Source organism: Cryptosporangium arvum DSM 44712 (genome assembly GCF_000585375.1).
GTDB lineage: Bacteria > Actinomycetota > Actinomycetes > Mycobacteriales > Cryptosporangiaceae > Cryptosporangium > Cryptosporangium arvum.
Map to the genome: position 1 here is coordinate 7118759 of NZ_KK073874.1, position 115343 is coordinate 7234101.

The following is a 115343-nucleotide window of genomic DNA, read 5'->3' on the forward strand; positions in this document are numbered from 1 at the left end:
CGGGCTCGCCCTTACGCTGTGTCACCGACGAAGGGTGACGAGGAGTCGAGTCGCCGCGGCGCACCGACTACACGGAGTGAACCCCAGATCGATCGCGGTGCCTGCGGTCAGCTGGGTGGTGGTCCGGTTGTCGAGCTGGGGGCAGGGTTCGAGGTGGTAGCGGGGCCGCCCGTCGACGACGAGGACCGGCTCTTCCGCCCCGGCGAGCTTCTTCTTCTCCGAGGAGAGCAGAAGCTCAGCGGCAGGTTCCGGGTCGGTGTCGTCCCCGGTCGGGCTCGGGAAGGTGCCACCGGGCGAAGATCCCGAAGGTGTCGCAGCGGGCCCAGCGGGCGATCCACTCGCCCCGGAGGGCGAAGCGCTCCGCGCGGAGGGTGAATCGCTCGGCCCGGAGGCCGAAGCGCTCTGGGCGGGGGCCGCGGCGCCAAGTGGCGTGGTCGACCCGGCTCGCGGGGATGACGCGGGGTTCGCAGCGCTGGGATCGCCCCCGGGCGCCGAGTAGCCGGTGTTCGAAGCGGTGGGCGCGCCGCCCGACGGCGGGTACCCGGCACTTGGAGCAGTGGGCGCGCTGCCCGGCGCCGAGTAGCCGGCGCTCGCGGCGGTCGATGAGGTGTTCGGAGCCGCGTACGCGCTGTTCGGCGGGGCGGAGGCGAAGGCGCTCGGTGCTTCCGGCTCGCGCGGGGCGGGCGTTTCGGCGGGCCCGGGCTGGTCGCCACCTCCGAACCAGCGGGATTCGGCCGCTGCGCGGGCCGGGCTCGGTCGGGAGGCAGGATCGGCCGGAGCTTCGGCGCGATTCGTCGCCTCGGTCCGGGCCGACGGGATCGTGAACGGCTCGGTGACGGGTTCGGTCTCCCCCGAAGCCTCCGGCCCCCATTCCGCACGCCGCGCAGCTTCCGCCCGCCGCTCGGACTCGGCCCGACGCGCGGCTTCCGCTCGTCGCTCGGACTCACCTCGGCGTTCCGCTTCGGCCCGCCGCTCGGACTCCGCTCGCCGCTCAGCCTCGATCCGACGCTCCGACTCGATCCGACGCTCCGACTCGGCCCGCCGCTCGGACTCGGCCCAGCGATCATCCTGGACCGACCGCTCGGCCCCGCCCCGGCGATCGGGCTCCGGTCGACGACTACCCTCACCACCACGGCCAGCCGCGCGACCCCGATCCGGCTCGCCACCACGGCCAGCCTCGTGACCCCGATCCGGCTCACCACCGCGACCCGGCTCACCACGACGACCACGATCGGCCTCGCCACTGCGGCCAGCGCCGCGACCGCGATCGATCTCACCATCACGGCCCGGCTCACCACCGCGGCCAACCCCATGGCCCCAATCCGCCGCGCCACCACGGCCCGGCTCACCACCACGGCCCGACTCCGCGCCACGACGGCCTGGCTCACCACCACGGCCCGGCTCACCACCACGGCCCGGCTCCGCACCACGACCAGCCCCATGACCACGCTCGGCCTCGCCACCGCGGGTCGGCTCGCCGCGGTAGCCCGGCTCGCGACCCCGGCCGGCCTCGCCGACACGGCCACCGTCACGGCCACGGGTCCCACCATCACGACCCGACCCACCATCACGACCAGACCCGTTGCGGCTGGGTTCGCCTCGGCGGCCTGGGTCGCCGCCGCGGGTGGGATCGTCGGCGTGCGTGGGGGCGGTGCGGCGGTCGGGCGCGGGACTCTGGGGCGGGGAGTCCGGTTCCACGCGGGTGGAGGACACCAGTAGCACCGGCTGGGCATCCAGGACGACGGTGTCGGTGGGCTCGCCCTCGCCCGTCTGCTCGGCGTCGGGTGGGAAGTTGGAGGTGGGCGTGTCGATGACCTCGGCCACGACGTCCGCGTCGGTGACCACGACCGTTTCGGCGGTCTCGGAGGTCACCCGCTCGGCGGCGGTGGCCCGGGCCTCGTTGATCACGTCCGCGGGCACCGCGTACATGTCCCGGTCGCGCTCGGGCCGGATCGTCCCGCGCTGCTGCCCCGGATACGGCTGCCCCGGTGATTGCCCCGGCCGACCGGCCCGCGACGGTCCGGACGCATGCGGCCCACCCGAAGGAGTCCCCGCCGCATGAGGCCCACCCACATGCGGCCCAGCGGCGCTCGGCCCGGAGGCGTGTGGCCCAGAAGGATGCGGCCCAAAAGAGTGCGAGCCCGGCGATTGCGATCCAGCCGCATGCGGCCCGGAAGAATGTGAGCCCGGCGCCTGCGACCCGGAGGAAGGCGACCCGGAGGAAGGCGGCGGTGCCGAGCGCGCCCGAGGATGGCCCCCGAACTGCTGGTCTTCCGTCGACGGCCGGGTCGGAACCCCGTGGCCGATATCGCCAGGGTTCGGGCGCCCGGACCCGTAGCCCCGGTCGCCGACGTCACCCTCGCGGGGGTGCGGCGGCCGGTGCCCACCCGTGGGCTGGTGCACCGAAGAGGGCGAGACGGGCCGCCCCGGAACCTGCTGTTGCCGGTTGTGCCGCGCGGCCTCCGCCCAGGGGTCGGACGGCCGGGAAGTGTGCCCGGATGCACCCGACGAAGCGTGCGCGGGCCCACCCGAAGTCTGCCCGCCCCCACTCGACCCCGCGTGCGAAGGCCCGCCCGGACCCGCATGCCCGGCCCCACCCGAAGCCGCGTGCGCGGGCCCACCCGAAGTCGAGCGCGCCTGCGCCGCCGCCGGTTGCTGGTCGGCGCGCCGGTACGGCTCGTGGCGATAGTCGGGCCGGTACTCCTCGTGCGACCGCGGCGGTGCCGGCCGGCTCGGCTGCTCCGCCCGCGTCGCGTACTCGGGCCGCCCCTGGTGATCGGGCCGCCCCTGGTGATCGGACCACCCGCCGCGCTCGGCCCGGCCGGAGAGGTCCGGCCGACCCGGAGAGACAGGACGCTCCGACGAAGGAGGCCGGTACTGCTGGTCGTCCGGACGCCGAGCGTCGGGACGGAAAGACGCGTCCGGAGCCGACCGCTGATCGGCCGGCTCCTCCACGGCGATGAGCCGCTCCGCTTTGACCCGTAACAGCGCCGGAGCCGCGCTCGTCTCCGGCTCTCCGGGCGCAGCCGCTGCTGCCACACGGGCGCGTTGCCGGCGGATGCCGAACGCCAGGAACACGCCCGCGAGCAGACAGGTTGCGATGGAGGCCAGAACGAAGCCATCACTCGTCTGCACGACCCCCGCGCCCAATAGCACGGCTGACGCGCAGACGAAGAGAAGGCTGACGATGATCACGGCTTAGCGGAATCCTGGCGGCCCATGGCGGCCCAGGGTCAGCGACCGTGGGTGTCGGCGATGTCCCCGGAGCGCGGCAGGCCACTGTGCGGCCCGCCGAACGCACCGGAAAGGCTGGACGTGCCGACGCCCTCGCGGCTGATCTCGGCCTCGGTGGCCTGACCGCGCGCCTCGAGGTCGCGCAGCTGGCTCTCCAGGTAGGCCTTCAGACGGGTGCGGTACTCGCGCTCGAACGCCTTGAGCTGCTCGATGTGCTTCTGCAGCGCGGTGCGCTTGGCCTCGAGGCCACCCATGGCCTCCTGGTGACGCTGACGCGCGTCGCGCTCGAGGGCCTCGGCCTTCGCCCGGGCATCCCGGGTGAGCTCCTCGGCGTTGGCGCGGGCCTCGGAGAGCAGCTTGTCGGCCTCGCGGCGCGCGTCGGCGACGTGGTCGTCGGCGGTGCGCTGCGCGAGCATCAGCACGCGGAGGGCCTTCTCGCCCTGGTCGTCGCCGCCGCCACCCGGCACGGCGGGCAGGGCACCGCTGGTGACCTGGCTCTGCGCGCTCTGGGCCTGCTGCTGCGCCGCCGCGGCGGCCTGCTTGGCCTGCTGGGTCTCCTGACGGAGACGCTCGACCTGGTTCTTGAGCTCGCCGTTCTCGGCGTGCAGCCGACGGACGTCGGGGTCGCCGCCGGCCGGTGCCACGGGCGCCGCCGCCGGACCACCGGTACGGCCCCGCTCCACCTGAGCCTTGAGGTCGTTGTTCTCCTCGATCAGCCGGGCGAGCTCCCGCTCCACCTCGTCGAGGAAGGCGTCGACATCGTCCTCGTCGTAACCGCGCTTGCCGATCGGCGGTTTCTTGAAGACGACGTTATGAACGTCGGCGGGGGTCAGCGGCATCGAAACTCCTCCGGACACATCTGGGTGGCTGGACGGCGTGCGGTCAGTATGCCGTCTCGGACAGCCGTCGGACCACGCTCATGAGGATGGTGACGATCATGAGCAGCAACAGGAAACCGAGGTCGAGGCTAACGCTTCCGATCCTCAGCGGGGGGATCACCCGACGCAGCGCCTTGAGTGGCGGATCGGTAGTGCTGTAAACGACCTCGAGCGCCGCGGACGCTGCGCGGCCCGGCCGCCAGCGTCGAGCGAAGACAAGCACGTACTCCGCCACAAGTCGCCCAAGCAGTACCAAAAGGAACAAGTAGAGCAGCAGATAGGCAAGCTGCCACACGAGCAACACGGAGTACGTCGTCCTTAGCTCTGGTTGAAGAAGCCGCCCTCGGCGATCCGAGCCTTTTCCTCCGCGGTGACGGTGACGTTGGCCGGCGAGAGCAGGAAGACCCTGTTGGTCACACGCTCGATGCTACCGCGCAGGCCGAAGGTGAGTCCGGCCGCGAAGTCAACCAGTCGCTTGGCATCCGCCTCATCCATTTCGGTGAGGTTCAGGATCACCGGAATGTGATTGCGGAACTGCTCTCCGATCATCCGCGCTTCGTTGTAGTTCGTCGGATGAAGCGTGGTGATCCGATACGACGTCTCTTCGGGCTCGCTCACGTCACTCACCACCGCCCTCTCGCGAAGTGACAACTGCGGCGCGAGTGCGAGGTTGTCGTGGGTCGGCGGCGCCGGCGTAACCGGAACACGGCTGACCGGCCGGGCCGGAGTGCGCTCCAGGCGCGTGGGCCGGGGCGCAGGCTCCTCGAACTCGTCCTCATAGGTATCGAGATCGTCATCCGCATAGCGTCGATCGTCGAAGCGCCGCGACTCATACCGACCGTCCTCGTACGGACCGTCCTCGTAGCGCGGGTCGTCCTCGACGAGGCCGAGCCAGACGCCTGCCTTCCGCCATGCACCCATGGAGCGCCCCCTCCTCCTCGTCGGCGATAGATACGACCGAACTAAATGACACCCGTGTGATTCCGCTTTTTCAAGGCCTCACACTACCGTGTCCGGACACTCGTTTCCCGAGCAAAGCCGATCCGACACGCACATGAGTCGCTCCGTGTCGCACAGCCGACTCCAGATCCCCGCTCATGCCCGCCGAAATCCACGTCGCGTCCTCGTGGTCGTTGCGGAGAGCGACGCTCACGTCGGCCAGCCGGGCGAAGGCCGCGTCGGGATCGGCGCCTAACGGCGCGACGGCCATCAGCCCGACGAGACGGAGCGAGCCCGACGCGGCCACCTCGGACGCCAGCGACGCCACCGCGGACGGCGCGACACCGCCCCGCCCGGCCGACGAGCCCTCGTCCAGGTCCACTTGGAGCAGAACGTCCAGCGGATTCTCCCGGTGACGCGAGGCCGCGCCGGCCAGCGCGGTCACCAGCTCGGGCCGGTCGACGCTGTGCACGACGTCGGCGTAGCGCACCACCGAACGCGCCTTGTTGCGCTGCAGCTGCCCCACGAAGTGCCAGCGCACGTCCAGGGACGCGAGCGACGCGAACTTCGCCCGGGCCTCCTGGTCCTTGTTCTCGGCCACGTCGCGCACACCGAGTGAGGCCAGCGCCGCGACGTCGGACGCCGGCCACGTCTTGGTGACCGCGATCAACGTCACACCGGCCGGGTCGCGCCCCGCGTCCGCACAGGCGGCAGCGATGCGCTCCCTGACGTCGGCCAGACCGGCCGCGAGTTCCGCCCGCCGTTCCGCCGACGCTTCCGGCGGAACGGCTTCCGACGAAGAACTCACGCGCCGTTCTTGAGGAAGTCGGGGACGTCGACGTCGTCGAAGATGACGCGCTTGGGCTGCGGAGCGGGCTCCGGCGCCGGCGGCTGCGGAGCGGGAGCCGGGGCCGGCGCCGCCGAGACGGGCTGGTTGGCCGGCTGCCGCGGCGCGTAGCCGGACTGGTCGGTGTAGCGCTGCTGGTGCTGCTCGGCGTAGCTGACCCGGGTCGTCGCCGCCCGGTACGCCGGTGCGCCGCTGTCGAACCCGGCCGCGATGACCGTCACGCGCACCTCGTCGCCGAGCGCGTCGTCGATGACGGTACCGAAGATGATGTTCGCGTCCTGGTGCGCGGCGTCCGCGACCAGCGATGCGGCTTCGTTGATCTCGAACAGGCCCAGGTCGGACCCACCGGCGATGGAGAGCAGCACGCCGTGCGCACCCTCCATGCTGGCCTCCAGCAGCGGGCTGGAGATGGCGGCCTCGGCGGCCTCGACGGCGCGGTTCTCTCCGCGCGCACTCCCTATTCCCATCAACGCCGACCCGGCCCCGCTCATGACGCTCTTCACGTCGGCGAAGTCCAGGTTGATCAGACCCGGCGTGGTGATCAGGTCGGTGATGCCCTGAACACCCTGCAGCAACACCTGGTCGGCCATCTTGAACGCGTCCATCATGCTGATGTCGCGGTCGCCCAGGGAGAGCAGGCGGTCGTTCGGGATGACGATCAGCGTGTCGCACTCGTTGCGCAGGTCGTCGATACCGGTCTCGGCCTGCACCGCGCGACGGCGGCCCTCGAACGCGAACGGCCGGGTGACCACGCCGATGGTCAGCGCGCCGAGCTTGCGCGCGATGCTGGCCACGACCGGCGCGCCGCCGGTGCCCGTGCCGCCACCCTCGCCGGCGGTGACGAACACCATGTCCGCGCCTTTGAGGACCTCTTCGATCTCGTCCTTGTGATCCTCGGCGGCCTTCCGGCCGACGTCGGGGTTCGCGCCCGCGCCGAGGCCCCGCGTGAGTTCGCGGCCGACGTCGAGCTTGACGTCGGCGTCGCTCATCAGCAGTGCTTGAGCGTCGGTGTTGATCGCGATGAATTCGACCCCTTTGAGGCCCACCTCGATCATCCGGTTGACGGCGTTGACACCGCCGCCGCCGATGCCGACGACCTTGATGACCGCCAGGTAGTTGTGCGGAGGTGTCATCGGTGTGCCTTCCTAGTGAGCATGGTCCCGTGAGCGATGGAGGCCAGCGTCACGTGGCCGAACTCTCACCCTCTAGTAGAGCGTTACTGTTATGTCAAGTGTTGATGTAGTCGGACGGTAGGCGTCTGCGCGGCCGTGATTCAAGCAGCCACGCGGGCGTGTCTCGTGAGGATCGCCGCGCCCGCCCCTATCCGACCATCAATGCCACATTGTTCCCTAGAAGAGATAAATGTCCAAAGTGATCGTTGTTGACCGGTCTCAACCGGTCGGCGAGGTCAAGCCTTACGCAACAGGAGAACGGTCCGCCACCCCGTGCGGTTCCGCCACTCCAGTTATAGCGCGAAACTCAACTAACGAACCGTAACGACATCCGGAGCGCTGACGTCGATCCGCTTCCCCGACTCCTCCAGCAGCGCGGTAGCGATCTTCGCCTTGCGCGGACTGTCGGCCGATGTGCCCCAGAACACCATCCGCCCGTCGGTGAGCCGCACCTCGACCCGCTGCGAGCTCGCCGCGACCACGATCGACGTCAACTCGCGCAGGTCGGGCGTGAGGGCACTCGCGACGGTCAACGCGGCCCGGGTCGAAGGATCGCCGGCCTTCGGATCGGACACCCGGATCAGCGGCAGCCCCGCCGGCCGGCTCGTGACCGTCCGGAACGGAAAGCCCCCCGGGTCGAGCAGGACGAAGTTGCGCCCGCGCCCGGCCACGGCCACCGCCTGACGCTCGGCGATCGTCACCACCACCGTGTTCGGCCACGCCCGCTGCACCTGGACCGACGCGACCGCGGGCAACGCCCCGATCCGGCCGGCCGCCGCGGCGGTGTCCAACCGGGCCAGCGGCGTCCCGACCGGGATCGCGGCGGCGCGGGCGATCTGCTCGGTGGTGACGGTGCGCTCGCCCCGCACGGAGATCGTGCGGACGCCGAGCAGCGCCGAACCCAGCAACGCCCAGACCGCCACCGACGAGACCGCGACCACCGCGGCGACGAGCGCGTACGGCGCCACCGCACGCAGACCGCGACGACTACGCCGCAGCGCCCGCCGGCTCCCGGCCCGCGCCGAAGGGTTGACCGCGTCCCGGCGGAGCCGCCAGCGCCGCGCCGGACGATCGGCTTTGCCGGTCACGCTCGCCTCCTCCGCGACGGGAACGACGAGCGTACCGACGCGGCCCTCACCGGGCGTGCCGACCCACCGGCTGCTCCTCGAGTGCGGCGAGGATCTCGGTGCCCAGCATCGAGATCGGCGGCGCGCCCATCGTCACGACCAGATCGCCGGGACGGGCCCGGCTCACCACCTCGGCGGCCACCGCCGACCACGATGGTTCGAACACGACGTTCTCGGCGGGCAGCGGAACCGCCCGGGCGAGCGGCGCGCCACCCTGGCCGGGTTCGCGCACCTCCCCCGGCCCGAAGACCTCCATCACGACGACGTCGTCGGCCAGCGCCAGCGACTGCGCGATCTCGTCCTGGAAGGCGACCGTTCGGTACATCCGGTAGGGCTGGAACGCGACGATCAGCCTCCCGGTGCCGGCCAGCGTGCGCAGCGTCGTGAGCGCACCGGTCATCGACGTCGGGTGGTAGGCGTACTCGTCGTACACCCGCACGCCGGCCGCCACGCCCTTGAGCTCGAAGCGGCGCCGCACCCCCCGGAACTGGCCGAGCGACTCCACGGCCTTGCCCGGGTCGAGGTCCAGCTTCACCGCCGCCAGCAACGCGGCGGCCGAGTTCAGCGCCAGGTACCCGCCCGGCACCGGCACGCTGACCGCGCCGAGCTTCTCGCCGGCCAGCCGGGCCACGTAGGACGTCCCGGCGACGTCACCGGCCTCCTCGGTCAGCCGCAGGTCGGCTTCCTCGGAGCGTCCGTAGGAGAAGACCTGACGCCCGGTGGACCGGGCGTAGTCACCCAGCCGGACCGCCCCGGCGTCGTCGGCGCAGACGACCACGAAGCCCTTCGGGTGGACGCGGTCGACGAACTCGCGGAACGCGGCCTCCAGGCCGGCCATGTCGCCGTAGGTGTTGAGGTGATCGGCCTCGAGGTTGGTGAGGATCGCGACGAACGGCGAGTAGAGCAGGAACGATCGGTCGCTCTCGTCGGCCTCGACCACGAAGTGCTGCCCGGAACCGTGGTGCGCACCGACCCCGGCGTCGGCGAACTCGCCGCCGATGAAGAACGACGGGTCGACGCCGCAGTGCTGCAGCACGGTGGTGACCATCGACGTCGTCGTGGTCTTGCCGTTCGTCCCGGCGATCGCGATCACCTGGCGGCCGTTCATCGCGGTGACCAGCGCCTCGGCGCGGTGCAGCACCCGCAGGCCCAGCCGCCGGGCCTCGACCAGCTCGACGTTGTCGGCCGGGATCGCGGTGGAGTACACGACCGTGTCGACGCCGTGGACGTTCCCGGCGGTCTGTCCGAGCTGGATCGTCGCGCCGAGCGCACGGAGCGTCTCCAGCGCCGGCCACTCCTTGATGTCACTGCCGCTGACCGGGATGCCACGGGTGAGCAGCAGCCGCGCGACGCCGAGCATGCCGACGCCACCGATGCCGATCACGTGGACCCGTCCCAGGTCCTCCGCCGAGAGCCTCGAGAGGTCTTCGGTCATGCTGACACCTCCCGTTGGTTCTCCCGCACCGCCTGGTACACCAGCGCGAGCAGGGCCTCGTCACCGTCCCGGCGACCGTATCCGGCGGCGGCGCGCCCCATGGCGCTTGTCCGGTCGGGTTCACCCAACAGCGGTATCACGTTCTCCTCCAGCCACGACGCGGACAACTCCGCGTCCTCCACCAGCAGTCCTCCACCGGCCCGCGTCACCGGCAGCGCATTACGTCGTTGTTCGCCGTTGCCCCACGGCAGTGGGACGTAGACCGCGGGTAACCCCACCGCCGCGACCTCCGCGCAGGTCATCGCACCGCCCCGGCACAGCATCAGGTCGGCGGCGGCGTAACCGAGGTCCATCCGGTCGAGGAACGGCATCGTCACGTACTTCGTACCGGTCGCCTCGGGCATGATGTCGAGGGTGTTGCGGGCCCCGATGACGTGCAACACCTGAATGTTCGCCGCGGCCAGTGCGGGTGCGGCGGCGGTGACCGCCAGGTTGAGCGAGCGGGCGCCCTGGGAGCCACCGGAGACGAACAGCACCGGCTTGTCCGGGTCGAGCCCGAAGTGCTCCCGGGCGGCGGCACGCGTGGCGCTCCGGTCCAGCGAAGCGATCGTGGAACGCAGCGGCACCCCCACCACGGTTCCGTTGCGCAGCGTCACGTGCTCACCGCCGAGGCCGACGAACGGCGTCAGCCGGGCGCCGACCTTGTTGGCGATGCCGGCCGGATCGTTGACCTCGTGCACCACGAGCGGCAGCTTCGCCCGGCGCGCGGCCAGGTAGGCCGGGAGCGCGACGTACCCGCCGAACCCGACGACGACCTCCGCGCCGACCCGTTCGAGTACCTCGGTCACAGCCGCGACGCTGCGCCGGACGCGGCCGGGCGTCCGGGCCAGATCGGCGTTCGGGCGGCGGGGCAGCGGATACGCGGGGACGAGTTCGAGATCCCAGCCGCGGGCCGGGATGATCTCGGCTTCCAGCCCTTTGGGCGTGCCGAGACAGGTGATCCGGGCATCGGGGTGGTACCGCCGGACGCATTCGGCCAGTGCGAGCGCGGGCTCGATGTGCCCGCCCGTACCGCCACCGGCGAGGACGACGGAGCGCAACGGCGTCACCGACGACCTCCTGTCCTTGCCCGATAGTGGCCTAATGGGCGCCCGGCCCGGCCCGACCGTAACGCCTGCCGGGCCCGGCCCGGACGCCCGGGCAGCTCCGGGAGCGGAATACCCGACCATCGCACCCACCAGGCCCGGCCGCGGGCGTGCAGCGCCAGCACGGCCTCGGGCTCGTGGCGGGCGAAGCTGGCGAGCATGCCGATCACGAACATCGTCAGCACCAGCGAGCTGCCACCGGCCGACATCAGCGGCAGCGGGACGCCGGTGATCGGCAGCAGCCCCACCACGCCTCCCATGTTCACCAGCGCCTGTCCGGCCAGCCAGACCGTACCGGCGGACGCGACCAGCCGGCGGAACGGGTCGTCCACCCGGGACGCGATCCGGATACCGGCGTAGGTCAGCACCCCGAACAACAGGACGACGACGAGGCAGCCGAGGACGCCGAGCTCCTCGCCGATGATCGCGAAGATGAAGTCGTTGTGGGCCTCGGGCAGCCCGCCCCACTTCTCCCGGCTCTGGCCGAGCCCGAGACCGAGCCAGCCGCCGGTACCCAGCGAGTAGAAGCCGCGCACGACCTGGTACCCGCAGGTGTCCTGGTGGGCGAACGGGTCGGTGAAGCAGGTCAGCCGGGAGATGCGCTCGGGCTTCGTGGCGACCAGCGGCACCAGGCCGACGAACGCGATCGCGCCGAGCGTCGCGAACACCCGGAACCGCACCCCGGCGGTGAACAGCAGCGCGACGAGGATGAACAGCAGCAGCATCATGCCGCCGAAGTCCTCCAGGCCCACCAGGCCGAACAGCACCGCCGACCCGGCCAGCAGCGGCACCGCCAGGTGCCGCCACTCGGTCAGCAGCGGACGCTTGCGCACGAGCACCGCGGAACCCCACAGCGCCAGCGCGAGCTTGGCCACCTCGACCGGCTGGATCTGGATCGGGCCCAGCGCCAGCCACAGCTTCGCGCCGTTCACCTCTTTGCCGAAGAACGGCAACAGCACCAGCAGGATCATCGAGACGACGACGAGCGGCCAGCCGAGCATCGGCCACAGGCGCATCGGCAGGCGCAGCGCCAGCCAGAACGCCGGTATACCGAGCAGCGCGAACGTGAGCTGCTTGGTGAACTGCGTGAACGCGCTCCCGGAGTTGGCGTACGAGTCGATGCTGGAGGCCGAGAGCACCATGATCAAGCCGAGCCCCAGCAGCAGCCCCGCGCTCCCCAGCAGCAGGTAGTACGACGCCATCGGGCGGCGCAGCAGACCGGCCACCACACCGACGGCCCGGCCGGGCGCGACGTGGGCATCCCGGTCCAGGCCCGCCGGCGCCGCCATCGTCAGGAGTCCTGCAGCTTCTCGACCGCGTCGGCGAAGGCGAGCCCGCGGGCGGCGTAGCTGCCGAACATGTCCAGCGACGCCGCGGCCGGGGCGAGCAGCACGGTGTCGCCGGGGTCGGCCAGCGCGACGGCGGCGGCCACGACATCGGTCATGGCCCCATCATCGGTCCTGTCCACCTCACGCACGGGGACGTGCGGGGCGTGTCGGCGCAGCGCGTCCGCCACCTCGGCCCGGTCGACGCCGAGCAGCACCGCGCCGGCGAGCCGGTCGGCGACCGTCTCGACGAGCGGCGCGATGTCGACGCCCTTGAGCTGACCGCCGGCGACCCAGACCACGCGCGGGTAGGCGCGCAACGACGCTTCGGCCGCGTGCGGGTTCGTCGCCTTGCTGTCGTCGACCCAGGTCACGCCGTTCTTCTCGGCGACGAACGCGTTGCGGTGCGGCTCCGGCCGGTACTCCGCCAGCCCCGCGACGACGGCGTCCGGGCCGACGCCGTGCGAGCGGGCCAGCGCGGCGGCGGCCAGCGCGTTCGCGACGTTGTGCGGACCGGGCGGGCGGACGTCGGTGACCGACCCCACTTCGAAGGCCTGCGACGGGTCGGCGGTGAACGCGCGGTCGACGAGCAGCGTCTGCACGACGCCGAACTCGCCGGGCAGCGGCGCCTCGAGCGTGAACCCGACGGCGGTGCCGGGTGCGGTCGCGAGCAACGCCGCCACGCGGGGATCCTGGGCGTTTCCGACGGCGACCGTCGACGGGAACTGCCAGAGCTTCGCCTTCGCGGCCGCGTACCGCGCGAAGTCGCCGTGCCACGAGAGGTGGTCGTCGGCCAGGTTGAGCAGCGCGGCGGCGGCCGGGGCCAGCGTCGAGGACCAGTGCAGCTGGTAGCTGGACAGCTCGACGGCGAGCACGTCGTAGGGCTCGGGGTCCAGGACGGCATCGATCAGGGGCACACCGATGTTGCCCACGGCGGTGGTCCGCAGGCCGGCGCGCTCGAGGATCGTCGCCAGCATGGTCGTGGTCGTGGTTTTGCCGTTGGTGCCGGTGACGGTGAGCCAGGGGACGTCGCCGGGGCGCAGGCGCCAGGCCAGCTCGGGTTCGCTGAACACCTCGATCCCGGCGGCGAGCGGCCCGGCCAGCAGCGGATGGTCCGGCCGGAAGCCCGGCGAGACGATCACCTGGTCGGTGTCGCCGGGCAGCTCGGCCGGGTCGATCAGGATCCCGGCACCGGATTCCTGGATCGCACGCAGGGCCGGCGAGTCGACCCGGTCGAACACCGTCACCCGCGCGCCGACCGACTGCAGCGCACGGGTCACCGCCGCACCGGTCACGCCGGTGCCGCCGACGAGGACGTGGCGACCCGGGTACCAGGAGCGCGCGGTCACTGCTGCAGCACGTTCAGGTAGTCGGCGAAGAAGATGCCGAGCCCGGCCGCGACGAAGAAGCCCGCGATGATCCAGAACCGGACCACGATCGTGGTCTCCTGCCAGCCCGCCAGTTCGAAGTGGTGCTGCAGCGGCGCCATCCGGAACACCCGTTTACCGGTGCTGCGGAACGAGATGATCTGGATGACGACCGACATCGTCACGATGACGAACAGCCCGCCGAGGATCAGCAGCAGCAGCGTGGTGCGGGTGGTGAGCGCCAGGCCGGCGATCAGGCCGCCGATGCCGAGCGCGCCGGTGTCGCCCATGAACAGCCGGGCCGGGGGCGCGTTCCACCACAGGAACCCCGCCAGCGCACCGGCCGCGGCCGCGGCGATCAGCGCGGTGTCGAGCGGGTCGCGCACCGTGTAGCAGTAGCCGTTCGGGCCGGCGACCTCGCCGCAGATGTGCCGGTACTGCCAGAAGCCGATCAGGACGTAGCCCAGCAGCACCATGATCGACGGGCCGGTGGCCAGGCCGTCCAACCCGTCGGTGAGGTTGACGCCGTTGGCCGCCGCGATCACGACGAACGCGAAGAACAGCGCCGCGCCGACCTGGGTGAGGTGCGCCCAGTCGAGGTCCCGGATGAACGAGAGCTTCTCCGACGCGATCGTGTAGCCCTGCTCGTCGGGCAGGTTCAGCGCCAGGAACGCGAACGCGGCCGCGACGACGGCCTGGCCGATCAGCTTGCCCCGCTTGTTCAGGCCGAGGCTGCGCTTCTTGCGGATCTTGATGTAGTCGTCGACGAAACCGACCGCGCCCATGCCGACGAAGAGGCCGAGCAGCGTCACCGCGGTCGGGCTGATCCGGTGGTCACCGATGACGATCTGGGCGACCACGTACGCGATGACCGTGGCGAGGATGAAGACGATGCCGCCCATCGTGGGCGTACCGCGCTTGGACTGGTGGTGCTTGGGGCCCTCCTCGCGGATCTCCTGCCCGAACTTCAGCCGGTGCAGGTATCGGATCGCGACGGGCGTACCGAAGATGGAGACGACGAAGGCCACGAACGCCGCGGCCAGAACACTCCTCACGCCCGGCCACCCCCGGGCGCCGGCGTGGCCACCGGCCCGGCCAGCAGGGCGTCCACGACGCGGTCGAGCCGCGCCGACCGGGACCCCTTCACCAGCACCACGTCGCCCGGTGCGAGCTGGTTGCCCAGCAACTCCACCGCGGCGTCCACGTCCGGCACGTGCACCGACTCCTCTCCCCAGGACCCTTCCAGAACCGCACCGGCGTGGATCGCGCCGGCGTCGGGCCCCACTACGACCAGACGGTCGATGTCCAACCGGACGGCGAGCCGCCCGATCGCGTCGTGCTCTTCCCGGCTGGTCTCGCCCAGCTCGGCCATGTGGCCCAGGACGGCCCAGACCCGCCGCCGCCCGCGCGGCTCCTCGCCCTGGTTCGGGGCCGGCGTGGCCATCGCGCGCAGCGCCTTCAGCGCGGCGCGCACCGAGTCGGGGTTCGCGTTGTAGCTGTCGTCGACGACCGTCACGCCGTCGACCCGCTCGGTGACCTCCATCCGGCGCCGGCTCACCGGGGTGGCCTCGCTCAGCACCGCGGCGACCTCGTCCAGGCCGAGCCCCAGCTCGAGGCCGACCGCGGCCGCCGCCAGCACGTTGCCGACGTGGTGCTCGCCGTGCAGCTTCAACTGGACGTGCGCCCGGGCGTCACCCACGTGGATCGTGAAGCCCGGGCGCCCGATGCCGTCGAGCGTGACGTCGCTCGCCCGCACGTCGGCGTCGGGGGCCAGGCCCACCTGCACGACCCGGGCCTTGGTGCGCGAGGCCATCGCGCGCACGCGGCCGTCGTCGGCGTTGAGCACCGCGAGCCCTTCCGCGGGCAGCGCCTCGACCAGTTCGCCCTTCGCCTGCGCGGTCGCCTCGATCGAACCGAACTCCCCGGCGTGCGCGGCGCCGACGTTGAGCACCACACCGATCCGGGGCGGGGCGACCTCGGTGAGCCACCGGACGTGCCCGACGCCACGCGCGCTCTTCTCCAGCACCAGGTACCGGGTGTCGGCGTCGGCACGCAGCACCGTCCACGGGTGGCCGAGCTCGTTGTTGAACGACCCCGGCGGCGCCACCGTCGCGCCGAGGCGTCCGCACACCGCGGCCAGCAGGTCCTTGGTGGACGTCTTGCCGCTGGACCCGGTGACACCGACGATCGTCAGGTCGGGCAGGCGGTCGACGACCGCGCGCGCCAGCTTGCCCAGGGCGACGAGCGCGTCGTCGACGAGGATCGACGGCACCCCGTCCAGCGGGCGGGTGGCCAGCACCACCGCCACCCCGGCCTCGACCGCGCCGGCCGCGAAGTCGTGGCCGTCGACACGCTCGCCGGTCAACGCGACGAACACCCCGCCCGCGGTCACCCGGCGCGAGTCGTACTCGACCGTCCCGGTCACCACCGTGCCCGGGTCGGCGTTGCGGAGGTCACCGTCGGTCGCGGCCGCGACCTCGGCCAGCGTGAGCGCGATCATGCCCGTGCTCCCCGGGTGCCGACGGCGGCGAGCGCGGCCGCGAGCACCTCCCGGTCGTCGAACGGGTGCACCACTCCTGCGACCTCCTGGCCCTGCTCATGTCCCTTGCCCAGCACGGCGACGCAGTCGCCCGGCCCGGCCTGTTCGACCGCGGCGGCGATCGCTGCCGCCCGGTCACCGACTTCCACGACCTCGGCCCGTTCCGCGGCCGGTACCCGGGCGACGCCGCCCAGCATCGCGGTGCGGATCGTCGCCGGGTCCTCGGAACGCGGGTTGTCGTCGGTCGCGACGAACACGTCCGCTCCCCGAGCCGCGGCTTCGCCCATCAGCGGACGCTTGCCGGCGTCCCGGTCGCCCCCGCAACCCAGCACACAGATCAGTTTTCCGGCCGTGACCGGGCGCAGCGCGGCCAGCGCGGCCGCGACCGAACCCGGGTCGTGCGCGTAGTCCACCACACCGGCCGGACCCGCCGCCGACCCGGTCACCCGCTCCATGCGGCCCGGCAGCTGGCCGGCGTCGGCCACACCCGCCACCGCGGTCGCCAGCGGCACGTCGACCGAGCGCAGCACGGCCAGCGCCAGCACGGCGTTCTCGATGCTGTAGGCGCCGGGCATCGCGACCCGGGCGGCGGTGTGCGCGCCGTCGGGGCCCTCGACGACGAAGTCCTGGACGAACCCGTCCGGCCCGCGCTCGACGACCCGCCAGGTGGCGTCGGGCGCGCCGGCCGCCGAGACCGTGATCACTCCCGGGCGCACGAGACGCCGGCCCGCGGCGTCGTCGACGTTGACCACCACGCGCTCGGAGCGGCCGTCGAACAGCCGGGCCTTGGCTTGGAAGTAGTCCTCGACGTCGGCGTGGAAATCCAGGTGGTCGACGCCGAGGTTGGTGAACGCGCCGACCGCGAACCGCACCGCGGCCACCCGGTCCAGCGCGAGCGCGTGGCTGGAGACCTCCATCACCACCGCGGTGACACCGCGTTCCCGGGCGACCGCGAGCAACGCCTGCAGGTCGGGCGCTTCCGGGGTGGTCCGCGCCGACGCCAGGCGCTCGCCCGCGATGCGGGTCTCCACGGTCCCCAGCAGGGCCGTGACGTGCCCGGCGGCGCGCAGGCCGGCCTCGACCAGGTAGGCGGTGGTGGTCTTGCCGTTCGTGCCGGTGATGCCGACGACGGTCAGCGCGGCGCTGGGGTCGCCGTAGACACGGGCGCTGACGGTGCCGAGCACCGCCCGCGGATCGTCGACGAGGAGCACCGGGACACCGTGGACGGACTCGGCGCCTGCGGGGTCGGTGAGAACGGCCACCGCTCCGGCTTCGACCGCGCGGGCCGCGAACCGGGCCCCGTGCGTGCGTGCGCCCGGGAGCGCCGCGAAGAGATCGCCGGGACGAACGGCTGAGCTGTCATGGGTGACACCGGTGACGACCGCGTCACCGGTGGTACTGCCGCCGACGAGCCCGGCGAGTTCCGTCACCGGAACGGCTGCCGGGGACGCAGGCCGCGGGACGCTGGCGTTGGACACGGCCACAGACCCTACCGCCGACCTACCTGTACAAGGTGATCGGTGGGGCCGGGACGCCGGATGGTGACACCCCGTAGCGCCGGAGCGTGAATCCGGCCAGGTCAGCGAAGGTCGGCCCGGCAATCGCCCCCCCGACCCCGTTACTGGGCGTGTGCACGATCACGCTGATCACGTATCGGGGCGAATCGGCCGGAACGATACCGATGAACGACGTCACGTTGCCGTCCAGATAACGGTTGCCCTCGGCCCGCGAGCCGGTGCCGGTCTTGCCGGAGACGATGTAGCCGGGAACCGCCGCCAGCGGCGCCGTGCCCTCGCCGGTGGCGATGGCGGTCATGTCCCGGACCACGGTGTCCGCGGCCTCCTTGCTCACGACCCGCTTGGGCTTCGCCCGCTCGGTGGGCTTGGCGGTGCCGTCCGCCCCCACGACGCTCTTGACCAGCGTCGGCTGGACCTTCATGCCGCCGTTGGCCAGCGTCGCGTAGAGCGCGGTCATCTGCAGCGGGGTCACCGCCACCCCGAGCCCGATCGGGATCGAGCCCGCCGACGAACCACTCCAGTTCGTCGGCGGCTGGACGATGCCCGCGGACTCGCCGGGCAGCCCGACGCCGGTCTTGCTGCCCAGCCCGAACGCACGCTGGTAGTCGTAGAGGCGCTTGGCCCCGAGCCGGTCGGCGATCTCGATCGTGCCGACATTGCTGGACTGGGCGAGGATGCCCATCAGCGTGTAGTCCGGCTTCGCGTGCTTGTGGGTGTCCCGGTAGGTGTAGCCGCCCTTGGTGACCGTCTCCGGCAGCGTGAGGATCGAGTCCGGCTCGATCACCCCGGCGTCCAGGCCGCCGGCCACCGTCAGGGCCTTGTGGACCGAGCCGGGCTCGACGACCGCCGCGGTGGCCAGGTCGAGCGTCGTGCCCTTCTTCGCGGTCCTCGGATCGGACGCGTCGTAGGTCGGCACGCTCGACATCGCGAGGATCTCACCGGTGTGGGCGTCCATGACGATCGCGGTGCCCATGTAGGCCTTCGTGGCCGCCACGCGCTCGGCCAGCAGCTTCTGGGTCTGGTACTGCAGGTCCCGGTCGATCGTGAGGACGAGATCGGAGCCCGCTTTCGCCGGCGTGGTCTTGTGGTAGCCGTCCGGGATCTCCTGACCGCCGGTTCCCTCGTCGTAGATCCGCTCGCCGTTGACGCCCTCGAGCAGCTCGTTGTAGCTCGACTCGAGGCCGGCCAGGCCGGTGCCGTCGACGCCGGTGTACCCGAGCAGGTTCGCCGCGAACGGACCGCCTGGCACCTCGCGGACCTGGTCCTCCTGGACGATCAGGCCCGGGATCTTCTCCCGGAGCGCGTTGATCCGGTCGCCGACCGCGAGCGGCACCTTCTTCTTCAGGACGACGTAGCGGTTCTTGGTGCCGTCGGGGTGGGTGTCGCGGGAGAGCTTCTCGGCGACGGCCGCGACGGTCATGCCCAGCACCGGGGCCACGGCTGCGGCGACCTCGCCGGGGTTCTTGATGTACCCGGGGTCGGCCGCGATCGTGGCACCCTGCACGTCCTGCGCGAGGACGTTGCCGTCACGGTCGAAGATCGAGCCCCGCGGGGCAAAGATCTCGACGCTGGCGCGGCGGGAGTCGGCGGCGAGCGCGGCGTACTGGGAGCCCTCGGTGGACTGGATCTGCACGAGGCGGCCGCCGACCGCGGCGAAGAGCGCCAGCAGCACGGCGAGGCTGACGCGGAGGCGGACGCCCGGATTGCCGAGGCGGGCGATGCCACGCGAACGGCGGGACGGGGGGTGGAGCTGACGCCGGCGAGGGGGTGGCGGGCCTTCCGCGTGCCGGGTGGTGACGCTGCGGCCGGTGCGCCGCACGGTGCCGCCACGCCGCACGGTCCCGCCACGGGCCGTCGATCCGCGCGCGGTGGATGCACGCGCCGTCGATCCACGCCCGGTGGCGCCACGCCCGGTGGTGCCACGCCCGGTCGTGCCGCGCGCCGAGCCCTCTCGGCCGGAGGCGCTGCTCGAGGACCCGCCACGGCCGGTGCCGCCAGTCCCCGACGCACGGCCGGTACCGCCGCTGGAGGACCCACCACGGCCAGTACCGCCGCTTCCCGCCCCACGGCTGGTGCCGCTGCTTCCCGACCCACGGCCGGTACCGCCGTTGGACGACCCACGGCCGGTGCCGCTGCTTCCCGACCCACGGCCGGTGCCGCCGCTTCCCGACCCACGGCCGGTACCGCCGTTGGACGACCCACGGCCGGTGCCGCCTGCGGACGAGCCGCGGGCGGAGGCACTGGTCGTGGAGGTGGTGCGGGCCGAGGTGGAGCGGGTGGTGCTTCCGGTGCGGGCACCGGTCGAGCGGCCGGTCGAGCCGGAGCGGGCTTCCACCCCTCCGCTCTCGGCGGCCGTCCCGGACGCGGTCGAGCCGCGGGCGCGGCCGGAGCCGGCGGCGGGCTGGCGAGGGGTGCGGGCGGACTCGGCGCTCTCCCGGACCGTGCGGCCCCGTGGGTGGTACTGCTGCGCCTCGGAGAGCCGGCTCCGCCCCTCCCGGGACCGCGACCCACCCGGCTCCCGCGACCCACCCGATTCGCGGGGCCGGAACGGCACGACGTTCTCGTCCGCCGGGTTCTCGTCCGCGGGGTTCCCGCGCGCGGGCCGTCCGGACCCACCGGGCTTCCGACGCCCGTCACGCGGCGGCGGTGGCGCCATCACCGGCCCGCCGACGGCGTCGGGGTGGTCCCGCCGTCACCGTCCGCACCACTGGCGTCCGCGTCGTCCCCGCCCGTCGCGTCCTCGGACGTCGCGTCCCCGGCCGTGGCGTCGGTTCCGGCGCCCGAGGACGGGGACGACGAGGTACGGGGCGAGGCCGCGGACGGAGTGGGCGACGGCGGAGCCTTGGCCGGAACCGGCGTCCCCACGACCTTCCCCTCGGGCAGCACGACGAACCCGGGGTCCCCCGCCGGCACCAGCCCCAGATCCTTGGCCCGGTCGGCCAGCTTCTTCGGCGACTCCTGATCCTGCAGCGCCTGCTGGAGCCGCTGCTCCTCCTTGTCCAGGCGCGACTGCTCGGTGTCCAGGTCGTGCAGCCGGAACGCGTTCTCGTTCACCGCGGTGTTGAGCAGCACCAACCCGATCAACCCACCGGCGGCCAGCACGAGCACGAGCACGATGAACGGAGCCCGTGACCCGGCGGTCACCCGCCGGGTCGGCGTGGACGGCGAGGGCGGCACACTGATCGGCGTCGCCTCCCGGCGTCGCTGGGCCGCTGTCGGCCGGGCCGACCGCGCGGCCTTCGTCGCCGTGTTCTTCGGCAGCGGGCGTCCTTCTCGGACCACACCCGGACGCGACCGCAGGCCGGCACGTGAGCTCGACATCATGTCACCTCGCCCTCGCTGGAAGTTGTTCGGTCTCACGAGCCTGGGAAAGACGTTCGACTGCTCGTAGCCGCACCGATGCGGCTCGGGGGTTCGCGGCGATCTCCGCCGGGCTCGCGACTTCGGCGCCGCGGGTCAGGTTCCGGAAGCTCGGCGCGTACTCCGGGAGCGGCACCGGCAGCTCGGCCGGGGTGCGATCCCGGGTGACCTCGGCGAACGCCTGCTTGACCAGCCGGTCTTCCAACGACTGGTACGACATCACGACGATGCGCCCACCCGGCCGGACGGCGTCCAGCGCGGCCGGCAACGCGTCGCGCAGCGCGTCCAACTCGCCGTTGACCTCGATGCGCAGCGCCTGGAACGTCCGCTTGGCCGGATTGCCCCCGGTGCGGCGGGCCGCCGCCGGGATCGCGTTACGCACGAGTTCGACGAGCCGCGCGCTGGACTGCAGCGGCGTGGTCTCCCGCTCGCGCAGAACTGCCGACGCGATCCGCGGCGCGAACTTCTCCTCGCCGTACGCCCGCAGGATCCGGGCCAGGTCGCCGTGCGAGTACGTGTTGAGCACGTCGGCCGCGGTGATCCCGCGTGACGTGTCCATCCGCATGTCGAGGGGCGCGTCCCGGGCGTACGAGAAGCCGCGGTCGTCCTCGTCGAGCTGCAGGGACGAGACCCCGAGATCGAACAGGAACCCGTCCGCCGACGAGACGCCGGCCTGCTCCAGGGCGTCGGAGATCCGGTCGTACACCGCGTGGACGAAGTGGACGCGGCTCGCGTCGGCACCGAGGCGTTCGGCGGCGCGACGCAACGCGTCGGGATCGCGGTCGATACCGATCACGGTCGCGTCGGGATGGGCCTCGAGCATCGCGGCCGTGTGGCCGCCGAGGCCGAGCGTGCCGTCGACCACCACCGCGCCGGGGCGGCTCAGGACGGGCGCGAGCAGTTCCAGGCAGCGGTCGAGCAAGACCGGGCGGTGTATCTGGGAATGCGGGGAAATGCCGGACTGAGGATGAGTCTCCTCCTCGGCCATGCCGCCCCCTTGGATCCGGTGCCCGGTCGCATCCGGTGTACGAAGGGGCCGGGTCGCTCACCGTGTCGCCAGGTCCCCATCCGCTTCGCGTGGCCTGGCGCCGGGGAAGGTGCGCCAGGAGTATCGCCAAGCGGCTGGAGACCTCACGTCACGGGACTCGGCCGGCCCCGAACGAAACTCGCCGCGGTCAGAAAATCCCGGGCAGCACCTCCTCTTCGACCTCTGCGAACGCTTCCTCGGACTCGGCGAGGTAGTTGTCCCACGCCTGCCGATCCCAAATTTCGACCCTGGTACTCGCCCCGATCACCACGCAGTCCCGGTCGAGACCGGCGTACTCCCGGAGATGGGCGGGGATCGTGATGCGCCCCTGCCGGTCAGGGACTTCGTCGTGTGCGCTGGCGAAAAACACCCGGCTGTAGGCCCGGGCAGCCTTGTGCGTCATCGGAGCCGCGCGAAGCTGCTCGGCGACTCGGCTGAATTCGGTCATCGGGAAGACGAAGAGGCATCGTTCCTGCCCTTTCGTCACCACCAGTCCTCCAGCCAGCTCGTCGCGGAACTTCGCCGGCAGGAAGAGCCGACCCTTGTCATCCAGTCGGGGCGTGTGCGTGCCAAGGAACACGGCACCCGCCTCCCCCTGGATAAGAGCATCCCAGACGCTCCATCACGCCCCACTGTACTCCACTTCCCCCCACCGTCAACGACTCAAACCCGTAGCCGCCAGGTGTCACACGGATGTCTTCGCAGGTCAGCGTGGTGGAGCGTGAGTGGGGCGAGTTGGCACCCCGAGGGAGCTCTCCCCTACCACCCCTCCGGTGTGCATCGGGAAGTGCAGCGAATGGGGTTCCCGGGCGCTAACACACTTCGGGCCGGTGACCCCGACCACTCGGGGGCACCGGCCCGGTGAACTACATCACTCTTACTAGACGACGACCGTCACGATCCGGCCCGGCACGACGATCAGCTTGCGGGGCTCCTTGCCGCCCAGGAAGGCGGCGACCTTGGGCTCGGCCAGCGCGGCGGCGCCCACCGCGGCCTGATCGGCGTCGGCCGGAACCGTGATGCGGCCCCGCACCTTGCCGTTGACCTGCACCGGGTATTCGATCTCGGCCGCGGTCAGCAGAGCCGGGTCGGCGACCGGGAACGAGTGGTAGGTCAGCGTCTCCTCGTGGCCCAGCTTCGCCCACAGCTCCTCGGCCAGGTGCGGGGCGAACGGCGCGACCATCAGCACCATCGGCTCGACGACCTCGCGCGGCGTCGCGGCCTTCCCGGAGTAGACCGACGTCACCTGGTTGGTCAGCTCGATCAGCTTCGAGACCGCGGTGTTGGTGCGCAGCCCTTCCAGGTCGCCCCGGACGCCGTCGATGGTCCGGTGCAGCAGCCGCTTGGTCGCGTCGTCGGCCTCCTCGTCGCCGACCCGCAGCTCACCGGTCTCCTCGTCGACCGCGGTGCGCCACAGCCGCTGCAGGAACCGCATCGAGCCGACGACCGCCCGGGTCTCCCACGGACGCGAGACGTCCAGCGGGCCCATCGACATCTCGTACACCCGGAACGTGTCGGCGCCGTACTCGGCGCACATGTCGTCGGGAGTGACGACGTTCTTCAGGGATTTGCCCATCTTGCCGTACTCGCGGTTCACCGGCTGGCCGTGCCAGGTGTAGGTGCCGTCCTGCTCCGCCACCTCGTCGGCGGGCACGTAGGCGCCCCGCGCGTCGGTGTAGGCGAACGCCTGGATGTAGCCCTGGTTGTACAGGCGGCCGAACGGCTCGGACGAGCGCAGGTGCCCGCGGTCGAACAGCACCTTGTGCCAGAACCGCGCGTACAGCAGGTGCAGCACGGCGTGCTCGACGCCGCCGATGTACAGATCGACGCCGCCGGCGGGCTTCGCCGCCGTCGGGCCCATCCAGTACTGCTCGTTCGCCGGGTCGACGAACTCGGCCTCGTCGGACGGGTCCAGGTAACGCAGCTCGTACCAGCACGAGCCGGCCCACTGCGGCATCGTGTTGGTCTCGCGACGGTACTGCTTCGGGCCGTCGCCCAGGTCCAGCGTGACGTTCACCCACTCGTCGGCCCGCGCCAGCGGCGGCTCCGGGTCGGTGTCGGCGTCATCGGGGTCGAACGTCCGCGGCGCGTAGTCGTCGATCTCCGGCAGGACGATCGGCAGCATCGACTCCGGCACCGCGACCGGCAGCCCGTCCTCGTCGTACAGCACCGGGAACGGCTCGCCCCAGTAGCGCTGCCGGCTGAACAGCCAGTCGCGCAGCTTGTACGTCGTGGTGGCCTCGCCGTGGTTGTTCTCGACCAGCCAGTCGATGATCCGGGCCTTGGCCTCGGCGACACCCAGCCCGTCCAGGAAGCCGGAGTTGATCGCCGGACCGTCACCGGTGAACGCCTTGCCGTCGAAGCCCTCGCTGGGCTGCACGGTGCGGACGATCGGCAGGTCGAAGACCTCGGCGAACTCCCAGTCACGCTCGTCCTGGCCGGGCACCGCCATGATCGCGCCGGTGCCGTAGCCGGTCAGCACGTAGTCGGCGACGAACACCGGGACCTTCGCGCCGTTGACCGGGTTGACCGCGTAGGAGCCGGTGAAGACACCGGTCTTCTTGCGCGCGTCGGCGGACCGCTCGATGTCGGACTTGGCCGCGGCCTGGGCCTGGTAGGCGGCGACGGCGGTGGAGGGGTCGTCAGCGGTCTTCCACGCCGGCGGCACGTCGGCCGGCCATTCGTCCGGGACGATCGCGTCCAGCAGTGGGTGCTCCGGCGCCACGACCAGGTAGGTGGCACCGAACACGGTGTCGGGCCGGGTGGTGAACACCCGGATGGGCGCGTTCGGGGCACTGTGCCGCTTCTTGGGCGCGGCGTCGCTTATCGCGAAGTCGATGTACGCACCGGTCGAGCGTCCGATCCAGTTGCGCTGCATGACCTTTATCGACTCCGGCCAGTCCACCTGGTCCAGGTCGTCGGCCAGCCGGTCGGCGTAGGCGGTGATGCGCATCATCCACTGCCGCAGCCGACGCTTGAAGACCGGGAAGTTGCCACGCTCGGAGCGCCCGTCGGCGGTGACCTCCTCGTTGGCCAGCACGGTGCCCAGGCCGGGACACCAGTTGACCGGCGCCTCGGACAGATAGGCCAGGCGATGCGAGTCGATCAGCCGGCGCTGGCCCGTGCGGTCCAGTTCGTCCCAGGCCTTGCCGGGGGCCGTCCGGGCGCCGGCGGCGAACTCCGCCTCCAGCTCCTCGATCGGACGGGCCTTGCCGGCCTCGGCGTCGTACCAGGAGTTGTAGATCTGCAGGAAGATCCACTGCGTCCAGCGGTAGTAGGTGACGTCGGTGGTGGCCAGCTGGCGGCGGCTGTCGTGGCCGAACCCCAGCCGACGCAGCTGCGCCTTGTACCGGTCGATGTTCTCGTCGGTGGTTTTGCGGGGGTGAGTGCCGGTCTGCACCGCGTACTGCTCGGCGGGCAGGCCGAACGCGTCGAAACCCATCGGGTGCAGGACGTTGTAGCCCAGCATCCGGTGGTAGCGCGCGTAGACGTCGGTGCCGATGTACCCCAGCGGGTGGCCGACGTGCAGCCCGGCGCCGGACGGGTACGGGAACATGTCCATGACGAACATCGGCTTGCCGCCGTCGTTGTGCCAACCCGGCGACGGAGCGGCCAGCGGACCGGAGGGGTTCGGCGAGTGGAACGTGCCGTCGGCCTCCCAGCGGTCCTGCCAGCGCTCCTCGATCGCTGCGGCCAGCGCTGCCGTATAGCGGTGCGCGGGCGCGTCGGTGGAGTTCTGCTCGCTCATCGTGGGATTCCTTGACTGAAGGCTGGATAGTGGCGGGCTCGAGACACGAAAAAACCCCTCGCTATGGAGGGGTCGCCGTGCTGACCGATCGCGTGGTGGCTACTCCGTCCGGCTGCTGTTCAGGCAGCACGACCGACGGATCAGCCGCGCGTCAGCACGGCACGATAAGGAGCCCGGCACCCTTGCGGCAGGGACCGGCCACGGGGGTTGGAACCTCGGCGCTCACCATGGGTGCACTATACCGCTCCGCCGATTCGGCCGCCGACGCGTATAACGCGAGAGACGAAACGGCACACACTGGTACGGATGTGTTGAGCAATGCCGATCGCCTGGCGGTCGGGCCGGATCCTGGAACAATAGTCGCCGGGCCTCGCGCTTCCGCGCCGCCTTTCGCAGGCCTTTCGCACGTGCAGGTAAATATGTGGATCCGCGCTGGGCGGATCGAGGAAGAGGGCAGTCGGTGACGACGCACGGCACGCTGGAGAACTACGGTCCCCCGGTCGACCTTGGGAGCGTTCGACTCGTCACCGACCGCATCGTCGCGAACGTCGAGCGGGTGATCGAGGGCAAGACGTCGACGATCTCGCTGGCGGTCGCCGTTCTCCTCGCCGAAGGCCACCTCTTGATCGAGGACGTGCCCGGCGTCGGAAAGACGAAGCTCGCGAAGGCGCTCGCGCGGTCGATCGACGGATCGGTACGGCGGATCCAGTTCACCCCTGACCTGCTGCCCTCCGACGTCACCGGGGTGAGCATCTACAACCCGGAGAACCGGTCGTTCGAGTTCAAGCCCGGGCCGGTGTTCGCGAACCTGGTCGTCGGGGACGAGATCAACCGGGCCTCGCCGCACGCGCAGTCCGCGCTGCTCGAGTGCATGGAAGAGCGTCAGGTGACGGTCGACGGCATCACCTATCCGCTGCAGAACCCGTTCATGGTGGTCGCCACCCAGAACCCGACGCAGATGGCGGGCACCTACCCGCTGCCCGAGGCGCAGCGCGACCGGTTCACCGCGCGCCTGGCGATGGGGTACCCCGACCGCCGCTCCGAGCTCGCGATGCTCGACGGCCACGGCGAGCAGGACCCGCTCGACGGCCTGCGGCCGGTGTGCGACGGCAACGAGATCCGCCTGCTGATCGAGGCGGTCCGGCGGGTGCACGTGGCCGAGCCGGTCAAGTGGTACGTCATCGACCTGGTGAGCGCCACCCGCAACAACCCCGACCTGCGGCTCGGTGCGAGCCCGCGGGCCAGCCTGCAGCTGCTGCGCACGGCCCGCGCGTTCGCCGCGGTCGAGGGCCGGGACTACGTGCTCCCCGACGACATCCAACGGCTGGCGGCGCCGGTGCTCACCCACCGCCTGATCCCCACCGAAGAGGCCGTGTTCAACCGGCGGACGGCGGACGTGATCCTGGCCGATCTCGTCGCCCGGGTGCCGGTGCCGGACGCCCGGGGTGGGCGTCGGACGCGGTGATCCGAGCCGCCCTACGCGGGCTGACGACGCGGGGCCGGAGTTTCCTGGCCGCCGCGGCGGCCGCGACCGTCTCCGCGTTCGTCCTCGGCGAGCGGGAGTTGCTGCAGGTCGCGGGGCTGCTGGCGGCGCTGCCGATCCTGGCCGTGATCGCGGTCGCGCGCACCCGCTACCGGCTGTCCTGCACGCGCGCGGTCCATCCCGGCCGGATCCAGGCCGGCAACCCCGCCTCGGTCGCGCTCCGGCTGGAGAACCTGTCCCGGGTCCCGACCGGCGTGCTGCTGCTCGAGGAGCAGCTGCCGCCGGCGCTGGGCGAACCGCCCCGGTTCGTGCTCGACCGGCTGGCGAGCCGGCAATGGAGCAGCGTCGAGTACCCGATCCGGGTCGACGTGCGCGGCCGCTACGAGATCGGGCCGCTGACCGTCCGCCTCACCGACCCGTTCGGCCTGTGCGAGCTGACCCGCTCGTTCACCCGCACCGAACGCATCATCGTGACTCCGCAGGTGACGCCGCTGGCGTCGATCCCGCTGGAGGGCGACCAGTCCGGGATGTCGCCGAACCAGCCCCGCTCGACGGTCGCCCGCGGCGAGGACGCGGCCAGCACCCGGGAGTACCGGGTCGGCGACGACCTGCGCCGGGTGCACTGGAAGTCGACCGCGCGCACGGGTGAGCTGATGGTGCGGCGGGAGGAGCAGCCGCGGGAGTCGCGCGGCACCGTGCTCGTCGACACCCGGTTCAGCGCCCACCGCGGCACCGGCCCGGCGTCCAGCTTGGAGTGGGCGATCGGGTCGGCCGCCAGCATCACCTGTCATCTGCTGCGCGCCGGGTTCGACCTGCACCTGGTCACCGACGCCGGTATCGACCAGGAGCTGCGGCCGGAGAGCGGGGAGAACATCGCCCTCGGGATCCTGGCCGAGGCCGAGGCGAGCCGCATCCAGTCGCTGGGGATGGCACTCGACCGGCTGCAGCACGAGCGCGACCAGCTGCTGGTGGCGGTCGTGGGCCTGCTCACACCGGAGGAGTGTTCCCGGCTGGCCGCCGCGCGCACCGGTGGCACGTCGATCGCGGTGCTCGTCGACTCGACCGCGTGGGCGTCGCTGCCGGGCGCGGCGAAGTCCGACGCCGAACGTCGCTATCAGGAGAACGTCGCCCGGCTCGCGGCCGCGGGGTGGAAGGTGCTTCCGGCGAAGCCGGGAGCACGGATCAGCAGCCTGTGGACGCTGGCCGGAACGGCCGGTGGCGGGGCTTCGTTGGTGGGCGGTGGCTCGGATGCCGCCTCGAACGACCGTGGAGCTCCGAACGGGCACGGTGCTCCGAACGGGCACGGGGCCCCGAACGGGCACTGGTCGTCGACCGGATCTGGAGTTCTTCGATGAACCGACGGACCTACGTCTCGGTGGTCGCCGGCGTCGCGACCCTGCTCTGCGCCACCTCGCTGCGTGGCGTGCTGGAAGGCTGGTCGTGGCTGCCGGTGGTGGGCGGCGGGGTCGTCGTCGTGACGCTGGCCGGTATCGGCGCCCGCGCGCTGCGCACCCCGTCCTGGCTGCAGCCGGTGGTCGGTGCCCTCGCCGTGCTGCTCTACACCACGATCGTCTTCGGCCACGACCGCTTCCTCGGCGTCATCCCGACGCCGGCGACGATCGTCGGCCTGCGTGCCGACGTCTCCAACGCGTTCGCCGACATCGCCGAACTGGCGGCTCCGGTGCCGGCGCGGCCCGGGATCCTGCTGCTGACGGTCGGCGGGGTCGGCCTGGTCGCGATCCTGGTCGACGTGCTGGCATCGGTGCTGGGCCGGGCCGCGCTGGCCGGCCTGCCGCTGCTGGGCCTGTACACGGTGCCGGTCGCCGTCGACCGTGACGGCATCGGCTGGCTCCCGTTCGCGCTCGGCGCCGGCGGCTTCTGCTGGCTGCTCGCGGCCGAACACGGCACCACGATCCGCCGCTGGGGGCGTCCGTTCCACGCCGGCACCGCGGGGGCGGAACCCGCGCGCACCGGCGGCGGGTCGCTCGTCGCCGGCCGGCTGGCGATCTTCGGCATCGTGCTGGCCGTGCTGATCCCGGCCGGGGTGCCCGCGCTCTCCGCCGAGGGCCTGCACTCGCTGTTCGAGAACGGCCTGCCGGGCAGCGGCAGCGGCCGCACGGTGACCGCGATCAACCCGGTCACCGAGCTCCGCGGGCAGCTCACCCAGGACGACCCGGTCAACCTGCTGCGCGTACGCACGAGCGATCAGCAACCGTTCTACCTGCGGCTGGCCACGCTCGAGCGGTTCACCGGCAGCGGCTGGACGCTGCGCGACATGACCGCCAAGCAGGAGGCCAGGGTCCGCCGGGGCGTGCCGAACGTGTCGGGCATCAGCGGCGGCACCCCGACGCTGTCGCAGCAGACCTCGATCGAGATCCTCGGGCTGACCCAGTCGCGCTACCTGCCGCTCTACTCGAACCCGTCGTCGATCGACGTGGACGGCGACTGGCGGTTCGACCGCGGGTCCGAGGCGGTGTTCAGCACCGTCGACACCACCGAGGGCCTCCGGTACCGCTTCGAGTCCCGGCGGGTGAACTACAGCCCCGGCCTGCTCCGCGACGCGGCGCAGCCCAACCCGGGTGACAGCACGGTCAAGCGGTACACCGAGCTCAAGGACCCCGACCCCAGCGTCAAGCAGCAGGTCGCCCAGATCGTCGCCGGCAAGTCGACGGAGTACGACAAGGCCGTCGCGATCAACAACTTCTTCTCGAAAGAGAACGGGTTCGAGTACGACCTGCAGACCGCGGCCGGCACCAGCGAGAGCGCGATCGTCTCGTTCCTCGACAACCGGCGCGGCTACTGCGAGCAGTACGCGTCGGCGATGGCGTACATGGCCCGGATCGCCGGGCTGCCCGCCCGGGTGGCGATCGGCTTCGGGTACGGCACCCAGCAGGGCGGATCCTGGCTGGTCACCAGCCACGACGCGCACGCCTGGGTCGAGATCATGTTCCCGGGCATCGGCTGGGTGCCGTTCGACCCGACGCCGCCCAGCGGCGCCGGCAACACCGGCGACCTGTCCTGGGTCGACGGCGGCGTGTCCGACCCGGGTACGTCCACCGAGCAGACCCCGGTCGAGCAGGAGCAGGCCGCCCCCGCGCCCAGCGAGGAAGCGGCGGCTCCGGAGCCGAGCGACCCCGCCGCCATCGCCGCGGCGAAGAAGAAGGACGAGGACAAGGACGAGGCCTGGTACGAGAAGGTCGTCCCCTACCTCGGCTGGGCGGCACTGCCGGTGGGCCTGATCCTGGGCTGCGTGTTCTGGGGCTCGCTGCGCCGTCACGTCCGCGCCCGGCGCTTCGCGGTCATGAACGGCAGCGGCGACGCCACCGCGGCCGCCCACGCGGCCTGGGACGAGGTCGTCGACACCCTGGTCGACCTGAACGGCCAGCCGGTGGAGACGGCAGAAACCCCCCGCGGTCTGTCGACGCGTCTCCGTGCGGACGGACTGGACGAGTCGGCGCAGGGAGCACTGACGTTGATCGCCAGCGCGGAGGAACAGGCCCGGTACGCAGCACGCGTGCATGCGATGCCGGGGTTGGTGGAGGCGGTCGTGACGGTGCGGGCGGCCCTGCATCAGCGGTCCCCCCGAGGGCGCCGGGTGCTGGCGGAGTTGTTGCCGCCTTCGACGCGGGCCAGGGCCCGGTCAGCTTTGCTGTCCCTTCCGGCTAAGGCTCGCCGGTAGGTGGTGGGGGCGGGCCTGCGGGCCTGTTCTCGTGCGCAGGGCGGGACACAGCCGCGAGGGCGTTGGATCGACGGCATTGGGCGAGGCCCGAGGGCGTGGCCCAGACGCGAGAGCGACGCCGTAGCGCGAGGGCGACGCCGTAGCGCGAGGGCGACGCCGTAGCGCGAGGGCGACGCCGTAGCGCGAGGGCGACGCCGTAGCGCGAGGGCGACGCCGTAGCGCGAGGGCGAGGGTGTGCCGAAGTGGTGGCGCATGCACGCGGTGCCTGAATGGCGAGGCCAGTCCGGCGGTGCCTGAATGGCGGCGTTGGATTGGCGGCGGTGACCGGGCGACCGCGCGGCCCGATGCCGGGCAGCAGTGCTAGGCAGCAGTGCGGCGCAGGCGAGTGCGAGGCGGCTTGGGGCTGGCCCGGCGGCGCCCGCACGGCGTTCTGCGCGCATTACAACGGGTGGCCCGAACTGAGTGCGCTGGGATGGCGACCTACGCCCGCTCAGCGCACGCCGGAACCGGAGCCCCAGCATCAGGCCTGGATCGGAGCAGCACGAACGCGGATCGTGGCCGATCCAGCAGTGCGGCATGAGGCAGGTCCGACACGACCTCGCGGCACATCATCTCAGCCGCGAGAACGAGGACGGCGCATACCGGGCGCGCCATGAGCGCGGCCTGGTCCGGGTGTGCCACGAGTACGGCCCGGACTCCTTTCAGCGCAGCGAACACATGTATACCGTGACCGCAGCGCAGGCTAGGTACGCCGTGATCGCAGCGTGGTCAGGCACAGAACGAGCGCGCCACCGGCGGAAGGAGTGAGAGAGGTGCGGGCGCCGCGTATACCGGGTGCACCAGAAGGACGGCTCGGTCCGAGTACCCGCGAGCACAGCGAAGACCAAGTACACCCTGGGCACCATGAGCGGGCTGCGGTCACAAGTGCAGCAAGGTGGCGTGACCCAAGAGGGGCACTGGCTGACCCAAGGGCATCGGATGACCCAGGGCATCGGATGACCCAGGGCATCGGATGACCCAGGGCACTGGCTGACCCAAGGACACCGGCTGACCCAGAGCACCGACTGGCACAGGGGCACCGGCTGACCCAAAGAGCACCGGCTGACGCAGGGGCACCGTTTGGCACAGCGCTCCGGCGCGACGCAGAGGCCGACTACGGCCTGCAAGCGTGGCGAAAGCGCTGGGGCAGGTGCGTGCTGTGTGGCTTCACGGTGCGGTGGGGCACGGGTGCGGCGCCGGCTCAGCGTGAGGGCGGCACGGGCCGGCGCGCGACCCGGATGACGGCGCGCCACGGCGAAACCTCGACCAAGCCGTAGGCGGAACCACCAAGAGCACCGCACTACCCGGTCGCGCCCCAGCCAGAGCCGCACCATCCGGCGCGACGGCACAACACGGCCCGAACCCAGCACGACCCAGCACGACCCAGCCCGAACCCAGCCCGAACCCAGCCCGAACCCAGCCCGAACCCAGCCCGAACCCAGCCCGAACCCAGCACGACCCAGCGCGAACCCAGCCCGACATGGCCCGAACCCAGCACGACACGGCCCAGGCCCACGGCACCGCACGAACTCAGCGCCACACAGCGCGAGCCCAGCACCACCCAGGCGCGATACAGCCGGAACGCGGCACGACCAGAAGCGCGGCACGAAGGCAGGCGCACATGCGGCACAGGCCCGGAGCTAAGCACGAACGCGAACGCGATCCGGTCCCAGGCACGATCACGAGCGGGCGCGACGCACGCTGAGCCCGCCCACACCCCACCCCGAACCACCCCCCACAGACACCGCCCCAAGGTGATGGAAAACACCCCGGCCACTGCCTGGTAGGCAGCGGCCGGAGTGACGGCAGCGTCAGGAGAGACGCGTGCGCTGACCGGGGGAACCGGTCAGCGCGAGTACTACCCCGGGGGAGAGCCGAACCTCCGCGCTCCCCCGTTCGCTTCGATCAACGATCCTCGTCGGCCCTACGACGCCACCGTTCCTCGAGCCGATCGAGAAGCGACGACCGATGTCCCCGGCTGCGGTTGCGAGCTTTGGGCTCACTCCCGACGGCGTGCAGTGGCTTCTGCTCGCCGCGACCGGTGTACAGGTAGGACTGGACTCCCAGTACCGCGGCACCGAACATCACCACGAAACCGAGAATCCCCAGCAGCGGCACTCCCCCGGGAGCGATCTTGCTGACCAGGCCGAACACCATGATCGCAACACCAACGAGGAACAGAGCGACCGCGAGCGCACCGCGTCGGACCGCGCGATGCCGAGGGTCGGTCGAGCGCACCTTGTCCGCGAACTTAGGGTCGTCCGCGAGCAAACCGCGCTCGATCTGCTCGAGCAGCCTTTGCTCGTTCTCAGAGAGCGGCACGGCACTCCTCCCCGCTCTTCAGGGCCGCTCCAACCGATCCGGAAGCCCGGACATGGGCGACCGCCGTGGAACGGCCGTTGCGGCTTTCCGACCATGAGTTTACGAGCGGTGCGCGATGTCGGAAAGACAGACGGCCACGCTCGTAGTCGGGGACCGGACAGCCGTCGGTCACAGGCTCGTTTTCACTGCTCCGATACCCGATCACGGCTCCCGTTTTCCTCCTTTTGGACCCGGTTAGGGCCCTTCTGACCAGTTCTTTCCCCGCGATCCGTCGGACGCACCAGCGCCGCCGGACGAACCGCTCCGCTTCCGAACCGGCGGATCGCGGCGTCCACCGCCCGATCCGCCTCGGTCCAGCCGCGGTCCGGCTCGCCGAGGGTCGGCTGCCGAGCGACGGACGACGACGCACCGAGCCCTTCGACACGCACACCGACCAGTCGGATCGGCATGGCAGCCGACAAACCAACATACAATCGCCGCGCTGTGTCGTAGATCTCTTGGGTGCCATCGGTGGGAGACTGGAGCGTCCGCGACCGGTTGACGGTGGAGAAGTCGGCATATCGCACTTTGATCACGACCGTCCTCCCCACTTGCCCGGACGAGCGCAAGCGCGCCGCGGTCTTCTCCGACAGCCGGAGTAGTTCCCGGTTGATGGTGTCCTTATCCGTCTGGTCGACGTCGAACGTCTCCTCTGCCCCGATCGACTTGTCCGCCGTGTCGGGCACGACCGAACGCGGGTCACGCGCCCAGGCGAGCGCATGGAGATGCGCGGCTTGCGCCTCTCCTACTGAACGACGCAGAACACCCGGGGAAAGTTGCGCGAGATCGCCCACTGTCTTGAGACCGAGCCGGTCGAGCTGCTCGGCCGTGCGGTCCCCGACGCCCCAGAGCGCGCCGACCGGCAGCGGATGCAGGAACTCCAGCGCGCCGTCGGCCGGCACGACCAGCAGGCCGTCGGGCTTGCAGCGGGTGGAGGCCAGCTTCGCGATGAACTTGGTGCTGGCCACCCCGACCGAACAGGTGATCTGTTGCTCGTCGTGCACCCGCTCGCGGATCAACTGCCCGATGCGCGCCGGCGAACCGAGCAACCGCCGGGCCCCCGCGACGTCGAGGAACGCCTCGTCCAGGCTGAGCGGCTCGACCAGCGGCGTGACGTCGCGGAAGATGCTCATCACCGCGGCTGAGACCTCGCCGTAGCGGCCGTGCTCGGGCTGGATGTAGACGGCCTGCGGGCACAGCCGGCGCGCCCGGGCCGTCGGCATCGCGCTGCGGACGCCGAACACGCGGGCCTCGTAGCTCGCCGACGACACGACCCCGCGCGGCCCGGTGCCGCCGACCACGACCGGCCGCCCACGCAGCGACGGATCCCGCTGGACCTCGACCGACACGAAGAACGCGTCCATGTCGACGTGCAGGATCGTGCACCCGGTGTCGTCAGCGTCACCGCCCCCGGGACCGACCCGGGGCAGCGACTGGCTCCTACCCACGTCCCGGAGCCTAACGACCGGTTACGACAGAACCGGCTCGCGCCAGCAGGAGTGGCACTTCCAGGTCGGCGGGAGCGATCGAGCCGTGCAGCCCGACCAGGCGGGACTCACGGGGTTCGCGCTCGGTCGCGATCAGCGCGGTGTCGGGTCCGGCGGCGACGATCACGTCGCCGAGCCGCGCGAGCAGCTCCGGCCGCACGGTCGGGCCGAACCACCCCGCGTCGACCGCGGCCTCCCGGGAAAGGACCCACGCCGCGTCCCCGAGGATCGACGTCCAGGCCGCCAGCACGTCGTCGGACGCCCCCGGCACCGTGTAGACGTGCCGCGCCCTGGCCTCGCCGCCGAGCAGCGCCACGCCCTCGGACAGCGCCGGGTCGGCGTCCAGATCGATCCGGACCGACGGGTCCACCATCCCGTGGTCGCCGACGACGATCAGCAGGGCGTCCGGCGGCAGCGCGCCGGCCAGCCGCTCGACCATCCGGTCGGCGACCGCGAGCTCGTGCCGCCAGGCTGCCGACCGCGAGCCGTGGACGTGTCCCGCGTGGTCGACGCTGGAGTAATAGGCGACGGTCAGCGAGCGGGGCTCCTGGGCCACCGCAGCGGCGGTCTCCGCGATCAGCACACCCGGGCTGTCGGCCGGACGGTACTCCGCTCCCCGCCAGACCGCCCGGGTGAGCGGCGACTGCGCGAACGCGGCCGGGCCCACGTGGAACCCGGGGAGCCCGAGCGCGGCCGCCCGCTCGAACACTGTCGGCCGGGGCTGCCACTCCTCCGGCACCGTGACCCGGTCCCAGCGCAGCAGGTTCAGCAGGACGTTCCGCGACGGATCCCGGACCTGGTAGCCGAACATCCCGTGCTCCCCCGGTGGGAGCCCGGTGCCGTAGCCGGCCATGCTCGTCGCGGTCGTGGACGGGAAGCCCACGGTCAGCGGAGGCGCCCCGTCCAGCGACGCGAGGAACGGCGCGTCGGCGGTGTGCGTCCGCAGCAGCGCCGAGCCCAGCCCGTCGACGATCAGGACGCACACCCGGTCGGCGGCGGGCAGGCGCAGCCCCTCGTCGGCTCCGGGGAAGCCGAGTGAACGCACCGCGGCCGGCAGCAGGTCCGCCGCGGACCGCTGACCGTACGCGGGCGCGGCCGGTCTCACCGGCGGGCCAGCACGTGCAGCTGGGTCGCGATGTCGCGGTAGGGCGGCCGCTCGGCGAGCGCGAGCTCCAGGGCCACCAGCGCCTCCTCCGCGTCCGGTTCGACGTCGACGACCGCCCCGGGCACCAGGTCGGCGAGCACGCGCACGCCGTGCCAGCGCTCCGGTACCAGCCCGGCCTTCGTGACCAGCGTCGAGAGAGCGTCCAGGTCGTAGCGGCGCGGTTCGAGGTCGCCGGAGAGCGCCTCCTGGGCCGACGCGAAGTGCCCGGACAGCGCCCTGGCCACCACGGCGGCGACCCGGTTGGCGACCAGCACGCTCGCGCAGCCCCCGGTGCGTAGCACGCCGGCCACCGCGGCCAGGGTGCGCGCCGGGTCGTCGACGACCTCCAGCACGCTGTGGCACAGCACCACGTCCGCGGTGCCGGGCTCGATGAAGCCCGGCAGGTCGTCGGCGTCGCCCTGGTGGGCGGTGATGCGGTCGGCGACGCCCCGCTCGGCGGCCCGGCGCGCCAGCGCGGCGAGCGCGTCGGGGCTCGGGTCGACGACCGTGACCCGGTGGCCGGCCTGGGCCAGCGGCACGGCGAACCCTCCGGTGCCACCACCGGCGTCGACGACGTGCGCGGGACCGCGGCGGTCGAGCTCCGCGTTCAGCACCGCCCACACCACGGCGTAACGCGGACCGGCGTGCGTGCGGGAACGCGGCACAGGGACACCTCCGAGATAGACCTCAGAAAGACCCTAATGCTCAGCGGAAATCCCGGGACGAAGTAGCCACCCGCAGCGGCAGCGGCTCCATCGTCTCGGCGGTCACCCCCACCACTTTCTCGACGTTCTGCAGCCGCCCGCGCACCAGCACCGCGGCCGAACCCCGGGCGATCCGGCGGTACCGCGTCCAAAAGCCCTGCGTGCAGACGACGTTGAGCATGCCGGTCTCGTCCTCGAGGTTGACGAACGTGACCCCGCCCGCGGTGGCCGGCCGCTGCCGATGCGTGATCACACCCCCGACGAGCACCCGCGCCCCGTCCGGCCGGTCCTTCAACGCCGCGATCGGCACGACACCCCGGGCGTCCAGCTGCTCCCGGACGAACTCGGTCGGGTAGCTGTCCGGCGACACCCCGGTCGCCCACACGTCCGCGACCGCTTCCTCCACGTCCGACATCCCGGGCAGCATCGGTGCCTCCACCCCGACCACGATCCCGGCCAGCCGGTCGGGCCGGCCCTGCGCCACCGCACCGGCGGCCCAGAGCGCGGCCCGCCGCGAGAGCCCGAAGCCCTCGAACGCCCCGGCGGTGGCCAGCGCCTCCACCTGCGCGGTGGTGAGCGCGACCCGCTGGGTCAGGTTCGTCATGTCGGTGTACGGGCCGTGTGCCTCGCGCTCGGCGACCAGCCGCGCGGCCAGATCCTCGCCGATCGTGCGCACCGCGGCCAGCCCCAGCCGCACGGCGTGGTCCAGCCGGGGAGCGGCTCCGGGTGAGGGCCAGCCAGAAAAGATGGGATTTATACCTTCTAGGGTCGCTTGTTCAAGGCTCAGGTTCAGGTCCGGCCCCCGCACCGTGACCCCGTGCCGCCGCGCGTCGGCGACCAGGGACTGCGGTGAGTAGAACCCCATCGGCTGGGACGCGAGCAGCGCGGCGCAGAACGCGGCCGGGTAGTACCGCTTGAACCAGGAGCTGTAGAGCACCAGCGCGGCGAAGCTCATCGAGTGGCTCTCCGGGAAGCCGAAGTTCGCGAACGCGGCGAGCTGACCGAAGATCTGATCGGCCAGCTCACCGGTGATGCCGTTCGTGGCCATCCCGGCGTAGAACCGGTCCTTCAGCGCGTCCATCCGCTCCGGTGACCGCTTCGAGCCGATCGCCCGGCGCAGCTGGTCGGCCTCGGCCGCGCTGAACCCCGCCACGTCGACCGCCATCTGCATCAGCTGTTCCTGGAACAGCGGGACGCCGAGCGTCTTGCTCAGCGAGTTCTCCAGCAGCGGATGGGCGTACCGGGCCTTCTCCAGCCCGTTCCGGCGCCGGATGTACGGGTGGACCGAGCCGCCCTGGATCGGGCCGGGCCGGATCAGCGCGACCTCGACGACCAGGTCGTAGAACTTGCGCGGCTTCAGCCGGGGCAGCGTCGCCATCTGCGCGCGACTCTCCACCTGGAACACCCCGACCGAGTCGGCCTCGCAGAGCATCTCGTAGACCGCTTTGTCGTCGAGCGGAATCCGGAACAGGTCGACGTCGACGCCGTGGAAGTCGCGCACGAAGTCGCGGCAGTAGTGCAGCGCGGTGAGCATGCCCAGCCCGAGCAGGTCGAACTTGACCAGGCCGGCGCTGGCGCAGTCGTCCTTGTCCCACTGCAGCACCGTGCGGTTCTCCATCCGGGCCCACTCCACCGGGCAGACCTCGGTGACCGGCCGGTCGCAGAGCACCATGCCACCGGAGTGGATGCCCAGGTGGCGGGGGAAGTGCAGCAGCTGTTCGGCCATCTCGGTGACCGGCGTCGGAATCTCGGCGTCGCCGATCTTCCCCCAGTGCTCCAGCTGCTTGCTCCACGCGTCCTGCTGCCCCGGGGAAAAGCCAAAGGCTTTGGCGACGTCACGAATAGCCGATTTCGGGCGGTAGCTGATCACGTTCGCGACCTGAGCGGCCCGGCGGCGCCCGTACTTCTCGTAGACGTGCTGGATGACCTCCTCCCGGCGACCGGACTCGATGTCGAGGTCGATGTCGGGTGGCCCGTCGCGCTCCGGCGCGAGGAACCGCTCGAACAGCAGCCCGTACTGCACCGCGTCGACGTTCGTGATGCCCAGCGCGTAACAGACCGCGGAGTTCGCGGCCGAGCCCCGGCCCTGGCAGAAGACGTCGTTCTGTTTGCACCAGCTGGTGATCGACTCGACGATCAGGAAGTAGCCGGGGAAGCCGAGCCGCTCGATGACGTCCAACTCGTGCTCGATCTGGTCGTAGGCGTGCGGGAACTCCGCGCGGGAGCCGTACCGGGTCTTTGCGCCTTCGAACGTCAGGTGGCGCAGCCAGCTCATCTCGGTGTGGCCGGGGCCCACCTCGCATGCGGGCAGCTTCGGAGCGATCAGCTGCAGGTCGAACGCGCACTCGGCCGCGATGACGGCGGCGTTCGCGACCGCGCCCGGGTAGCGCGCGAACAGGTGCGCCATCTCCGCGCCGGACCGCAGGTGCGCGGTGGCGGCGGCCGGCAGCCAGCCCTCCATCTCGTCCAGGCTGCGCCGGGCCCGCACCGCGGCCAGTGCGGTGGCGAGCTTGCGCCGCGCCGGGGCGGCGTAGTGGACGTTGTTCGTCGCGACGCACCGCAGGCGGTGCTCGGCCGCGAGCCCGAACAGCACGTCGTTGTGTTCGGAGTCCAGCGGGTTGCCGTGGTCGGTGAGCTCGACGACGACGTTGTCCCGCCCGAAGCGGTCGACGAGTCGCGCCAGCGCCGCTCCCGGGTCCCGGGCACTGCGCACCGCGCCCTTGCGGCAGCCGGTGAGGATCAGCCAGTGACCGTCGGCGGCGTCGGCCAGCTCGTCGAGCCGGTAGACCGGCTTTCCCTTCTCCTTCCCGCGCAGGTGCGCCTCGCTCATCACCGAACAGAGCGCGTGGTAGCCGGCCGGGTCGCGCGCGAGCACCAGCAGATGTTCACCCTCCGGGTCGGCGACGCCGTTCTGCGGCCCCGACAGCCCCAGGCTCAGCTCGGCACCGAACACCGTGGCCAGGCCGTGCGCGGCGGCCGCCTCGGCGAACCGGACGACCCCGTACATCCCGTCGTGGTCGGTGAGCGCGAGGCCGGTCAGGCCCAGCCGGACGGCCTCCTCCACCAGCTCCTCCGGGTGGCTCGCGCCGTCGAGGAAGCTGAAGTTGGAGTGGCAGTGCAGCTCGGCGTACGGGATGGTCCTGCGGGGCTTCGGTGCCGCCGGAGCTTCGTACGCCGCACGCTTGCGTGACCAGCCGGGCGCATCGCCGCCGTCGGGGATCTCGCCGGAGAGCGCCCGCTCCAGCTCCTTCCACGGCAGTACCGGGTTGTCGAATCCCATGTCAGTCGTACACCCCCGCCAGCAGCCAGGAGCCGCTCTCCAGCGCCAGCAGGAACGCCGACGGTTCCTCCCCGTCGAGCACCACCTGCATCCAGGCCCGCCGCCGGGCCTGCACCGGGCTCCACCAGCGCTCGTCGGCCGGCCAGGGACCGGCCCAGGCCAGCACGCTGCGCCCCGGGCCGTTGCCCAGGCTCACCCGGGCCGGGAGGCCGGTGAGCGCGTGACGGCCGGTGACGCCGACCGCCTCGCCGTCAGGCCCGACGACGCTGACCGGCGGCGACGAAGAAGGCACCGTGGCCGGAGCAGGCGGGGGGAGTTGCCCCGGCCACGGTGGTTCGAGGGGCAGCGACGGCTCCCGCGCGTCGCGCCAGGCGACGTACCGGACCCGGCTCTCCGGGTCGCGGCCGCCGCCGAGGACCGGCGTCACCACGGCTTCCGGGCCGAGCAGGCCCTGCACACGGGTCAGCGCCCGGTGCGCACGCTCGTCGTCGGCGCCGGTGTCGCCCCAGAGGCCCAGCTGGGCGCCGCCGTGCTCGACGACGTCCTCCGGGGCCAGCCGCACCAGGGTGACGCCCGCGGTCGGACGGTCCTCGCGGGCCCGGCCGGTCAGCCACCCGTCGAGCTGCCAGCGGACCCGGTCGGCGATGTCACCGACGCCCAGGACACCGTCGTGCCGCCAGGTGCGGCTCAGCTCCTCGCCGTTGGCGGTGACCGCTTCGATCACCAGCCGGGTGCAGGCCAGCCCGTGCGTGGCGAGCCTTTCGGCGAACTCCTCGGCGAGCGTCCGGGCGACGAACGCGACCGTGTCGACCCGCTCGGCCGGCGGATCGATCTCCCGGCGGGCCGAGAGGTCGACCGGCGGGAGGCGGGCCACCAGAGGACGGGGTTCGAGGCCACGGGCCAGCCGGTGGGCGGCGGCACCGTCGGGCCCGAAGCGGGCCAGCACGTCCTGGGCCGGAAGGGCGGCGAACGCGCCGACGGTGCGGATGCCGAGGCGTCGCATCAGGCTGACGAGGTCGAGGTGGTCTCCGGTCGTGAGGCCGGATGAGGCGAGGACCGCGAGGTCGAGCGGGGCGAGGAACGCCGGCGTGTCGCCCGGCGGCACGATACCGCCGTGGCGGGCGGCCAGCGCGGCCGCGAAGACCCCCTCGGCGATGCCGACCGCGGTTTCCACCCCGGTCTGCGCGGCGACCGTGTCGACGACCCGCTCGGCGACGGCCGGCTCGGACCCGAAGTAGCGAGCCGGCCCCCGCACCCGAAAAGCACACAGGCCCGGACGCACGATCTCGACGCCCGGCGACAACTCCTCGATCGCCGCGACCACCGGCTCGAAGGCCCGCGCGTCCCGATCGGGATCGTCGTCGAGCAGCACGAGCTCAGGACAGAGCGCCTGCGCATCACGGCGACGCTGACCGCGGCGAACACCGTCCGCGCGGGCCACCTCGGAGCAGGCCACCACCCGGTTCGCGGCCAGCACCGCGATCGGCAGATGCAACGGAACATCAGCGCTCACCGCCGCCGCGACCACCGGCCAGTCCGGCGCCCAGACCGCCGCCACCCGAGCCGGCCCCCGCTTACTCCGAGCCCGCTCCCCCGCCGCCGACCTCTCCGCCGCCGACCTCTCTGCCGCCGACCTCTCTGCCGCCGAGTTTTCTGCCGTCGGTCTACCTACCGCCGGGCTACCTACCGCCGAGTTTTCTGCCGCGGAGTTTTCTGCCGCTGGGCTGCCAGCCGCTGCACTCTCTGCCGTAGCGCTCCCCACCGCCGGACTTCCCGCCGCCGGACTCCCTGCGGCAACGCTCTCCGCCGCGATGGCCAACACATTGGTCGCCACAGTGCACTTCGCCGTAGCGGCATCCGCCGCAGTGGTCTCCGCCGCTGGACTCCCGGCCGCTGGGCTCTCCGTTGCTGCGCCTCGCGCCGCCGGGCTTTTCGCTGCGGTGGCCACCGCGATGGTTTCCGCCGCAGTGGTCTCCGCCGCCGGGCTCCCTACCGAAGAGCTCCCCGCCGCGGTGCTCTCTGCCCCGCTGTCCGCCGGAGTGCTCTCTGCCGCACCAGCCATCGCCGCGATGCTCGCCACTGGGTTCACCACCGCTAGGCTCCCCGCCCCGGTGGCCACCACGATGGTTTCCGCCGCGCCGGGCGCCGCAGAGGTCTTCGCCGCGTCGGGCGCCGCAGAGGTCTTCGCCGCGTCGGGCGCCGCAGAGGTCTTCGCCGCGCCGGGCGCCGCAGAGGTCTTCGCCGCGCCGGGCGCCGCAGAGGTCTTCGCCGCGTCGGGCGCCGCAGAGGTCTTCGCCGCGTCGGGCGCTGCGGTGGTCTTCGCTGGGCTGGACGCTGTGGTTGTCGCCTCGGGGTCGGGGCCTGATGGGCTGGTCATCTCGCCTCCGGGGCTGCTCGGAGGGCCGACCTGGGCTTCCGCGCCGAGGGCTGGGGCAACGCGGAGGCGGGCATCAGGCCGGGCAGGTCAGGCAGCACCGCCCGGATTCGCACTGCCGGGGCCCGACGCTCCGCACCCGATCGCTCGGCCGCGGCACCTGAGCGCCGTTCGACGGCAGCACTCGACCGGCGCTCAACGGCAGCACCCGGCCGCCGCTCAACGGCAACACCTGGCCGCCGCTCAGCCGCAGCACCCGATCGCCGGTCGGCCGCAACGCCCGGCTGATGCTCGGCGGCGGCACCCGATCGGCGCTCAACGGCAGCACCCGGCTGCCGAGTGGCAGCAGCTGATTGTTGGGCGGCAGGGCCTAGGGCGACTGGCCCCAATGCGCCCGGCTCCAGCACGACGGACCCCAGGGCGGCCGGCTCCAGGACAGCCCGCTCCTGAACAGCTGGCCCTGGTGCGGCGGGATTCAAGGCCACAGGCTCCAGGGCCACCAGCCCTGAGACGGTGGGATTCAAAGCGGCGGATTCCAGCGCGACAGGCTCCAGCGCGACAGGCTCCAGCGCCACCGGCTCCAGCGCCACCGGCTCCAGGGCGGCTTGGTCTGGGGCGGCGGGTCGCAAGGGGGTGGGTGCGGGGAGGTGGGGATGGGTGAGCGGTGTCCGGTTCGGTTGAGGGGCATCCAGCGGGACCGGGTGGAGGGGGCGAACTGGAGTAGTGGGGTGGAAGGGGGCTATCCGGCCTTCGGGGGTGGGGAGCAGGACCACTACGTGGCGGGGGCGGGATGCGCTGCCTCGGCCCTCGGCGATGACGGTTACCCGGCGTTGGCGCAGGCGTCCGTCGCCGCGGCCGGCGCCTTGCCAGAGTGCGTCGGTGAGGGAGAGCCGCAGGTCGGCGCTCGGCCAGGATCCGATTCCGACCAGCACCGCGCCGCGCTGTCGTGCCCTTGCCGTGAGGCGGCGTACCTCGGCCAGCCCGAGGCCGCGGGGGTCGCCGACGACGACCAGGTCGAATCCGTCGAGCAGTGCGCCGACCACTCCGGCCGGGTCGGGGCCGGGGTCGCGCACCAGCGCCAGCCGGTCGACGGTGACGCCCGCCTCGGCCGCTGCCACCACGCCGAAGGCCGGTAGGCCCACCACCGCGCACCATGATCCGGCGCTCGAGACCGCGGCCAGGAGTGCGACCAGCAGGCTGCTCGAACGACCGACCGCAAGGGTGGAGCCTCGCGCCAGGCCTCCGGCCGGGAACAGGGTCAGTAGCGGCTCCGGTGCCGGTAGCAGGTCGGTGACCTGGTGCTTCTCGGTCAGCGTCGAGGCTGAGCGGACCGTCTCGACCAACGCGGCTCGCGCCGCTGCTTTCCCGCTCACCGCGCCTCACCTGCCGCCGGCAGGCTGCCTTCACCCGCCGTGGACGGGCGACCGCCGACCACCGCAGCCGACCCGTCGCCAGCTGCTGCGACCGGCCCGTCGCCGACTGCTATGACCGGCTCGCGGCCGGTCGCCGCGGATGACTCGATGCCCTCCGCCGTGGCCGGCTCGCTGCCGACCGTTCGGCTTGGCCGTGCTCTCCCCCGTCGCGCATCCATCGCGCCACGCCCCCTGATTTTCGCCCGCACTGCCACCCGGAACCGGCGACGCCGGTAGATCACACACGCCCGGCCGGCGAACCGGCCACGCTTCACCTCACGCCGAGCACCTGACCGGCCGAAACGGCCGGAACAACCACACCGACCGGAACAACCACCGGCCTGCCTCACGCCGAGCCCCGACCCACCAGGCCGCCACCGCCACCGCCACCGCCAGCAAAGCCCGCCCAGCCGCCAGACCAACCGATCCGATCCGATCCGGCCAACCGATCCGGCCCGGCCCGGCCGATCCGGCCCAACCGATCCCGGCCCGGGCCAGCCCGGCCAACCCACTCGATCAACCCGCGCGGGGAGTTTCGGCGGGTAGCTGGGCCGGGAGGCCGAGCATGGTTTCGACGAGCGTGCAGAAGCGCTCGGCGTCGCGGAGCAGATCGTCGGCCTCCCGGGCGGTGGCCGCCCGGGGCAGACCGGCCTCCGCCGCCGCTCTCTTCACCGCCGCGGTGGCGAAGAACGCCGCCCACTCGCCCATCTCGGGGGCCACCTGGGTGAGCAGCACCCACACGCTCGTCGGCCGCGAGCGCGGGCGGCGCACGCCGGGGGGCAGCGGCCGGGCCCGGACCGCGAGCACCGCCGCGGCGGCACGCAGCGCGGCCAGATGCGCGGTGGCGTAGCGGGGGCCCGGCGACCGGGTGACCGCGGCCTCGCCCAGCCCGTGGCGGGCCAGCGCGAGCAGTTCACGCGGCGTGCGGTGCGGTAGCGCGGAGGCCGGCACCGAGACCGGCATGCCGCCGGACGCGTCGCCGACGGACGTCGAAGGCCGGATCGTGACGGGCACCGGGTAAGTCATTGTTCCTCCTCGAGGATGTCGATCCTGGTGACGGTCCAGCGACCGACCGCCCAGTCGAAGCTCAGGTCGAAAACACCAGCGAGCACAGGCGCCGGCCGGGACGAACTCTTGTCGGCCTCGGATGTCCCCGCGGGCGGGACACCGCCCGCGAAGGAAGGACTGGCGCTCACCCGCCAGACCTCCTCGTCGGGAGGGCTGGTGGCAGCGGGTTCGGAGAGCTCCGCGGCGCGAGAAGCGCGCCGGGCCTCCAGCTCGTCCACCACGGGAGGGGAAGGAGGGAGATCGGGGCGCGTGGAGGAGCCGGGCCGGGGCGAGTGGCGAATGCGGTGATGCGTGAGCACCACCCGCACCCGATGGATCTGACCGTTCCAGTGGAACTCCACCGGAGCGTCCGCGCCGGCACCACGCCGGACCTCGGTCTCCTCGGCCACCGTTTCCCCTCCACGCCGTACCGCCGGGTGCCCGGACGGACACCCGGCGCCGCTCGAGGGGAAGGTGAGCGGCGCCACCGGCTCGGGCAAGGCGCTTCCCCTCGCCTTACCCGAGCCGGCAGCAGCCTTCACCGCCGGTAGAAAGGGTCGATCCACCGGCGGTGAAGGTTTCCGGAGGCGGGTCGCGACACCCGCTCCGGAGTGTTCGAACGAGTGTTCGAACCAGCCCAACAGTAACCCCGCCCCGGGCCCGGCGCAACGCCGACGCACGGCTCGGCCACCACGAGGCAAGATGTTCGGGTGAACACCGTTGATCGCCGCCGTCTCGCCGACCTGACCAGCCGCGAAAGAGCCCGGTTCGCCGAAGCGAACCCGCGCTCGGCGTCGGCCTACGCAAACGGAAAGCACCTGTTCGGCCGCACCCCGATGACCTGGATGGCCAAGCAGGCGGGTGGGTTTCCGCTCTATCTCGCGACCGCCCGCGGGGCACGCGTCACCGACCTGGACGGGCACACGTACATCGACCTCTGCCTGGGCGACACCGGCGCGATGGCCGGGCACTCCCCCGCCCCGGTCGTCGAGGCCATCCGACGTCGTACGGCCGACGAGGGCGGTCTCACCGCCATGCTGCCCACCGAGGACGCCGAGTGGGTCGGCGCGGAGCTGACCCGGCGCTTCGGGCTCCCGCAGTGGAGCCTGTCGCTGACCGCCACCGACGCCAACCGGTGGGCGATCCGGCTCGCCCGCGCCATCACCGGCAAGCCGAAGATCCTGGTCAACAGCTACTGCTACCACGGCAGCGTCGACGAGTCGCTGATCGTGGTCGGGGCGGACAAAGAGCCCCAGGTCCGCGACGGCAACGTCGGTGCCCCGGTCGACACCCGGGTCACCAGCCGGGTCGCCGAGTACAACGACCTCGAGGGCCTGGAAACCGAACTCGCCCACGGCGACGTCGCCGCGGTGCTGATGGAGCCCGCGCTCACCAACATCGGCATCGTGCTGCCCGAGCCCGGCTATCTGCACGGAGTCCGCGAGATGACCCGCAGGTACGGCGTGCTCCTGATCAACGACGAGACCCACACGTTCTCGGCCGGCCCCGGCGGCTGCACGAAAGAATGGAACCTCGAGCCCGACGTCCTGACGATCGGCAAAGCGATCGGCGGCGGCGTGCCGGTCGGCGCCTACGGCCTCTCGGAAGAGGTCAGCGCACGCATCGAGGCCCGCACGGACCTCGACCTCATCGACATGGGCGGCGTCGGCGGCACGCTGGCCGGCAACGCGCTCTCGGTCGCGGCCACCAGGGCCACCCTCGAGCACGTCCTCACCGACGAAGCGTTCGAGACGATGACCGAACTCGGCACCCACCTGGCCGAGGGCACCCGGAAAGCCATCGAGGGCATGCCCTGGTCGGTCACCCAGCTCGGCGCCCGCGCCGAGTACCGCTTCGCCGACCCCGCCCCGCGCACCGGCGGCGAATCACACGCGGCCGGCGACGCCGAACTCGACGACTACCTGCACGTCTACGCGGCCAACCGAGGCATCCTGCTCACGCCGTTCCACAACATGGCCCTGGTCTGCCCGGACACCACCCGAGCCGATGTCGACGCCCACCTCGAGGTGCTGCACCAAGCGGTCACGGAGCTAGAACAGAACGGTTGAGAACGTTCCCACCTGGGTGAAGCCGCAGCGCTGATAAACGGTGCGGGCGGCGTGGTTGAAGTCGTTCACGTAGAGGCTGACGATCGGCGCGACGGTGCGGAGCGTGTCGGCGACCACGGCGGCCATCGCCGCCGTGGCCACGCCCGTCCCGCGCCGCTCCGGGTGCACCCAGACGCCCTGTACCTGCGCGACCCGGTTGCTGACCGCGCCGAGCTCGGCCTTGAACACGACCTGGCCGTTCTCCATCCGCAGATACGAACGCCCGGCTCGCACCAGCTCGGCGACCCGGGCGCGGTAGGCGACCCCGCCGTCCCACTCGACCGGCGAGACGCCGATCTCCTCGGTGTACATCGCGATGCACGCCGGCAGCAGCGCGTCGAAGTCACGCATGTCCGCGCGCCGCACCCACGGGTCCGGCGCGACCGGAGGCAGCGCCGACGTGGCCAGCAGCGGCTGGGAGGCACGCACCTCGCGGGGCTGGCCCCAATCGCCCACCAGGTCGTCCCAGAGCGGCAGAACCGCTTTGTCGGGCCCGACGATCGACGAGCAGACCCGCCCCTGCTCCCGGGCGACGTCGGCGAACGCCCGTACCGCGTCGGGTTCGGTGGTCAGCGGCACCAGGTTCGCGCCGGAGTAGCACAGGCCCTCGACGGCACCGTCGAGCGTGTAGCCCCAGAGCTGGGCTCCGAGCCTCCAGCGCGAGATCCCGTGCGTGCCGATCCGGGCCGCGACGAACACGCTCGCGACCGGATCAGCGTCCAACAGCTCTTCGACCTCGGTGCGGTCGGCGTCCCGCAGGACCCGGACCGGCCTGGTCGTCAGCACGAGGCACTCACGCTTCCCAGCCTGCCACGGACTACCCGGCAGGCCAAAGCTCTCAGTGCACCTCGACCGTAGGTGCGAGTCCGCGCAGTTCCTCGGGCAACTCGGCGCCCATCTCTTCGGCCAGCCGGAGCGCCTCTTCGATGAGCGTCTCGACGATCTGCGACTCCGGCACGGTCTTGATGACCTGGCCCTTGACGAAGATCTGGCCCTTGCCGTTGCCGGACGCGACGCCCAGGTCGGCCTCGCGGGCCTCGCCGGGGCCGTTGACGACGCAGCCCATGACCGCGACGCGCAGCGGCACCGGCAGCCCTTCCAGACCGGCCGTGACTTCCTCGGCCAGCGTGTAGACGTCGACCTGAGCGCGGCCGCAGGACGGGCAGGAGACGATCTCCAGCCCGCGCTCGCGCAGGCCGAGCGACTCCAGGATCTGGTTGCCGACCTTCACCTCTTCGACCGGCGGGGCCGACAGCGACACCCGGATCGTGTCGCCGATGCCCTCGGCCAGCAGGGCGCCGAACGCGACCGACGACTTGATCGTGCCCTGGAACGCCGGGCCGGCCTCGGTGACGCCCAGGTGCAGCGGGTAGTCGCAGGCGCGGGCCAGCTGGCGGTAGGCGTTGATCATCACGACCGGGTCGTTGTGCTTGACCGAGATCTTGATGTCGCGGAAGCCGTGCTCCTCGAACAGCGAGCACTCCCACAGCGCGCTCTCGACGAGCGCCTCGGGCGTCGGCCGGCCGTACTTCTGCAGCAGCCGCTTGTCGAGCGAGCCGGCGTTGACCCCGATCCGGATCGGCACCCCGGCGTCGGAGGCCGCCCGCGCGATCTCCTTGACCTTGTCGTCGAACTGCTTGATGTTGCCCGGGTTGACGCGCACCGCGGCGCAGCCGGCGTCGATCGCCGCGAAGACGTACTTCGGCTGGAAGTGGATGTCGGCGATGACCGGGATCGGGCTCTTCTTCGCGATGGCCGGCAGCGCCTCGGCGTCGTCCTGGCTGGGGACGGCCACCCGGACGATCTGGCAGCCGGACGCGGTCAGCTCCGCGATCTGCTGCAGCGTCCGGTTGATGTCCGAGGTCGGCGTGGTGGTCATCGACTGGACGCTGACCGGGGCGTCACCGCCGACCGGCACGCTGCCGACCATGATCTGCCGGGACACGCGTCGTTCGGTGAGCTTGAGAGCGGGGGGACGGGGCAAGCCGAGCGAGACGGCGGTCACAGCGAAGTTCCTTTATCGGGTGGTGAGCGTGATCGGGTTGATGATGTCGGTCGCGACCGTCAGCAGCGTGATGCCACCGAAGATCAACACGACGGCATACGTGATCGGCAGCAGCTTGGTGTAGTCGACCCGGCCCGGGTCGGGCTTACCGCGCTTGGCCGCCACCCACGACCGGACCTTCTCGAACCAGGCGATCGCGATGTGCCCGCCGTCCAGCGGCAGCAGCGGGAACAGGTTGAACACACCGATGAAGAAGTTCAGGTTGGCCAGCAGCAGGAAGAAGATCGGCCAGATGCCGCGCTCGACGACCTCGCCGCCGATCCGGCTGGCCCCGACCACGCTGACCGGGGTCTCCGGGTCGCGCTCCTGGCCGAGCAGGGCATCCCAGAGCTTCGGGATCTTCTCCGGGAAGTTCGCGATCGCCTTGAACGTGCCGGCGAAGATCTGGCCGGTGTAGTCGGCCGCCTGCCCGACGCCGTCGATCGGACCGTAGGTGACGGTCAGCGGAGCGTCGGAACCCTTCGGCGAGACCCCGAGGAAGCCGACTTCCTGCACGTTCGGCTTGTCGGTCGTGCTGATGTCGAGGTTGCGGCGGATGACCGTGATCGTCGTGTTCTCGGTCTGGCCGTCGCGGACGTAGGTCAGCGGCACCGCGCCGGCCGGCGACTTGCGGACCATCGCGACGAGCTCGCCGTACGTCGGCGTGCTGGTGTTGTTGAACGACGTGATGCGGTCGCCGGGCTCGAGGCCGGCGGCCGAGGCCGGCGACCGGGGGTCACCCTTGGCGACGTCGCACGTGAACGAGTCGGGGGTGGCCGGGACGCAGTCGTTCACCGCGCCGAGGACGGCCGGTTCCTTGTTCGCGTCGTAGGCGGCGCGCTCGGGGTTCGGCAGGCCGATGAACACGGCGGTGACCCAGAGCAGCACCACCCCGAGGATGAAGTGCGTGATCGATCCGGCCGACAGTACGATCGTCCGCTTCCAGACCGGCCGCTTCCAGAAGACCTTGTCCTCGTCGGCCGGGTCGACCTCGTCCAGCGGGGTCATCCCCACGATCGAGACGAACGCGCCGGCCGGGATGGCCTTGAGGCCGTACTCGGTCTCTTTGCGGCGGAACGCGAACAACGTCGGACCGAAGCCGATGAAGAACCTCGTGACCTTCATTCCGAACGCCCGGGCACTCCACATGTGGCCGGCCTCGTGGAGGGCCACCGAGATCAAAATGCCGAGGGCGAACAGAATAATTCCACCCGTGTACGCCATCGGCGCTTACCTCGACCCTTCTACAGCGGAAACCGCCGTCACAGCTTCCGACCGCGCCCAACGCTCGGCCGAGAGAACGTCCTCGACGCTACCTGGCTCGTCCAAGAGTTGACCTCCGGCCTTTTCGGCCGATTCAACTACAGAACGTACAGTGTCAACGATTCCCGTGAACGGGAGCACACCCGCGATGAACGCAGCGACACATTCTTCGTTGGCAGCGTTGTAGATCGCCGGCAGGCACCCGCCCGCGGCCCCCACCTCGCGGGCCAGCCGCACGGCCGGGAACGCGTCGTCGTCCAGGGGTTCGAACGTCCAGCTCGCGGCCTTGGTCCAGTCGACCGCGGCCGCCGCCTCGGGGACCCGGTCGGGCCAGGCCAGGCCGAGCGCGATCGGGAGCCGCATGTCGGGCGGGCTGACCTGGGCCAGCGTCGACCCGTCGACGAACTCCACCATCGAGTGGACGAGCGACTGCGGGTGGACGACGACGTCGAGCTTCTCGTAGGGCAGGCCGAACAGCTCGTGGGCCTCGATCACCTCGAGGGCCTTGTTCACCATCGTCGCCGAGTTGATCGTGACGACCGGGCCCATCGACCAGGTGGGGTGGGCCAGCGCGTCGTCGACCGTGACGCCGCTCAGCTCGGCGCGGCTGCGCCCCCGGAACGGACCACCACTCGCGGTGAGGATCAGCTTGCGCACCTCGGAGGCCGCGCCACCGCGCAGGCACTGGGCCAGCGCCGAGTGCTCGCTGTCGACCGGCACGATCTGCCCCGGTTTGGCCAGGGCACGCACCAGCGGCCCCCCGGCAACCAGCGACTCCTTGTTGGCCAGCGCGAGCGTCCGACCGGCGGTCAACGCGGCGAGCGTCGGCGCGAGGCCGATCGAGCCGGTGATGCCGTTGAGCACCAGACCGTTCTCTCCCAGCGGCCAGGCCGCCAGATCGGCCGCGGCGTCCGGACCGGCGAGGATCTTCGGCAGCGCGAACTTGCCCTCGCTCCAACCGCGACGCTGGGCTTCGGCGTAGAACGCCAGCTGCAGATCCTGGGCGGTGCTCGCTCTGGCGACCGCGACGGCGTCGACCCCGAACTCCAGTGCCTGGGCGGCCAGCAGTCCGACCTGGGCGCCCCCGCCGGCCAGACCGACCACGCGGAACCGGTCACGGTTCCGGCGGATCACGTCGAGGGCCTGGGTTCCGATCGAGCCGGTGCTGCCGAGGAGGACTACCTCGCGCGAACTCATGCGGCCATTCTCGCGCACCGGGGACAGGACTGCTGAACGGGCACTTCGTCCACATCCGAGCGCGTCGTGTCGGTCACAACGACGACACACCGGACGAGGCACGACAAATCAACCGAATGGCCAGTGTGAACTCGGTCGATGACACGAACGATGAACAGTTCGCACTCGGGCGGTTACCAGAAGCCGTCGGGCTCGTTGTGTGGTGTGGCAGGGCGGTCACGCCGGCCGACGGGCACCGGGCGGTCCGTCGGCACGAACGCGGAGACCGCCGCAGCGGAAGTTCGCGAGGGGGTCTTGGAGTCGTGACTGTGATGGTGAACCGTCGGGAGCGCGTCCGGGCGGCGACGGTCCAGGAAATCAAGGACGTGGCGCGGAGGCAGCTGGTCGGCGACGGGCCATCAGCGGTCTCGCTGCGGGCCATCGCCCGCGAGATGGGGATGACTGCACCGGCGCTGTACCGGTACTTCCCGAGTTTTGACCACTTGGTGCAGTCGCTGGTGACCGATCTGTCGACCGAGTTGTGCGCGGCCGTCGAGCACGCTCGTGACCTGGCGTCTCCGGACGACGCCGGTGCACGGCTGCTGGCCGTGTGCCGGGCCTTCCGGGCCTGGTCGGTGGGTCATCCGGCGGAGTTCGGGCTGATCTTCGGCGCACCCACGCCGGGGTACGGGACGCCGGCGTACAACGCCGGTCCCAGTGGGTTGACGCCCACCCAGACCAGCCGGGCCGCGGCCAGCGACTCCGCGGGGTCGGACAACGAGCCGGGCGCCGAGCGTCTGGACAACGGAGGGGCCCGGTTCGGGCGGCTGTTCCTGTCCGCGTTCGCGGACGTGTGGCGCGAGCGTCGATTCCCGACGCCGGACGCCGAGTCGCTGCCGCCGCGGCTCACCGAGCAGCTCGCCGCGTACCGCCAGCGCCTGGGCAGCACCCTGCCGCTCGGTGCGCTCGCGGTCGTGTTCGGCTGCTGGATGCGCCTCTACGGCCTGGTCAGCCTCGAGGTGTTCAACCACATGAGCTTCGCCCTGCCCGACCCCGAGCCGTTCTTCGAGGGCGAGCTGGCGGAGATCGCCGCCCGGCTGGACATCACCGAGGTCGAGCCGGCGCTGCACTGACGTCCTCCGGTGCGATCCGGGCCGCACCGCTGGAGTGGCAGTTCCTCAGATCCCGTCCCGGAGGGGAGAGCACGGCGGTGACCCAGGTAGCCACTCCGGCCCCCCGGCGCCGGAGTGGCCGGAAGCCGGGACCGGCCGACGTGCGCCGGTTGCTGACCGACAGCACCGGGCCCCAGGTCCATGCGCAACCCATCCTCGACCTGGTGTCGGGAACGCTGAGCGGCTACGAGGCGCTCGCGCGTTTCCGGCAGTTCCCGGCGGCCACCCCGGACGACTGGTTCGCCGCCGCTCACCGGGCCGGCGTCGGCGCCCAGCTGGAGGCCTGCGCCGTCGCCAACGCCCTCGATCTGGGGGCGACGCGTCCACCGGGCACCGTGCTCTCGGTGAACGTGAGCCCGAACGTCATCGACTCCCCCGAACTGCGGGCCGTGCTTCCGGAGGACCTGACCGGTCTGCAGTTCGAGGTCACCGAACACGAGCTCGCCGACGACGGGGCCGCACTGATCGCCGCCCTCGACCGGCTGCGGCAGCGCGGTGCCCGGATCGCGGTGGACGACGTGGGAGCGGGGTACGCCGGCTTCCAGCGCCTGGTCGCGCTCGCGCCGGACGTCCTCAAGCTCGACCGCACGCTGGTGACCGGCATCAGCCGGGAGCCGCGCAAGGGTGCGATGGTCGAGGCGATCGTGCACTTCGGGGCCCGCACCGGGGCCCGGGTGTGCGCGGAGGGGCTGGAGACCGTCGAGGACCTGGCCGCCGTGACCGACCTGTCGGTCTCACTCGGTCAGGGCTGGGTCATCGGCCGTCCGGCCGCGGAGTTCTCCGCGGTCGACCCGGTCGCTCGTCAGGCCTGGCGGGAATCCCGGGGTCCCCGGCAGTTGCATGACCTCGCCGAGGTGCTGGAGAGCCTCGCCGAGGTGCAGGACCTCGACGCGGCGGCCGCCGTGCTCGCCGGTTCGGCCACGCTGCTGGGCTGCCAGGCGATCGGCCTGGCCGTGCTGGAACGTCCACGTCGGGCGTCGGCTCCGGCCGAACTCCGCCTGGTGACGCCGGAGGGGGCGTCGTCGGACGGACGGTCGGAGCGGCCCGGCGGGGCCGGCTGGCCGTGGCCGCTGCACCGGGCGCCCACCGCCCGCCAGGTGGTGGACGAACGGGCGGTGTGCCAGGTGCTGCTGACCGATGTGGACCCGGACACCGCGGAGCGCGCGTGGCTGGCCGCGACCGGAACCCGCTCGATGGTGCTGTTCCCGCTGGTGTCGGCGGGTGCGGCAGTGGGGGTTCTGGTGTGCGGACGCCGCCACGAACACCGCTGGGGCCGGGCCGAGCTCCGTCCGGCCCGGACGGTGGCGGCCGCGGCCGGTGCCGTCATCGCGGCCGTTCGTCCCTAAGCCATGTGGTCACGCAGTCCCCAGGGTGAGCCGTAGGCCGTCAGCAGGTCGAGGAACGGAACGGCGTCGAACGCCTCCGGGCCGAGGACGCCGGTTCCCGACCAGGCGCCGCTCGCGAGCAGCTCGAGCGCCACCACCGGGTTGATCGCGGTCTGCCAGACCACGGCCTGCGACCCGTACTCCGCCATCGTCTCCGCGTTGTCGACGACGTGGTACAGGTAGACCTCGCGCGGCTCGCCGTCGGTTCCGGTGCCCTTCACCCAGGTGCCCGCGCACGTCTTGCCGCTCATCCGGTCGCCGAGCGTCGCCGGGTCCGGCAGGCACGCGGCGACGACGTCACGCGGTGAGACCTCGACGCCCTTGACCCGCACCGGCGTGGTCCGGTCGAGCCCGAGCTGGTGGAGGGTCTTGAGCACGCCGATGAACTCGGCACCCAGGCCGTACTTGAACGTGACCCGCTTCGCCGGCACCCAGCGCGGGATCAGCAGCACCTCCTCGTGCTCGACGTTGACGCACTCGACCGGGCCGATGCCGTCGGGGAACTCGAAGACCTCCGGCTCGCTGAACGGCGCGGTGGTGAACCAGCCCCGGTCGCGCTCGTAGATCACCGGCGGGTTCAGGCACTCCTCGATCGTCGTCCAGATCGAGAAGCTCGGGGCGAAGATCGGTTCGCCGTCGTCACCGGTGACGACGAGGTTCGCACCGTCCCGGATGCCGATCTCGTCGATCTCCGAGAACAGGTGGTCGGCGGCGTAGCGGGCGAACACGTCGGAGAGGCCCGGTTCGACGCCCATGCCGACGAGCGCGAGCCGGCCGGCGTCGCGCCAGGCGGGGTCGGCGGCGAACTGCTCGGCGCCGAGCGCGGTACCGACCTGCTCGTACGGGAGGCTGGGGTGCGGCGCGGAGAGCGACATCGCCATGTCGAGGTAGTCGACGCCTGCGCTCTGCGCGGCACCGAAGATCGGTAAGACGAAGCGCGGGTCGACGGCGTTGAGCACGTGGGTGACACGGTGCTCGGCGATGAGCGCCTTGATCGCCTCGGAGTCGGAGGCGTCCACCGCGGCGGCGGCGAACCGTGCGTCCCCGTCGGGCACCGCCTTCGCGGCGCGGGCCACGTCGTAGTCCGCGATCACCATCGTCTCGAAGAACTCACGGCGGGCAGCGATCGCGGCGACCGCGCTGCCCACTCCCCCGGCTCCGACCACCAGTACGCGCATGTGAGCCACGATAACCACGGAATCAGTTGAAAACTAGCTCATGGCCTTCGGGTATCGCACCGACAAGCGTGCGGAACGCACTGAATTCGGATTGTTCTTCCGCCGACTCGGCGTAGGGCGAGATCCGGCTCAGCTCGGTGACCGTCATTCGGATCTCGAGCGGCCCGAAGACCAGCTCCCCGTCGGTGGAGAGCAGATCGAGGGTCCGCGTCCAGCCTTCGGGCACCCGGGCGAGCACCGCGAAGAAGGGAGCCCCGAGGATCAGGGGCTCCCCGATCGGAGCCGCCGCCTTGCGTCGGAAGAAGCCCGTGCGGACGGGCCGGACGGAGACGCTACGCACCCGCGGGGGTGGACCTGATGGGGTGACCCACCGACGTGAGGCACTTGCCGTCCTGGAGGCGCCACTTCCAGCCGTGCATCTGGCAGGTCAGGACGCCGTCCTCGACCTTCCCGAACTTCGTGAGGTCGGCCTTGAGGTGCGGGCATCGCCGCTGCACCTCCCAGCCTTCGAGCTCGATGTTCTCGTCGTCGGTGTTCTGCTCGGCGAACCAGCCCTCGGCGTAGTTCAGCCGCTCCTCACCGAGGCACTTGAAGAACGCGTACACGAACTCGTTGTACGGCCCGACCCGGTGCGCGGTGAACCGGCACGACAGGAACAGGCTGTTCACCCAGTCGATCTCGTGGATGGCCACCAGGTGTTCGAGCAGCTCGCGCGGCGCGGTGAACCGGTAGCGCACCCGCTCGCCGTCGTAGGCCCTCACCTCGCGGCCGACAAAATCGAACAGCACGTCGACGTCACCCCGCTCGGGCGAGAGCGCGGTGAACCGCACCGGCCCGTTGATGCCGGCGGCGATCGTGTCGGCCTGCTTGATCAGCGGCTCGATCCACTCCTTGAGCGCGGGCAGCAGCTCGATCTCCGGGTGCGCCCAGCTCGCCTTCTCCGCCTCCAGCGCGGCCTTCTTGCGCTCCTGGTAGGTCCGCAGGTAAGGCTCCTTGTTCGCGCCGAACACCGTGGCCGGGTCGTACGGATGCTCGACCGGCGCGCCCTCGACGTCGAAATCGCAGACCGAACCCGGCAGCAGCAGCACACCGTTGCCGCGGCCCTTCTCGGCCATGTGGTCGAGGAAGACCTGCTGGTCGGGGAAGATGTTGCCCGGATCGGTGCCGAAGTCGTTGAACTGCCAGAGCTCCTCGTCGAGGAAGCAGGGCGGACCGGCGATCGGCACGACCCAGGTGGCCTCGAGGTCGTCGATGTAGCGCAGCGTCCGGTCGAACTGGCGGGCCCGCTTCTGCTCGCCGAAGACCTGCTTCGCGTGGTCGGTGAGCTCGTAGACCATCGGGTACCAGATCGCGCCGGAGTACTGGAGCAGGTGGATGTCCACGTGGCCCAGCTCGGCGAACGCCGACAGCTCGGTGGGGCGGGCGTCGTTCTGGTTCAGCAGCTTCGTGGTGCCGTCGTCGAGCCAGAGCGACGAGTCACCGATCGGCCCGTCGGTGGGCGAGATCAGCGCCTGGATCATCACCTTCAACCCGCCGAGGTCGTGCACCTCGCCGTTCTTCGTGCGGAAGATCTTCGTGAAGCCGGCGTCGCGCAGGGCGTCGTGCAGCTCGTCGGTGGGGAACTCCGGCAGCAGAACGGTCGCGGACTTGGAGATCCGCTTCAGGTTCTCGGTGTCGTAGTGGTCGCGGTGCAGGTGCGAGACGTAGAGGTAGTCGACCTGGCCGATCGCGTCCCAGTCGAGCTCGGAGTTGTCGGGGAACGGGAACCACGACCCGAAGTAGGCCGGGTTCACCCAGGGATCGCAGAGCACGCTGCCGTGCGCGGTCTCGATCAGGGCACTCGCGTGGCCCAGGCCCGTCACTCGCACAGCGTTCCGACCCTCCCGCGGCGCGCGGCGCCGCCGTTCATGACTCGTGGATTCCTACCGTAGCGGGCGGGCCGAAACGGCCCGGTCCTGCCCGACGGTTGCACCGCACACCGATGGGCATACCGCAGGACGTGACCGAGACCCCCACCTCGTCCGTCGAGCGCACGCCGGGCAAACTCCCCACCGACGACAGCGAGTCCGGCGGTGAGAGCACGCTCACCGTCGTCGTCGCCGGAGTGGCGAACCTGGCGATCGCGATCGCCAAGGCCGTCGGCGGCCTGCTCGCCGGCTCGTCGGCGATGCTCTCGGAGGCCGCGCACTCGCTCGCCGACACGATCACCGAGGTGCTGCTGCTCACCGCGGTGAAGCGCAGCGGGCGCCCGGCCGACGAGCACCACCAGTTCGGGTACGGCCAGGCCCACTACTTCTGGGCGTTCGTCGCCGCGCTCGCCACGTTCACGGCCGGGTCGGTGTTCTCGGTCTTCCAGGGCGTGCACACGATCCTCGAGGGTGAGGAGCCCGGCGACTTCCTGGTCTCCTACGTCGTGCTGGCGGTCGCGTTCGTCGTCGAGGGCATCTCGCTGACCCAGGCCGTCCGGCAGATCCGCGGCGGCGCCCGCCGGTGGCGCGTCCGTCCCGCGCGCTACCTGCGCCGGACGCCGGACACCGCGCTGAAAGCGGTCGCGTTCGAGGACTCGGCCGCGCTGATCGGCCTGCTGCTGGCCGCGGGCGGACTGGCCGGGACCGAGGTCACCGGGAACGCCGTCTGGGACGGGGCCGCGTCGATCCTGATCGGCGTGCTGCTCGCGGTCGTCGCCGTGACGCTCGGACGCGAGAACGCGTCGTATCTCGTCGGCCGGGCCGCGGCACCGCGGGTGCAGGAGACGATCCGGCGGACGCTCGAGGAGACGCCGGGCGTCGACCGGGTGGTGACGCTCTACACCCAGCACCTCGGCCCGCGTGAGCTGCTGATCGCCGCGAAGGTCGACTTCTCCGACGGCGACGCCGACGCGGTGGAGCGCAGCGCCGAGGACGCCGAACGCCGGATCCACGAGAACGTGCCGAACGTGCGTGAGCTGTTCCTCGATCCGACCTCCCGGCGGGACGCCCACTAAGCTGGACGCACTGTGAGTGAGCACTATTTCTCGTCGAGTCCGTCGGCGGCGCGGGCCCCGAGGACCGTGCGGCTGGCGCTGCGTGACGTCCAGGTCGGGCTGGCCACCGACACCGGCGTGTTCTCGCCGGCCGCGATCGACGCCGGCACGCTCGTCCTGCTCGAGACCGTGCCGTCGCCCCCCGCGGCCGGCGACCTGCTCGACCTCGGCTGCGGCTACGGGCCGATCACGGTGGCGCTGGCCCACCGCGCGCCCGGGGCCACGGTCTGGGGTGTCGACGTCAACGAACGCGCGCGTGAGCTGGCCCGGGCCAACACGGCGAGCCTCCCGAACGTCCGGATCGAGGGCCCCGACGGCGTGCCGGCCGACACCGGGTTCGCGGCGATCTGGTCGAACCCTCCGATCAAGGTCGGCAAGGGCGTGCTGCACGAGATGATGCGTCGCTGGCTGCCCCGGCTCGCGCCCGGCGGCGTCGCGTACCTGGTGGTGCAGCGTCACCTGGGAGCCGACTCGCTGCACCGGTGGCTCGAGGCCGAGGGCTTCCCCACCGAGCGGCTAGCCTCGCGCAAGGGGTACCGAATTCTGGCCGTGAGAGGGAACGAGTGATCCATCAGCTCCGGGGCACCGAGCTCAAGCGCCTCCACCGCACCTGGCGCCGGCGTAGCGACAGTCGGCTCGCCCTGCTGCTGGACGACGTCGGTAACCCGTACAACGTCGGGTCGATCACCCGGTCGGCGGCCGCGTTCGGCGTCGACCACCTGTATCTCGCCGGGTCGTCGGTGTCGCCGCGGGCGCCGAAAGCGGCGAAGACCGCGCTCGGCACCGACCGGTATCTGCAGTGGTCGGAGCACCCGACCGTCACCGAGGCGATCGGCGCCGCGAAGAAGGACGGCTACCGCGTCGTCGGGGTCGAGCTCGCCGACCCGGCGTCGCCGCTCGCCGACCTCGACCTCTCCGTCGACGTGTGCCTCGTGCTGGGCCACGAGGAGCGCGGGATCTCGACGACCGGGCTCGCCGAGTGCGACGCGGTGGGGTACGTGCCGCTGATCGGCCGGGTCGGTTCGCTGAACGTGGCCACTGCGGCCGCGATCGCCTGCTACGAGGTCCGCCGCCAGGGCTGGTCCGAGGGTGACTGGTCCGACGCCGAATCCGCGGAACTCGCCGAGACGTGACCACACACGCGGTGCGGGTCAATCAGCTCGGCTATCCCGCCGGGTGGCCGCTGGGCGCCACCGTGGTCTCCGATTCGCCGACGCCGCTGCGCTGGCAGCTCCGCGACCCGTCCGGAACCACCGCGGCGGCCGGCGAGACGAGCGTCCACGGCCCCGACCCCGCCGCCGGCGAGACCGTCCACACGGTCACCACCACCGCACCGGCGAGCACGGACCCCACGGACTGGGTGCTCGTGGTGGACGGGGTGCAGAGCGCGCCGTTCGCGCTGGGGGCGCGGGCCGCCGACCGCTACCGCGACCTGGCCCGCGACGCCGCGCGCTTCCTCTACCTCCAGCGCAGCGGCACCCCGATCGCCGACCCGCGGTTCGGCCGCCCGGCCGGTCACGTCGGCACCGCCCCGAACCGCGGCGACGGCTCGGTGGCGTGCCACCGAGCCGACTGCCCGCGTCGCCGCCTGCTGTTCGGCTGCCGCGGCCACGACCTCCGCGGCGGCTGGTACGACGCCGGCGACCACGGCAAGTACGCGGTCACCACGGCGGTGACGGTCTGGCTGCTGCAGCACGCGGTCGAGCGCTCCGGCGACCCGAACCTTCTCGACGAGGCCCGCTGGGGCCTCGAGTTCCTGCTCTCCGCCCAGCTGCCGACCGGCGACCCCGACGCCGGCATGGTGTTCGCCGCCGTGCACGACGCCCGCTGGACCGGCCTGCCGCTGCGCCCCGACGCGGACCCGCAGCCCCGCACGGTGCGGATACCGACCACCGCGGCGACGTACGGGCTGGCCGCGGTGGCCGCGCAGGCCGCGCGGGTCTGGGAGGTCCACGACCCGGTGTTCGCCGCGCGCTGCCGCACGGCGGCCGACCGGGCCTGGAACGCGGCCACGCACAACCCGGTCGTGTACGCCACGGTCGCGGAGGCCGCCGACACCGGCGGCGGACCCTACGACGACAGCGACGTCCGGGACGAGCGGTACTGGGCCGCCGCCGAGCTCGCGGCGCTGACCGGCGCCGAGGAGTACCGGTACGCGATGCTGCACTCCGGGCTCGACCCGGTGGCCGCGGTGCACGAGGGCTTCGACTGGCGCTCGGTGTTGCCGCTGGCGCAGCTGACGCTCGCGCTCGGTCCGGGATGGACGGCCGCGTCGGCGGCGACCGGCGCGCGGGCGGTGCTCGCCACGGCGTCCGAGATGCTGTTGACGACGATCGCCGCCGAAGGCCACGCCACGCCGTACGCGCCGCCCGACGGGCGGTACTGCTGGGGTTCGAACTCGCGTGTGCTGGCCCACGCGCTGACGCTCGCGGCCGCCGCCGACCACACCGGCGACGCGCGCTTCTTCGCCGGTGAGCTCGCCTGCCTCGACTACCTGCTCGGGCGGAACGCAACCGGCTTCAGCCAGGTCACCGGGTACGGCGCCCGGGCCGTGGCCCGCCCCCACCACCGGTTCTTCGCCCAGGCGATCGACCCGGCCTACCCGCCGGCGCCGCCCGGTGTGGTCGTGGGCGGCCCGAACAGCGGCCTCGACGACCCGGTGGCCGCCATGGCACGCAGCGGAGCGCCACCCCAGAAGTGCTGGATCGACGACCCGGGGTCCTGGGCCACCAACGAGGTGACGATCGGCTGGAACGCCGCGCTCGCCCTGGTCGCGAACCACGTGGCCACCCACCTGGCGCCGCCGCGCTCGTTAGGCACGCCCCGCGCGGCCTGACCCGAGCTAAGGGCCGGCCGGGCTCTCTGCGGCGAGTAGTCCGTCGAGTTCTCCCGCGCCCACCGGCTTGGAGTACAGGAAGCCCTGCGCGCGGTCGCACCGCAGCTCGCGCAGCGTGTCCGCGCGTTCGCTGGTCTCCACCCCCTCGGCCACCGTCGACAACCCGAGCGAGTGCGAGAGCTGCAGGATCGCCTTGGTCAGCGCGGTGTCCTCGCTGTCGGCCCCGTCCGGGCCGTCCATGCTGAACGCCCGGTCGATCTTCAGGATGTCGACCGGCAGGCGACGCAGGTACGACAGCGACGAGTACCCGGTGCCGAAGTCGTCGATCGCGATCCGGATACCGCGCGCACGCAGCTGCTCGAGCCGCTTCACGACCGCGTCGGTCTCGGCGGCGGTCGCGGCGATCATCGTCGACTCGGTGATCTCCAGGACGAGCGCCTGCGGCGGCAGCCCGCTGAAGCGGAGCGCGCCGATCACGGTCGAGACGAACTCGGGGTCGCGCAGCTGGGCGGTGGCCACGTTCACCGCGACCGAGATGCCGAACCGGGCGTACCAGTCGGCCGCGTCGACGCACGCCTGGCTCAGCACCCAGGCGCCGATCGGCACGATCAGCCCGCTCTCCTCGGCGACCGGCACGAACTCCGTCGGCGACATCCGGCCCTGCCCCGGCATGTCCCAGCGCAGCAGCGCCTCCACCGAGCTGATCCGCTCGGTGACCAGGTCGACGACCGGCTGGTACTCCAGCACGAACTCGCCGCCGGCCACCGCGCGGCGCAGCCCGGCGAGCAGCTCGACCTTGTCCAGGTGCGCGGTGCGCAGCTCCTGGCGGTAGGGCACGACCTGGTCCTTGCCGGCCCCCTTGGCCGCGTAGAGCGCGAGGTCCGCGTTACGCAGCACGTCGCTCGGCGTCGCCGTGCCGCTGCCGACGTAGAGCCCGACGCTCGTCGTCATGTAGAGGTCGTGCGCGGCGACGTGGAAAGGAGTGCGGAGCGCGTCGGTGAGGCGCTGTCCGACCCCCAGCGCCGCCGTCTCGTCGGTGTCGCCGAGCAGGACGGCGAACTCGTCGCCGCCGAGCCGGGCGAGCAGGGCGCCGTCGGGCAGCGCTTCGCTGAACCGGCCCGCCGCCTGGACCAGCAGTTCGTCGCCGACCGGGTGCCCGTGGGTGTCGTTGACGTCCTTGAACCCGTCGAGGTCGATCAGCAGCAGCGCGTACGACCGGTCGCCGTCCGTCTCCGGCTGGGCGTCGGCCAGTACCCGGTCGAGGGCCTCGGTGAGCTTGGCCCGGTTGGCCAGCCCGGTCAGCGGGTCGTGCAGCGCCCGGTAGGTCAGCTGGCTCTGCAGGGCCTGCTGCTCGGCCAGGGCCGACCCGAGCGCGGCCGCCTGCGCGGCCTGCTCCTGCTCGCGCCGGAACGACTCGCGGGCCTGACCGGCGCTCCGGATCGCCAGATAGAAACAGAACAGCGTGGTGACGGTCACCGGGTAGCCGACGTCGATGAGCGGGTCGAGCTCCCACTCGTTCACCGAGGCCAGCACGGTGTAGACCGGGTAGACGAAGACCGTGAGGCCGAGCAGCGTCAGCTTCGCCCGCCCGGTCGGGCGCTGTCCGTCCAGCGGTGGCCGCCGATCGGTGACCGAGGGATGCCAGGCCGCGACGGCCATCAGCAAGTACCCGCTGAGCACGATGGCGCCGGGAGCGCCGGTCGCCACGACCCCGGTCGGCTGCCCACCGGTGACGCTCCGGAGCAGGTCACCGACCAGGAAGAACAACGACGCCAGGCCGACGAGCAGCTGAGTGGTGTTCCGGATCGACACCGTGAACACCATCACGGCCATCACGAGCAGCAGCAGGTCGCCCAGCACGAACGCGAACGCGCTCAACCGGGCGTCGTCGGGCTCCCCGCGCAGGTAGGGCACCGCGAACAGCAGGTAGAGCACCAGGCTCACGCTGTAGCTGACCGCCAGGCCGTCGACGACCCGGTGGGTGCGGTAGCCGCCGCCCCGGGCGATGATGCCGACCAGCCCGGCCACCAGCAGCGGGAACGACAGGATCCGGAACGCCTGCGTGGCCGTCATCGGCACGCCCGGCAGGGCCGCCGCGTTCGGCACCGCCTGGTAGATGACCAGGCCGGTCAGCCGGGTGGCGAGCCCGGCACCGAGCAGGAGCCAGGGCCAGACCGGAGCCGGCCGGTGGACGGCGATCCCCACCCAGAGGGCGAGCACCGCGCACAGCGCGGTCGCGACGTAGGAGCGCGGCGACTGCGGCCCGGGGGCGGCGAGCAACAGCCAGGGCACGACGAGCGCGGCCACCGAACCGGCGAGCCAATGCGTCCGCCGACGAGCGACGGCCTGCTCCGCGGCGTGCGCGACGCCGTCCAGCGGCGTGGACACGCCGGCACGGGTGCGCACGACCAGACCTTCGGTCGGCGCAGTCTGGGTCTGCACGATTGTCTGTACGGACGCACAGCACCCGACCTGACGGTTTACTCCGACCTTTGACTCAACAGCTCCGGCGTGTCGCGCGCCGCGCGGCGGCCGGGACGGCCGGCCAGGAACGTCTCGACGGCCGACGCGGGCAGCGGCGGGGTGAAGTAGTCGCCCTGCATGAGGCGGCAACCCAACTCGCGCAGCCACTCGACCCGGTCGGCGCTCTCGACCCGTTCGGCCACCGCACGCAACCCGAGCGTCCGGCAGATCTCCAGGACCGCGCGGGTCAGCGCGGCGTCGACCAGCGGGTCGGACGGGGCGTCCAGCTCCCCGGCCCGGCCGAGCGCGGGATCGAGTTTCAGCACGTCGACCGGTATCTGACGCAGCAAAGCGAGCGACGACTGCCCGGTACCGAAGTCATCGACGGCGATCCGCACCCCGGTCCCACGCAGCTCGGTGACGCGTGCCGCGAGCGCGGCGGTGTCCCCGCTCACCGCCGACTCGGTCAGCTCCAGCACCAGCGCGTGCGCCGGCAGGCCGGTCTCGGTCAGCACCGAGTGGACCAGGTCGGGAAGCCCCGGGTCGAGCATGAGCCGCGCCGAGACGTTCACCGCGACGCCGACGCCGTACCGCTCGTACCACGGCCGCGCCTCGGCACACGCGGTCCGCAGCGCCCAGGTGCCGATCGGCACGCTCAGGCCGGCGGTCTCGGCCACCGGGAGGAATTCGCGGGACGGCACGGGCTCCCGGCCGGGCGGGGCCCAGCGGATCAGCGCCTCCACGACCGTCGGGCGGCCGGTGAACACGTCGATCGACGGCTGGTAGTGCAGGACGAACTCGTCGCGGGTGACGGCCTCGTGCAGCCCGGCGGCCAGCGCCGCCCGCTCGGCGTGCGCCGCGCTCAGCGTCGCGGAGAACACCGACACCTGGTTCTTGCCGTTCTGCTTCGCGGCGTAGAGCGCGAGGTCGGCGTCGCGCAGCAGGACGCCGGACAGCCCGACGCGCATGTCCTCGCCGATCACCCGGGCCCCGATGCTCGCGGTCACGCACAGCTCCCGGCCCTCGACCGGGTAGGGCTCCGCCACGACCTCGACGATCCGCCGGCCGAGCGCCACCGTTCCGGCCCGGTCGGCCCGGCCCAGCAGGATCGCGAACTCATCACCGCCGAGCCGGGCGACCACCGTGTCGGTGGCCGCCGCCGTGGCGTCGGCCCGGACCGCGGCGGATAGGCGATCGGCGGCGAGCCGGAGCAGGGCGTCACCGGCCGGATGGCCGAAGCCGTCGTTGACGGCCTTGAAGCCGTCCAGGTCGAGCAGGAGCAACGCGGGCCGGCTCCCCGACGGGAGCGCCGCCAGCGCATCGGTGAGCGCACCCCGGTTCGCCAGCCCGGTCAGCGCGTCACGCAGCGCACGCACCCGGGCGTCGGTGGCCTGCAGGTGCACCCGCAGCAGCAGCGCGATCGAGAGCACCGCCATGCCGGCCACCGGGACGACCACGTTGCGCCACGGGTCCAGCGGCGAGATCGTCAGCGCCGAGATCGTCAGCGCGATCGGTGGGGCCACGACCGCGACCAGGAACAGCGGGATCCGGGCGTTCGAACCACCCGCCGGCGGCGCGGGCACGCCGGCGGCGTGCAGCACCCACCAGCGCGACGCGGTCGCCGTGATGACGGCGGCGGCCAGCGTGACGGTCAGGGCCCACCCCGGGTCCTCGCGTTCGAACAGCGGACCCCACCAGAACAGGCTCGAGACCAGCACCAGCCCGATCGCGGCGACCAGCAGCCCGGTCTCGGCCCGCCCGTCCGCCACCAGCACGAGCCGGAGCACCGCCACCCACCCGGCCAGCGAGATCACCGTGAGCAGCACGACGGTGGCCAGCGCGCTCGGGCCGGAGGGCAGCACGACCACCCGCGAACCGACGAGCGTCGCCACGCTGGTGCCGATGCCGAAGCCGACCACGGTCAGGTCGACCAGCCCACCCCGGGCCGGCGTCAGGTTGGTCGCCCGGTGCAGCCGGACCAGGCCGACGACCACGGTCGTGAGCCCGCCGAGGTGGAGCAGGAACGCCAGCAGCGGATCGGGCTCTCCACCGGCCGAGAGGCGGACGGCGAGCGCCCCGTCGCCCAGCACGATGACCGTGATCCCGATCAGCGTCATCGGCGCGCCCGGGGCCGAGTAGCCGATCTCGGCGACCTGGTCCTGCAACGTGGTGAAGATCAGCCAGAGAACGACCGACGCGTAGAGCGAGACCGCCAGCTGGACCGGTACGAAAGGCAGCACACAGAGCGGTAGGGCGCCCACGAGTGGACGCCCCAAGCCGCGCAAAGGACCCGGGAGCCCCAGTGGTCGCGCTTTCGGCACGCCTTTAGCTATACAGGGCTCACGCTGAGTTAGATAGCACGAAGGGCCCCTCGCGGGGCCCTTCGTGTTGTTCAGGCGGCCCGGGCAGCCTCGCCCGCGGCCGGCTCGAGTGCGAGCGCGACCACGTCCGCCACGTCCTCCATCAGGTGGATCGTGAGCGCCTCACGCACGCTGGCCGGGACGTCGTCCAGGTCGGCGGCGTTGCGCGCCGGTAGCAGCACCTCGGTCAGCCCGGCCCGGTGCGCGGCGAGCAGCTTCTGCTTGACGCCACCGATCGGCAGCACCCGCCCGGTCAGCGAGACCTCACCGGTCATGCCGACCTCGGCCCGCACCATCCGGCCGGTGAGCAGCGACGCGAGCGCGGTGACCATGGTGACACCCGCGGACGGGCCGTCCTTCGGCACCGCACCGGCCGGCACGTGCACGTGCAACCGGCGCCCACGCAGGTCCTCGGGGTCGGCGCCGAAGCGGTCGCCCTGGCTGCGCAGGTAGGAGAGCGCGATGTGCGCCGACTCCTTCATGACGTCGCCCAGCTGGCCGGTGAGCACCAGCTCGGGCTCGCCGCTCTTGTCGCCCCCGGGAGCCGCGTTCGCCTCGATGAAGAGGACGTCGCCACCGGCACCGGTGACGGCCAGGCCGGTCGCCACGCCGGGAACCGCGGTGCGCTGGGCCGACTCCGGCGTGAACCGGGGGCGCCCCAGGTAGTCGGTGAGCGTGTCCTCGGTGATGTCCACCGGGGTGGTCGGCGGGTTGTCGCCGGCCAGCTTCGTCGCGACCTTCCGGAGCACCCGGGCGAGGGAACGCTCGAGCTGCCGGACGCCGGCCTCGTGGGTGTAGTCGCCCGCGATCAGCTTGAGCGCGCCCTCGTCGATCGTGACGTCGGTGCTGTCGAGGCCCGCCCGCTCCAGCTGGCGCTTCCACAGGTGGTCCCGCGCGATCGCGACCTTCTCGACCTCGGTGTAGCCGTCCAGGCGGACGACCTCCATCCGGTCGATCAGCGCCTCCGGGATCGCCTCGGCGACGTTCGCGGTGGCCAGGAACAGCACGTCGGACAGGTCGAGTTCGACCTCGAGGTAGTGGTCGCGGAACGTGTGGTTCTGCGCCGGGTCGAGCACCTCGAGCAGCGCCGCCGCGGGGTCACCGCGGTAGTCGGCCCCGATCTTGTCGACCTCGTCGAGCAGGACGACCGGGTTCATCGCGCCGGCCTCCTTGATCGCCCGCACGATGCGGCCCGCCTGCGCGCCGACGTAGGTGCGCCGGTGCCCGCGGATCTCCGCCTCGTCGCGGACGCCGCCGAGCGCCACCCGGACGAACTTGCGCCCGAGCGACCGGGCGACCGACTCGCCGAGCGAGGTCTTGCCGACGCCGGGAGGGCCGACGAGCGCGAGCACCGCGCCGCTCCCCCGCCCGCCGACGATCTCCAGACCGCGCGCGGCCCGCCGGTTGCGCACCGCCAGGTACTCCACGATCCGGTCCTTGACGTCGTCCAGACCGGCGTGGTCCTCGTCGAGCACCGCGCGGGCCTGGGTGACGTCGGTGGTGTCGTCGGTACGGTCGTTCCACGGGAGTTCGAGGACCGTGTCGAGCCAGGTGCGGATCCAGGACGCCTCCGGCGACTGGTCACCGGTGCGCTCCAGCTTGTCGACCTCGCGCAGCGCGGCCTTCTTCACCTTCTCCGGCAGGTCGGCGGCCTCGACGCGGGCCCGCGGGTCCGCCTCGGGGTTGTCGTCGTCGCCGGAGAGCTCGCCCAGCTCCTTGCGGATCGCGGTCAGCTGCTGGCGCAGCAGGAACTCGCGCTGGGTCTTCTCCATCGACTCGCGGACGTCGTCGCGGATGGTGGCCGCGACCTGCAGCTCGGCGAGCTGCTTCTTGCCCCAGGTGAGGACGTTGTCGAGTCGCTCGACGACCTCCGGGGTGTCGAGCAGCCGCAGCTTCTGCTCGGTCTCCAGGTACGGAGCCCAGCCGGCCACGTCGGCCAGCTCGCCCGGCTCGGTGATCCGGCGGATCATCTCGACGACCTGCCAGCCCGCTCCCTGGGTGGCCTCGTCGCGGTGACCCAGGATCTCCTGGACGACCTCGCGGTACTCGGCCGCGAGCCGGTCGACCTTCTCCTGGTCGGTCGCGGCGATCTTGTCGGGCATCGTGGTGGCCTCGACCCAGAGCGCGGCGCCGGGGCCGTTGACCCCCTGGCCGACCTTGGCGCGGGTCTGCGCGCGCAGCACCGCGGCCGGGCGGCCGTTGGGAAGGCGGCCGACCTGGTCGATCGTGGCCAGGACGCCGATCTCGTGGTACTTGCCGTCGATGCGCGGGACGATCAGCAGCTGGGCGTCGTCCTCGTTCGTGACCTTGGCCTTCGCCGAGTCGATCGCGGCGCGCTCTTCGCTGTCGAGCTCGACCGGGATGACCATTCCGGGAAGCACGACTGCGTCGGCCAGCGGGAGCACCGGCAGGGTGAGAGTGGTGACGGGCCCGCGCGGCCCGCCGGGGGATCGATCCATCGCCGTACCTCATAGCAGTCGGAAGTTGAGTGCACCCGACTCAATGCTTACAGCGTTGCGGTCATTCCCGCGGGGGTGGATGTTCGCTGTGAGCGGATGTTCCAGGCGGAATCGCCCGGGCGGATCGGACCACCCCGCGGACCGCGAGGCGCGAGAGCTACCGAAGTTCCGTTGCGGCTCAGCTGCTTCTGAAGCCCTGTCCGCGCGCTCGGGAGGAAGTCGAAGGCGCTGAGCCGTGCGGTGGCCGGGGTAGTGAAATGCCGCCGCCGAGCTACGCAGCCGATCAGCGGCCGGGTGGAGACCATGGTCCGGGCGTCGTGGCGATGCCGCCATCACTACGGTCGCGCGGCATCTCTGGCGCGCGATCACGGCCGAGCCGCGACGGTCGGCTTCCGGATCCGGCTGCTCGCACGCTGTTGCCCCTGATCATCAACGACGGACGCCGCAATGCGCCTGTCTGAGCCGACCCGCACCCATTCGCCCAATGGATCGCGCACGAAGGCGGGTCAGACGGCTATCGCCGAGCGCACGGAGGGATCCTCGGGGCCGGTTGTCGGCTCGCCGGCCCGGTTGAGGACCTCGATGGCCCAGCGCCAGCGTTTGCAGGGCCACGGTGGCGCCGACGGGCCCACCGCGCAGGTCAGGTACGGGCATTCACCTCGGTGGTCGGGTCGGTGCAGCTCGCGGAAGAGCTGCGCGGTCTCGATCTGTTCGGCGTCCGGGTTCTCTGGCAGGACGAAGCCTCCGCTTTCCATGCCGACGATCATACGACAGGTCGTACCTACGTGTCGACGAGATGTCGTAGAAACGACTCCCTATAGCGTCCGCCGCATGATCGATCCGCACGGGGACCGGGCCGTCTACCGTCAGCTGGCCGACCAGCTGCGCGCGAACATCAACAGCGGCGAGTACGGGCCGGGGAGCGGCGATCCCCTCCGAGGCCACGTTGATGCAGCGCTACGGCGTCGCCCGTAACACCGTGCGGCTGGCGATGGTGATGCTCCGCGAGGAGGGTCTGGTGGTCACCCACCACGGCCGCGGCACGTTCGTCCGCGAGTCGCTCCCGATCCGCACGATCTCGTCGGAGCGGTACCGGGCGGCGCTGACGTCTCCGGAGCCGGGCGAGTACCGCTCCGAGGTCACCCACCAGGAGATCCCGGCCACCGCCCAGGTCGCCGGCCTGCTCGACGTCCCCGTCGGCACGCCGGTGCTGGAGCGGCGGATCCTCTTCCTCGACGGCAGCCTGCCGCAGCAGCTGAGCACGTCCTACATCCCGGCGGAGCTGGTCGCGGGTACGCCGGTGGCCGATCCGCAGCGCGAACCGTGGGCCGGCGGCACGATCGCCGCCCTGGCCGGCATCGACGTGCGGGTCACGTCGGTGCGCGAGCTGGTCCGCGCCCGGATGCCGCTGCCCGACGAGACCCGTTCGCTCGCGGTCGCGGTCGGCACGCCGATGCTCACGGTCACCCGCACGATGTTCGCGGGCGACCGGCCGGTCGAGGCCGCGGTGGACATCGTCGTGCCTGGTGACCGGGGCGAGTTGGAGTACCGGATCGACCTCGACGATTGAATTTCCGGTGAGCGGGCAGTGTCGCTGACATGACCGCCGATTCGCTCACCGACCGGGCTCTGGGTGACCCTCCGCGCGAAGAGTCCGAGGCCCAGCGGCTCGACCGCAACTTGAACGAACTGCTGCAGGAACTGCGTGTCGCGCAGACCGGCGTGCAGATCCTGTTCGCGTTCTTACTCACGCTGGTGTTCCAGCAGCGTTTCTCCGAGGTGGACGCGTTCGGCCGCTCCGTCTACATCGGTGCGCTCGGCTGCGCGTTACTCTCGAGCGGCTTCCTCATCGCTCCGGTCGGCTATCACCGTCTGGTGTTCCGGCGCGCGATGAAAGGTGAGGTCGTCCGCACCGCGAACGTGTTCGCGCTGATCGGCTTGGCGTTCCTGTCGGTCGCGCTCGGCGGTGCGCTGACCGTCATCCTCGACGTGATGTTCAGCAAGGAGACGGCGATGGTCGGCGGCGCCGTCGCGCTGGTGTTCCTGGCCGTGCTGTGGTTCGCGATCCCCTGGGTGCGGGTGCGCGCCAAGCGCGGCGACTCCGGCGCCGAGGGCCACTAGTCTTCCGGCGGCGTCTCGATCTCGCCGCGCTCGTCGGCGGCCAGGACGGCCACGGCCCAGCGGTGGCGGGCGCACGGCCACAGCGCGGGTGTGTAGTGGGTCGCGCTGGCGCAGTAGGACCGATCGTGGGCGTCGGGCGCAGAAGGCTGGTGCATCGTCAGCAGCCGGTGTGCAGTTTCGACGTCTTCCTGCACGAGTGGCCGGTGGTAATGCACTACCCCTCCCCTTCGCGCTCCGATCACGCGGACCATGACACATTTCCCCATTCATTGAGAACGCATTCGCCGCCGCCGTCCACCCTTTGGGGCCGGAATCTGACGGATCGGTTGGCCGCGTTAAGTCCGCTGCGTCCCAAGCGTCTCTCCCCTCTCCTCAGCGAACGCCGGTCACCTCCCGAAGGGAACGAGGCGACCGGCGTTCGGCGAAGGGTCAGGACCGGCGCAGCTTGATCCGCGTGCGGTACTGCGCGGCCAGCACCAGGAACAGCGCCAGGAAGAACATGATCGAGCCGATCACGTTGATCTGCGGCGGCACCCCGCGCTGGTTGGCTCCGAAGACGAACATCGGGAACGTCACGAGGTTGCCCGAGTTGAAGTTCGTGACGATGAAGTCGTCGAAGCTGAGCGAGAACGACAGCAGCGCCGCCGCGACGATGCCCGGCAGCACCAGCGGCAACGTCACCCGCCGGAACACCTGGTACGGCGTGGCGTAGAGGTCGGCCGCGGCCTGTTCCAGCCGCGGATCCATGCCCTGCAACCGCGCTTTCACGGTGACGACGACGAAGCTCATGCAGAAGAGCACGTGCGAGATGAACAGCGTGGTGAACCCGCGGTCGAGACCGCCCTGCACGAACAGCGCGAGCAGCGAGGAGCCCATGACCACCTCGGGCGTGGCCATCGGGAGGAACACCAGCAGGTTCGTCGGCTGACGTCCGCGGAAGCGGTGACGCACCAGCGCGAACGCCAGCAGGGTGCCGAGCACGGTGGCGCCCAGCGTCGCCAGGAGACCCAGCCGGATCGACAGCCAGAGGCTGTCGCACATGCCGCCGATGCCGCAGACGTCGGTCCACGCGTCCAGCGAGAACTCGTGCCAGGCGAAGTTGAAGCGCCCGACCGGCTTGTTGAACGAGAAGATGAACACGACCACGACGGGGAGCAGGAGGTAGCCCAGCGCGGCGAGCCCGGCGAACGTCACCAGGTGCTCGCGCACCCAGGTCAGCGCGGCCGAGAGCGGGGAGCGCGGCGGTGCGGCGCGGTGGCCGCCCCGGTTCTGCGTGAGGGTCGCCATCAGACCAGTTCCTCCGTCCCGGCCCGGCGCACGTAGACGAGCACCATCGAGATGATCACGACCATCAGGATCACCGAGAGCGCGGCCGCGCCCGGATAGTCCAGCGAGACCAGGAACTTGCTCTGGACGACGTTGCCGATCATCGACGTCTGCGGAGTGCCGAGGAACTCCACGTTGACGTAGTCGCCGGCCGCCGGGATGAACGTCAGCAGCGTCCCCCCGACCACGCCCGGGAGCGACAGCGGGAACGTCACCTTGCGGAACGTCGTGAACGCGTTCGCGTACAGGTCACCGGCCGCTTCGAGCAACCGGCCGTCGAGGCGCTCCAGGCTCGTGTAGAGCGGCAGCGTCATGAACGGCAGGAAGTTGTAGGTGAGACCGCAGACGACGGCGATCGGCGTCGCCAGCAGACGGTCGTCGGTGAACGACAGCAGGCCGACCGCGCGCAGCACGTCGGCGACCCAGCCCTCGTCGGCCAGGATGATCTTCCAGGCCAGCGTCCGCACCAGGAAGCTGGTGAAGAACGGCGCGACGACGAGGATCAGCAGCACGTTGCGCCAGCGCCCGGCCTTGAACGCGATCGTGTACGCCAGCGGGTACGCGATGATCAGCGCGGCGACCGTCGCCAGCCCGGCGTAGACGAGCGAGCGCAGGAACTGGGGCGCGTAGTCGCTGATGACCTGGCCGTAGATGCCGAAGTTCCAGGTCAGCGAGTAGCCGAGCTCGAGCGAGCCCTCCTGGAGCGATTGGCTGATCAGCGTGATCGTCGGGATGACGAAGAACACGGCCAGCCAGAGCAGCCCCGGCAGCACCAGCAGGTACGCCGTCGACTTCCGTGCGTTCATGACACCGACCCGGCGGGCACGCCGCCCAGCTCGGGGTCGATGATCTGGCCGGCGTGGATGTCCTGGCTGCCGTCCAGGCCGAACGCGGACGCCGGATCCCAGTGGATCTGCACCTCGTGGCCCGGCCGGGGGCCGAGGTCGGAGGTGAGGTTCTGCGCGAAGACCGAGAGCGTCTGCCCCCAGCGGGTGCGCACCTGGTACTGGGTGCTGACGCCGATGAAGCTGGAGTCGACGACCTGGACGTCGATGCGGTTGTGCCGGTCGGGCACCGGAGCGCCGTTGGGGCTCAGGTGCAGCTTCTCCGGGCGGACGCCGACGTAGAGCCGGTTCGCGTTGGACGCCGACCGGTTCGCCGGCAGCGCCACCCGGTATCCGGAGACGTCGAGCAGCAGGTCCCCGCCCGACCGGCCGGTGACGTTCCCGGCGAGCAGGTTGGACTGGCCGAGGAAGTTGGCGACGAAGACCGTGGCCGGGGTCTCGTAGAGCTCGACCGGGCCGCCGAGCTGCTCGACCCGGCCCTGGTTCATGACCGCGATCGTGTCGGCCATCGACATGGCCTCTTCCTGGTCGTGCGTGACGTGCACGAACGTCGACCGGACGCCGGTCTGGATCTGCTTGAGCTCGAGCTGCATCTGGCGACGCAATTTGAGGTCGAGCGCTCCGAGCGGCTCGTCGAGCAGCAGCACCTGCGGGCGGTTGACGAGCGCGCGGGCCAGCGCGACGCGCTGCTGCTGGCCACCGGAGAGCTGGGTCGGCTTGCGCTGGGCCAGGTCGCCCAGCTCCACCATCGCCAGCGCCTCGCTGACCTTGTTCCGGACGTCGGACTGGCGTCGCCGGCGCAGGCCGAACGCGACGTTCTCGAAGATCGTCAGGTGCGGGAAGAGCGCGTAGCTCTGGAACACCGTGTTGACCGGCCGCTGGTACGGCTTCTTCGTCGTGATGTCGTCCTGGCCCAGCAGGATCCGGCCCTCGGTGGGCTCCTCGAGCCCGCCGATCATCCGCAGCGTGGTCGTCTTCCCGCAGCCCGACGGGCCGAGCAGCGCGAAGAACGACCCCTCCGGGATCGTCAGCGACAGGTTGTCGACGGCCGTCATCGGCCCGAAGCGCTTCGAGACCTCGAGCAGCCGGAGGTCCCGCCCCGTCCCCGGCGCGGTCACGCGCCGATGACCTTCGCGAACTTGTCCGCGAACGAACGCTCGGTGGCGTCGTCCAACGCCTTGAACGTGTGCAGCTTGGACAGGGTGGCTTCGGTCGGGAAGATCAGCTCGTTCTTCGCCAGCTGGGGATCGGTCTTGGCGACGATCTCCTTCGCGCCGACGACCGGGCAGATGTAGTTGACGTACGCCGTGAGCTCGGCCGCGACCTTGGGGTCGTAGTAGTAGTTCATCAGCAGCTCGGCGTTCTTCTTGTGAGCCGCCTTGTTCGGGATCATCATGTTGTCGTTCGCGCGGGTCGCGCCGGCTTCCGGCGTCACGAACTGGATCTTCGGGTTGTCGTTCTGGAGCTGGACGATGTCCCCGGACCACGCGATGCAGGCCGCGACGTTCCCGGCCGCCAGGTCCTGGGTGTAGTCGTTGCCGGTGAAGCGGCGGATCTGGCCGCTCTTCACGGCCGCCTCCAGCGTCGCCAGCGCCTCGTCGAACTGCGCCTCGGTGACCGACGCCGGGTCGGCCCCGTTCTCCAGCAGGATCAGCCCCATCGTGTCGCGCATCTCGGTCAGCGCGGTGACCTTGCCCTTGAGGTCCGACCGGGTGAGCAGGTCGGTCACGTTGTCGACCTTGCCGGTGACGTCGCTGTTGTAGGCGATACCGGCCATGACGCCGGCCCAGGGCAGCGAGTACTCGCGCGCGGAGTCGAACTCCACCTCGGTGAGCGAGGGCTGGATGTTCTTCTTGTTCGGGACGTTCGCCGCGTCCATCTTCTGGACCCACTTGAGCCGGATGAGCCGGGCGGCCATCCAGTCGGTGAGCACCATGACGTCGCGCTTGATGTCGTTGCCGGCCGCGAGGTCGGCGCGGACCTTCCCGAAGAACTGGTCGTTGTCGTTGATGTCCTCGACGTAGTTGACCTTGATGCCGGTCTGCTGGGTGAACCCGTCGAGGGTCGGGTGGACCTTCTCGTCGTTCTCCGCCACGTCGATGTACAGCGGCCAGTTGGAGAAGTTGACGATCTTGTCCTTGTCGGACAGGTCGGAGGCGGCGGCCTGGTCGGCCTCGGTCTTCTGGGCACCCTTCGTGCCGCACGCCGCGAGCAGCGGTCCGCTTGCAGCCAGTAAGCCGGCCGCACCGGCGCTACGGAGCACCGACCGACGCGACAGCAGCTGGCGCAGCGACCGCATTACGTCCGGGTCGACATCCGTCATCGGAGCTGCTCCTTCAGATACTTCGGCGGACCGCCGGTAGCGGACCGTGATTAGTTGAGTGTGCCGGGTTAATGCTGCCGCTAACGAGGCGGCTGTGGCCAGCGGGTCGGAAAATTACGCATCCCGGAACACTGTCCGGTGCCACGGTTTGGCGGCCTTCGCCGTCAGGTCGTACATGACGTGCTTGACGGCGGTGTATTCCTCGAACGAGTACGTCGACATGTCCTTACCGAAGCCCGAGGCTTTGACGCCGCCGTGTGGCATTTCGCTGATGATCGGGATGTGGTCGTTGACCCAGACGCAGCCGGAGCGGATCGTGCGGGTCGCATGCAGGGCACGGTGCACGTCCCGGGTCCAGACCGAAGCGGCCAGACCGTAGGGCGTGTCGTTGGCCAGCGCGATCGCCTCGTCCAGGTCGGAGTCGTCTCCACCCTGGTGGGCCGAACCACCCCCGAACGGCACGGCGACCAGAACCGGACCGAAAATCTCCTTCTGAACTATCTCCGAGTCTTGCCCGACATCGACGATCAGCGTCGGCGCATAGTACGAACCTCTGATCAGTTCGTCGGTCTTCGGGATCTCGCCGCCGACGACCACGCGCGCGCCGTAACCGCGGGCCCGGTCGACGAAGCCCGCCACCCGCTCCTGCTGGGCGCGGTGGATGAGCGGGCCCTGGTCGGTCGCCGGGTCGAGCGGCGCGCCCAGCCGGACCCCGGCCATCAGCTCGGCGACCCGGTCGACGAACTCGGCGAAGCGGGAGCGGTGGACGTACGCGCGGGTGGCCGCGGTGCAGTCCTGGCCGGTGTTGATCAGGGCGCCGGCCACGGCACCGTGCGCGGCGGCCTCGAGGTCGGCGTCGTCGAGTACGACGAACGGAGCCTTGCCGCCGAGCTCGAGGTGGATGCGCTTGGGGCCCTGGCTCGCCAGCTCCATGACCCGGCGGCCGACCGCCGAGGAACCGGTGAACGACACCATGCTCACGTCCGTGTGGGAGATGAGCGCCTCGCCCGCTTCCCGTCCGACCCCCGTGATCACGTTGACGACCCCCGCCGGTGCACCCGCCTCGGTGGCCAGTTCCGCGAGGCGCAGCGACGTCAGCGGCGTGTTCTCGGCCGGCTTGAGGACGATCGTGTTGCCGGCGGCGATGGCGGGCAGGATCTTCCAGGCCGCCATCTGCAGCGGGTAGTTCCACGGTGCGATCGAGCCGACGACGCCGATCGGCTCCCGGCGCACCATCGACGTGTGGTCGGGCGAGTACTCGGCGGCGGCCTTCCCGGCCAGTTCACGGGCGGCGCCGGCGAAGAACGCGGTGTTGTCGACCGTGCCCGGCACGTCGAACTCGGTCGAGAGCCGGATCGGCTTGCCGGTCTGCCTGCTCTCGAGCTCGGCGAGGTCGGCGGCCTCGGCGTCGAGCAGCGCGGCCAGCTTCGTGAGCACGGCCGAGCGCTCGCCGGGCGTGGCCCGCGACCACTCCTCGAACGCCGCCCCGGCCGCCGCGACGGCCCGATCGACGTCGTCGGAGTTCGCGAGCTCCACCGACTCGACGGCCTCCCCCGTGGCGGGGTCGATCACGTCGTAGGGGGTTCCGCTCGAACCGCGTGCCCGTTGCCCGGCGATGTACTGGTGCACCCGTAGACCGTCCTCTTCTCGCGCCGCGAGATTACAACCGATCCAGGCCCTGGAATCGGTCGGATGGGCCTGAGAATGACAGGCACGGCCGTAATCGGGCAAGGAATCCGTGAAACAATACGGTCTCAGATGATGAATCCGTTGTGGAACCTCGGAAACGTCTTGGTAACCGGGGTTCTCGTAGGTCCGTTTTAGGGGTATCCGCATGGCCGAATCAGCTCTCAGCCTCTGGCTCGACGGGCGGACGCCCGGGCCGGCGGACCGCCGGGCCGGGTTGTCGGGCGACCTGGCCGTCGACGTCGCGATCGTCGGGGCCGGCTTCACCGGCCTGTGGACCGCCTACTATCTCGCCGCCGCCGATCCCTCGCTGCGCATCGCGGTGCTCGAGGCCGAGTTCGCCGGATTCGGTGCCTCCGGGCGCAACGGCGGCTGGTGCTCGGCGCTCTTCCCGGCCTCCACCGCCCGGGTCGCCGGGGACCACGGCCGGGACGCGGCGATCGCGCTGCGCCGCGCGTTGTTCGACACCGTCGACGAGGTGGGCCGGGTCGCGGTGGCCGAGAACCTGGACATCGACTGGGCCAAGGGCGGCACGCTGACGCTCGCGGCCGGAGCGGCCCAGGAGGCGCGGCTGCGCGCGGAACTCGAGGACGAGCGGCAGTGGGGCTTCGGGGACGCCGACTACCGCTGGCTGAACGCCGACGAGGCGCGGGCCCGGGTCGGGGTCGCGACCGACGTCCGCGGCGCGCTCTACACGCCGCACTGCGCGGCGATCCACCCGGCGAAGCTGGCCCGGGGGCTGGCCGAGCTGGTCACGGCGCGCGGCGTCGAGCTGTTCGAGGGAACCCGGGTGACCCGCCTGGAGCCCGGGCGCGCGGTGACGGACGCCGGAACCGTCACGGCCGACGTCGTGATCCGGGCGACCGAGGGGTACACCCCGTCGCTGCCGGGCCACCGGCGGGCGGTGGCGCCGCTGTACTCGCTGATGATCGCCACCGAGCCGCTGCCGGCCTGGTTCTTCGAGAGCGTCGGCTGGCGGTCGCGGGAGACGCTCACCGACGGCCGGCACCTGATCATCTACGCGCAGCGCACCGCCGACGACCGGATCGCGCTGGGCGGGAGGGGTGCGCCGTACCCGTACGGGTCGAAGCTGCGTGACGAGGCCGAACGCGACCAGGCGGTGTTCGCCGCCCTGCACCGGACGCTGCTGGAGATGTTCCCGGGCGCCTCCGGGGCCGCGATCACGCACACCTGGGGCGGGCCGCTGGGCGTGCCGCGCGACTGGCACGCGTCGGTGGGGCTCGATCGCTCCACCGGCGTGGGGTGGGCCGGCGGGTACGTCGGTGACGGCGTCGCGACGACGAACCTCGCCGGGCGGACGCTCACCGACCTGGTGCTGAAGCGGGACACCGAGCTGACCCGCCTGCCCTGGGTAGGCCACCGCTCCCCGCAGTGGGAACCGGAGCCGCTCCGCTGGCTAGGCATGAGCGGCGGCCTCTGGGCCATGACCACCGCCGACAAGGTCGAAGCCCGCACCGGCACACCGGCTCGCCGAGCGTCGTTCATGCAGGGCTTGTTAGGCGGTTGAGGCGGCAAAGCCGCCGTTGTGTACTGACCTGGAGCCCGCCCAGGGCAACGCTGCCAGTCGAGCGCGAATCCGCCGCGTATAGCTGATACTCAAGGGTTCGTGCTCGCCTGGCGGCGTTGTTCTGGGCGGGCCGCCCACTACCCCTCGATGTTCGACATTACGTGCTTGACGCGGGTGTAGTCCTCGAGGCCGTACATGCTCAGGTCCTTGCCGTAGCCGGAGTGCTTGAAGCCTCCGTGCGGCATCTCGGCGACGAGCGGGATGTGGGTGTTGATCCACACGCACCCGAAGTCGAGCTTCTTGGCCATCCGCATCGCCCGGCCGTGGTCCTTCGTCCACACCGACGACGCCAGCCCGTACTTGACCCCGTTGGCCCAGCGCAGCGCCTCGGCCTCGTCGGAGAACTTCTGCACGGTGATGACCGGCCCGAACACCTCGTTCTGGACGATCTCGTCGTTCTGGTTCAGGCCCGAAACGACCGTGGGGGCGTAGAAGAAGCCCCGGTCGCCGACGCGCGCGCCACCGGCGTCGAGGGAAGCGTGGTCGGGCAGCCGGTCGATGAACCCAGTGACCTTCTCCAGCTGAGCGGCGGAGTTCACCGGCCCGTAGAGCGCGTCGGCGTTGTCCGGAGCCCCCGTGACCGTGCCGCGCGCCTGCTCGGCCAGCGCCGCCACGAAGTCGTTGTGCAGGTGCGGGGCCACCAGCACCCGGGTCGCCGCGGTGCAGTCCTGCCCGGCGTTGAAGTACCCGGCGACCGCGATCGCCTCCGCCGCGGCCTCGATGTCCGCGTCGTCGAACACGATCACCGGCGCCTTGCCGCCGAGCTCGAGGTGCACGCGCTTGAGATCCTTCGCGGCACTCCCCGCGACCTCCATGCCGGCGCGGACCGAGCCGGTGATCGAGACCATGTCGACGTCCTCGTGCTCGACCAGCGCGCGACCGGTGTCGCGGTCGCCGGTGATCACGTTGAACACGCCCTCGGGCAGGAACTCGGCCGCGATCTCGGCCAGCAGCAGCGTCGACGCCGGCGTGGTGTCCGACGGCTTGAGCACCACGGTGTTGCCCGCCGCGATCGCCGGCGCGAACTTCCACACCGCCATCATCATCGGGTAGTTCCACGGCGCCACCTGCCCGCAGACCCCGACCGGCTCGCGCCGGATGAACGAGGTGTGCCCGGCCATGTACTCGCCGGCCGACTTGCCCTCCAGCACCCGGGCCGCCCCGGCGAAGAAGCGGATCTGGTCGACCATCGGCGGAATTTCTTCCTCGGTCGTCAGCTGGAGCGGCTTGCCGGTGTTCTCCGACTCGACCTTCACCAGTTCGTCGGCGCGCGCCTCGATCGCGTCGGCGATCTTCAGCAGTGCCTTCTGCCGTTCGCTGGGCGTCGAGTCGCGCCACGACTCGAACGCGACCCGGGCGGTCTTGACGGCGGTGTCCACATCCGCGGCACCGGAGAGCGGGGCGCTCGTGTACACCTCGCCCGTGCTCGGGTCCACCACGTCCGTCGTCCGTCCGTCGCCGGCAGCCGTCTGCTTGCCACCGACGAAGTTGTGCAGCGTCATCGTCTCTCCGTAATGTCACCTTGAGCTGACTTGTCCGCGAAGCACCTCCTATCTCATTGCATCCGTAACGGAATCCGCAAGAAGAAGGCGGAAACTCAACGGAATCACTTGCCCCAGGTGGTAGGTCTCAGCAACCATGGGCAGGTGCAGCCCACCTCCTCCAGCCGCTCCGCCGGCCCGCCCGTCGTCCTGGACGACATCGCGAAGCGGATCATCGAGCAGCTCCAGAGGGACGGCCGACGTTCCTACGCGGCGATCGCGAAGGACGTCGGGCTATCCGAAGCCGCCGTTCGCCAGCGGATCCAGCGCCTCCTCGAGGCCGGGGTCATGCAGATCGTCGCGGTCACCGACCCGTTGATGCTGGGGTTCCGGCGTCAGGCGATGGTCGGGGTACGCGCCGAGGGCGACCTGCGCGAGGTGGCCGAGCGTCTCGGCAAGTTGGACGAGATCGATTACGTCGTACTGACCGCCGGTTCGTACGACGTCCTGCTCGAGGTGGTCGCCGAGGACGACGACCACTTGCTGCGCGTCGTCAATGAGCTGATCCGGCAGGTACCGGGTGTGCGGAGCACCGAGATCTTCATGTACCTGCGCCTGGTGAAGCAGACCTATTCCTGGGGGACCAGATGACCACCACCCCGATCGAGACCGCCGGGGCAGGCGGGAACGACAAACTCTCCCGAACCGCGTACGACCACCTGTGGATGCACTTCACGCGGATGTCGACGTACCGGGACGAGCCCGTCCCGACGATCGCCCGCGGCGACGGCATGTACATCTACGACACCAACGGCAAGAAGTACCTCGACGGGCTCGCGGGTCTGTTCGTCGTGCAGGCCGGCCACGGCCGCGTCGAACTGGCCGAGGCGGCCTACAAGCAGGCGCAGGAGCTCGCGTTCTTCCCGCTCTGGGGGCACGCGCACCCGGCCGCCATCGAGCTGGCCGAGCGGCTGGCGCACTACGCCCCGGGCGACCTGAACCGGGTGTTCTTCACGACCGGAGGCGGCGAGGCCGTCGAGACCGCGTGGAAGGCCGCGAAGCAGTACTTCAAGCTGACCGGCAAGCCGTTAAAGCACAAGGTCATCAGCCGTTCGATCGCCTACCACGGCACCCCGCAGGGCGCGCTGTCGATCACCGGCATCCCCGACGCCAAGAAGTACTTCGAGCCGCTGGTGCCCGGGGCGTTCAAGGCTCCGAACACGAACTTCTACCGCGCCCCCGAGCACGGGGACGACCTCGAGGCGTTCGGGCGCTGGGCCGCCGACCAGATCGAGCAGGCGATCGTGATGGAGGGCCCCGACACCGTCGCCGCGGTGTTCGTCGAGCCCGTGCAGAACTCCGGCGGGTGCTTCCCGCCGCCGCCCGGTTACTTCCAGCGGCTGCGCGAGATCTGCGACCGGCACGACGTGCTGCTCGTCTCCGACGAGGTGATCTGCGCGTTCGGCCGGCTCGGCACGATGTTCGCCTGCGACAAGTTCGACTACGTGCCGGACATCATCACCTGCGCGAAGGGCATGACGTCCGGCTACTCGCCGATCGGCGCGGCGATCTTCTCCGACCGCCTGATGGAGCCTTTCCTGGAGGGCGCCAACTACTTCCCGCACGGCTACACGTTCGGCGGGCACCCGGTGTCGGCGCGCGTCGGCCTGGCCAACCTCGACCTGTTCGAGCGTGAGGGCCTCAACAACCACGTGCTCGCGAACGAGGACGCGTTCCGGGCGACCCTGGAGAAGCTGTACGACCTGCCGATCGTCGGTGACGTGCGCGGGAACGGCTTCTTCTACGGCATCGAGATGGTCAAGGACAAGGCCACCAAGGAGACGTTCGACACCGACGAGAGCGAGCGCCTGCTGCGTGGTTTCCTCTCCAAGGCGCTGTTCGACGCCGGCCTGTACTGCCGGGCCGACGACCGGGGTGACCCGGTGATCCAGCTGTCGCCGCCGCTGATCGCCGACCAGTCGCACTTCGACGAGATGGAGCAGATCCTGCGCTCGGTTCTCACCGAGGCGTGGTCGCGGATCTAAGTTCTACAGCGTGTGGAAGAATGCGGCTCAACGAGGCCGGACGAGGAGGAAACCGTGGCCGAGGACGAGCCGGTAGTCGCACCTGACCAGCTCAGGGAGGGTCACCCGAAGCTCTGGCGTGGGCTGGCCGTCGTGTCGGCCCTCTCGCTGGTGGTGATGGCCGTCGGCAATCACGAGGGTCACGTCGAGGACCTGTTCCTGTTCGTCGGCGCCGCGATCATCCTGGTGATGCTCGGCTGGGACGCCGTTCAGCGTCGCTACGGCGTCAAGCGCTGAGTTTTCGCACGAAGAAGGCCCCGGGGGAAAATCCCCCGGGGCCTTCTTCGTGTTCTGGGCTCAGCCGACGCGGCGGCCGTAGAGACCGCGGACCTGGCGCAGCGCCTCGTCGACGTCGTCCTCGAAGTACCCACCCTGGACCAGGCCGAACTGGCCGGGCATCAGGTCGCTGTCGGAGACCTGGCCGCCGCTGCGGCCCTCCATCATCGCCTGGATGGCGTCGAACAGCCGCTCGACCTGACCGGGGTCGTACCCGGAGCCGAAGCGACGCGGCCGGAAGCTCGACCGGAGCTCCGCGACGACGGCCTTGTCCTCGTTGGTGAACGGGGAGACGAGACCCGGAACGGCGCCCATCTCCATCGTCATCTCCTTGCCGTACCGGCCCGCGTACTCCGGCTCGGCGCCGCCCCGACCGGCCGGGAGCTCCCGGAAGCCGGACTCCTGGCCGAACTGGCGACCGCCCCGGGGCGGCGGGACCGACCCGGAGACCGGCACACCGGACACGACCGGGTGCGGACCGGTGCCCTCGGGCTCCGGGTAGCCGCCGCGGCCGGCGGTGCGGTACTCGCCCGTGTTGCCGCCGCGGTAGCCCCCGGCGAACTCGCGGGCCGGCACGTCACCGTAGGACGGCTGCTCCTGGTACGGCTCCGGGTACCCGCCGCCGTTGCGCGGCCGCGGGCCACCGCCCCCGTAGGGGCCGCCGGAGTAGGGCTGGCTCTCGGAGTAGGACGGACCCTCGCGGTACTGCGCGCCCTCGGCGTACGAGGGACCTTCGCGGTACCCGCCGGCCGACCCGTACGGCGGGATCTCGGCGTAGGCCGTCTGGTCCAGGTACTGCGACTGGTCGGCGTAGGGAGCCTGCTCCGCGTACGACGGGCCCTCCTGGAACCGGCCGTTGTTGCGGTCGGCGTAGGCGGCCTGGTCGGCGTATTGCGCGCCCTCCGCGTACGACGGCTGCTCGACGTAGGGCGGCGCGTTGTCGTAGCGGTCGTTGCCGCCGCGGTAGCCACCGCCGTACGAGGGCTCCTCGCGGTACCGCTCGCCGCCGGGGGCGCCGCCGTAGGGCGTCTGCTCCGGGTACGCGGCGTTGTCGCGGTACCGGTCGTCGCGGTACGGGTCGTTCGGTTCGTTCCAGCCGCCGCCGCTGACCGGCGCGCCCCGGTACTCGTTGGGCTCGCGCATCTGCGCGGCCTCACGCATCGGGCCGGGCTGGTGGATCGTCGGGGCCTCACCGGGGCCGCGGTAGCCACCGCCGTACGACGGCTCCTCGCGGTAACCGCCACCGCCGCCGTAGACGCCCGGCTGCTCGCGGTAGTCGGGCTCGTCCCGGTAGGGGGCCTGGCCGCCGTAGGACGGCTCCTCCCGGCCGTATACGCCGGGTTCCTCACGGAAGCCCGGACGCCCGTAGGTGCCCGACGGCTCGTTGCGGAAACCGCCGCCGTAGGTGGCCGGCTCGGGCTGCACGCCCGGCGACCCCATCGCGCCGTAGGACGGCACCTCTTCGCGGTCCTGGTAGGCCGAGGGACCGGCCTCCAGCGCGCGGAAGCCGTTGGAGCCACGCGGCGGCAGGCCCGAGGCCAGCTCGTCGAGCTCCTTCTCGAGCCGGTCGAGGTGCAGGTCGACCTGCCACTCGTCGTAGCCGCCGAAGCGGGTGCGGAACACGACGTCGCGGATGTCCGCTGCGGTGAGCGGATCACCAATGGGTCGCCGCGCCAGCGTCGCCTCGGCCCGGTCGAGGAACTCGTCGACCTCGTCGACCTTGTAGCCCCGCTTCAGTGCCTTCCGGCGAAACCTGTCGCCCTGAGCCATTGTCCTCATACCTCCGCTGCCGCGAGCTGGCCGCATGCGCCGTCGATCTCTCGACCGCGTGTGTCCCGGACCGTCGTCGGGACGCCAGCGGCCCGCAACCGGTGCACGAACTCCCGCTCCACTGCCTTCGGGCTGGCGTCCCAATCACTGCCCGGAGTGGGGTTGAGCGGTATCAGGTTCACGTGCGCAAGCCTTTTGGCCAGCAGCCGACCCAACAGGTCTGCTCGCCACGGCTGGTCGTTCACGTCCTTGATCATGGCGTACTCGATGGAAACGCGTCGCCCGGTTCGCTCGGCGTATTCCCATGCGGCCCCGAGCACCTCAGCGACCTTCCATCGGGAGTTCACCGGCACCAACGTGTCTCGTAGTTCGTCGTCAGGCGCGTGCAGGGACACCGCGAGAGTGGCGTTAATGCCCTCGGCTGTCAACCGGTTGATCGCAGGTACGAGACCAACGGTGGAAATGGTGACCGAACGTTGGGAGAGACCCAGTCCGTCCGGTGCAGCATCGGTGATCCGGCGGAACGCCGAGAGCACTCGCTTGTAATTAGCGAGCGGCTCACCCATGCCCATGAAGACGACGTTGGACAACCGGTCCTGCGTCTTCGCCATCTCTCGTGCCGCAACCATCACCTGCTCGACGATCTCGGCGGTCGAGAGGTTCCGCTTGAGGCCACCTTGACCGGTGGCGCAGAACGGGCACGCCATTCCGCAGCCGGCCTGACTGGAGATGCAGACCGTCGCCCGATCGGGGTAGCGCATCAACACGCTCTCGACCAGAGAGCCGTCGAACGTGCGCCAGAGCCATTTCCGGGTCTCGCCGTCGTCCGTGGTGACCGAGCGGACCGAGGTCAGCAGGGTCGGCAGGAACGCTTCGGCGAGCGCATCGCGGTCGGCGGCCGGCAGGTCGGTCATCGCGCCGGGATCCGTCGTCAGCCGCCCGAAATAGTGGGTCGAGAGCTGCTTGGCCCGGAAGGCGGGACGACCGAGGGCGGACACGGCTTCGCGACGCTCCGCTGGATCGAGATCCGCCAGATGGCGGGGCGGGGCGGTCCGGCGGGGCGCGTCAAGCACCAGAGGGAGTGTCGTCGTCATCGCTTGCTCATTGTCACACGCCGCAGCGGGCCTGCGGCCGGTCTCGGACAGAGGCGTCCGCCACGAAGACGTCTCTCACAGTGATATTCCACCGATCTACTGCACTGAGTGATCGGACGAACACCCGAGGTGATTTGTTCGCACCATTTCTCGACGTCATGCCGGTGGTGCGAACGCCGTCAACAGCAGGTACGCGACCGGTGCCGCGAACAGCAGCGAGTCGAGCCGATCCATCAGTCCGCCGTGCCCGGGCAGCAGCGAACTCATGTCCTTGACCCCGAGGTCACGTTTGATCATCGATTCGGTGAGGTCGCCGAGCGTCGCCGCGATCGCGATCGCGAGGCCGTAGATCACGCCCTCCCACCACGCTCCGTTGTCGAAGCCCAGCTCCAGGAACGCGGCGCCGCCGATCGCGCACGCGAGGAGCGAACCGGCCATACCCTCCCAGGACTTCTTCGGGCTCACCGTCGGGGCCATCGGGTGCCGGCCGGCCAGCACCCCGGCCGCGTAGCCGCCGATGTCGCTGCAGGCCACGGTCGCGATGAACGCGATGATCCGCATCACGCCGTCGTCGGCGACCTCGAGCAGCACCGCGAAGCCGCCCAGGAACGGCACGTAGGTGGCCACCAGCACCGCGGCGGTGACGTCACGCTGGAAGCCGACCGGCCCGTCGGGGATACGCCAGATCACCACCGCGACGACCGTCAGCAACAACCCGAGCAGGAGCGCTTCCGGGCCGCTGACGTACGTGATGACGATCGTGCCGACGCCGCCGACGACCAGCGGGATCATCGGCGGGCGCGCCTCGACCGGGCGGATCGCCCGCACCAGCTCCCAGATGCCGACGCCCATCGCGGCCGCGATCACGGCGGCGAACGCGATCTTCGACGTGAACAGCGTCACGAGAACGAGCGCGGCGAGCCCCACCCCGACGCCGATCGCCGCCGGCAGGTTGCGCCCGGCGCGGCTCGCCCGGGCGGCCGTCGACACTGCTGCCCCCAGGGGTGGCCCGACCGGCACCGCGTTCCCGTCGTCGTTCTTCGGGACGGCGGGGCCGGGAGAACCGCTGGGTGCCGCCGGCGCATCCACGGAAGGGACCTCACTCATGCCTGTCAGGCCCTCCCGGCGGCGCCGGGAGGGCTATTCGGACCGTCAGACCTCGAGGAGCTCGGCTTCCTTGTGCTTCATCAGCTCGTCGACCTGGTGGACGTACTTGCCGGTGGTGTCGTCGAGCTCCTTCTCGGCGCGACGCACGTCGTCCTCGCCGGCCTCGCCGTCCTTGCCGATCTTGTCCAGCGCTTCCTTGGCCCGCCGCCGGATGTTGCGGATCGAGACCTTGGCGTCCTCACCCTTGGAGCGGGCCACCTTCACCAGGTCGCGCCGACGCTCCTCGGTGAGCTGGGGGAAGATGACGCGGATGATCGAGCCGTCGTTGCTCGGGTTGACGCCGAGGTCGGAGTCGCGGATCGCGCGCTCGAGCGTACCCAGCTGGGAGCCGTCGTACGGCTTGATGACCGCCATCCGCGCCTCCGGGATCGTGATGGAGGCCAGCTGGGGCAGCGGCGTCATCGCGCCGTAGTAGTCGACGAAGATCTTGCCGAACATCGCCGGAGCCGCCCGGCCGGTACGCACCGAGCCGAAGTCCTCCTTGGCGACCTCGACGGCTTTCTCCATCTTCTCCTCGGCTTCGAAGAGAGTTTCGTCGATCACGGGTGTCGCCTCCTGGGCTCGGTCTCTTGCCGGCGTGAAGATTATTTCAGTCCGCGGAAGTCGTGGTGACCGGCTCCGTGGTCACCAACGTTCCAATCCGGTCACCGCGCACCGCGCGCGTGATGTTGCCGGGGACGAGCAGGTCGAAGACGACCAGCGGCAGGTCGTTCTCCATGCACAGACTAATCGCGGCGGCGTCGGCGACCCCGAGGCCGCGGGTGAGCACCTCGGTGTAGCTGATCCGGTCGAATCGGACGGCCGCCGGGTTCTTCTTCGGGTCGTCGTCGTAGACGCCGTCGACCTGAGTGGCCTTGAGCAGCACGTCCGCGCCGATCTCCAGCGCGCGCTGGGCGGCGACGGTGTCGGTGGTGAAGTACGGCATGCCCGCGCCGGCGCCGAAAATGACGACGCGGCCCTTCTCCAGGTGACGCATCGCGCGCCGCGGGATGTAGGGCTCGGCGACCTGGGCCATGTTGATGGCGGTCTGGACGCGGGTGTCGATGCCCTGCTTCTCCAGGAAGTCCTGGAGCGCGAGGCAGTTCATCACGGTGCCCAGCATGCCCATGTAGTCCGAGCGCGCCCGGTCCATGCCGCGCTGCTGCAACTCAGCGCCGCGGAAGTAGTTGCCGCCGCCGACGACGACCGCGACCTGCAGGCCCTGCCGGACGACGTCGGCGATCTGGACGGCGATCGCTTGCACGACGTCGGGGTCGACGCCGAACTGGCCGCCGCCGAACACCTCACCGGAGAGTTTGAGCATCACCCGTGACCAGGGACGGTCGCGGCCGGCGGTCTTCGTGTCCGGGGCGGGGCTGGTCTGCAGGGTCATCGCTGCTCTCCTAGGTGATCATGCGAAAGCCGCCGGTGGCGGTACGCCACCGGCGGCTTTCGTGCGTCGTCTGGACACGCGAGCCGGCCCGGTGGGCCGGCCTCGTCAGGCCTGTCCGACCTCGAACCGGACGAACCGGCTCACCGTGACACCGGCGCCGTCGAGCTGGGCCTTCACCGTCTTCTTGCTGTCCTGCACCGAGGACTGCTCGAGCAGCACGTTCTCCTTGAAGAAGCCGTTCACCCGGCCCTCGACGATCTTCGGGAGCGCCTGCTCCGGCTTGCCCTCTTCGCGGGCGGTGGCCTCGGCGATACGACGCTCGTTCTCGACGATGTCGCCGGGGACCTCGTCGCGGGTGACGTACTGCGGGCGCATCGCGGCGACCTGCATCGCGGCACCGCGGGCGACCTCGACGTCTCCGCCGGCGAACTCGACGAGCACGCCGACCTGCGGCGGCAGCGACGGGTCCTTGCGGTGCATGTAGGTGGCGACCTGGCCGTCGAGCAGCGCCACCCGGCGCAGCTCCAGCTTCTCGCCGATCTTGACCGAGGCGGCCTCGATGTTCTCGGCGACGGTCTTGCCGTCCTTGAGCTTCTCGGCGAGCAGCGCGTCCAGGTCGCCCACCTTCGCCGCGGCGGCGTGCGCCACGATGTCGGCGGCCAGGCTCTGGAACTCGTCGTTCTTGGCGACGAAGTCCGTCTCGGAGTTGAGCTCGATGATCGCGCCTTCGGCGGCGGCGATGAGGCCGTTCGCCGCGGTGCGCTCGCCACCACGCTTGGCGGCCTTGGCCGCGCCCTTGATGCGCAGCACCTCGACGGCCTTGTCGAAGTCGCCCTCAGCCTCGGTGAGCGCCTTCTTGGCGTCCATCATGCCCGCGCCCGTCAGGTCGCGGAGCTTCTTCACGTCGGCGGCGGAAATGTTCGCCATTGTCCGTTCTCTCAGATCCGTAGTCTGTGGCCCGGCGTTGGGCCTGGGGTGTTCGCTCGGGTCCGGGCGGTTCAGCGCCGGGATGGTTTCCTCGGGGTGGTTTCCCCGGCCGGTGACCTGGATGTTCTCCGGGTCGGTGACCTGGATGGTTTCCCGGTCGCTGACCTGGATGGTTTCCCGGTCGGTGACCTGGATGGTTTCCCGGTGGTGGACCGTTTGGAGCTTCCTCCCGGCGGGTGGCCGCCTGGAGCCGACGCTCGGATCCGGGCGGGTGGCCCGCCCGGATCCGGGCGTGATCAGGACTCGGTGCTGGCCGGGGCCGGCTCGGCGGCGACCGGAGCGGCCTCGGCGGCGACCGGGGCCGGCTCGGTGCTGGCCGGGGCCGACTCGGCGGCCGGGGCGTCAGCGGCCGGGGCGTCAGCGGCCGGGGCCTCGGTGGCCGCGGCGGGCTCCTCGGTCTTCGACTCGAGCAGCTCGCGCTCCCACTCGGGCAGCGGCTCGTTCGCGGCCGGGGCGTCCGGCTTCGTGTCGGCCTTGCTGCCACCGGCGCGGGCGATCAGACCCTCGGCGACGGCGTCGGCGACGACCCGGGTGAGCAGAGCGGCGCTACGGATCGCGTCGTCGTTGCCCGGGATCTTGTAGTCGACCTCGTCCGGGTCGCAGTTGGTGTCGAGGATCGCGACGATCGGGATGTGCAGCTTGCGCGACTCGTCGACCGCGATGTGCTCCTTCTTGGTGTCGACGATCCACACCGCGGAAGGCACCTTCTGCATGTCGCGAAGACCGCCGAGCGTGCGCTCGAGCTTGTCCTTCTCGCGCTTGAGAACGAGGGCTTCCTTCTTCGTGAGCACGTTGTCGCCACCGGTCTGCTCGATGATCTCGAGCTCCTTGAGGCGCTGCAGGCGCTTGTACACGGTCTGGAAGTTCGTGAGCATGCCACCCAGCCAGCGCTGGTTCACGTACGGCATGCCGACCCGGCGGGCCTGCTCGGCGATGGCCTCCTGGGCCTGCTTCTTGGTGCCGATGAACAGGATCGTTCCGCCGTGCGCGACCGTCTGCTTGACGAACTCGTACGCGTTGTCGATGTACGTGAGCGTCTGCTGCAGGTCGATGATGTAGATCCCGTTGCGCTCCGTCAGGATGAAGCGCTTCATCTTCGGGTTCCAACGTCGGGTCTGGTGCCCGAAGTGCACGCCGCTCTCGAGGAGCTGGCGCATTCCGACGACGGCCATGAGTGTGGCGCGTCCTTCCGTTTTTCGGGCGGCGCGCGTGTTCGGCGCACCGCGGTTTCCTCGGTTGTCGCTCCGGTGTGCTGCGCTGCGGCAGACCCGGCGCCCTGGTGCCCCACGGTCGATGGCCCCCAGCAGGGGACCGAGGAGACCGCCGCGCGTTCGTCGCCTCTCCGCCGGAGCGGGAAGGTGGCCCTGCCGCCGGAGCGGAGGGACACGAAGCGCGGTGGGCACGCGAAGTCGACCCGCTGATGCGGGTCGCCGTCCAGAAGTCTACGCGGAGTGGGCCCGGAACGCCGAACCCGGTCGTCGGCGCGGCTCAGAGGTGTTTGGTGGGGTCGGGGCTTTGGCGGTTGGGGGGCGTTTTAGCTCGGGGCGGTTCTGTGCTCGGGGGCTTCGGTGCTTGGGGGCTAGGGCGCACGGGGGGCTGGGCGCACAAGGCGGTTCCGTGCTCGAGGGCCTCGATGCACGGGGGCTAGGGCGCACGGGGGCTGGGCGCACAAGGCGGTTCCGCGCTCGGGGGCCTTTGGCGCTCGGAACGGTTCGGCACTCGGGGCCGCTTCGGGGCGCGGGGCGGTTCGGCACTCAGGGCGGTTCGGCACTCAGGGCGCTTGGGCGCACGCGGCGGTTGGCCGGATCTGGTGCTCCGGGCGTCCCTCGCGCTCCGGGCGTCCCTCGCGCTCCGGGCGTCCCTCGCGCTCCAGGCGTCCCTCGCGCTCCGGGGCGGAGTGCGAGGAACGCGAGGAGCTTCGGGGCGCGAGGCTCTCGGCGGGTCAGCCGACGGCGATGGCTGCGCAGAGAAGAACGGCGATTCCGAGGGTCACGGAAAGCGCGCCGGGGCGGGCGAGGAGAGCAGGAAGCGATTGGGTACTCCCAGCGATCGAGCCCGCCCGCGCACCCTTGAGCACCCCGACAGCCAGCAGGATCAGCCCGATCACACCCAGGCCTCCGCCGAGTGCCCCGCCCGCATCCGGAACGACCGCCAACGCCGAACGCCAACTCACGACCGCAGCCGGCACCGCGGTCGCCAACAACACCACGAGCACGAGCGCGATCCGTGCCCCCGACCGCCACTGCGCCGGAGTCGGCCGACGTCGCGGCGCACGCGTGGCCTTCTTCGACGTGACAGCAGGACGGGACGTGGGGTCGATCGGGGCGGGCGCGGACCCGGCCGGGTAGGGACGGGCCGCAGCGACCTCGAGCGGAACTGGCCCTCCCGTGGAGGACCCGGTGATCGCGCCCGCGAAGTCGCGCTGCACGGAGGCACTCCCCTCTTTCGGACTCCCGGCCACACCAAATCCGGATGCACCAGAGTCCGCCGCACCAGAGTCCGCCGCACTGAAGTCCGCAGCACCAGAGTCCGCCGCAGCGGCCCCGGCGGTTCCGGGCAACCCGGCGTCACTTCGGTAGCCGGTATCTCCGGGCAACCCGGCGTCGCTTCGGTAGCCGGTATCTCCGGGCAACCCGGCGTCACCCTGGTAGCCGGCGTCTCCGGGGAAACCGGCGCCACTCTGGTGACCGATGGAGCGAGAACCCACGGCACCGGGCCCTGGCGTTCCGGCGCTGGTGATACCGGCGCGCACCGCGTCGGATTCCGTCCGGGCCAGTTCGGTCCCATCGACAGTCGGCACCGCCGACGGTGTCGAAGCGAATTCGGAACCACCCGCCGGATCCGACCCAGGACCGCCGCCCGAGGTCGCGTCGTCCGCCCGACCCCGCTCCGACCTCCAGCCGACCGGCCGCGCAGGCCACAACCGCCGCACCGCCTCCCGAGACGGAAGCATCGACGCCAACCGCGCACCGAACGAGGGCGCCGGCGTCGCATTGTCAGCCGCCTCCGGACCAGGCCCGAGCGGTCCGGGCGGCGACATCCGCTGCGTGTCATCACTCGACTTGACCCGAGCCCGCGTCCGAGCAACCAGCGCATCAAACGTCGGAACCGGCTCAGCGATCGTGATCGGATGCGGCACCGACCCGATCGGAAACGCCCCACCCCGCTCGTCGTCCGCACCAACCGGCTCGACCGACTCCGAAGCCTCTAGTACCCGCCCGTCCTTGTCGACCAGCCCCAGCCGAACCAGCACCGACTCGGTCTCCGGCCAGTGCGACCGCGCTCCGCCCGACGAGGCGTTCTCCGTACCCGAGGAAGCCCACGACCCCACTCCGTCCCAGGACGCCCCCCGCTCGACCGCCTCGTCGGCCGGGCCCTCCCCCACGCGGATCGGCGCCAACGAAACAGTCGTCGCTTCCCCCGGGTCTTCTCCCCCGCTGGCCAACTCCTCGACCGCACGTCCACTCGCCGAGGTCGAGTCCGCTCCAGCCCTCAAAGCCGCATCACCCGAGGACTGCGATGCAGCAGCGTCCACCGCCGAAACAGCAGATTCACCCGGGCCCGCCCCCGAGCCACCCCCAGCCCGCCGCTCCCCAGCAGCCACCGATGCAGATACCGCCGGGGCCTCATCTGCCGGAGCAGGCCCCGAAGCCGCACTCGCCGCAGCCGGAGCATCCGGAGCCGAAGGCACCGCAGCAGGAGCAGGCGTCGCCACAGCCGAAGCCGGAACTGGATGAGCCGTGGCCGGAGACGCTGGGGCCGAAGACGCACTCGTCGCAGTCGTCATCGCCGCAGAACTCGGCGCAGCCGAATCATCCCCAACCCGCGCGCCACCTCCGGTCGACCTGGACGCGGGAGCACCCGCAGGCGCACCAGGCGCCGACTTCGTCCTCGCCGCGATCGCCTTGGGCACCGCCAACGTTCGATAAGCCTGGATCAACTCCAACGCAGCGGGATGCTCCACCACACTGCTCGCTGCACCAGCATCCGTCCCCGATACATCGTCATCGGCGCCCTCACCGACCGAGCCCTTCACCCCCGAGGCTCCCCCACTCCCCGAGCCACCCCGACCCCCCGGAGCAACCGAGCCACCCCGACCGCCCGAAGCACTCGAGCCACCCCGACCTCCCGGAGCAACCGGAGCAACCGACCCTTCCGACGACGCCTGCCCCTCCGAGGAGACCCGCGCCTCCGCGGAACGGCGCCCGTCCGAGCCAACCCGTCCCTCCGACATACCCCCCACGCCCGCACCCGCAGACGATCCCGACGACGAACTCCGCGCCGCACGTGGACTCCGCGCCGGAGGAACGACGGGCGCCTCGTCCGTCGACACCTCCGAAGCCTCGACCGACGCCGCCGGCTGAGCACCCCCGGCCCGAGGCCGTGCAGGCGAGGGTTTCCGCGCCGCCTTCCGCGGCTCCGCCGCCGTACTCACCCCTCGCCGCGCAGGCCGAGCCGACACAGCCGACGTCCGCGCCCGTGCCCCCCGCCCCGCCGCTTTCCCGTCCTCTACTTCAGCCCGCGAAGCACCCTCATCCGACCCACCAGAAGAACCAGCCCCAGCGGGAGCATCAGTCACAGAGGAAGCATCAGTCCCAGCAGAAGGCCCCAAGCCCGCCGAACCGGAGTCCCCACCCCTCGAACCACCGGTCGCACCAGCCCCCCGGGCCGCCGACCCCGACCCTCGGGAAGCCCCCCGATCCGACTCATCCGCCAACGACGGGTTCTCGACCATCGGAGCTCCTCCCGCTGCGACGCGTCCCGCGATCCGCGCCTTAGCAGACGTTACCGAGGTAACCCCCACAACCCGATGACCGACCCGACCTCCCCGTTAAGGCCCACCGCGAACCCCCCATACGTTTCGCCCGATTAATTCCATTCACGAGCGTCGATTCCTGCTTTAGGCAGACCTTAAGTCAAGATATGGTGGGCCAAAAACGGCGCCCGATGTGCTGAACAGGAAAGACAGCGCCTATGGTCTGGGGTCATGACCCCTGCCGGCAACGCTGGTTCCGAACTCAGGTCGCACAGTGAGGCTTCCCGCTCGCAGGAGACTCGTCGCGGCATTGCACGCATGCGCGGCTTCGGCACCACGATCTTCACCGAAATGACGTCGCTCGCCGTCCGCACCGGCGCGATCAACCTCGGCCAGGGCTTCCCCGACACCGACGGCCCCGGAGCGATGCTGCGCGCGGCGGTCAAGGCGATCCAGTCCGGTCAGAACCAGTACGCCCCGGGCTCCGGAACCCCGGACCTGCGCAGCGCGATCGCCCGCCACCAGGGCGACTGGTACGGCCTGGACTACAACCCCGACACCGAAGTGCTGGTCACCGCCGGCGCCACCGAGGCGATCGCCGCCACCCTCCTCGGCCTCTGCGAGCCGGGCGACGAGGTGCTCTGCGTCGAGCCGTACTACGACTCCTACGCCGCCGTCATCGCGCTGGCCGGCGCCGTCCGCCGCCCGGTGACCCTCCGCCCGCCGGACTACCGCCTCGACACCGCCGCGCTCGCCGCATCGATCACGCCGCGCACCCGCGTCATCCTGATCAACTCGCCGCACAACCCCACCGGCGCGGTGTTCGACCGCGAGGAGCTCACCGAAGTCGCGCGCCTGTGCGTGGAGCACGACTTGATCGCGGTCACTGACGAGGTCTACGAGCACATCGTCTTCCACGGTGAGCACGTGCCGCTGGCCACGCTGCCGGGCATGCGTGACCGCACGGTGACGATCTCCTCCGCCGGCAAGACGTTCAGCGCCACCGGATGGAAGGTCGGCTGGATCTGCGCCTCGCCCGATCTGGTCGCCGCCGTCGCGCGGGTGAAGCAGTTCCTCACCTTCACCAACGCCGCCCCGTTCCAACCCGCCGTGGCCACCGCGCTCTCCCTCCCCCGCGACTACTTCTCCGCGCTCGCCGCCGACCTCCGCGCCAAGCGGGACCTACTCTGCCAGGGTCTGGTCGCCGCCGGTTTCGATGTCCACATCCCCGCCGGCACGTACTTCGTCACCGCCGACGCGGCCCCGCTCGGCGGCGTCGACGGACTCGCGTTCTGCCGTGCGCTCCCCGAACGAGCCGGCGTGGTGGCGGTTCCGGTCGGCGTGTTCTACGACCAGGAAGCCCACGACGTGGTCCCCGGCGCGTCCCTGGTGCGCTTCGCGTTCTGCAAGCAGGACGACGTGCTCCACGAGGCCGTACGTCGCCTCGAGCGGCTCCGCGACGGCGGCCCGGTCGTCGAACCGGCTCCGCGCCGCATGCCCGGCTCCGCCGGACAGCCCGGCGCCTGGGCCCGCTGAACCGGGTTATCCACAAGCTGCCAATGGCAGCTAGCGATGGCGGGCGCGGGCGTCCACCCTTACCTTCATGCTTCTCCAGATCGACGCCGAGCCAGCAGGCGTCCGCCCGCATGGTGGCCTCCCCTGGGCGTTCCTGGTCGGGTGCCTGCTCCTGGCCGCCGCCCTGCCCGCCCCCGGAGTGACCCGACCCTCCACAGCGACCGAGTGGTCCTCCTCCGGCCGCCATCCACCAGCGGAGCAGCACCCACCATCAGTGCGGCTGGCCCCCGGGTTGCGCCCAGCGGCAGTGGTGGCCGCACCTACGGTCGAGCTCAGCCGGCGCTGGCCGCTGGACGGCCCGGTGCGGGTGGTCCGACCGTTCGACCCGCCAGCGGGCCCCTACGGGCCTGGCCACCGCGGCGTCGACCTGGCCGGCAGCCCCGGAACGCTCGTGCGGGCCGCCGCTGACGGCGTGGTCCGGTTCGCCGGTCCAGTGGGCGGCCGGGGTGTCGTCAGCATCACGCACGACGCCGACCGCCGGACCACGTACGAGCCGGTCCGCGCCTCCGTGCGGACCGGCGACCGGGTGGTTCCCGGCACCCCACTGGGCCAGCTGGAAGGACGCCACCCGGGCTGCCCGACCGAAACCTGCCTGCACTGGGGCCTGATCGTGTCCGACCAGTACGTCGACCCTCTCACCCTCCTCCGCCCCACCGCGGTACGCCTCTACCCCGCTCCCGACCGATAGCCCGAACCGACGCGACCGCTCCCGCCGAGGTAGGTGCGCCGCGGCCGGCACCGGCAACGCTGTCGACACAGGTGCGGCAGAAGCGCCGCCGGAGTGGTCGGCGGAACGAGGCAAGGCCCCAGCCGACCGAGGCGGATGTCAGCCCGTGACGACCTGGTCGGTACTCAGCGGGGCGTACCGGGCCTCGGCGCCGGTGCTGTAGGCCCAGTAGCGCTCACCGAACGACCAATGCCACCACTCGGTCGGGTAGTTCACCAGCCCGGCCCGGGTCAACGTCGCCACGAGCAGGCGCCGGTTCGCCGCCGCCTCGGCCGGGATGTCGAGCGCGGCCGTGTAACAACGGTTCGCGCTGGCGACCGGGCTCGCGTTCACCTCGGTGCCCATGTCGAGCTCGACACCATCGTCCGCACACAGCGTCAGATCGATCGCGCCCCCGGTGCAGTGCGGGGCCACCTCAGGAGGCGAGATGAACCGGGAAGCCTCCCGGCGGAGTCGCTCGGCCGCCCAGCCGGGATTCCGCTCCCGGAGAACGTCGACGTAGGCCGTGAACTGCTGCAGCTGCACCGCGGGCGGCCGGTAGCCCTCGACCAGCAGCAGGTGCACACCGGACGGGAGGCTCTCCTCGGCACTCAGCAGCCGCTCGTGCAGTCCGGACCGGACGAAGTGCAGCAGCGGGTTGTACCGGGCTTCGCGACGGTCGATGCGCAACCCGGCGGCGTCGACCGCGGGTTCGCCGCACTCGGAGGTCTCGATCGCCGCGATCACCGGATCGCTCAACAGCACGAAGTCACTGGCCACGCCCCCACGCTAATCCGCCCCCCGATCACCACCGACCCAGGCCCAGCCCACCTCTCACACCAACCGACCCTGTCTCAGGTCATCAGGCCCCTTCACGTACCAGGCCCCTTCACGCACCAGTCCCCCGCACTCCCACTGGCCCGCACTCCCACTGGCCCGCACTCCCACTGGCCCGCACTCCCACTGGCCCGCACTCCCACTGGCCCGCACTCCCACTGGCCCGCACTCCCACTGGCCCTCGATCACGCAGTAGGTCCGTGCTGGCTTTGTGTCACGTTCGCGGGCCCCGTGTCGCGGCAGGCGGTCCTCACTCACGGGGGCCGGCTGCGTGAATCGCCTCGTGCCCGTAGAGCCGGACGGTGTTCGCCGATGCCGGGTGCACGATCACTTCCCGGTATCGACACCGCATTAGCGGAGTCCTCCTAAGGAAAGGCTCCAAGGCTCGGAACCCCCGCTCGCACCAGCGAGTACTGCTCACACAACTGCACCCGCACAAGCACGATCTCGCCATACGGCCAGCGTCTCGCTCACACCAGCCAGACCTCGCACACTGCAGCCGGATCTCACACGCGGTGGGCTCACACTCGCTCGCCCAGGGCTGGTACTCCCTCCAGGGAAGGCTGCAACTCGCTCCTGGAGGCTCCAGTTGGACTCCTAGGGAGGCTGTCACTCCGCTCCCTGCCGTAGTTGGCGCTCCGCTCGCGGAAAACCTGGCACTCGCTCGCGGAAAAACTGGCACTCCGCTCGCGGACAACCTGGCACCCGGCTCGTGGAGAGCCTGGCATCCGGCTCGCGGGAAACCTGACACCCGGCTCGTGGAGAACCTGACACCCGGCTCGTGGAGGCCGGCTTCAGGCGCGGGGGTGGGCCTGGCGATAGGCGGAGCGGAGACGGTCGACGGTGACGTGCGTGTAGATCTGGGTGGTCGCGAGGGTGGCGTGGCCGAGGAGCTCCTGGACGGTGCGGAGGTCGGCGCCGCCGGCGAGGAGGTGGGTGGCTGCGGTGTGCCGGAGGCCGTGCGGGCCGAGGTCGGGGGCGCCGGGTACGTCGCGGAGGCGGTCGTGGACGATCTGGCGTGCCGTGCGGGGATCCAGGCGTCCGCCGCGGACTCCGAGGAGCAGGGCCGGGCCGCTGCGGGGGGTGGCGAGTACCGGTCGGCCGTGATCGAGCCAGGCTTTGATCGCTCGTTCGGCCGGGACGCCGTACGGAACGGTGCGTTCGCGGTTGCCCTTGCCGACCACGCGGAGCAGTCGACGTTCGTGGTCGATGTCGTCCACGTCCAGTCCGCAGAGTTCGCTGACCCGAACGCCGGTGGCGTAGAGCAACTCCAGGACGGCCAGGTCTCGTGCCAGCGCGGCGCCCGCCCGGGGATCGGGCTCGGACGGGGCCGCGGCTTCCGCGGTGGCGGTGGGGTCCACGAGTGCGGCGGTGCCCGCAGGGCCGGTGGGGTCCACGAGTGCGGCGGTGCCCGCAGAGCCGGTGGGGTCCACGAGGGCGGTGGTGCCCGTCGGGCCGGTGGGGTCCACGACCGTGGCAGCGCCCGCAAGGGCGGTGGGGTCCACGAGCGCCGCCGTGCCCGCCGGGGCGCTGCGGTCCGGGAGGGCGGCCGTGTCCGCGGGGGTGGTTCCGTCCAGGACGGCAGCGGAGTCCGCCCGGGTAGCGCTGTCCTGGAGAGCGGCGGTGGTTCCGTTCAGGAGGGCGGCGGCTTGGGCTACGTCCAGTACTCGGGGCAGGTGGGCCGGGAGTTTCGGGCTGGCCAGGTCGCGGCCGGGGTCGTCGGCTCGGCGGCCGGTCCGTTGGGCCCAGGCGGTGAGTGCCCTGGCGGCGGCCGCGCGACGGGCCAGCGTGCGGGGTGCGGCGCCGGTGCTGCGTTGGCGGGCCAGCCAGCTCCGAAGTAACGAGAGGTCGAGTGCGTCGAACCGGTCGTGGCCCGAGCGGGTCAGATGGTCGAGGAGGAGCACCGCGTCGGCCACATAGGCCCGCAGGGTCGTCGGCGGGTGGCTCCGCTCGTGCTCCAGATAGGCCTCGAAGGCATCGACCGTCTCCGCCAGGGCGGGCGGGAGAGCGGCGCGCAGTGCCGCTACCCGCGGTCGGGATCGAGCCACGTCCCGACCGTGCCCGCTCGCGTTCCTCGGAGCAAGCCGCCCCGCCGCACCTCCGCCCCGGCTTTCCCCACACCGCAGTCCGCGCGGACGGAGCCTCCGACGCCGCGAGCGGAGGCCTCCCGGGCGGTTCGCTCCGGCGGTCACCCGGCGCCGGGCGGCGGCACGGGGTCGGGTGACTCGGGGCCGTCGGCCGGGCGGTGGGGTTCGGCGAACGTGGGCGGGCCCAGACCGGCCTCGGTCAGGCGGTAGCCGCCGTCCACTGCCCGGACGTACCCGCGCAATCGCAGGTCGGGCAGTGCTCGTCGGACCTCGGTCGGTGGCAGGCGGGCCGCTAGCGCGACGTCCTCCACGGTGACCACGCGGCCGGCCGGTACGGCTTCCAGCACCAGGCGGAGCGGGGGCGGCAGTGCTTCCCGGCCCGGACGTCCGCCACCGGCGCCGCTCGGCAGCGACGCGTCCCACTCGGCTGGGTCCTGACCGCCCCCGATACCCACGCCGATCGGGCCGATCGTCTCGAGGACGTCCTCGGCGCTGGTCGCGAGCGTCGCGCCGAAGTCGCGGATGAGCCGGTGGGTGCCCACCGAGAGGGCGGACGTCACCGGGCCGGGTACGGCCAGCAGCGGACGGTCGAGCTGGTGCGCGCGCTCGGCCGTGACGCTGGTGCCGGACCGCGCCCCGGCCTCCACCACCACCAGGCCCGCGCCGAGCGCCGCGATCAGGCGGTTGCGGGAGAGGAAGCGGTGTCGTTGCGGCGACTCGCCCAGCGGGACCTCGCTGATCAGCAACCCCTCCTCGGCGACGCGGTCGAGCAGCCCGGCGTGGGCGAGCGGGTACGGCACGTCGACGCCGCCGGCCAGCACCGCGATCGTCGGCCCGCCGCCGGCGAGCGCCCCGCGGTGGGCCGCGCCGTCGATGCCGAAGGCGCCGCCGGAGACCACCACCCACCCGCGTTCGGCCAGCCCGTAGCCGATCTCACCGGCCACGTGCTTGCCGTAGGACGTGGCCGCACGCGCACCGACGATCGCGACGGCGTGGCTGGCCGTCTGCGGTAGCGCCAACGACCCGCGGAGCCAGAGGCACGGCGGCGGGGCCACGTCGATCCGTTCGGCCTCGGCCAGCGGCGCGAGCCCGGCGAACGCCTCGCCCGGCCACTCGGCGTCGACGGGGGTCACGGCGCGCGCTCCGGCCCGCGCGGCCGCGGTGAGGTCGGCCTCCGCGCGGGCCCACGGGTCGACGCCGGCCAGCCGCTGGCGGATGCCCCGGTTCACCGCGCCGGGCGCACCGGCGAGCGCACCTTCCAGCAGGGCCCGCGCACCCCCGGCGGCCGCCGCCAGCACCGTGCGCCGACCGGGCTCGAACAGACGCCCCAGCGCCACCCAGGCGAGCCGCTCGACGGCGATCCCCTCGGCCCGGTCGCTCATGCCGTCACCAGCCCGCGGCGCAGCTCCAGGGCCTCGTTGACGTCGCCGTGGTCGGGCGCCGCCCGACCGGCCAGGTCGGCCAGCGTCCAGGCGATGCGCAGCACGCGGTCGAAGCCGCGGGCGGAGAGTTCGCCGGTGTCGATGGCGCGGGCCGCCGCCGCGGTCACCGGCCGGGGCAACCGCCACTCCCGGGCGCGGAGCGTGGAGCCGGGCACGGTGGCGTTCGACGACCACCCGAGCTCGCTCCAACGCTCGACCGCGGCGGTGCGGGCCTCCCGCGCCCGCTGGGCGACGACGGCGGTGGAGTCGGGCTGGTCGTGCGTCGCGTACAGCGCGGCCGACGCCACCGGCAGCAGCGTGACGCGCAGGTCGATGCGGTCGAGCAGCGGGCCGGAGATGCGCCCGAGGTACCGGCGGCGCGCGCCGGGCGTGCAGGTGCAGGCGCGGTCGCCGGCCGCGGAGGCACAGGGACACGGGTTAGCGGCCAGGACGAGCTGGACCTGGGCCGGGTATCGGACGGCACCGCCGGTGCGGGCCAGCAGCACCTCGCCGCGTTCCACCGGCTGGCGCAGCGCGTCCAGGGCGCGCGGTGAGAACTCCGGGCTCTCGTCCAGGAAGAGCACGCCGTGGTGAGCGAGCGAGATCGCGCCCGGGCGGGCCAGCCCGGTGCCGCCGCCGACCAGCGCGGCCACGGTGGCGGTGTGGTGCGGCGCCTGGTACGGAGCCCGGCGCACCAGGCCGGTGCCGACCGGAAGCACCCCGGCCACCGAGTGAACAGCGGTCACCTCCACCGCCGACCGGTCGTCGAGCGGCGGCAGGACCCCCGGCAGCCGCTCCGCGAGCATCGTCTTGCCCGCGCCGGGCGGCCCGAACAGCGCCAGGTGGTGGCCACCGGCGGCCGCCACCTCGACGGCCCGCCGCCCGATCTCCTGCCCGACGACGTCGGCCAGGTCGCCCTCGGAGTCGCCGGGCCGGGCCACCGCTCGTGGCGGTGGCGGTGCCGACGCCGCGTCGTCGGCCGGTGGCTGCTCGCCGCGCAGCAACGCGATGACCCCGCGCAGCGTGCGACGACCCACGACGTCGGCGCCGGGCACCAGCGCGGCCTCCGACCAGTTGCCCGCAGGCATCACGTACCGGCGCAGCCCGGCCTCGGCCCCGGCCACCACCGACGGGAAGACCCCGCGCACCGGGCGGAGCCCGCCGTCGAGGCCCAGTTCGCCGATCAGCACCAGACCCTCGAGCGCGACCCGCGGCGTGACCCCGGCGGCGGTGAGGATCGCCGCGGCGACCGCCAGGTCGAAGCTCGTACCGTGCTTGGGCAGCCACGCCGGGCCCAGGCCGACCGTGATCCGCTGATCGGGCCACCGCTGGCCCGAGTTGAGCACGGCGGCACGCACGCGGTCGCGCGCCTGCGTGACCGCGGCGTCGGGCAGGCCGGTGATGACCAGGCCGGGCAGACCCTGGGCCAGATGGGCCTCGACCTCCACGACACGCCCGTGGACACCGTGCAGACCCACGGCCAGCGCACGCGCGAACCCCGCCATCAGAACGCCCCGCGCAGATGGTCGACCCGGGCGGGCCCTGAGCGCTGCGGCCGGACGCTCACCACGTCGAACCGCACCGTGGGGGCGTGGACGCCGCTGGCCCGGATCCAGTACGCGGCCAGCCGGCGTAATCGTGCGGCCTTGGCCGCGATCACCGCCTCGGCCGGGACGCCGTGCCGCTCGCCGCGCCGGGTCTTGACCTCGCAGACGACGAGCGCGTCGCCCTCCCGGGCGACGATGTCGAGCTCGCCCTCGGCGCATCGCCAGTTCCGGGCGAGCACGACCAGACCAGCCTGCTCGAGATGACGCACGGCGACCCGTTCGCCGTACGCACCGACCGCTTGCTTCGCGCTCATCCGCCGCCTCCCGATCGCCAGGTGAGGAGGCCAGGATGGCCGGGAAGACGGACGCCGAGCAGCCGGGAAATCCGGCGCTGGGGACAACTCGACGGCCTGTGGACGACGGCACGCCACCCCGGGCAGTGGTAGGGACACGGATCAAACAGATCCGACTTATTACTCTTACGAACTATGACGGACGAATGGGTCTCACTCGGCACCGTCGCCGGGGTGTGCCTCCTGGTGGCAGTGCTAGGTGCGGCGACCGCGATCGGTATCGCACGCCGTGGCCATCGTCAGATCTCGGAGGTGATCACCGCCGGGCACCGGCAGGCCGTATTGCTGGCCCGCGAGGACGAACGGCGGGACGCCTACACCGCCGCGCTGGAGTACGCCGACTCGGCCCGGTTGGAGTACGGCAAGGTCGGCCGGGGCGAGAACGCGGAGTTCCTGCCGCCGGACATCGAGCGCTCAGCGCCGCTGCTGGCCGCCGTGTCGGCCCACGGCGGCCCCGAGGCGTCCCGGCGGCTCTCCGACCTGCTCATGCACGTGCCGACCGTGAACTACTACGCGGCGCGGCTCTCGCGCGCGCCGCGTGACTCCGACCGCGAACAGGAGTTCGTCTCGGCCCTGCTCCGCTTCGAGGAGCTCTACGAATCCTTCGCCACGTACGCCCACGCCGACCTGGCCACCCCACTGGAAATGCCCGCCGACTAGACCGTGTCCTGCGAGTCCGTACTCGGCCGCACCTAGCGTGAGTCGGCTACGCCTAGCGCGAGTGGTCGGCGCGCCCCGGCAGCGGCGTCGCCGACGTGTCGAACTCCTGTCCACCAGCGCCGACGTCAGGCGTGTGCACGCCGTCCACCGGCGCCATCGACTCGGAGGTCCCGAGCGCGGGCTCGACCTCGGGCGCGGTACCCGGGGGCACGCCGCCCTCGCCGGACGGCGGGTAATCCTCCGGGGCGGGTTTCTCGGCGTACCCGGTGCGTGCCTCCGCGGGCATCGTCGGGGGCGGCCCGTCCACACGCAGGCGAGCGGCAGTGTCGACCGGGTCAGCGACCGGGTTGCGGTCCGGGGTCTCGTCCATGGGCCAGACCTACCCCGGGCGACCCGTCACGAACCGAACGAGCCGTTCCCGGGCAGTGAGATGTCGGGCTTGTCGAGCTCCTCGACGTTGACGTCCTTGAACGTCACCACCCGGACGTTCTTCACGAACCGAGCCGGCCGGTACATGTCCCAGACCCACGCGTCGGACATCGCGACCTCGAAGTACACCTCGCCGTCGGCGTTGCGGACCTGCAGGTCGACCGAGTTCGCCAAGTAGAAGCGACGCTCGGTCTCCACGACGTAGGAGAACTGCCGGACGATGTCCCGGTACTCGCGATAGAGCTGAAGCTCCATCTCGGTCTCGTACTTCTCGAGATCCTCAGCGCTCATACCTCGTCCTCCACGTGACCATTGTGGCTCACTGCCACCGGCACCAAGGCCTCAGCCCTACTTCGAGGCACCACGGCGGCCGCCGCGACGTTCGCGTACGACATCCGGTGCTCCGGGCAGGGACCGTGGACGGCCAGGGCCTCGGCGTGCGCCGCGGTCACATATCCCTTGTGCTGGGCGAAGTCGTAACACGGATAGGTGTCGTGCAGGGTCGTCATGATCCGATCCCTGGTGACCTTCGCCAACACCGAGGCGGCCGCGATGCACGCCGCCACCCGGTCGCCCTTCCAGACCGCCAGCCCGGGTAGTCCGAGGCCGGCGACACCGAACCCGTCGGTGAGCATGTAATCCGGTCGTACCGTCAGCTGCTCGAGGGCCCGGCGCATCGCGTCGACGTTGCTGCGGTGCAGCCCTCGGGCGTCCACCTCGGCCGCAGGCACGATCACCACCGAGTACGCCTCGGCTCGCTTGATCACCTCGTCGTAGACCCGGTCGCGGGCCGCCGGGGTGAGCAGCTTGGAGTCGGCCAGGCCTGGCACCTCGCCGCGCGCCGTGGCCGGCAGCACGGCGGCCGCGACCACGAGCGGACCGGCGCAGGCACCGCGTCCGGCCTCGTCGGCGCCGGCCACCCGCGCGAAACCGCGGCGGCGCAGCGTCCGTTCGAGGGCGTACAGACCACCGTCGCGGCGGACCACCGCGCGCGGGGGGACGAGCACGTCACGCCTCCTTCACGAGGTCGTCGAGCAGGTCGGCAAGGTTCGGAGGGTAGACCGTTTCGGTCGCGGCGCGCAGTTCGGGGCTGCTCCACCATCGCGCCTCCCCCATGAACTGTCGTTCCCAGTCCGTCTGGGCGTGGCGGTCGATCTCGAACCCGCCGCGCCGGAGCACCAGGTACTGCTGGGTCTGCCGCTGGGTGCCGGTCGACGTCGGGTACTCGACCACTTCCTCGAAGACCGGACCCTCGAAATCCGCGGGGGCCACGACCAGACCGGTCTCCTCGGCGAGTTCCCGCACCGCTCCGGCCCGGAGGTCCTCGTCGGCCTCCAGGCCACCGCCCGGCGTGATCCACCAGGGGCCGTCCTCGGGACGGTGTGCGCTGCTGCAGCGGAACAACAGCACCGTGCTGCCGTCGAGTACCAGAACCCGCGCGGCCCGCCGTGCACTTACCTCAGTCATCGGTAGCCGAGCGTATCCGCTGCCCGCGATTCCGTGCGGCCGAGGCGTCAGCACCAGACCGCGAAGCCGGTGTCGACGCGCTCTCCGGCCCGCAGCCGAGGCAGCGTCCGGGCTATTCCGTCAGGAAATGTCCGCGGAAGCCGATCCAGTTCCGACACCGGGATCCAGTCGGCCCCGAGGAACGTGGCGCCCTCGTCGGGCGTGTACGCGAGCTCGGCGACCACCTCCGGCGTGGCGGCCGGGCACGCGAGGTGTACGGCCTGCCGCGACCAGCGCCGCTGCCCGAGCCACAGGTACGTCACTTCCGACCACCACACCGCGGCCGGGATCAGGTCTGAGGCCGCGATCGCCACACCCGTCTCCTCGCGCACCTCGCGCACCGCCGCCGCGACCGTGTCCTCGCCCGGATCGACACCGCCGCCCGGCACCTCCCACCACTCCCCGAGCTCCGGGTACTCCGGATCGCGGGCCCGGATGAGCAGCAACCGGTCGGCGGGGTCGAGAACCAGCAGCCGTCCGGAGAGCCGCCACGGGCGCGGTGGCGCCCCGGGCGGCTGCGCGCTGCCCGGCGCGAGCGGCGACTCCCAGGAAGCGTCAGCCACCCGACGGCGCCGGAATCGCCTCGTACCCCTTCGGCACCGACAACGTTCCGACGTGACTGAACGGCCAGAAGATCACAAATGCCCGGCCGACGACGGCGTCGACGGGAATCGTCCCGACCTGGTAGTCGGTGTGGTACCGGGAGTCCGCGGACGAGGACCGGTGGTCACCCATCACGAACAGCCGGCCGGTCGGCACGGAGACATCGAACGGCTGCGCGGACGGGACGTCGTCCTCGAAGAGGTAGTCCTCCTGCAGCACCTTGCCGTTGATCGTGATCCGCCCGGCGGAGTCGCAGCAGACGATCTTGTCGCCGCCGACCCCGACGACGCGCTTGATGTAGTCGTCCTTGGTCGGGCCGGCGTCCCACTGTTTGGGCGGCACGAAGACGACGACCTCGCCCCGGCGTGGCTCCCGGAAGCGATAGACCATCTTGTTGACCAGCACGCGGTCATTGATGAGGAGCGTGGTCTCCATCGAGCCGGACGGGATGTAGAACGTCTGTACCAGGAACGTCCGAACCAGCACGGCGACGATGACCGCTACGAGGAGGAGGATCGGGAGCTCGACCCAGAAGGATCGCTGTTTCCGACGGGAGGTCTCGGGCATCACCAGCGCAGCCTACGGCGTCGACGCGAATCTGGGCGCAACAGCCACCTGGGGGCACGTCGGGACCAGAGCAACCCGAAGGGCCCGAACAGGACGGGAAGCACCAGCAGAGCCGTCGCCCCGGCCGGCTGCGGTTCGCTGTGGGGTTTCTCACCCAGAGCGGTCGGTACGTCGCTGAACGTGTCCGGCTCCGGCAGCAAGCCCCATCGCGACGCCGGCCACGCCGTCGCATAGGCCTGGCCGATCACCGCCTCGACCGGGATCGTGCCCCTCCACTGGTCGTTGAGGTACACCCGGGAGTCCGCCGACCGGGACCGGTGGTCGCCCATCATGAACAGGCGGCCATCGGGCACCGTCACCGGGCCGAACGGGCGCTCCTGGATCGGATCGTCCTCGAAGATGTACGGCTCGACGAGCGGCGTGCCGTTGACCTCGACCCGGCCGTCCTTGTCGCAGCACTGCACCACGTCGCCGCCGACGCCGATCACGCGCTTGACGAAGTCCTTCTCGTCCGGCGGGGCCGCCCCGATCAGGCCGCCGAGCATGCGGCCGGCGGTGGCGAGCGCACCGGTGTTCTGCTGGACGCCGTTCTCGGGCACCCACGAGTCGGTGCCGCGGAAGACGACCACCTCGCCGCGACGGGGGTCACGCGTGTCGTAGACGAATTTGTTGACCAGGACGCGATCGCTGACCAGCAGCGTCTGTTCCATCGACCCGGAAGGGATGTAGAACGCCTGGACGACGAAGGTCTTGATCACGGTCGCGAGGACGAACGCGATGATCAGCAGGAGCGGGATCTCCTGCCAGAGGGGCAGGGTGCGGCGGCGCGAACTGGTGGACGCGCGCGCGTAGGGGCGGGCGCCCGCGCGGTGACGGCCGGCGGACCGGTCGGCACTCGACGTGCGGTCGCTGCCGTAGGTCTTGCGGTAGTAGGCGGAGTCATCCTCCGCGGCGTAACGCTGTTCCTCGGCGTAGCGCGTGCCCGGGCCGGGATCGCCGTAGCCGTCCCGGGGATCGGCCCCGCGGGGATCGACCGAGCGTGGGCCCAGCGTCCGCGGATCGGCGTACCCCGAGTCGGGATAGCCCCGGGAATCGCCGTACCGAACCTCGCCGTACTGGGAACGAGCCTCGGCCGCACGCATCTCCGCCGCCCGCGCCTCAGCGGCACGCATCTCCGCCGCACGCGCCTCAGCGGCACGCGCTTGAGCCGCGCGCATCTCCGCGTCGCGCATCTCCGCCGCGCGCATCTCCGCCGCACGCGCCTCGGCCGCCCGGCGGTCGGGAAAGCGGGGATCGCGGCGCTCGGTGCCGCGCGGGTGCGGCTCACCGTCCGTCGGGAGCAACCGACCCCGAACCGGCCGACCGTAACGGTCGACGGGTACCTGCTCGACGCCACCCATTCGTGCCACACCGGAATCACGGCCCGAACCGTCGTAAAGTTCGCCGCTGTCGGTGACGCGCGCCTGCCCCGGAATCGGAGGCCGCTCAGACGGCACTGGACGGCCGGGCAGAATGAGCGAGCCCGAGCCGTCCAGGGGTGAAGCAGGTGGAGACGACGGATCAGCACGCTGCCGACGTGCGAGTCGGCGTCGCGCCAATTCGTCGATACCCGTCGGTTCAGCCGCTCCCTGTTCGGAGCGGCCGAACCTCTCGGGTGCTGTCACGCGCTAAGCGTAGACGCCGCCGACTCAGCCGGCCGTGGTCTCACGCTTCTCCTTGATCTTGGCGGCCTTGCCGCGCAGACCACGGAGGTAGTAGAGCTTGGCGCGACGCACGTCACCGCGGGTCACGACCTCGATCTTCTCGATCACCGGCGTGTGCACCGGGAAGGTGCGCTCGACGCCGACACCGAAGCTCACCTTGCGGACCGTGAAGGTCTCGCGCGAGCCGGTGCCCTGCCGACGGATGACCGCACCCTGGAAGACCTGGATGCGGGACCGGTTGCCCTCGACGACCCGGACGTGCACCTTCAGGGTGTCGCCGGGCCGGAAGGCCGGGATGTCGGAACGCAGGCTAGCGGCGTCCAGCTCATCCAGGGTGTTCATCGCGGTCTTCACTTTCCTCGTCGTCGGACCGTCCGCATGCACCCCGCGAGGCGGGAGCCGTGGGCGGTAAGAAATCAGGCGCGCTGAACCCGTCAGCGGCAACTCTCCTACTGTGCCACATCTTTCGGAGTAACCGGAAACCCGGCCTCCGCGAGCACCTTCACGTCCGCTTTGTCCAGCACCACGTCCGAGAGCAGTTCCGGACGCCGGGCCGCGGTCCGCCGCAGCGACTCGTCCCGCCGCCACCGCGCGATCGCCGCGTGGTGCCCGGACAGGAGCACGTCGGGCACCGAGTACCCCCGCCACTCCTCCGGACGCGTGAACGCCGGACCCTCCAGCAGGCCGTCGGAGAACGAGTCCTGCTCGTGCGAGGCCACGTTCCCGAGCACCCCCGGCAGCAGCCGGCCGACGGCCTCCACGATCACGAGCACCGCCACCTCGCCACCGGCCAGCACGTAGTCGCCGAGGCTGACCTCGTCGACCACCATCCGGTCGGCCGCGTGCGAGACGACCCGCGAATCGATGCCCTCGTACCGCCCGCACGCGAACATCAGCCAGGGTTCGGCCGCCAGTTCGTGCGCGAGCGCCTGCGTGAACGGGCGCCCGGCCGGCGTCGGCACGACGAGCCGGGGCTGGGCCCCGGACGCCGGCGCCAGGGTGTCCAGCGCCTGGCCCCACGGCTCGGGCCGCATCAGCATGCCCGGGCCACCGCCGTACGGGGAGTCGTCCACCGTGCGGTGCACGTCGTGCGTCCACTGCCGCAGGTCGTGCACACCGAGCTCGATGACGCCCCGGTCGACGGCCTTGCCGATCAGCGACTCCCGGAGCGGAGCGAGGTAAGCCGGGAAGATCGAAACCACGTCGATCTTCACAGCTCGAACAGCCCCTCCGGCGGATCGATGACGACCCGGCCACCCGCGACGTCGACGGTCGGCACGAACTCGCGGATGAACGGCACGAGCCGCTCGGCGCCCTGGTGCTTGAACACCAGGAGCTCACCCGCGGCCGAGTGCACCACGTCGACCACCGACCCGAACGACGTCCCGTCGACGCCGAACACGGCCAGACCGACGAGTTCGTAGTCGTGGAACTCGTCCGGATCCTCGGACGGCGGCAGATCGTCGGAATCGACGACGAGCAGCAGTCCGCGCAGTTCCTCGGCCCGGTTGCGGTCGTGGACGTCCGCGAAGCGGACGACGAGCTTGCCGGAGTGCCAGCGAGCGTCGTCCACGGTGAGCGGACCGGCGTCGGCAGGGTCGGTGACCAGCACCGACCCCACCGCGAACCGATCGTCGGGCTCGTCCGTCCGCACCTCGACCAGGACGTCCCCACGGATGCCGTGGGCACGCCCGATCCGCCCCACTACGAGCTGCATGGGTGTCAGCGCACGTCGGTTTCGACCACGTCGACCCGGACGCCGCGGCCACCGATACCGGTGACGACCTGGCGCAGAGCCTTCGCGGTGCGGCCACCCCGGCCGATCACCTTGCCGAGATCCTCCGGGTGGACCCGAACCTCGAGCACCTTTCCGCGGCGACCGTGCACCAGGTCGACGCGGACGTCGTCCGGGTTGTCGACGATGCCGCGGACGAGGTGTTCCAGCGCTGCGGGCAGGACCACGTCAGGACCCCGAAGCTGCCGTGGCGTCTTCGGCGTCGGCCTTCTTCGCGGCCTTCTTCTTCGGGGTGGTCGCGTCAGCGACCGGCGCACCGTCGGCGGAGGCGCGCGCGACCTCGTTGAAGAGTTCCTTCTTGTCCCGCTTGGGCGCCGCGACCTTCATCGGAGGCGGAGCCGGCTCGCCCTTGTGCTTCTGCCAGTCACCGGTGACGCGGAGGATCGCCGCGACCGCCTCGGTGGGCTGGGCGCCGACGCCGAGCCAGTACTGCGCCCGCTCGCCGTCGACCTCGATGAAGCTCGGGTCTTCCTTGGGGTGGTACTTGCCGATCGTCTCGATGACGCGGCCGTCACGCTTGGTGCGGGCGTCGGCGACGACGATCCGGTAGTGCGGTGCGCGAATCTTGCCGAGACGCAGCAACTTGATCTTGGTGGCCACTGGTGTGGATGCTCCTGGGTTTCGGTACGAAGTGGGCCGCCGACGCCACGTGGGGACGATGGTGCGCCGACCCGGCGGACCGAACACCGTGGGTGGGATAGAGGGCCCACACGGTGGTCAGTTCAGCCGCCTATTGTGCCAGACCCGCGGCGGAAGCTACTAACTGCGGGTCAGCAACGACTCAGCCGAGGTGGCGACGACCGGCGCGTCCCATTCGTCCAGGAGCGTCGGAACAGTCCAGGACGGGTCGGGAACGAAGTCCGTGAGCCGGCCGTCGAACGGCGGCCGGCCCGCGGTGGCGGCGTCGATCGCCTTCGCCGCTTCCAGGCGGGTGCGATCGGCCACCCGGGTCGGGATGTCGCCGGCCGCGACCGCCGCTTCGAGCTCGTCCTCGTCCTTGAGCACGCAGGAACGGTCGGGCGCGATGACGACGTCGAGCTCCAGGTCGTCGGAATCGAAGCCGTGCGCCCAGCGGACGGGAGGCGTCTCGACGTTCACGTACCAGTTGCGGAACCGACCGGCGCCGTCGAAGAACCAGTACACGGTGTGCCACGGCGCGCCCGGCGGGATCCACTCCAACGCGCTGGTGCCGGTCCAGACGCCCGGGCCGGTGTGCCAGGGCGCCGTGAACCGTTCCGCGAGCGGCACGTCACGCACCGGCCGGCCGTCGGCGTACAGCGAGATCCGCATCGGGGTGTCGCGGGCCAGCCAGAGCAACGTGCCGTCCGGCCCGTCCTCGACCACGACGCAGGGCCGGACGCCCTGCACGACTCCACCGCGACAGTGCCGGACCAGCGCGGTCCGGCCGGGCTCGTAGTACATCAGTACGACCGGCCGACGATCGCGATCACGCCCGGCTCGTCGTCGGACTCCGGCACCGACCCGTCGGGGCGGATCAGGCACCGCACGGTGACCGCGTCCTGGGCCAGCCGGGCCTCGCCGCCGTCGGCGAGCGTCGCCCACGGCAGGCGCGCCCAGCCGGTCGCGGAGGCGGCGAGCGCGTCCTCGAGCGTCGTCACGTCGGTGGTGCGCGACTCGCGGCGGGCCAGCGCCTCGTCGTACAGGGCCTGCTGGTCCTCGACCAGCGCGGTGGAGACCGCCGCGGCGGCCGCGCCGAGCGCCGTCGGCGTCTTCGTCCCGACGATCCGGCGGACGACCGTCACGTTGCCCTCGGCCAGGTCGCGCGGACCGAGCTCGACCCGGACCGGGATGCCCTTGAGCTCGGCGTCGATCGCCCGGCGGCCGAACGGCGTGTCGGTGCGGTCGTCCAGGACCACCCGGACGCCGGCCCCGCGCAGTTCCGCGACGAGCTTCGCGGCCGCCTCCCCGACGCCGTCGCCGTCCTTCACGACCATGACGAGGGCCTGCGTCGGCGCGAGCCGGGGCGGCAGCCGCAGCCCGTTGTCGTCGCCGTGGCCCATGATCAGACCGCCGACCATGCGGGTGGAGGTGCCCCAGGACGTCTGCCAGACGTACTCCCGCTGCCCCTCGGCGCTCAGGTACTGGACGTCGAACGCCTTGGCGAAGTTCTGGCCCAGCTCGTGGCTGGTGCCCATCTGCAGCGCCTTGCCGTCACGCATCATGCCCTCGAGCGTCAGCGTGTTGATCGCGCCGGCGAACCGCTCCTTCGGGCTCTTGCGGCCGACGACGACCGGCATCGCCAGCACGTTGACCATGAAGTCCTCGTAGGCCTCGTGCAGGATCCGGCGGGCGTAGGAGCGGGCGTCGGCCTGGGTGGCGTGGCAGGTGTGACCCTCCTGCCAGAGGAACTCGGTGGTGCGCAGGAACACCCGCGGGCGCATCTCCCAGCGCACGACGTTCGCCCAGGCGTTCACGAGCAGGGGCAGGTCGCGGTACGACTGCACCCACTTCGAGAACGACGCGTTGATGATCGTCTCGGACGTGGGGCGGACGACGACGGGCTCCTCGAGCTGCTTGCCACCGGCGTGGGTGACCACGGCGAGCTCGGGGCTGAAGCCCTCGACGTGCTCGGCCTCCTTGCGGAGGTAGGACTCCGGGATGAACAGCGGGAAGTACGCGTTCTGCGCGCCGGCGACCTTGATCCGGTCGTCCATCTCGCGCTGCATCCGCTCCCACAGCGCGTACCCGGTCGGTCGGATCACCATCGTGCCGCGGACCGGCCCGTTGTCGGCCAGTTCGGCCTTCGCGATCACGTCCTGGTACCAGCGGGGAAAGTCCTCAGCCTGCGGCGTGAGAACGGGAGCCTTTGCCATGACGACACATCCTAGGGCGTGTCGCCCACGCACCGTGACCGAGTAACCCGGCGCACCGGCCCGCGGGGGATCAGGCGACGACCCGGCCGCGGAGCACGATGCGTGACGGGGCCTTCAGGACGCGCAGGTCCTCGCGGGGATCCGATTCGTAGACGGTGACGTCGGCGAGGGCCCCTTCTTCGATCACCGGGAGGCCGAGCCAGGCGCGGGCGCCCCAGGAACCGGCCGCGAGGACGTCGAGCGGCGCCATGCCCGCGTCGGCGAGCAGCAGCATCTCCCCGGCGGCCAGGCCGTGCGCCACTCCCCCACCGGCGTCGGTGCCGACGTAGATCGGCACACCGGCCTCGTAGGCGGAGCGCACGACCGCGGGGAACCCGGCCTGCAGGCGACGCATGTGGTCGGCGTAGCCGGGGAACTTCGGCTGGGCCTTCTCGGCGATGCCGCCGAACGTCAGGATGTTGGTCATCGTCGGCACCAGCGCGGTGTTGTTCCGCGCCATCGTGTCGATCAGGTCCACCGACAGACCGGTGCCGTGCTCGATCGAGTCGACGCCGGCCGCGATCAGGCCCGGCAGCGCGTCCTCGCTGAACGTGTGCACGGCCACCCGGGCGCCCGCGTCGTGCGCCGCCGTGACCGCCGCGGCGAACGTCGCGTCGTCGAACGTCGGGCTCAGGTCACCGGCCCCGCGGTCGATCCAGTCGCCGACGATCTTGATCCAGCCGTGCCCGGCCTTGGCCTGCACCGCGGCCTGCTCGACGAACTCCGCCGGGCTGCACTCGACCGCGAGCCCCGGGATGTAGCGGCGCGGCGGTGCCAGGTGACGCCCGGCGCGGATCAGCCGCGGCATGTCGGGGTCGTCGTCGAGTTCGCGGTAGTCGATCGGCGAGCCCGCGTCCCGGATCGTCAGCACGCCGGCGTCGCGGTCGATGAGCGCGAGCCGCTTGGCCTCGGCGACCTCGGTGACCGGCCCGTCGGGCGCGATGCCCGGGTGGCAGTGCGCGTCGACCAGGCCCGGCAGCAGGTACCCGCCGGTCGACACCGTCTTCGCGTCGGGGACCGGCTCGAACGTCAGCCGGTCCCCGACGATCCAGACGTCCCGCTCGACGTCGTCCGGAAGTACCACGCCCCGCAGATGAAGTGCCACGCCCGTGATTCTGCCCGCTCCCCCGTCGGCGTCAGCCGGGGATCCCGGACCGCGCCGACCGTCCCGTCGGCCCCGATCGCACGACGACGGCGGCACGACGTCAGCGGCGGGGTACCGACGAGGGGCCGAGCACGTCGGCGCCGAGGGCGCGGACGCGGGCGCGGAGTTCGCGGTCGGCGGTCGCCACCCAGACCGGAGGGTCGGCCGCCGCGGCCACCGAGACGATCGTGTCGTCGCCGGAGCCCGGGGCCGACACCACCTCGACGCCGGGGACCGCGGTGACGCCGCGCGCCGCGCCCTCCACGACGAGTACGACGCGCAGCGGCCCCGGGAGCACGCCCGGCAACCCGCCCGACGCCACCGGCACCAGCGCGTCGCGGAGCCGCGAGGCCGCTCCGCGACGGTCCTTCCACCAGCCGTCCGGCACCGACCCGACGACGTTCGCGCCGTCGACGACCAGCGTGGACAAGGCCTACTTCTTCGGCAGCTTCGAGAAGTCGATCTTCGGCATGTCGAAGCCGCCCGGCAGCGCGTCGGGCTGCTGCTGCGGAGCCTCCGGCGGCGCGCCCGGGAAGCCCGGCGGCAGCGCGGGCATCCCTCCGGGGAACTGCTGGCGCGGCCGGCCACCGCCGCCGCCACCGCCCTTGCGCCCCTTCTTGCCCTTGCCCTTCTTGGCCGCGCCGCGGCGCATCCCGCCGCCGCCGAACCCGAACTGGCTCGACATCTGGCGCATCATCTTGCGCGCCTCGAAGAACCGCTCGACCAGCTGGTTCACGTCGGTCACCGTGGTTCCGGAACCGTTCGCGATGCGCAGCCGCCGGGACCCGTTGATGAGCTTCGGGTCCTGGCGCTCGAGCGGCGTCATCGAGCGGATCACCGCGGTGATGCGGTCGAAGTGCTTGTCGTCGAGCTGGTCGAGCTGGCCCTTCATCTGGTTCATGCCGGGCAGCATCCCGAGCACGTTCTGGATCGGGCCCATCTTCTTGACCGCGAGCATCTGCTCGAGGAAGTCGTCGAGCGTGAAGTCGCCCTCGCCGAGCATCTTCTCGCTCATGCGGGCCTGCTGCTCGGCGTCGAAGACCGTCTCGGCCTGCTCGATGAGCGTCAGCATGTCGCCCATGCCGAGGATGCGCGAGGCCATCCGGTCGGGGTGGAAGACGTCGAAGTCCTCGAGCTTCTCGCCCGAGGAGGCGAACATGATCGGCTCGCCGGTGACGTGGCGCACCGAGAGCGCGGCACCACCGCGGGCGTCGCCGTCCAGCTTGGTCAGCACGACGCCGTCGAAGCCGACGCCGTCCTTGAAGGCCTGGGCGGTGTTGACCGCGTCCTGACCGATCATCGCGTCGACGACGAACAGGATCTCGTCGGGGTTCACCGCGTCCCGGATGGCCGCGGCCTGGGCCATCATGTCGGCGTCGATACCGAGGCGACCGGCGGTGTCGACGACGACGATGTCGTGCTGCTGGCGCTTGGCGAAGTCGATCGAGTCGCGGGCGACCTTCACCGGGTCGCCGACACCGCTGCCCGGCTCCGGCGCGAACACCTCGACGCCGGCCCGCTGGCCGACCACCTGCAGCTGCTGCACGGCGTTCGGGCGCTGGAGGTCGGCGGCGACGAGGATCGGCGTGTGGCCCTGCTTGCGCAACCAGAGCGCGAGCTTCCCGGCGAGCGTCGTCTTACCGGCACCCTGCAGACCCGCGAGCAGGATGACCGTCGGCGGGTTCTTCGCGAACCGCAACCGGCGGGTCTCGCCGCCGAGGATGCCGACGAGCTCCTCGTTGACGATCTTGACGACCTGCTGGGCCGGGTTGAGCGCCTGGTGGACCTCGGAGCCGCGCGCCCGGTTCTTGACCGACTGGACGAACGCCTTGACGACCGCCAGCGCGACGTCCGCCTCGAGCAACGCCACCCGGATTTCCCGCATGGACTTGTCGATGTCGGCGTCGGTGAGACGCCCCTTCGACCGAAGCGAAGTGAATACGGCGGAGAGCCGGTCGGAAAGCGTGTCGAACATCGGTCCTCACGGGGTCAGCTGGCGGCGGCAACCGCCGGACTCAAGTCCTTCCCCTTGAGCGTAGCCGCCCGACTACCCCGACCGACGCCGACCGACAGGGTCGCGGCGAGAAGGCACAGCGCCCCGGCCGCGTACCAGGCCGGCGTGTACGTGCCGAACGTGTCCCGGATCCAGCCCGCGCCCGACGCCATCAGCGCCGCCCCGAGCTGGTGGGACGCGAACACCCAGCCGAACACGACGGGCGCGCGGTCGCCGAACGCCTGCCGGCAGAGCGCGACGGTCGGCGGCACGGTGGCCACCCAGTCCAACCCGTAGAACACGATGAACAGCAGCATCGAGGGCCCCACCCCGTGTCCCAGCGACGGCAGCAGCGCCGGGAGCAGCAGCAACGACGCACCGCGCAGCCCGTAGTAGGCCAGCAGGAGCAGCCGGGGGTCGTAGCGGTCGGTGAGCCAGCCCGACGCGATCGTGCCGACGATGTCGAAGATCCCGATCACGGCCAGCAGGCCCGCGGCCGCCGTGGTGGGCAGGCCGTGGTCGTGCGCGGCCG

The 115343-nt window shown here is 71.5% G+C and carries 100 protein-coding genes (2 of these 100 running past the window's edge); 23 read left to right on the forward strand and 77 right to left on the reverse strand.

The features are described from left to right. Positions 1-25, reverse strand: partial view of a DUF167 domain-containing protein gene (locus CRYAR_RS32570; protein ID WP_051571245.1) — the beginning only. Its footprint begins 272 nt before the window's first position; the window shows 25 of its 297 coding nt (coding positions 1-25); its start codon is at positions 23-25; the stop codon falls past the left edge of the window. 1154 nt (positions 26-1179) lie between these two features. On the opposite strand from CRYAR_RS32570, the gene CRYAR_RS43955 reads away from it, so the two are divergent. After that, complete coding sequence (locus tag CRYAR_RS43955; protein ID WP_051571246.1) at positions 1180-1719, forward strand: hypothetical protein; 540 nt, start codon at positions 1180-1182, stop codon at positions 1717-1719. 1514 nt (positions 1720-3233) lie between these two features. Here CRYAR_RS43955 and CRYAR_RS32580 read toward each other — a convergent pair. The 18 genes from CRYAR_RS32580 to leuS all read right to left on the reverse strand — a co-directional run bounded on the left by CRYAR_RS32580 (position 3234) and on the right by leuS (position 25660). Beyond that, positions 3234-4073, reverse strand: coding sequence for a DivIVA domain-containing protein (locus tag CRYAR_RS32580; RefSeq protein WP_035857055.1), 840 nt, complete (start codon positions 4071-4073; stop codon positions 3234-3236). A 43-nt stretch (positions 4074-4116) separates the two neighbouring features. Continuing rightward, positions 4117-4416: a YggT family protein gene (locus tag CRYAR_RS32585; RefSeq protein WP_035857056.1), complete on the reverse strand. Its 300-nt coding sequence runs from the start codon at positions 4414-4416 to the stop codon at positions 4117-4119. A 14-nt stretch (positions 4417-4430) separates the two neighbouring features. Continuing rightward, positions 4431-5033, reverse strand: a complete 603-nt coding sequence (locus CRYAR_RS32590; RefSeq protein WP_035857057.1) for a cell division protein SepF — start codon at positions 5031-5033, stop codon at positions 4431-4433. A 70-nt stretch (positions 5034-5103) separates the two neighbouring features. Next, a complete protein-coding gene (locus tag CRYAR_RS32595; RefSeq protein ID WP_035857058.1) occupies positions 5104-5859 on the reverse strand; it encodes a YggS family pyridoxal phosphate-dependent enzyme in 756 nt (251 codons plus the stop codon). After that, positions 5856-7031 (reverse strand): cell division protein FtsZ, encoded by a 1176-nt coding sequence (ftsZ, locus tag CRYAR_RS32600; RefSeq protein WP_035857059.1) that lies wholly within the window; start codon positions 7029-7031, stop codon positions 5856-5858. The genes CRYAR_RS32595 and ftsZ overlap by 4 nt, the downstream gene beginning before the upstream one ends. Before the next feature lie 350 nt (positions 7032-7381). Further along, complete coding sequence (locus tag CRYAR_RS32605; RefSeq protein WP_035857060.1) at positions 7382-8158, reverse strand: cell division protein FtsQ/DivIB; 777 nt, start codon at positions 8156-8158, stop codon at positions 7382-7384. Positions 8159-8204: 46 nt separating this feature from the next. Continuing rightward, positions 8205-9632, reverse strand: coding sequence for a UDP-N-acetylmuramate--L-alanine ligase (murC, locus tag CRYAR_RS32610; RefSeq protein WP_035857061.1), 1428 nt, complete (start codon positions 9630-9632; stop codon positions 8205-8207). Further along, a complete protein-coding gene (locus CRYAR_RS32615) occupies positions 9629-10741 on the reverse strand; it encodes a UDP-N-acetylglucosamine--N-acetylmuramyl-(pentapeptide) pyrophosphoryl-undecaprenol N-acetylglucosamine transferase (protein WP_035857063.1) in 1113 nt (370 codons plus the stop codon). Before CRYAR_RS32615 ends, murC begins: the two co-directional genes overlap by 4 nt. After that, positions 10738-12066 carry a putative lipid II flippase FtsW gene (gene ftsW, locus CRYAR_RS49875; RefSeq protein WP_084701248.1) on the reverse strand — a complete coding sequence of 443 codons (1329 nt, stop codon included), beginning with the start codon at positions 12064-12066 and terminating at the stop codon, positions 10738-10740. Before ftsW ends, CRYAR_RS32615 begins: the two co-directional genes overlap by 4 nt. A 2-nt stretch (positions 12067-12068) precedes the next feature. Further along, positions 12069-13451 carry a UDP-N-acetylmuramoyl-L-alanine--D-glutamate ligase gene (murD, locus tag CRYAR_RS32625; RefSeq protein WP_035857064.1) on the reverse strand — a complete coding sequence of 461 codons (1383 nt, stop codon included), beginning with the start codon at positions 13449-13451 and terminating at the stop codon, positions 12069-12071. After that, positions 13448-14524: a phospho-N-acetylmuramoyl-pentapeptide-transferase gene (mraY, locus tag CRYAR_RS32630; protein ID WP_035857065.1), complete on the reverse strand. Its 1077-nt coding sequence runs from the start codon at positions 14522-14524 to the stop codon at positions 13448-13450. The genes murD and mraY overlap by 4 nt, the downstream gene beginning before the upstream one ends. Then, the gene (locus CRYAR_RS32635) at positions 14521-15969 is read right to left on the reverse strand and encodes a UDP-N-acetylmuramoyl-tripeptide--D-alanyl-D-alanine ligase (RefSeq protein WP_035857066.1); all 1449 of its coding nucleotides are present in this window, start codon (positions 15967-15969) and stop codon (positions 14521-14523) included. The genes mraY and CRYAR_RS32635 overlap by 4 nt, the downstream gene beginning before the upstream one ends. Further along, positions 15966-17492: a UDP-N-acetylmuramoyl-L-alanyl-D-glutamate--2,6-diaminopimelate ligase gene (locus CRYAR_RS32640; RefSeq protein WP_211247751.1), complete on the reverse strand. Its 1527-nt coding sequence runs from the start codon at positions 17490-17492 to the stop codon at positions 15966-15968. Before CRYAR_RS32640 ends, CRYAR_RS32635 begins: the two co-directional genes overlap by 4 nt. A gap of 16 nt (positions 17493-17508) precedes the next feature. Further along, positions 17509-19362 (reverse strand): peptidoglycan D,D-transpeptidase FtsI family protein, encoded by a 1854-nt coding sequence (locus CRYAR_RS32645; protein ID WP_035868593.1) that lies wholly within the window; start codon positions 19360-19362, stop codon positions 17509-17511. A gap of 818 nt (positions 19363-20180) precedes the next feature. Further along, positions 20181-20846, reverse strand: a complete 666-nt coding sequence (ftsL, locus tag CRYAR_RS32655; RefSeq protein ID WP_157018258.1) for a cell division protein FtsL — start codon at positions 20844-20846, stop codon at positions 20181-20183. A gap of 4 nt (positions 20847-20850) precedes the next feature. Continuing rightward, the gene (gene rsmH / locus CRYAR_RS32660; RefSeq protein WP_051571248.1) at positions 20851-21873 is read right to left on the reverse strand and encodes a 16S rRNA (cytosine(1402)-N(4))-methyltransferase RsmH; all 1023 of its coding nucleotides are present in this window, start codon (positions 21871-21873) and stop codon (positions 20851-20853) included. A gap of 187 nt (positions 21874-22060) precedes the next feature. Continuing rightward, positions 22061-22492, reverse strand: a complete 432-nt coding sequence (gene mraZ / locus CRYAR_RS32665) for a division/cell wall cluster transcriptional repressor MraZ (RefSeq protein WP_035857067.1) — start codon at positions 22490-22492, stop codon at positions 22061-22063. A gap of 300 nt (positions 22493-22792) precedes the next feature. Continuing rightward, positions 22793-25660 carry a leucine--tRNA ligase gene (gene leuS / locus CRYAR_RS32670; RefSeq protein ID WP_035857068.1) on the reverse strand — a complete coding sequence of 956 codons (2868 nt, stop codon included), beginning with the start codon at positions 25658-25660 and terminating at the stop codon, positions 22793-22795. 478 nt (positions 25661-26138) lie between these two features. Between leuS and CRYAR_RS32675 the strand changes: the two genes are divergently transcribed. Genes CRYAR_RS32675 through CRYAR_RS32685 form a run of 3 tightly spaced genes read left to right on the forward strand, consistent with a single transcriptional unit; the run spans position 26139 to position 30822 of the window. Beyond that, on the forward strand, positions 26139-27125 hold the full coding sequence (locus tag CRYAR_RS32675; RefSeq protein ID WP_051572304.1) for an AAA family ATPase: 987 nt from the start codon (positions 26139-26141) through the stop codon (positions 27123-27125). Next, entirely contained in the window at positions 27125-28498 is a 1374-nt protein-coding gene (locus CRYAR_RS32680; protein WP_084702011.1) for a DUF58 domain-containing protein, read from the forward strand. The genes CRYAR_RS32675 and CRYAR_RS32680 overlap by 1 nt, the downstream gene beginning before the upstream one ends. After that, positions 28495-30822 carry a transglutaminase TgpA family protein gene (locus CRYAR_RS32685; RefSeq protein WP_035857070.1) on the forward strand — a complete coding sequence of 776 codons (2328 nt, stop codon included), beginning with the start codon at positions 28495-28497 and terminating at the stop codon, positions 30820-30822. The genes CRYAR_RS32680 and CRYAR_RS32685 overlap by 4 nt, the downstream gene beginning before the upstream one ends. 1944 nt (positions 30823-32766) lie before the next feature. On the opposite strand, the gene CRYAR_RS32695 is transcribed toward CRYAR_RS32685, so the two are convergent. The 7 genes from CRYAR_RS32695 to CRYAR_RS32725 form a co-directional block, all read right to left on the reverse strand. Beyond that, positions 32767-33183 (reverse strand): DUF3040 domain-containing protein, encoded by a 417-nt coding sequence (locus tag CRYAR_RS32695; protein WP_035857072.1) that lies wholly within the window; start codon positions 33181-33183, stop codon positions 32767-32769. 182 nt (positions 33184-33365) lie between these two features. Further along, positions 33366-34670, reverse strand: a complete 1305-nt coding sequence (locus tag CRYAR_RS32700; protein ID WP_051571250.1) for a DNA polymerase IV — start codon at positions 34668-34670, stop codon at positions 33366-33368. A gap of 10 nt (positions 34671-34680) precedes the next feature. After that, on the reverse strand, positions 34681-35814 hold the full coding sequence (locus CRYAR_RS32705) for an alkaline phosphatase family protein (RefSeq protein WP_035857073.1): 1134 nt from the start codon (positions 35812-35814) through the stop codon (positions 34681-34683). Continuing rightward, the gene (locus tag CRYAR_RS32710; RefSeq protein ID WP_035857074.1) at positions 35811-36518 is read right to left on the reverse strand and encodes a class I SAM-dependent methyltransferase; all 708 of its coding nucleotides are present in this window, start codon (positions 36516-36518) and stop codon (positions 35811-35813) included. Before CRYAR_RS32710 ends, CRYAR_RS32705 begins: the two co-directional genes overlap by 4 nt. 40 nt (positions 36519-36558) lie before the next feature. Beyond that, complete coding sequence (locus CRYAR_RS32715; RefSeq protein WP_035857075.1) at positions 36559-39837, reverse strand: error-prone DNA polymerase; 3279 nt, start codon at positions 39835-39837, stop codon at positions 36559-36561. A 1-nt stretch (position 39838) separates the two neighbouring features. Further along, positions 39839-41395, reverse strand: coding sequence for a DNA polymerase Y family protein (locus CRYAR_RS32720; RefSeq protein WP_035857076.1), 1557 nt, complete (start codon positions 41393-41395; stop codon positions 39839-39841). An 892-nt stretch (positions 41396-42287) separates the two neighbouring features. Beyond that, positions 42288-42530, reverse strand: coding sequence for a hypothetical protein (locus CRYAR_RS32725; protein WP_157018260.1), 243 nt, complete (start codon positions 42528-42530; stop codon positions 42288-42290). 409 nt (positions 42531-42939) lie between these two features. Between CRYAR_RS32725 and CRYAR_RS47685 the strand changes: the two genes are divergently transcribed. Continuing rightward, the gene (locus CRYAR_RS47685) at positions 42940-43347 is read left to right on the forward strand and encodes a hypothetical protein (RefSeq protein ID WP_157018262.1); all 408 of its coding nucleotides are present in this window, start codon (positions 42940-42942) and stop codon (positions 43345-43347) included. Between the two features lie 792 nt (positions 43348-44139). On the opposite strand, the gene CRYAR_RS32735 is transcribed toward CRYAR_RS47685, so the two are convergent. Then, the gene (locus tag CRYAR_RS32735) at positions 44140-44586 is read right to left on the reverse strand and encodes an SAV_6107 family HEPN domain-containing protein (RefSeq protein WP_035868615.1); all 447 of its coding nucleotides are present in this window, start codon (positions 44584-44586) and stop codon (positions 44140-44142) included. A gap of 59 nt (positions 44587-44645) precedes the next feature. After that, complete coding sequence (locus tag CRYAR_RS32740) at positions 44646-45080, reverse strand: hypothetical protein (RefSeq protein ID WP_035857079.1); 435 nt, start codon at positions 45078-45080, stop codon at positions 44646-44648. Between the two features lie 300 nt (positions 45081-45380). On the opposite strand from CRYAR_RS32740, the gene CRYAR_RS32745 reads away from it, so the two are divergent. Then, the gene (locus CRYAR_RS32745; RefSeq protein ID WP_051571251.1) at positions 45381-46739 is read left to right on the forward strand and encodes a transaminase; all 1359 of its coding nucleotides are present in this window, start codon (positions 45381-45383) and stop codon (positions 46737-46739) included. Here the strand turns inward: CRYAR_RS32745 and CRYAR_RS32750 are convergent. Genes CRYAR_RS32750 through dxr form a run of 4 tightly spaced genes read right to left on the reverse strand, consistent with a single transcriptional unit; the run spans position 46722 to position 51282 of the window. Next, positions 46722-47564, reverse strand: coding sequence for a GNAT family N-acetyltransferase (locus CRYAR_RS32750; protein WP_035857080.1), 843 nt, complete (start codon positions 47562-47564; stop codon positions 46722-46724). The two genes, CRYAR_RS32745 and CRYAR_RS32750, sit on opposite strands and share 18 nt — an antisense overlap. 52 nt (positions 47565-47616) lie before the next feature. Continuing rightward, positions 47617-48783 (reverse strand): flavodoxin-dependent (E)-4-hydroxy-3-methylbut-2-enyl-diphosphate synthase, encoded by a 1167-nt coding sequence (gene ispG, locus CRYAR_RS32755; protein ID WP_035857081.1) that lies wholly within the window; start codon positions 48781-48783, stop codon positions 47617-47619. 12 nt (positions 48784-48795) lie between these two features. Continuing rightward, complete coding sequence (locus CRYAR_RS32760) at positions 48796-50046, reverse strand: M50 family metallopeptidase (protein WP_035857082.1); 1251 nt, start codon at positions 50044-50046, stop codon at positions 48796-48798. 6 nt (positions 50047-50052) lie between these two features. Next, positions 50053-51282, reverse strand: coding sequence for a 1-deoxy-D-xylulose-5-phosphate reductoisomerase (gene dxr / locus CRYAR_RS32765; RefSeq protein ID WP_035857084.1), 1230 nt, complete (start codon positions 51280-51282; stop codon positions 50053-50055). A 311-nt stretch (positions 51283-51593) separates the two neighbouring features. On the opposite strand from dxr, the gene CRYAR_RS32770 reads away from it, so the two are divergent. Next, a complete protein-coding gene (locus tag CRYAR_RS32770) occupies positions 51594-52394 on the forward strand; it encodes a TetR/AcrR family transcriptional regulator (RefSeq protein WP_035857085.1) in 801 nt (266 codons plus the stop codon). A gap of 77 nt (positions 52395-52471) precedes the next feature. Continuing rightward, entirely contained in the window at positions 52472-53779 is a 1308-nt protein-coding gene (locus tag CRYAR_RS32775) for an EAL domain-containing protein (protein WP_169745115.1), read from the forward strand. On the opposite strand, the gene CRYAR_RS32780 is transcribed toward CRYAR_RS32775, so the two are convergent. The 3 genes from CRYAR_RS32780 to CRYAR_RS32790 form a co-directional block, all read right to left on the reverse strand. Next, positions 53776-54996 (reverse strand): saccharopine dehydrogenase family protein, encoded by a 1221-nt coding sequence (locus tag CRYAR_RS32780; protein WP_035857086.1) that lies wholly within the window; start codon positions 54994-54996, stop codon positions 53776-53778. The genes CRYAR_RS32775 and CRYAR_RS32780 overlap by 4 nt on opposite strands. A gap of 22 nt (positions 54997-55018) precedes the next feature. After that, entirely contained in the window at positions 55019-55234 is a 216-nt protein-coding gene (locus CRYAR_RS32785) for a hypothetical protein (RefSeq protein WP_157018264.1), read from the reverse strand. A gap of 94 nt (positions 55235-55328) precedes the next feature. Next, entirely contained in the window at positions 55329-56858 is a 1530-nt protein-coding gene (locus CRYAR_RS32790) for a Rieske 2Fe-2S domain-containing protein (RefSeq protein ID WP_245620543.1), read from the reverse strand. Between the two features lie 119 nt (positions 56859-56977). Between CRYAR_RS32790 and CRYAR_RS32795 the strand changes: the two genes are divergently transcribed. Genes CRYAR_RS32795 through CRYAR_RS32810 form a run of 4 tightly spaced genes read left to right on the forward strand, consistent with a single transcriptional unit; the run spans position 56978 to position 60854 of the window. Continuing rightward, complete coding sequence (locus tag CRYAR_RS32795) at positions 56978-57979, forward strand: cation diffusion facilitator family transporter (protein ID WP_084701254.1); 1002 nt, start codon at positions 56978-56980, stop codon at positions 57977-57979. Between the two features lie 12 nt (positions 57980-57991). Beyond that, complete coding sequence (locus tag CRYAR_RS32800) at positions 57992-58585, forward strand: class I SAM-dependent methyltransferase (protein WP_035857089.1); 594 nt, start codon at positions 57992-57994, stop codon at positions 58583-58585. After that, positions 58582-59151: a TrmH family RNA methyltransferase gene (locus tag CRYAR_RS32805; RefSeq protein ID WP_211247754.1), complete on the forward strand. Its 570-nt coding sequence runs from the start codon at positions 58582-58584 to the stop codon at positions 59149-59151. Before CRYAR_RS32800 ends, CRYAR_RS32805 begins: the two co-directional genes overlap by 4 nt. Then, the gene (locus tag CRYAR_RS32810; RefSeq protein WP_051571254.1) at positions 59148-60854 is read left to right on the forward strand and encodes a glycoside hydrolase family 9 protein; all 1707 of its coding nucleotides are present in this window, start codon (positions 59148-59150) and stop codon (positions 60852-60854) included. The genes CRYAR_RS32805 and CRYAR_RS32810 overlap by 4 nt, the downstream gene beginning before the upstream one ends. A 6-nt stretch (positions 60855-60860) precedes the next feature. On the opposite strand, the gene CRYAR_RS43960 is transcribed toward CRYAR_RS32810, so the two are convergent. The 4 genes from CRYAR_RS43960 to CRYAR_RS32830 form a co-directional block, all read right to left on the reverse strand. Next, positions 60861-63296: a putative bifunctional diguanylate cyclase/phosphodiesterase gene (locus CRYAR_RS43960; protein ID WP_051571255.1), complete on the reverse strand. Its 2436-nt coding sequence runs from the start codon at positions 63294-63296 to the stop codon at positions 60861-60863. Positions 63297-63334: 38 nt separating this feature from the next. Further along, positions 63335-65557, reverse strand: a complete 2223-nt coding sequence (locus tag CRYAR_RS43965) for a putative bifunctional diguanylate cyclase/phosphodiesterase (RefSeq protein ID WP_051571256.1) — start codon at positions 65555-65557, stop codon at positions 63335-63337. Between the two features lie 152 nt (positions 65558-65709). Continuing rightward, positions 65710-68136 (reverse strand): endopeptidase La, encoded by a 2427-nt coding sequence (gene lon / locus CRYAR_RS32825; protein WP_051571257.1) that lies wholly within the window; start codon positions 68134-68136, stop codon positions 65710-65712. Positions 68137-68642: 506 nt separating this feature from the next. Next, positions 68643-68903: a hypothetical protein gene (locus CRYAR_RS32830; protein WP_035857090.1), complete on the reverse strand. Its 261-nt coding sequence runs from the start codon at positions 68901-68903 to the stop codon at positions 68643-68645. 64 nt (positions 68904-68967) lie between these two features. Between CRYAR_RS32830 and CRYAR_RS47690 the strand changes: the two genes are divergently transcribed. The 3 genes from CRYAR_RS47690 to CRYAR_RS32840 are packed head-to-tail and all read left to right on the forward strand — an operon-like array spanning position 68968 to position 70257. Then, entirely contained in the window at positions 68968-69111 is a 144-nt protein-coding gene (locus tag CRYAR_RS47690; protein ID WP_157018268.1) for a hypothetical protein, read from the forward strand. After that, complete coding sequence (locus tag CRYAR_RS32835; RefSeq protein ID WP_051571258.1) at positions 69086-69706, forward strand: GntR family transcriptional regulator; 621 nt, start codon at positions 69086-69088, stop codon at positions 69704-69706. Before CRYAR_RS47690 ends, CRYAR_RS32835 begins: the two co-directional genes overlap by 26 nt. 29 nt (positions 69707-69735) lie before the next feature. Next, positions 69736-70257 carry a DUF6328 family protein gene (locus CRYAR_RS32840; protein WP_035857091.1) on the forward strand — a complete coding sequence of 174 codons (522 nt, stop codon included), beginning with the start codon at positions 69736-69738 and terminating at the stop codon, positions 70255-70257. Here the strand turns inward: CRYAR_RS32840 and CRYAR_RS32845 are convergent. The 6 genes from CRYAR_RS32845 to CRYAR_RS32870 all read right to left on the reverse strand — a co-directional run bounded on the left by CRYAR_RS32845 (position 70254) and on the right by CRYAR_RS32870 (position 76380). After that, positions 70254-70472, reverse strand: coding sequence for a hypothetical protein (locus CRYAR_RS32845; RefSeq protein WP_035857093.1), 219 nt, complete (start codon positions 70470-70472; stop codon positions 70254-70256). The two genes, CRYAR_RS32840 and CRYAR_RS32845, sit on opposite strands and share 4 nt — an antisense overlap. A gap of 214 nt (positions 70473-70686) precedes the next feature. After that, a complete protein-coding gene (locus tag CRYAR_RS32850; RefSeq protein WP_084701256.1) occupies positions 70687-71544 on the reverse strand; it encodes an ABC transporter permease in 858 nt (285 codons plus the stop codon). After that, positions 71544-72389 carry an ABC transporter permease gene (locus CRYAR_RS32855; RefSeq protein ID WP_084701258.1) on the reverse strand — a complete coding sequence of 282 codons (846 nt, stop codon included), beginning with the start codon at positions 72387-72389 and terminating at the stop codon, positions 71544-71546. Before CRYAR_RS32855 ends, CRYAR_RS32850 begins: the two co-directional genes overlap by 1 nt. Continuing rightward, on the reverse strand, positions 72386-73546 hold the full coding sequence (locus CRYAR_RS32860; RefSeq protein WP_035857094.1) for an ABC transporter ATP-binding protein: 1161 nt from the start codon (positions 73544-73546) through the stop codon (positions 72386-72388). The genes CRYAR_RS32855 and CRYAR_RS32860 overlap by 4 nt, the downstream gene beginning before the upstream one ends. Then, positions 73543-74727 carry a polyamine ABC transporter substrate-binding protein gene (locus CRYAR_RS32865; protein ID WP_035857096.1) on the reverse strand — a complete coding sequence of 395 codons (1185 nt, stop codon included), beginning with the start codon at positions 74725-74727 and terminating at the stop codon, positions 73543-73545. The genes CRYAR_RS32860 and CRYAR_RS32865 overlap by 4 nt, the downstream gene beginning before the upstream one ends. Positions 74728-74865: 138 nt before the next feature. Continuing rightward, positions 74866-76380 (reverse strand): gamma-aminobutyraldehyde dehydrogenase, encoded by a 1515-nt coding sequence (locus CRYAR_RS32870; protein ID WP_035857097.1) that lies wholly within the window; start codon positions 76378-76380, stop codon positions 74866-74868. Between the two features lie 205 nt (positions 76381-76585). On the opposite strand from CRYAR_RS32870, the gene CRYAR_RS32875 reads away from it, so the two are divergent. After that, positions 76586-77965 (forward strand): NAD(P)/FAD-dependent oxidoreductase, encoded by a 1380-nt coding sequence (locus CRYAR_RS32875; protein ID WP_035857098.1) that lies wholly within the window; start codon positions 76586-76588, stop codon positions 77963-77965. A 137-nt stretch (positions 77966-78102) separates the two neighbouring features. Here CRYAR_RS32875 and CRYAR_RS32880 read toward each other — a convergent pair whose 3' ends face one another. Beyond that, complete coding sequence (locus tag CRYAR_RS32880; protein ID WP_035857100.1) at positions 78103-79527, reverse strand: gamma-aminobutyraldehyde dehydrogenase; 1425 nt, start codon at positions 79525-79527, stop codon at positions 78103-78105. Positions 79528-79671: 144 nt separating this feature from the next. On the opposite strand from CRYAR_RS32880, the gene CRYAR_RS32885 reads away from it, so the two are divergent. The 3 genes from CRYAR_RS32885 to CRYAR_RS32895 are packed head-to-tail and all read left to right on the forward strand — an operon-like array spanning position 79672 to position 81827. Beyond that, the gene (locus tag CRYAR_RS32885) at positions 79672-80157 is read left to right on the forward strand and encodes an Lrp/AsnC family transcriptional regulator (RefSeq protein WP_035868644.1); all 486 of its coding nucleotides are present in this window, start codon (positions 79672-79674) and stop codon (positions 80155-80157) included. Beyond that, on the forward strand, positions 80154-81551 hold the full coding sequence (locus tag CRYAR_RS32890; RefSeq protein ID WP_051571259.1) for an aspartate aminotransferase family protein: 1398 nt from the start codon (positions 80154-80156) through the stop codon (positions 81549-81551). Before CRYAR_RS32885 ends, CRYAR_RS32890 begins: the two co-directional genes overlap by 4 nt. Before the next feature lie 54 nt (positions 81552-81605). Next, positions 81606-81827 carry a DUF2631 domain-containing protein gene (locus CRYAR_RS32895; RefSeq protein WP_035857101.1) on the forward strand — a complete coding sequence of 74 codons (222 nt, stop codon included), beginning with the start codon at positions 81606-81608 and terminating at the stop codon, positions 81825-81827. A 60-nt stretch (positions 81828-81887) separates the two neighbouring features. Here the strand turns inward: CRYAR_RS32895 and CRYAR_RS49225 are convergent, their stop codons facing one another. From CRYAR_RS49225 to CRYAR_RS48250, 8 genes are all read right to left on the reverse strand, one after another. Beyond that, positions 81888-83645, reverse strand: coding sequence for a DivIVA domain-containing protein (locus tag CRYAR_RS49225; protein ID WP_211248042.1), 1758 nt, complete (start codon positions 83643-83645; stop codon positions 81888-81890). After that, the gene (gene rlmN, locus CRYAR_RS32910) at positions 83642-84730 is read right to left on the reverse strand and encodes a dual-specificity RNA methyltransferase RlmN (protein WP_035857102.1); all 1089 of its coding nucleotides are present in this window, start codon (positions 84728-84730) and stop codon (positions 83642-83644) included. Before rlmN ends, CRYAR_RS49225 begins: the two co-directional genes overlap by 4 nt. 156 nt (positions 84731-84886) lie before the next feature. Then, complete coding sequence (locus CRYAR_RS32915; RefSeq protein ID WP_211247756.1) at positions 84887-85819, reverse strand: phosphatidate cytidylyltransferase; 933 nt, start codon at positions 85817-85819, stop codon at positions 84887-84889. Positions 85820-85882: 63 nt separating this feature from the next. After that, positions 85883-86440, reverse strand: a complete 558-nt coding sequence (gene frr, locus CRYAR_RS32920) for a ribosome recycling factor (protein ID WP_035857103.1) — start codon at positions 86438-86440, stop codon at positions 85883-85885. 46 nt (positions 86441-86486) lie between these two features. Next, on the reverse strand, positions 86487-87269 hold the full coding sequence (pyrH, locus tag CRYAR_RS32925) for a UMP kinase (protein ID WP_035857105.1): 783 nt from the start codon (positions 87267-87269) through the stop codon (positions 86487-86489). A gap of 105 nt (positions 87270-87374) precedes the next feature. Next, the gene (gene tsf / locus CRYAR_RS32930) at positions 87375-88196 is read right to left on the reverse strand and encodes a translation elongation factor Ts (protein ID WP_035857106.1); all 822 of its coding nucleotides are present in this window, start codon (positions 88194-88196) and stop codon (positions 87375-87377) included. A 296-nt stretch (positions 88197-88492) separates the two neighbouring features. Beyond that, on the reverse strand, positions 88493-89428 hold the full coding sequence (gene rpsB, locus CRYAR_RS32935) for a 30S ribosomal protein S2 (protein WP_035857107.1): 936 nt from the start codon (positions 89426-89428) through the stop codon (positions 88493-88495). A gap of 770 nt (positions 89429-90198) precedes the next feature. Further along, positions 90199-90471, reverse strand: a complete 273-nt coding sequence (locus tag CRYAR_RS48250) for a hypothetical protein (RefSeq protein WP_035857108.1) — start codon at positions 90469-90471, stop codon at positions 90199-90201. Positions 90472-93330: 2859 nt separating this feature from the next. Here CRYAR_RS48250 and CRYAR_RS32945 point away from each other — a divergent pair. Together CRYAR_RS32945 and CRYAR_RS32950 are read left to right on the forward strand one after the other, a co-directional pair. Next, a complete protein-coding gene (locus tag CRYAR_RS32945) occupies positions 93331-94548 on the forward strand; it encodes a pyridoxal phosphate-dependent aminotransferase (RefSeq protein WP_063725800.1) in 1218 nt (405 codons plus the stop codon). A 67-nt stretch (positions 94549-94615) separates the two neighbouring features. Next, positions 94616-95275 (forward strand): M23 family metallopeptidase, encoded by a 660-nt coding sequence (locus CRYAR_RS32950; protein ID WP_084701266.1) that lies wholly within the window; start codon positions 94616-94618, stop codon positions 95273-95275. 138 nt (positions 95276-95413) lie between these two features. Here the strand turns inward: CRYAR_RS32950 and CRYAR_RS32955 are convergent, their stop codons facing one another. From CRYAR_RS32955 to CRYAR_RS32975, 5 genes are all read right to left on the reverse strand, one after another. Next, positions 95414-96073 (reverse strand): M15 family metallopeptidase, encoded by a 660-nt coding sequence (locus CRYAR_RS32955; RefSeq protein ID WP_035857109.1) that lies wholly within the window; start codon positions 96071-96073, stop codon positions 95414-95416. An 851-nt stretch (positions 96074-96924) separates the two neighbouring features. Next, positions 96925-98178: a tyrosine-type recombinase/integrase gene (locus tag CRYAR_RS51015; RefSeq protein WP_211247757.1), complete on the reverse strand. Its 1254-nt coding sequence runs from the start codon at positions 98176-98178 to the stop codon at positions 96925-96927. Positions 98179-98318: 140 nt separating this feature from the next. Further along, positions 98319-99599, reverse strand: a complete 1281-nt coding sequence (gene dprA / locus CRYAR_RS32965) for a DNA-processing protein DprA (RefSeq protein WP_051571263.1) — start codon at positions 99597-99599, stop codon at positions 98319-98321. Then, the gene (locus CRYAR_RS32970) at positions 99596-101143 is read right to left on the reverse strand and encodes a YifB family Mg chelatase-like AAA ATPase (RefSeq protein ID WP_035857110.1); all 1548 of its coding nucleotides are present in this window, start codon (positions 101141-101143) and stop codon (positions 99596-99598) included. The genes dprA and CRYAR_RS32970 overlap by 4 nt, the downstream gene beginning before the upstream one ends. Then, positions 101143-101499, reverse strand: a complete 357-nt coding sequence (locus tag CRYAR_RS32975; protein WP_035857111.1) for a YraN family protein — start codon at positions 101497-101499, stop codon at positions 101143-101145. Before CRYAR_RS32975 ends, CRYAR_RS32970 begins: the two co-directional genes overlap by 1 nt. Positions 101500-101673: 174 nt before the next feature. On the opposite strand from CRYAR_RS32975, the gene CRYAR_RS32980 reads away from it, so the two are divergent. Continuing rightward, entirely contained in the window at positions 101674-102198 is a 525-nt protein-coding gene (locus tag CRYAR_RS32980) for a hypothetical protein (RefSeq protein WP_035857112.1), read from the forward strand. A 52-nt stretch (positions 102199-102250) separates the two neighbouring features. Here CRYAR_RS32980 and CRYAR_RS32985 read toward each other — a convergent pair whose 3' ends face one another. The 7 genes from CRYAR_RS32985 to lepB (CRYAR_RS51365) are packed head-to-tail and all read right to left on the reverse strand — an operon-like array spanning position 102251 to position 106118. Then, positions 102251-102568, reverse strand: a complete 318-nt coding sequence (locus tag CRYAR_RS32985; protein WP_035857113.1) for a hypothetical protein — start codon at positions 102566-102568, stop codon at positions 102251-102253. Between the two features lie 26 nt (positions 102569-102594). Further along, the gene (locus tag CRYAR_RS32990) at positions 102595-102918 is read right to left on the reverse strand and encodes a DUF2469 domain-containing protein (RefSeq protein ID WP_035868667.1); all 324 of its coding nucleotides are present in this window, start codon (positions 102916-102918) and stop codon (positions 102595-102597) included. Continuing rightward, positions 102915-103634, reverse strand: a complete 720-nt coding sequence (locus CRYAR_RS32995; RefSeq protein WP_084701268.1) for a ribonuclease HII — start codon at positions 103632-103634, stop codon at positions 102915-102917. Before CRYAR_RS32995 ends, CRYAR_RS32990 begins: the two co-directional genes overlap by 4 nt. Before the next feature lies 1 nt (position 103635). After that, complete coding sequence (locus tag CRYAR_RS33000) at positions 103636-104094, reverse strand: NUDIX hydrolase (RefSeq protein ID WP_035857114.1); 459 nt, start codon at positions 104092-104094, stop codon at positions 103636-103638. Between the two features lie 47 nt (positions 104095-104141). Beyond that, positions 104142-104696 (reverse strand): NUDIX domain-containing protein, encoded by a 555-nt coding sequence (locus CRYAR_RS33005; protein ID WP_051571264.1) that lies wholly within the window; start codon positions 104694-104696, stop codon positions 104142-104144. After that, positions 104689-105306: a signal peptidase I gene (gene lepB / locus CRYAR_RS33010; RefSeq protein WP_035857115.1), complete on the reverse strand. Its 618-nt coding sequence runs from the start codon at positions 105304-105306 to the stop codon at positions 104689-104691. Before lepB (CRYAR_RS33010) ends, CRYAR_RS33005 begins: the two co-directional genes overlap by 8 nt. Continuing rightward, complete coding sequence (gene lepB, locus CRYAR_RS51365) at positions 105303-106118, reverse strand: signal peptidase I (protein WP_063725964.1); 816 nt, start codon at positions 106116-106118, stop codon at positions 105303-105305. The genes lepB (CRYAR_RS33010) and lepB (CRYAR_RS51365) overlap by 4 nt, the downstream gene beginning before the upstream one ends. Before the next feature lie 54 nt (positions 106119-106172). Here lepB (CRYAR_RS51365) and CRYAR_RS51370 point away from each other — a divergent pair, with 54 nt between their 5' ends. After that, positions 106173-106844 carry a pentapeptide repeat-containing protein gene (locus CRYAR_RS51370; RefSeq protein WP_211247759.1) on the forward strand — a complete coding sequence of 224 codons (672 nt, stop codon included), beginning with the start codon at positions 106173-106175 and terminating at the stop codon, positions 106842-106844. 147 nt (positions 106845-106991) lie between these two features. On the opposite strand, the gene rplS is transcribed toward CRYAR_RS51370, so the two are convergent. The 11 genes from rplS to CRYAR_RS33070 all read right to left on the reverse strand — a co-directional run. Beyond that, positions 106992-107348, reverse strand: a complete 357-nt coding sequence (gene rplS, locus CRYAR_RS33020; protein ID WP_035868675.1) for a 50S ribosomal protein L19 — start codon at positions 107346-107348, stop codon at positions 106992-106994. A 107-nt stretch (positions 107349-107455) separates the two neighbouring features. Next, positions 107456-108220 carry a tRNA (guanosine(37)-N1)-methyltransferase TrmD gene (gene trmD, locus CRYAR_RS33025; RefSeq protein WP_035857117.1) on the reverse strand — a complete coding sequence of 255 codons (765 nt, stop codon included), beginning with the start codon at positions 108218-108220 and terminating at the stop codon, positions 107456-107458. Next, positions 108217-108723, reverse strand: coding sequence for a ribosome maturation factor RimM (rimM, locus tag CRYAR_RS33030; RefSeq protein WP_035857118.1), 507 nt, complete (start codon positions 108721-108723; stop codon positions 108217-108219). Before rimM ends, trmD begins: the two co-directional genes overlap by 4 nt. 5 nt (positions 108724-108728) lie before the next feature. Further along, complete coding sequence (locus tag CRYAR_RS33035; protein WP_035857119.1) at positions 108729-108968, reverse strand: RNA-binding protein; 240 nt, start codon at positions 108966-108968, stop codon at positions 108729-108731. A gap of 1 nt (position 108969) precedes the next feature. Continuing rightward, positions 108970-109401: a 30S ribosomal protein S16 gene (rpsP, locus tag CRYAR_RS33040; protein WP_035857120.1), complete on the reverse strand. Its 432-nt coding sequence runs from the start codon at positions 109399-109401 to the stop codon at positions 108970-108972. A 159-nt stretch (positions 109402-109560) separates the two neighbouring features. Beyond that, on the reverse strand, positions 109561-110223 hold the full coding sequence (locus CRYAR_RS33045; RefSeq protein WP_035857121.1) for a ribonuclease FAU-1 family protein: 663 nt from the start codon (positions 110221-110223) through the stop codon (positions 109561-109563). After that, positions 110223-111635 (reverse strand): proline--tRNA ligase, encoded by a 1413-nt coding sequence (gene proS / locus CRYAR_RS33050; RefSeq protein ID WP_035857122.1) that lies wholly within the window; start codon positions 111633-111635, stop codon positions 110223-110225. Before proS ends, CRYAR_RS33045 begins: the two co-directional genes overlap by 1 nt. Positions 111636-111705: 70 nt before the next feature. Further along, positions 111706-112779, reverse strand: coding sequence for an amidohydrolase family protein (locus CRYAR_RS33055; RefSeq protein ID WP_035857123.1), 1074 nt, complete (start codon positions 112777-112779; stop codon positions 111706-111708). 100 nt (positions 112780-112879) lie between these two features. Then, positions 112880-113248 (reverse strand): PIN domain-containing protein, encoded by a 369-nt coding sequence (locus CRYAR_RS33060; RefSeq protein ID WP_035857124.1) that lies wholly within the window; start codon positions 113246-113248, stop codon positions 112880-112882. Positions 113249-113251: 3 nt separating this feature from the next. Beyond that, positions 113252-114793, reverse strand: a complete 1542-nt coding sequence (gene ffh / locus CRYAR_RS33065; RefSeq protein WP_035857126.1) for a signal recognition particle protein — start codon at positions 114791-114793, stop codon at positions 113252-113254. Between the two features lie 14 nt (positions 114794-114807). Continuing rightward, positions 114808-115343, reverse strand: the 3' end of a protein-coding gene (locus CRYAR_RS33070; protein WP_051571265.1) for an MFS transporter. The gene runs 787 nt beyond the window's last position; the window shows 536 of its 1323 coding nt (coding positions 788-1323); the start codon falls outside the window, past its right edge; the stop codon is at positions 114808-114810.

Coding starts and splice junctions, on each gene's coding strand:
- ffh (WP_035857126.1), bottom strand. CDS start 114,793: ATGTTCGACACGCTTTCCGACCGGCTCTCCGCCGTATTCACTTCGCTT.
- tsf (WP_035857106.1), bottom strand. CDS start 88,196: ATGGCGAACATTTCCGCCGCCGACGTGAAGAAGCTCCGCGACCTGACG.
- rlmN (WP_035857102.1), bottom strand. CDS start 84,730: ATGACGACGACACTCCCTCTGGTGCTTGACGCGCCCCGCCGGACCGCC.
- dxr (WP_035857084.1), bottom strand. CDS start 51,282: ATGAGTTCGCGCGAGGTAGTCCTCCTCGGCAGCACCGGCTCGATCGGA.
- CRYAR_RS47690 (WP_157018268.1), top strand. CDS start 68,968: ATGATCGATCCGCACGGGGACCGGGCCGTCTACCGTCAGCTGGCCGAC.
- CRYAR_RS32715 (WP_035857075.1), bottom strand. CDS start 39,837: ATGGGATTCGACAACCCGGTACTGCCGTGGAAGGAGCTGGAGCGGGCG.
- leuS (WP_035857068.1), bottom strand. CDS start 25,660: ATGAGCGAGCAGAACTCCACCGACGCGCCCGCGCACCGCTATACGGCA.
- dprA (WP_051571263.1), bottom strand. CDS start 99,599: ATGAGCGACCGGGCCGAGGGGATCGCCGTCGAGCGGCTCGCCTGGGTG.
- CRYAR_RS33000 (WP_035857114.1), bottom strand. CDS start 104,094: ATGACTGAGGTAAGTGCACGGCGGGCCGCGCGGGTTCTGGTACTCGAC.
- CRYAR_RS33045 (WP_035857121.1), bottom strand. CDS start 110,223: ATGTACTACGAGCCCGGCCGGACCGCGCTGGTCCGGCACTGTCGCGGT.
- CRYAR_RS32735 (WP_035868615.1), bottom strand. CDS start 44,586: ATGCCGGTCTCGGTGCCGGCCTCCGCGCTACCGCACCGCACGCCGCGT.
- CRYAR_RS32850 (WP_084701256.1), bottom strand. CDS start 71,544: ATGGCGACCCTCACGCAGAACCGGGGCGGCCACCGCGCCGCACCGCCG.
- CRYAR_RS32835 (WP_051571258.1), top strand. CDS start 69,086: ATGCAGCGCTACGGCGTCGCCCGTAACACCGTGCGGCTGGCGATGGTG.
- murC (WP_035857061.1), bottom strand. CDS start 9,632: ATGACCGAAGACCTCTCGAGGCTCTCGGCGGAGGACCTGGGACGGGTC.
- CRYAR_RS32760 (WP_035857082.1), bottom strand. CDS start 50,046: ATGGCGTACACGGGTGGAATTATTCTGTTCGCCCTCGGCATTTTGATC.
- CRYAR_RS49225 (WP_211248042.1), bottom strand. CDS start 83,645: ATGAGGACAATGGCTCAGGGCGACAGGTTTCGCCGGAAGGCACTGAAG.
- CRYAR_RS32840 (WP_035857091.1), top strand. CDS start 69,736: ATGACCGCCGATTCGCTCACCGACCGGGCTCTGGGTGACCCTCCGCGC.
- CRYAR_RS32780 (WP_035857086.1), bottom strand. CDS start 54,996: ATGCGCGTACTGGTGGTCGGAGCCGGGGGAGTGGGCAGCGCGGTCGCC.
- CRYAR_RS32880 (WP_035857100.1), bottom strand. CDS start 79,527: ATGACGCTGCACAACTTCGTCGGTGGCAAGCAGACGGCTGCCGGCGAC.
- CRYAR_RS32580 (WP_035857055.1), bottom strand. CDS start 4,073: ATGCCGCTGACCCCCGCCGACGTTCATAACGTCGTCTTCAAGAAACCG.
- rplS (WP_035868675.1), bottom strand. CDS start 107,348: ATGAACACCCTGGATGAGCTGGACGCCGCTAGCCTGCGTTCCGACATC.
- CRYAR_RS32830 (WP_035857090.1), bottom strand. CDS start 68,903: ATGATCGTCGGCATGGAAAGCGGAGGCTTCGTCCTGCCAGAGAACCCG.
- CRYAR_RS32635 (WP_035857066.1), bottom strand. CDS start 15,969: ATGATCGCGCTCACGCTGGCCGAGGTCGCGGCCGCGACCGACGGTGAC.
- CRYAR_RS32795 (WP_084701254.1), top strand. CDS start 56,978: ATGGGCATACCGCAGGACGTGACCGAGACCCCCACCTCGTCCGTCGAG.
- CRYAR_RS32980 (WP_035857112.1), top strand. CDS start 101,674: ATGACGGACGAATGGGTCTCACTCGGCACCGTCGCCGGGGTGTGCCTC.
- ftsW (WP_084701248.1), bottom strand. CDS start 12,066: ATGGCGGCGCCGGCGGGCCTGGACCGGGATGCCCACGTCGCGCCCGGC.
- CRYAR_RS32970 (WP_035857110.1), bottom strand. CDS start 101,143: ATGGCGGGGTTCGCGCGTGCGCTGGCCGTGGGTCTGCACGGTGTCCAC.
- CRYAR_RS32685 (WP_035857070.1), top strand. CDS start 28,495: ATGAACCGACGGACCTACGTCTCGGTGGTCGCCGGCGTCGCGACCCTG.
- rpsB (WP_035857107.1), bottom strand. CDS start 89,428: ATGGCCGTCGTCGGAATGCGCCAGCTCCTCGAGAGCGGCGTGCACTTC.
- CRYAR_RS32890 (WP_051571259.1), top strand. CDS start 80,154: ATGACCACCACCCCGATCGAGACCGCCGGGGCAGGCGGGAACGACAAA.
- pyrH (WP_035857105.1), bottom strand. CDS start 87,269: ATGACCCTGCAGACCAGCCCCGCCCCGGACACGAAGACCGCCGGCCGC.
- rimM (WP_035857118.1), bottom strand. CDS start 108,723: ATGCAGCTCGTAGTGGGGCGGATCGGGCGTGCCCACGGCATCCGTGGG.
- CRYAR_RS32975 (WP_035857111.1), bottom strand. CDS start 101,499: ATGAGCGCGAAGCAAGCGGTCGGTGCGTACGGCGAACGGGTCGCCGTG.
- CRYAR_RS32875 (WP_035857098.1), top strand. CDS start 76,586: ATGGCCGAATCAGCTCTCAGCCTCTGGCTCGACGGGCGGACGCCCGGG.
- rsmH (WP_051571248.1), bottom strand. CDS start 21,873: ATGGCCGAGGAGGAGACTCATCCTCAGTCCGGCATTTCCCCGCATTCC.
- CRYAR_RS32990 (WP_035868667.1), bottom strand. CDS start 102,918: ATGAGCGCTGAGGATCTCGAGAAGTACGAGACCGAGATGGAGCTTCAG.
- CRYAR_RS32945 (WP_063725800.1), top strand. CDS start 93,331: ATGCGCGGCTTCGGCACCACGATCTTCACCGAAATGACGTCGCTCGCC.
- CRYAR_RS32855 (WP_084701258.1), bottom strand. CDS start 72,389: ATGAACGCACGGAAGTCGACGGCGTACCTGCTGGTGCTGCCGGGGCTG.
- ftsZ (WP_035857059.1), bottom strand. CDS start 7,031: ATGACACCTCCGCACAACTACCTGGCGGTCATCAAGGTCGTCGGCATC.
- proS (WP_035857122.1), bottom strand. CDS start 111,635: ATGGCAAAGGCTCCCGTTCTCACGCCGCAGGCTGAGGACTTTCCCCGC.
- CRYAR_RS32590 (WP_035857057.1), bottom strand. CDS start 5,033: ATGGGTGCATGGCGGAAGGCAGGCGTCTGGCTCGGCCTCGTCGAGGAC.
- CRYAR_RS32985 (WP_035857113.1), bottom strand. CDS start 102,568: ATGGACGAGACCCCGGACCGCAACCCGGTCGCTGACCCGGTCGACACT.
- CRYAR_RS32865 (WP_035857096.1), bottom strand. CDS start 74,727: ATGCGGTCGCTGCGCCAGCTGCTGTCGCGTCGGTCGGTGCTCCGTAGC.
- CRYAR_RS32770 (WP_035857085.1), top strand. CDS start 51,594: ATGGTGAACCGTCGGGAGCGCGTCCGGGCGGCGACGGTCCAGGAAATC.
- lon (WP_051571257.1), bottom strand. CDS start 68,136: ATGGATCGATCCCCCGGCGGGCCGCGCGGGCCCGTCACCACTCTCACC.
- ftsL (WP_157018258.1), bottom strand. CDS start 20,846: ATGTCGAGCTCACGTGCCGGCCTGCGGTCGCGTCCGGGTGTGGTCCGA.
- CRYAR_RS32950 (WP_084701266.1), top strand. CDS start 94,616: ATGCTTCTCCAGATCGACGCCGAGCCAGCAGGCGTCCGCCCGCATGGT.